This window comes from Chitinophaga agrisoli, assembly GCF_008386695.1.
GTDB lineage: Bacteria > Bacteroidota > Bacteroidia > Chitinophagales > Chitinophagaceae > Chitinophaga > Chitinophaga agrisoli.
In genome coordinates, this window is sequence record NZ_VUOC01000002.1 from 652838 (window position 1) to 768180 (window position 115343).

The window sequence follows — 115343 nt, forward strand, 5'->3', positions numbered from 1 at the left end:
CGGCACTGCTGGGTGTGCCAAGGGTCACGGGCCAAGTGCTGGCATACCAAAATTTCATTACGAGACGTGGAACGATTATGGGCTACGTGTTTTTGGGATGAAAGTAAAAACTTTGGAATGGGAGTGGGTGTTTAGTGGAGATTGGTATTCGACTGACAATACCCCGGAAGGAGCCGCCAAAAGAATATTGCATCTACTTGAATCCGGAGTGCCGGATAATTGGTGCAATCAGCTTAACGGGTATGCCCCACTCTGTTACCTCTAAACAATAACACATGCAGCAATTGACATTACAGTTTGAAACGTGCAGCCCGATAAATGTTGATAAGCTGTGCAAACAGAACAAACAGGTATACGACCATCTTTCATCCGGACGAACGTTAACCCTCCTGCAGGCGGATCACCTATATGGCATACGGCACCTTCACTCAAGGATCTCCGATTTGCGTAACCGGAACAACATAAGAATTTACGACAGGACAATAACAGTACCGGACAGGCACGGAATCAAGGTAAAGTGCAAGGAATACAGCTTAAACCAATTCACAAACTAAAAATATTATGACCCAGACATCAACTACATACGAATATGGGGCCATGTCCTCCCGGTTCTCCCTCGAAGCAGAAAACAAACTGACGGCCTATGCCACAATGTGCCTGCATTATAATGGGAACTACAGCCTTATCGCACTATATGCACCGCAGGAATGCAAGGACGATCAATGGCTTTCTTTCGGCGGACCAAATGAAAAGTTGGAGAGCCTTTTTGGCGGACATGGCAAGATGGAAGAGTATATCGAGCAAAATATCGAAGCCATTAAGGCGTGTTACAATACCATTAAACGGTTAGTGTAATGGGACAGAGAGGCAAACCAGTAATAAAGTGCGACCTGGAGGGAAACGAGGTGGCCCGGTATGAGGATATCCACGAAGCTTGCGAAAAGGAAGGGCTGACGAAACCAGGCCTTTACAATAAAATCGCCACCAGCGCTAAGGGGAAAGGGTGCTGCTTCAGGTTCGGCCATAGGCCATCTGCTCACGAGATCCGGGACAAACCGAAAACCCCACCCCGCGAGGGAAATCCGTTTCCTTGGGAGAAGAACGGGGTATTTAGCCCTGATGGATGGGCGGACGCATGTATTTATTAATCACAACATTTAGAGGGGTATGGCGAGAGACAGAATGATCCGGAAAAAGTTTTGGGACGACAGGAAACTAGCCAAAGTGAGTAGGGATTCAAGGTTAACTTTTATAGGGATTTGGAACCTTGCAGACGACTTGGGGATAGTGGTAGCGGACCACATTTTCCTCAAATCGAAGGTCTACCCGTTCGATAATATCCCCGTCCAGGCGTTCGACAAGTGGCTGGGGGAACTAAAATCGCACGGATTTATAAAGGAGTTTGTATATGGTGGGGATATCTTCTACTTCCTTCCCAACTTCAAAAAACACCAGACTATAAACAGGCCAAATTACGATGACTTAAACATTATTAAGGAGATAGCAGAAAAAATTATTGACTCTTTAACTGATCAATCAGTGAATATTCACGGATCAATCAGTGATCAATCAGTGAAAAATCATGATGGCATCAGTGATGGATCAGTGCCTAAAGAAGAAATAGAATATAAAAAAGAAAGTAAAGAAGAAGAAGAAGAAGAAGAAACCGCGTCGCCATCATCCCTTTTTGGTGACAGTACGGTAAAGCACATTGACGATTTGATGCCTGACTGCTTGAAGGACCGCGTGTACTACGTTGAGCATATATGCAGACAACTAAAGATCACCCCTGAATCTGTCCCTAAGTACCTGGAAGACTTCAATTCTTACCTGAAATCAACTGCCGTCACTATGAAGACAGTAAAGGATTACCGGGTGCATTCTCAAAACTGGATCAGGAAGAAGGTAGAAAGGGAGGGGCAAAACAATAAGCCTGAACAACAATCACTTTACAAAAAAGCAGATGCGAGCAGATACCAGTAGTTTCTACAAGGCAGGAATTCATTACAGTGTGGACATAGAGCGGACGCTTTTAGGGGCCTGTATGTTGGAGCAAACGGCATTTGGAAGGATTATACAGCTGCTGGACGGGCACGTTTTTTACCATGATGCAAACCGAATAGTATTCGACGCCTTCAAGGAAATGTGGGATAAATCAGTACCTGTCAATGATATGTCGCTGGTCCTGTCGTACCTGAGCAGAGAAAAGGGCATTCAAAGACTGGACGACGCCAACACCGGCTATTACCTGATACTGATATCCCGGGACGTGGTATCTACGGCGAACCTTGAACGATACGCGATTATTCTGCGCGAAATGTACATAGAAAGGGAACTCATACGGATTACCCAATCCGGACTAAGCAAGGAGGCCGATACAGGGGCCGAGATTTCCCGGCTGCAGCAGGAACTGAATCAACTCATGTTCAAAAAATCTACAGACAACTGGCAGGACATGAGCGCGGTACTGGTGAAGTTAATGCAGCACATGGACAACGTAAGGGGCAAGGACATGATCGGAGTTACAACCGGCTTTAAAACACTGGATCAGTATACCGGCGGATGGGCAGAGGGCGGCATGTACATTATCGGAGCACGGCCATCTGTCGGGAAATCTGCCCTATTGGGCAAGATGGTGATAAAGGCGGCTCAAGCCGGTAAGCACGTAGGAGTAGTTAGTTTAGAAATGCCGGACATACAGATTGGGGCGCGTTTGGCCAGCATGGAAAGCGATATAGAGTTTTGGCGCATATTCAGGGCAAAAATCGAAGATCAGCAGGCGAGTGATAGATTATACCATCAGATGGGAGAACTGGCAAATTTGCCTATCAAAATTAGCGATAAAACGCAAGTTAACTTAACCGACATAAAGGCCAAAGTAATTCAGCTGAAACACCGGGGACAATTGGATGTGCTTTTTATCGACTACCTGCAGCTGATGGACGCTGATCCTTCTGCCAAAAGCAATAACAGGGAGCAGGAGGTCGCGAAGATATCTAGGGGTTTGAAAATCTTGGCCATGGAGTACAGCATACCAATTATCGTGCTTTGCCAGTTGAACCGTGAATCTGAAAAGCGGAATGACAAGCGCCCGCGCCTGGCAGATCTCCGTGAATCCGGGAGTCTTGAACAAGATGCAGATGGAACCCTCCTACTGCACCGGCCCTGGATGGCAGGTATACAGACCAATGAACAGGGAGAAAGTACAGAGTGCATGGCTGAATTGATAATTGCCAAGTGGAGAAACGGGCAGGCAAATATAGTCATTGACCTGGGGTTTGACGGGGAGAAAATGAGGTTTTACGATCCAGCAGAACAGAACAGATTCAAGCCCCTGCCTAAAAATTATTACGAATCAGAAAAAGAAGATGATGAACCATTTTAAGTGTTGCAAGAAGTGCGGGAAGAGTAAGACGCTGTCTGAATTCCACCGAAATGAGAAATGCCCGGACGGGTACCAGTACAACTGCAAAGACTGTATTAACCCCGGGATTAAGGAACGCGCCAGGAGAAAACGAGAGGAGGCGAAGCTATGGAGCCCAATATAAACAAAACAATATCGGCCAATCTGCAATTCCTTCGCAGGTCCAATGGTTACACGCGGAAACGACTAGCAGAGGTAGCGGAGACTAACGAGGCTTCTATCAATTCCTATATCGAAGAACGGGCGCGGGCGCCATTGGAGGTGCTAATTAGAATATCGGACCACTTCAAGTTACCGCTTGATGAGCTGGTACGAGTTGACCTGAAAACCCGGTACGTCTGCCAGATGATCTGCCGGATGGATCGTATTGATGAGAAAAAATTAAAAACGGAGGAATGAAACAGACGATATACGGAACGGTACCCAGCAAAAGCAATTCTTACCGGATCATTACAATCAACGGGCATGCATCCCTGGCTAAGAGACCGGCACTTGCCCGGTATGAGAAGGATTTTTACATACAGTGTAACCATTACCGGGATGCGGGCATTGACGGATACTTTGAACTGCACTTAGACGTATACTACCCCAACCAGCGAGCAGACCTAGATAACAGCCTAAAAGTGGTGTTGGACTGCCTTCAGCGGGTCAAGGCGATAAAGAACGACAATAAGGCTGTAGGGTTGTTTGTAAGGAAGTTCCTGGATAAGGCCAATCCTCGCATTGAATTTCAATTAATAACGGTTTAGCCGTGAGCAGTTACCTGGAATACCGCCGCGCACTGAAGAACGGCACTGCTACGCCGCAGGCGAAGAAGAAGCCCACGAAGATCCGGCCCTTCAGCAAGAAGCGGGAGAAGATCAACAGGGTGTACGCGAAGAAATCCCGGCCGTTCTGGAAGGGCAAGGATTGCGAAATAAAGCTTCCTGGATGCACTGGTAAGGCGCAGTGTATAAACCACAAGAAAGGCAAGGCGACCACTGCCCTCCTGATGGATGAAAGGTTTTGGGAGGCCTCCTGCTTCTACTGTAACGGAGAAATAGAGAATAAAAATCAATGGGCCGTGGATAATGGGCATAAACTTTCAAGAAACAATAAATATTAATATGAGTGCGCCACACATACATGCTATTTCGTCTGCCAAAAAATACGGCGGAGTGATGGACGACTACATGGAAATCCATGCGAAGATGGACTGTAGCAAAGGGTATTTCCCGGACAACCGGCACAGGGTATTGACTCACACAATGTTTTGGATTCAGGAGGTAATGCTGCCAATATTCGGGCATGTAATGACAAACTCAGACGGGAAGATCGTATCAGTTAAGGATATATGTGAGCAACATATCTTGGAAGACTACCGACAGAAATTCATTCCAACCCCTCAGGACTTTATTCAAGAAATGGAGTTTAAGGACTGGATGCAAAACGGCCGCAGTGTGCCGGAATCCTGCAAAAAGCTATACAAGGCTAAACGAGATTTTTCACAATCAAATATAGACTAACATGGAAATTTTGGACAAGATCAAGCAGTCCCTTGCGGAGTTCGAAGAGAAAAAGAAGGCATATGTGGCCGAATTACAAAAGGAATTCCCGGGCATTATTCAGCCCCTGTTACTCCAGTGCGATCAAATTAAAAGCATCTCATGGACTCAGTATACCCCTTATTTTAATGACGGAGATGAATGCACATTTGGGGTCCACAATGATGATCTTGAGGTGAATGGGCAAGACCTATATGATCTGGAAGGATACGAACTATCCTACAGCAGAAAAGACAGGGAGCCTAGCCAATTGGAGAGGGCTGTTGACGACATTCGTTCTGCTTTGTCTGAAATTCCTGATGATTTTTACCTGGCCCTTTTCGGGAATCACGTAAAGGTGACGATCAACCGAGACGGTACTATCGAAAAAGAGGAGTACGAACACGAATAATTAAAAGGGAGGCCGACCCCTCCCTTGTCTTAAAAACTGCAATCTGTAATATGACACTGGAAGAAAGATTAAATCAGACCATTTCTGAACTGGAAGAGAAAAACGAAGTGCTTGAACAAGAAATTGAGGATGTAAAGCGCCAGTATGATCTTACCCGGACTGCTTGGCAAATTCATCAACCGTTTACAAACGATGAGTTTCCCCAGCAAATGCCATACCCTCGCCTTGAAATGAGGATGAACAGGGTTTCACCGGATGACTGGTACAGTATCGAATGGGTGTATGGGTTGGTATACCGGCACTATGGGGACGTATCAGGGAAAATTCTTCTATTCATCCCAATGAGCCGAACTACATCAGACGGTGGCAGCGGAGAATTCAGCTCCAGATGCCCGGGAGGTAAATTAGACCTCCCTTTCAGGGATGGACACCACATTCGTGCAGACGCTATGCTATTGGGGCTACCCGCTTTCATTATCTGCCGGGAGAAAAACATCTGTCAGAAAATAGATTTGATGACACTGGATATCTCACACATGAGATCCGAACAAACGAAACACTAATATGATACTCGCATTTTCTCAAATCAACCCGAAAACAAAGGAGCCTACCGGGTTTGTCGATAAGATACTGACCGGCAAGAAGATTCACACCATCCGGAGCGGTAATCGCTGGCGTGCAGGGGCAACCATTCAGATGGCAACCGGTGTCCGAACAGAAGACTACAACCAGTTCAACAGGGGCTATCCTGATCTGCAGATGTGCCGGTCAACGCAAACCATCCAGATCAGGCCAGCAGAGGAGATGAACGGCTCCAAGATATATGTAGACGGACGACTGCTGAATATGGACGAAGCTGTTACCCTCGCCCACAATGATGGGTTCCCTCACTTAGCTGCTTTCTGGACCTGGTTCAACGAGGACTTTGACGGGCAATTGGTTCACTGGACAGATTTTAAATATTGACTATGAAACGACACGAACGCAGCCGGATAAGCCGAATTAATAAAGTTGAGCAGGACGCGAAGGTTAAGTACTGCTACATCATCAAGGCTGGATGGTATTATAGAGAGCATTCCTGCGGATATACTGAACATGTAACTGAAGCGGGTGTCTACAGAAAGGAGGTGGCAATAAAAATATGTAAGCTATGCATTATAGAGGAGCCGATCCCCATCAATGCGCAGAAGCATAACCAACAAATTATCAAACAAATAACCGCGCTGGCAAGCAGGATTATAAAGCAGTAACCGTACCGGGCAACGCTCCCGGCAGATAATGACATACGAACAAAATATAAGATATCGGGCAGAGACGATAGCCGCAGCACTTTACCCGAAAACGTACCAGTTCGCGAAAAAGATGGAGACCAAGCACGGATCTAACCCGTCATGGACGACCAGCTACTACAAAAAGCAACTCGCGTACATGATAGAAATGGTGATGCCTATAGCTGTACTGTCACTGGAATGGTCGGCAGAGGACTACGGAGCAGGACATCATGACGGATGGATGGCGAAGGCTGGCAATTACGCTGGATTTGGTGCCCCCTCCTTGCAGGAGGGATTGGTAAAGAGCGGGCTAGTTTCTGATCATAAAAATATAACTCAATGATATGCAACATGATACTCACACCGCAACAAGCGAAGATCCCCAGCGAACATTTTGATTTTTCACAATGGGAGGCCGCGTTCGATTACTACTATGCAACGTGTGCTGTTCACGGGGTCGACAAGGTACAATTCGTATACTCACAACATCCCTACACCTCCGGCTATTGGGTAGAACCTGCAGGTTGCGAATGCTCCGTAGGGGATGATTTGATACCTGCGGAACGAGTCGAAGAACTGAGGTTGAAGATAGAGCGGGAAATCATTTCAGCGAACGATGAATCGCGAACACCCAAATTTGTAACCCTATGAAGGATGAAAGCACCCCACCCATTGACGTATTGCAGGAAAGCTGCCCGGTTTGCGGGAGCCGTCACATAGACTGCGTTACGGAGTGGGAAACGGGAGAAGAAAATCTGGAATACCGGCAATGCCTTGAATGCGGCTGGAGATTTGAATAACTATAAACGAACCGAAATGACAAGCCAGCAAAAGCTTAAAACGATAGTAGCACTAACAGGGTGGCGCCCCGCAGCCACAGAGGAAGGCCTTATACTGTCACCTAAAACCGCTGCTGGATAATGATGATAACGGTTGGCCGTGGGAGGTATGGTGAGTCGATCCGCGGCATACGCTTCAACGCCTCTGGGAGAACATAAATGGTATCGTGATCTGGAGTGCTAATTTGTGGCTGTGAGTTGTGAACCTCGGGGCTGTAAAAAGATAAGTAAATCAATAGTAGGCATCGAAGGAATTTTTCAAAGCGTTTAAACCATTTCTTTGCTACTTTCTTTGGGAATTTTATTGTAATCATCATTTGGGTTTAATCATGGGTATATATCTTGGTTTGTCTTTTTCGCCATTTGAAGGGACTGGTAATTAAAAAAATGTGAAGATTTTTTATTCGTCATAGGATAGGAAGGTTAATAATGCAAAGATATTACCTAGTTCAATATCGCCCAAGCATTAACAGCCAATGCCGACAGGTATTTTGCCATTATATAGCGTTAACATAAAAATCAAATAAAACGGCCCGGTAGGGCGTGAAGTATGAGGTATTTTCTAATAACATACAACGCGCGTAATGAGCGCAAAGAGGGATACGGGGCTTTATGGTTTCCTATGGACGGCTTCCCAAGTAATAAATTCATACGTCATCAGGCGACTAAAGACGGACTGATGGCCTCCAAGGATATCGTTATAACGAACATTTTCGAGTTCAAAAGTGAACAAGACTACAAGGATTTTGTGAGCGAAAATTAAAGTAAATTTGTGAGTGATGCAGAAGGAAGAGAAGACGATGATGAAGGCCATAGCATTATGCTTTAAGCCCTACCTGAAGCCCGAAGAGGCATATATTTATACCAATTTGGAACGGACCAGATTCCAAAAGAAGTGCGAGGAGTTCGGAATCCACAAGAACGCCGCCGGATACTTTAAGCGGGACGACCTGGACGACATGATGAGCGGCAAGCCATCCCGAATATTAGAAGCAGCAAATAAGATCAGATTATGAGGGGAGGTTTTTTATCGCCTCCTCCCCTGATTTTTTCTTATACCGTTGGTATGTTTTGTGAACGTATTTCGTAGTTGTATGTCCCAGCAGCCCGGCTACCGTAGCTACGTCTACCCCGGCATCTTGGAGCAGAACAGACATAGAGTGCCGGAGAGAATGCCAAGTTATGTGCTTGGCTATTCCCGCCTTCTTTACCCATTCCTTCAATGATTTATTCGCCCCGTCTGCCGTTGGCAGATTAAATACCCTTCCTTTACTCCGTTCTCCGATTGCTAGCTTTGCATTTTCGTGAAGTGGCACTTCTACCCGAAACCCGGTTTTCTTCTGCGCTTTTAGGAGGATACTATTTTCTTTTACATCAACCCATTCAAGCGGCTCCACATCACACCACCTCAGACCGGTATATAATGAAAATATAGCGGCTTTTTTCACTTCCTGATTGGAGCAAGGGAACTTCATCAGCTTAATATATTCTGATGCCTCCAGAATATCCTTTTGCCCGCTAGGGTGCGCCTTGGTCTTTACATCTGCTGCCGGATTAATCCTAAAATACCCTTCCTTCGTGGCTGCTTTCATTACTCGCTTGAATCTCATAAAGTAATCGGCTGGCGTTTCTCCGTTAAGGTTATCTAGCAGGTAGCTTCGGAATCTCTCGCAAAGGTTCTCTGTGATCTCTCCTGCGCTTATGTGTGCCTTACCGTGAAATTTCTTGAAAGCCTCCAGACAGCAAGAGAGGCTGCGGTTGCCCGGCCGCTCATTAGCGCTTACAAACGCCTGAAAATAATCAAAGAAGTTACTTTTTAATTTATGAGCAGGCACATGACCGGATGCGATCGCCTGCAGGTCTAAAGTCATTTGCGACCGCTTAGTTTCCAAGATTGCCAGCGCGTCCTTATTAAATTGCTTCTGCGTAGAGTCTTTGGGTTTAGCCCACGTATAAATGCCTGATGCCTTTCTTTGGCCAGCGCCTTTGCCCCATTCGAGATAATACCATACCTTAGCCTTATCCCTTGAGGTTTTAGATGAGATTGTGATGTTCGCCATGGTGTTCGCCGTTTGTTCGCCGTTTTTGGCGGTAAAATGTAATAAAAAGCGTTATTAACTGACACCGGCAATATAAGAAAAAGCCCGTAAATACTGAACTTTCAAGCATTTACGGGCTTCATATCGTGCCCAGAACAGGAATCGAACCTGCACTACCTTGCGATAACCAGATTTTGAGTCTAGCGCGTCTACCAGTTCCGCCATCTGGGCAATCCGCTTTACATCTCAGGGAACAAGCCATCCCTTCAATTGCGGGATGCAAATGTAGATAACTTCTCCCGAATCTGCAATAAATATTTTCGCCTGAAATAATACTCTTTCAACTTGTCCATAGCCCCCTGAGATACATGCTCATCATCATACCCCGCCAGTATAGGCGCCACCCGGCTACGCAGCTCCTGCTCCATAGCCACTACATCCTGGTAAGCCTCCGCTATCGCCTCTTCCGTGGGATTATACTCCAGCTCCAGCAGCCGTTCATGAATATCCTGCATCTCCATCATAAACAGGGATGACAGTCGATACCCCTCCGCTGCCGCCAGCTCGCCTTTGATCTCCAGCACATGCCGCAGCAACTGGAGCTCATCGCTAAGCACCAGGAAAGCCTGGTCCAGCACGGTCCATTGCTCCGCCACGGCGGTATCGCCGGACTTCGTATGCGTATCAGGGTGGTATTGCCGGCTCAGTTCATTATACCGGCGCTGTAGCAGGGAAACATCAACCTGCAGTGTAACGTGGATTCCAAAAAGTTCAAAGTAGTTCATGCCCTAATAAAGTTAACGATCTGTTCTCAAAAAAGAAAGAGTCATTTCCCGATGTGTAAAAAATCTTATTTCCGTATCAAAAGCCGTTCATAAGGCCGAATGATGTAAATTGAAACATGCAACACATTCATATAGGCCTCATACGGGAAGAAAAACTTCCCCATGATAACCGTGCCGCCTTTACGCCCCTGCAGTGCCAGTGGATCCTGCAGCATTATCCGCAGGTGCGTATTACCGTGCAGCCTTCCCCCCACCGTTGCTTTACGGATAGCGAATATACGGAGGCCGGCATCCCCCTTTCAGAGGATCTTTCCCACTGCCAGATCCTGATGGGCATTAAGGAAGTACCAAAAGATAAGCTCATGCCCGGCAAAACCTACCTGTTCTTTTCCCATACCAAAAAGGAGCAGCCGCATAACCAGGCCATGCTGCAGCATATCATCGACCATAACATCACCCTGGTGGATTATGAATGCCTGGTACATGAAGACGGCCAGCGGATCCTGGGCTTTGGCTTTTTTGCCGGCGTAGTGGGCGCCCATAACGGCCTGCTGGCCTATGGTAAAAGAACCGGCCTGTTTAACTACCGGCCGGTCCATACCTGCCACGACCTGCAGGACCTCATCAAACATTATTTTGGCATTAAACTGCCACCCCTGAAGATAGTGGCTACCGGTTCAGGCCGGGTGGCGGCGGGCATACTCGAAGTAATGGGCATGCTGGGCATTAAATACATTCCGCCGGAGGAGTTCCTGATCAACAGCTATGCCTACCCCGTTTATACCCAGCTAAAGGCCGGCGAGTTGTACCTGCGCCGGAAGGACAAGACCTATAGCCGCGACGATTTCCATACCCAACCGGAGGCCTATGAATGCCGCTTCCTTCCGTATGTAACGGCCAGCGATATCCTGATGAACGGTATCTACTGGGAAGAAGGCATTGCTCCCCTGTTCACCTGGAATGACCTGGCCAAGGACAATTTCCGCATACAGGTGATCGCAGACATTACAGACGATACCAACGGCTCCATCCCCTGCAACCTGGGCGATTCTACCATCGAGGAACCCGTATATGGCGTAGACCGCATCAGCCGGGAGCGCACCGCCCCCTACCAGCCCGGCTCCGTAGATATGATGTGTGTGAGCAACCTGCCTAATGAGCTGCCCAGGGACGCCTCCCAGTACTTTGGCGACCAGCTGATGAAATATGTCTTTGAAGACCTCCTCCAGGAGCATAGCGAGGTCATCGCCAATGCCACGATCGTAAAGGATGGGGAGCTTACAGAGCGGTTCCGCTACCTGGAAGGCTACGTACAAGGTTAACACCCAGATAACATCCGGAATGATTATATTTGTTCTATTACATCATGTTCCGGCTATGCTAATCTAAGAGTTATGAAGTATTTACCCCAATTACTGCTAGTAATCCTATGTTTACTGGTATACTCCTGCATTAAAGAAACCAGCCTGGAAGGCCGTTTGCCTCAGATTCCTCCCCCCATAGACACAAGTGATACAGACACCACCGGTCCGGTAGATATTGATACCGCCGCCACCTTTACCCTGGTCTCCACCAACGGCAATTGCTCCAACGCTACCGTCAGCGGCACTTTCATCATGGGCCAGTACCTCACGGAGTTTAATACCGTCACCATGGATGTGGATGTTACCTACCCCGGCCAATGGATCGTTTTCACTGAAACGGTGAACGGAATCTCCTTTGCGGATGCCGGTATCTTCACCAAAACAGGCATTCAGACCATTACCCTGCTGGGCGCTGGTACGCCCGGCGAGTTCGGGACAGTGATAGTACCGGTCACGGTGGGCACTACGACTTGCAGCTTCCCGGTCACTATACAGGAAAATTAGAGATACAGATAATAAGGCTGCAACAGCTCCACAAACGCGGGTGTGTATGCATTCCCCTCGTCATAAATGGTTAACTCCCGGATCTCCGGCTTCAGCACCGCCTGTTTAAAGATTCCCACAGTACGGAACGGCCCTGCATGCCGCACACTTTGCCTCACTTCCAGCAACTCTTCCGGGTAAAAACCTATAGCTTCTGCCTGCTCGCGAAAAGCAGGGAATGCCGCATGGGGCAGCAGCACAGAAAAGGTACCTTCCGGCTGTAAATGGCTGCCGATGGCCTCCAACAGCTCCGTATACCCCAATGTAGTAGCATGCATCGCCTGGTTGCGAAGGTTATTATTACTTTTCAGACTGCCCTCATAAAAAGGCGGGTTGCTGATAATATGATCGTAGTGAGAGGTGGCGGGCAAATAACGTATATCCGACTGGGTAACCTGCAATCGCTCCGCCCAGGGCGATGCCGAAAAGTTTTCGGCTGCCTGCCCGGCAGCATCACTATCCAGTTCTACCCCGGTAATAAAAGCAGGTATCTGCTGGGCTAACAATAAGCTTAACAAACCGGTGCCGGTCCCAATATCCAATATCTGTTGCGGAACCGGCGACTGCCTGGCCAGGTATCCCGCTGTAAAAGCCCCCTGGATACAGGCGTCTGTACATACCTTCATCGCACACTTGTCCTGGTGTACAGTGAATTGTTTAAAACGGAAATATTGATTGGACATGGGAACTAATGTGCTGATGTGCAAATATGCTAATGTGCTAATGGATTGACGTGCAGATGGCCTGGTGCATTAATGCGTTCATATGCTAAATAAAAAGATTATACATAAGTTCATTATAGTTTATTTGATTCCCGTAATCCCTATTCCACAAAAGCATATCGCCCTCTTCATTAGCACATTAGCATATTTGCACATTAGCACATCAAAACGCCGCCCTTGCGCTGGGCACCGCATCCAACCCCGCAAACTCGCCCGCCTGGTACTTATACCAGGCCGTCATCGCGATCATAGCAGCATTATCCGTACAATATTCAAACTTAGGGATATAATACTGCCACCCATGCCGCTCGCTATAGGCCTGTAACGCCTTACGCAAACCAGAATTTGCACTCACCCCGCCGGCAATGGCAATATGTTTGATACCGGTCTCTTTGGCCGCTTTCACCACTTTATTCATCAATATGCTCACGATCCGCTCCTGCACAGAGGCGCAGATATCTGCCATATTTTGTTGTACAAATCCAGGATCCGATTGCTGCTTTTCCTGCAGAAAATACAGGATGGCTGTCTTTAACCCGCTAAAGCTGAAATTAAGCCCCGGTATCTGCGGCTCAGGGAATTTAAACCGGGTAGCATCGCCCTGCTGGGCATATTTATCGATGAGCGGCCCGCCGGGATAGGGTAATCCCAGCAGTTTGGCGCTTTTATCAAAAGCTTCGCCGGCGGCGTCGTCCAGCGTCTCGCCGATCACTTTCATGGAAAGCGGGCTTTCGCACAATACGATCTGGGTATGACCACCGGATACCGTCAGGCACAGGAAAGGGAATTCCGGCTTAGGATCTTCTATAAAATTGGCCAGCACATGGGCCTGCATATGATGTACGGCAATCAGGGGGATATTTAACGCCAGGGCCATGGCCTTGGCAAAACAGTTGCCCACCAGTAAGGAGCCTATAAGCCCGGGAGATTGGGTAAAGGCAATGGCGCTCAGTTCGCTGCGGTCTACGCCTGCTTTCCTGAGCGCCATATCCACCACAGGAACAATATTTTCCTGGTGCGCGCGGGAGGCCAGCTCCGGCACCACGCCCCCATATTGCTCATGTACGGTTTGATTAGCTATATAATTGCTGAAAACTTTCCCATCGCTGAGTACTGCGGCGCTGGTTTCGTCGCAGGAGGACTCTATCGCTAAAATATGTATGGCCATAGACTGCAAAACTACGGCATTTAATGTTGTTTATCTCTCCTTGATGCAGTCAATACGTACGATTTTGCCGGCCATACAGATAGATGCGCGGTCGTGGAGTTCCGTATAATTGAATCGTATCTTTTGCCCAGCCTTCAGATGAAAGCTGCTGTCAGTGATCTCTGCTACCTGGAGTTTGGAATGATCCTTATCATTTAGCTGGATCATAAGACCGCAGCCATCCAGGCCGGTCATATCCACCACTTCGCCTTCGAAGCGGCAACCCATATCTTTTTGGGGAGTTTTACAGGAAAAAAGCATGGCTGCAAGGCCGGCGCCGGCAATTACTACAGGCAGGTTCAGGTTCATATGATGTATTTTTCCAGTATAACGCTGGCGCGGAAAGATTGTTACAGGAAATTGCCATCAATTACTTCTGATTGCCACCACTGGATCCAGCTTGGAAGCAAAGAACGCAGGAATGAACCCCGCCAGCACCCCTACCACCACAGAAGTACCCACGCCAAAGATCACATTCCCGGCAGACAGGGAAATAGTAAAGCTTTGTCCGCCGCCAAATGCAAGGATCAACAAATACACGATCAGCATCCCCAGCGTGCCCCCTATCAGGCAAAGCAGAATAGATTCCAGCAGGAACTCCATCAATATTACGCTCCGGCGGGCGCCGATAGCTTTTTTAAGGCCGATGATATTCGTTCTTTCTTTTACCGTCACAAACATGATATTGGCAATACCAAAACCACCCACGATCAGCGCAAAACAACCTATCACGCCACCGCCTATACTCAATGCGGCAAACAACCCATCCAGGCTGCTGCTTAAAGCGGTGATCTCATTCAGGGAGAAATCGTCATCATCCCGGGGGCGCAACCGGTGCATAGCCCGCAGTGCTCCTCTCAGGTCATCTTTCAGTTGCTCCATGGGGATCTTAGGCGCGGCCTTTACCATAATAAAAGGATCGCCAAACCGGCGCTCATCCATAATGGTACGGCCATAACCGTAAGGTACGATCACAGAATTATCATAGTTGATACCACCCAACAGGCTCTCCCCTTTCTTTTTCAGCAGGCCTATTACACGGCAGTTACGGCCGGCTACCCGTACTTCCTTTCCCAGGGCTACATCCGCGGAAAAGAACAGGCCTTCCCATATATTGGCGCCCATGATCACCACATCCGCGCTTTCCTCACTACCACTGAAATAGCGGCCACTAACGATTTGCAGCTGCTGGATCTTGTCAAAATCATGGGAAACCGCCATCACTTCCACCCCATCCATATAATCATCATCATGCTCCACCTTTTTGCCATAGGCGGAGAAAGCAAAGGCCATGGCCGATGCGCTCTGCACTTTATCCTGTAAGGTCTTTAATTCTTTATGCTGCGGTTCGGGACGGTTACGGTATTTCCACCAGGGCGCATTGGGGCCGCCTTCCCAGGGCCATTTCTGAACATAGATCACATCGCTGCCCAGCGCCTGTACATCATTACGGATATTGTTTTCCATGCTGTCTGTTACCGTAAACACGGCCACAATACAAAAAATGCCGATCGTGATGCCCAGCAGCGACAGGAAGGTACGCAGCTTATTCACTTTCAGCTCCAGCAACGCCATTTTAAGGCTGTTCCATAAGATCTTAATGGTAGCTAACATATTCCAAATATACTCTATAAATATGAATGCTGCTAGCAGCTTTTGACAGCCGGTCATTAGCCTTCGTCAGCTGCCAAAACGGGATGACTGACCGTTAATAGCTAAAAAAATTGCTATTTTTGCACCCATTTTGGAGCCCAAGCCGAAGGGCGCGGCGCCATGAGACCAATAAAAACGACTAACAATTTCGAATGAAACAGAGCCGCAGGCGAAGTTCCATGAGACCGATAAAAAAGACCAATTATTACGAATGAAATACACCAGCGAGATCAACAAACGGAAAACATTTGCCATCATCGCCCACCCGGATGCGGGGAAAACTACCCTAACGGAAAAATTCCTCCTCTTCGGCGGCGCTATACAAACGGCAGGTGCGGTAAAGTCCAATAAGATCAAAAAGCATACTACCTCCGACTTCATGGAAATCGAACGGCAGCGCGGTATCTCCGTGGCTACATCCGTAATGACCTTCGAATACCGGGATGTGCTGGTGAACCTCCTCGATACCCCTGGTCACAAGGACTTCGCAGAGGATACCTACCGTACGCTCACCGCCGTAGACAGCGTGGTACTCGTAATAGACTGCGTAAAAGGGGTGGAAGAGCAAACCGGCAAACTCATGGAAGTATGCCGCATGCGCGATACCCCGGTGATCATCTTCGTAAACAAAATGGACCGCGACGGTAAAAACCCTTTTGACCTGCTGGATGAGCTGGAAGAGAAACTGAACATCAAGGTACGCCCCCTCAGCTGGCCCATTAACGGCGGCACAGACTTTAAAGGCGTATATAACCTTTATAATAAAAGCTTCGTATCCTTCCTGCCCAATAAAAAGGCCACGGACGATGATATAGTAGCCCTGGATGATCTGACCAGCAGCTATGTGGATGAGCATTTCAATGAAAAAGATGCTGCCCAGCTGCGGAATGATGTAGAGCTGATAGAAGGCGTATACGATGCCTTTGATAAACAACCCTACCTGGAAGGTAAAATGGCGCCGGTTTTCTTTGGCAGCGCCGTAAATAACTTCGGGGTAAAGGACCTGCTGGATACCTTCGTGGAGATCGCCCCAATACCCCGCGACCGTGAAGCCAGCACCCGCCCCATTACCGTAGATGAAGAAAAATTCAGCGGCTTTATATTTAAAATACACGCCAACCTGGATCCCCGCCACCGCGACCGTATCGCATTCCTCCGCGTATGCTCCGGCCGTTTTGAGCGGAACAAATTTTACCACCATGTGCGCCTGGATAAGGATGTACGCTTCAGCAACCCGTACAGCTTCCTGGCCCGCGAAAAGAACGTAGTGGACGACGCCTACCCCGGCGATGTAGTAGGCCTTTTTGATACCGGTAACTTTAAGATAGGCGATACCCTTACAGAGGGCGAAGACTTCTACTTCACCGGCATCCCCAGCTTTTCTCCGGAGCTGTTCAAGGAACTGGTGAACCGGGACCCAATGAAGACCAAACAGCTGGAAAAAGGTATCCGCCAGTTAACAGACGAAGGCGTGGCGCAGCTCTTCACCCAGCACGGCGGCAACCGCAAGATCATTGGCTGCGTGGGCGACCTGCAGTTTGAAGTGATCCAGTACCGCCTGCTCCAGGAGTACGGCGCAGCCTGCCAGTTCAATACCCTGCCCTTCTACAAGGCCTGCTGGATCACCGGCAATAAACAAAAGGTCGAAGATTTTATCCGCTTCAAACAAGCCAATGTCGTAGAGGATAAAGATGGTCACCTGGTATACCTGGCCCAGTCAGAATGGTACCTGAATACAGAGCGTACCAACAACCCGGAAATAGAGTTCCATTTTACTTCAGAGATCCATAAATAACAATGTGCAAATGTGCTAATGTGCAGATGTGCAGATGTGCTAATAGTTGAATGTATGGATTAAATAATGTATTATCTACGGAGTATCATCCACATTAATCCATTAATCGCTGCATTCCATCATTAGCACATTAGCATATTTGCACATCCGCACATTAACTTCTCCCTTTCTCGCAAATCAATTTCCCGAATACATAAACCGCCGGAGCGGCAGCCCGCTATTTTTGTACCATCAACACGTGATCATAATATATTACTGTTGAATAGCAACGTAGTTTAATTTGAGTTTGGTCGTACAAAAAAAGCCGCACCTGTTTCCCGGGAGCGGCTTTATTATTGGTAAAGATCCTTATTATCCTTTATTCCTTCTTCTTATACTGGAAAATGATCTCGCCATAGGTATTCCCTTGCTTCCCCTCTACCTTAGCGTCCAGGTGCCGCTCATCCTTTAAACGGTACGTGATCTTTTTCGGGAAATCATGCGCTGGATTTTCCGCAATAAAACCTTCGGGCTTCAGTACCTGCAGCTTAAAACGCACAGGCTGGTCATTATTTTGTCCCTTGATGGTAGGAATATAGTAGATAGCATCCGTACTGCGGATCAGCTGCATCGTTTCCTGCAATACACTGTCTGCGTTTACAATTCGCCAGGTGCGTCCTTCAAAGGTAGAGTCATTTACGCGGCTCCATTGTTCTGTGATCATGCTCTCCCGGGTCCGCATCTCCCAGGTGCCCACCAATCGGGTCAGGTACCGGAAGTTTTCCGTTTTTACCTGGCCAGTGGCGCTCAAAACCCCGGATAATAGTATGATGAGTAAAAAAAGGCTACTGTTGTACCACCGCTTCTTGTCCATATATCTGTTGTTTATATTTCAGCGAGGGCGATGCGATAAAGGGTCCCATACCCAGGTCCTTCCACTTGTCATCCACCTTACGGATGGTGGCGTCATCCGCTACAATGATATTGGGCCAGTCCCGCTCAAAATTGTCCAGTATCCGGGTCTTCAATGTGCCGTCAAAACCAATACCGGCCCTTCTTTTGTGATTGGGCAGCGGCATCTCGGTAATAAAGCTGTCGCGTTTGGGGTCCAGGTTATTACAGAAACGCCAGAGGGCAGAAGGCAGGTCACTCACATCCACCGTATGCTCCACATACAGCACCATTTTGATACCGGTCATTTCTGGCAGCTCATAGAGGGCTTCGTTCAGCTCTTTTATATGGAAAGGGCGGCTTTTTTGCACAGCTACCAGCAAACAGGGAATATCCATTTGCAGCAGGGAGGCGTTAATACCTTTGATCTCCGGGAACCTTTCCCGGATAAGGGCTTCGCTGGCAGCGTTATACTGCAGGCGGCCTGTCTCATAGCTGTTGTCTGATTCTTCCTCGTATTTTTTAGTCCCGTCAATACACATCTTACCGCCAAAACCCATTTTGGAACAGGAGTGGTCCAGTACATCCATTGGTCCCTGGCTCAGGTAAATATCAGTAGCAGGGTTCAGGTGACGGAACACATACTGCGCCAGCTGTTTATAGTCCTGTATGGCAGCGCCTTCGTCCGTTACCACCAGTATCTTGTTAAACATCATCTGTCCGGCTCCCCACATAGCATTCATCACTTTCTGGGCCTGACCGGCATAGTCTTTTTTTATCTGGGCGATGACAAGGTTGTGGAATACGCCCTCCACCGGCATGTCCATATCCACGATCTCCGGCACCAGCGTCATTTTTATAGGCGCCAGGAAAATGCGCTCCGTGGCCTTGCCTATCCAGGCGTCTTCCTGGGGAGGAATGCCTACTATCGTAGAGGGATATACGGCGTCTTTACGGTGCGTGATACAGGTAACATGAAAACGCGGGTACCAGTCCGCCAGGGAATAATAGCCGGTATGGTCGCCAAACGGCCCTTCCCAGATCAGCTCTTCCTCGGGGTCTACGTATCCTTCTATTACAAAATCCGCATCTGCCGGTACTTCCAGCTCCGGCTGACTGATACATTTCACCAGCTCCACCTTCTTTTTGCGAAGGAAACCAGCCAGCATATATTCATCCACATTTTCCGGCAAAGGAGCGGTGGCAGAATAGGTATATACAGGATCGCCGCCCAGTATAACAGCTACCGGCATACGCTTTTTCAGCTTCTTGTATTCCATGAAGTGTTTGGCGCTTACCTTGTGTTTATGCCAGTGCATACCCGTCATATCCTTCTCAAATACCTGCATACGGTACATGCCTACATTACGGCTGCCGTTGTTGGGATCTTTGGTGTGGATCACAGGCAGGGTGATAAAAGGGCCGCCATCTTTGGGCCAGCACTGCATCACCGGCAGCTTGCCAAGGTCCGGGTCCTGCATCACTACTTCCTGGCAGGCGCCTTTCCCGCTTACCACCTTGGGCATCCAGGAGGCAAACTGGCTTAACTTGGGCAGCATGGATAATTTATCGAGAATGCCTTCCTTGGGTTTGGAAAGCATTTTAAAAAGGTCTTCAATCTCCCGGGACACATCGTCCAGTTCCTGCACACCCAGGGCCAGGCACATACGTTTATAACTGCCCATGGAATTTATAAGTACCGGGAAATCATAACCTGTATTTTCAAACAACAGGGCTTTGCCGCCACCCGGCGACTTGCTCACACGGTCCGTTATTTCTGCTATTTCAAGCTTTGGGTCCACATAGGTTTTGATGCGCACCAGCTCACCCGCATTTTCCAGCGTATCAATAAAATGTTTCAGATTCTTGTACGGCATAATCAATGAAAAGACAAAGTAAGTTCAAATATATGTCAATAAAAAATGTCCTGCCCCCTTGCAGGAACAGGACATTTACAAATCTATCCGTTATTGACTAATGCACGATGGTGATACCCGCATTCACTACCACCCGGGGACGGCTGGGATAGTATACTACCGGCGGAGGCGGCGGGGGCGCGTAATATACCGGCGCAGGCGCTACATATACCGGCCTGGGAGCCACATATACCGGCTGCCTGTACACCACTACCCTGCCCGGCCTGCAATCATTATAATAATAGCGTTCGTGTTTCCAGTGCCCGTTTCCATGGCCACGGCCATGTCCATATCCCCTGTCGTAATGCCCTCTTTGCGCCTGTGAAGAAAATACGATGCCCATTAACAGCAGCATCATGAAGAATACGCGTTTCATGCTGTTCAGTTTTAAGTTCTTAAAGAATGTTGTTTTAGCAGATGGTGTGTTACCCGGGAAAGGGTGAAAGGTTGATAGCTTGTTCGGTTCTTGCCGGTGTTCAGTTTATTTTTACTAAAAAACGCAGTTATTAAATTAATATTAAAATACAATTTCACTACTATTAGAACGCAGTTTTACCACTATTAGCATGCAGTTTTAACCCTGTTGAAATGAAGCCGTTTTACTGTTATTAAAACGAAAATACGTAGTGTTTATTGTAATGAACAGGTAGGTGAAGCGTCCAACCTGGCCGGCCTTTCCGGCTCTTACTATCTCCGCGGTTTCTGATCCATGTGGCCTTTTGTCCAGTTGGCGACCGCTTCGTTTATTACCTGTTTCAACGTATATAATTCAAAGAGTATGCCAAATAAAAAATCCCGCCCAACCGATGGTGGACGGGATACCTTTTTTTATTGTGGACTTTGTTGGGGGCGATTTTGCGACCTCCCTTTCAACAAGTATTATGCCAAAATCGAATTGATGATCAATATCTTGGACAGGAAGAGAACTTCTGCCTGCCAAAAGGACCACGGCTGCCGCCACCACCAATACGGTAAGTGATCGTAAGACCGGAGAAAATGTACCAGTCGGAATGTTTATCAGAGCCCCTGATAGTGCCATCCGCAGGATAAACACCGGGTGTAAGCCCTTTGCCGTTTACCTCATCGCCCCGGTAGGCAAAATCAACGGATTTCTGCCCAAATCTGCGCAGTAAGTCCTGGTCTACATAGGTCTTGCTCACATCATCCAGGTAGTCCGTGAATGTTTTGCGGATCCCCACTTCAAATCCAAGGGTCCAGGCGTCGCTCAGCATCACCTTTACGCCCGCGCCAAATGGCAGGGCAAACTGCGTAAGGTTATACTGTTTCCTTTCCGGGTATTCCGCCAGCTCCTGCCCTTCCGTATTAAGCCGGCGCAATGTAACAGTATTCCCCAGGGAATCTTTTGTAGTAGGATAGAAACTGAACACAGCGATACCGCCAAACACATAAGGCGTAAAGCCTTTGTCATAGATGTCCAGGAAATTGATCTCAGCGATCAGGTTCCCTTCCCATATTACAGAACGGAAGCTCAGGTTACGCTGTACCAGCAGTTTGCTTTCATTGGTGCTGTCCGCCGCCGCTATATGCCCCATATTAAGGCCCGCACGCAGCGTAAGATAGCGGTTAATATCCCTTTTGACCATAAGGCCAAGCGCCGGACGCGTATAACGCATATCCACCCGGGATTGTGCGAGGTCCCCACTGTAATTACTGATTCCCAGGAAACCACCTACATGCCAGTCTTGTGAAAAAACGCAGAGAGGGGCCAGAAAAGTAAGCAGCAATATCCATGTAATCTTTTTCAACTTGCTAAGGTTTAGAGGCTAATAGAATAGTATAATAACGTTAAGAAAATGTAAAAAAGTATAAAGGTATAGTTTTCAATTGCCATGTAATAATTTTTTCTCAATTAATGACTAAAACGTTAACTTTAGAATACTTGGAAAATTACCTTTATTCATTATTTCATATATACATCTATAACTTTCTGTGTGGTAATTAGTTAACAGCAAAAAATAACCCTCTTAAAAACCTGGAAAAACTGACATGAAGCCCAAAGCACCTACAAGAGAGCAACTGGAACAATATGCCCTGCGCGGTCTCGGTTACGCGGATGATCACGTGATGGAGTCGTTTAATATGAAAAATGTGTCTGACTGGCTGGGGATCTCTTATTCTTATTTCTATCACATCTTTGCGGAGATCATGGGCGAGCCGTACTGGCAATACGTAAAACGGCACCGGCTGGAGCTGGCGGCGGGTTTACTGCGGCATAGTGGTTATAATATAGGCGAGATCAGCGATCTGTCCGGCTACGCCACCATGGCGGCCTTTACCAAGGCCTTCACCAACCATTTTGGCAGAAGCCCCCGGTATTTCCGTAAAATAGAGGAGCTCCCTAATGAAAAAAGGACCCTGGAGCTAACCGCCATGATCACCGCCGTGTATGCACAGCAGGGAAGCACTATCAGCGACTTCTTCAGCTTTGACCGCGCGGAGCACGTTATACTCCCCGATGCGGTAATGTACTATACCCTCATCTCCTATGGCCAGGACCCCATTGCCCAGCTGGTGATGAAAATGAGCTATCATGAGCAACGCTTCCGGAAAATGCTCGATACCCTCGACCTGCCTCAGGGCAAGATCATTACCGGCACCCTCGATGCCGTACCCGTAACAGATTATGAAAAGCTTAGTATGTATGCCGGCGTATCCCTGCCGGCTAAAGATCTACAAGCCCACTTGCAGTTTGGCGCCCAATTCCCCCACCTGATCCATAAACGGCTGAATGGCGGCAACTACCTGCGCCTGCAGGTACCAATGGATTTTGTGACTGCCGGCGTACCCATGTACGATTTTATTAACCGCTGCTGCCGCCAGGGCATCTATAAAATGAGCGGCAACCACTTCTTTATCTCACTCACTGGCCCCAACCTCTGTGAGATCTATATACCTTATATGAAACAACTGCTCTGATTCTATTGTGCGGATGTGCTGATGTGCAGATGTGCTGATTAGTATGGTCATTCCATAATCAAATCAATACATCAATTAATCTATTCATCAGCACATCTGCACATTAGCACATCAGCACATTATTTAAACACTGCCTTAAAGCAATTCGTCTGCGTATGCAGCGAATCCTCATCATTCCTGCGGTTCACGATCCTGGGACCGCCATAATATTCGCGCAGGAAAGCAGGCGCCGGTGACCAGATCGTCTGCATGATCCCCTGGTACATAGGCTTCATCTCTTTGGTTGCGCTGGCCTGGAAACGTAGCATATCATCCAGCTGCTCCGTAGCTACCTCTGGTTTACGCCAGGGGCAGGTGATCACCCGCAATCCCTTCATGGCAAAATATACTGCAGATTTATCCGCCCGGTCATAATGCCAGTCGCAGATCATTACATCCTTAGGGATCATATCCACAGCGCGGTACGTGTTATTAAGACTGGCCTCCCACATACCCATACCGGTGGTCTTGCCATCCAGCAGGCGGTCGCCCCAGATCCAGAGCTCACGCCCCTGCAAAGCCAGGTGATCGCGCAACGTACGTACCTCGCCGGCAAACAGCTCCGCCTTATCACGGCCGCCACAGCGGGGGCACTTATCATCCCCTATATAAAATACCTCATCCATACCGGCATGAAAGGCATTGGTCTCAAACACTTCACAGATCTCATCCATCAGGTCAAATACAACCTTATGCACTTCCGGGTGCAGGGGACAGTAGCTCTTACAGTATAGCCCGTCCGCGTTAGGCCATACATAATTCTCCGGCATCTTTACATGCGGGGTTTCATCAAACTGCGGGTACACCCGCAACAGGCTGTTTAAAGTACCTGCCCATGATTGATGCCCCAGCAGGTTCACCTGCGGAATAATGCGGATCTTATGCTCCTTACAGGCCTTTACCAGCCTGGCCACATCCTGTTTGGTAAGCGCACCCTCATCCGCCAGCTCCGGATGCCGCTGGTAGCGGTAGTTATAATCCACCCGCAGCACCAGCGTATTGATATGCCTGGGCGCCAGCTCCTTATGGATAAAGGTGATAAAACTGTCCACGCCTGCAGCAGGCGGAGCAGCAATACAAAAGCCGCGCACCGGCAAACTGTCAATATTATTTTTGGAAAAAGACTGTGAGTAGCCCCTGAGGCCGGACAGTACTAACAGGCAGGAAATCAACAGGTATAGTTGTCTTTGCATGGTTAATGGGTTTATCGGTTGACGTGAACTTTAAACTACTAATAAACTTATAAACCAACAAACCGGGAAAGCGGTTATTTTTGAATAAATGTTTATACCGGATGAACGAGAGCAAACTACCTTTTACCGCACGCCTGGCCTATACCCTACTGTCGCTGGTGCTGATCATATACATTGCGCACTTTAGTGCCACCATTGCCATTCCGCTGCTGTTTGCCTCGCTGGTAGCCATTATGCTGCTACCCATCGCCACCCAGCTGGAACACTGGGGCTTTTCCCGGGGACTGGCGGCCTTTACCGCCGTATTTTTCTTCGTGATAGCATTGCTGGGGGTGGTTACCCTCCTCACCACGCAAATGGGTGCTTTTGTATCTGACTTCCCCCAGCTGCAGAAACAGCTCATAAAAAGCCTGGATAGCTTACAGGTATGGATAAACGCACAATTCAACATCAACGCGCATAAACAATTGGATTACCTGGAACAGCTGGCCATGGGCACCCTGGGCTCTGCCACCACGTTCCTGAGTCAAACCCTTGGCGCGGTATCCTCCCTGTTCATCTTCGTGATCTTCGTATTGCTGTACTCCTTCTTCCTGCTCTTATACCGCTCCCTGCTGGTTACCTTCCTGGTAAAATTCTTCGAAGAAAAACACCGCGACAAACTGGTAGATATCATCCAGCAAACACGCTTTATTATCAAAAGTTATGTTAGCGGCTTAATGATAGAGATGATCGTAGTAGCCATTGTGAACTGCGTTATCTTCTGGATGCTGGGCATTAAATACGCCATGCTCCTGGGCATCATGGCAGCCGTATTTAATATTATCCCTTACCTGGGCATCTTTACCGCCATTATACTCTGTATGATCGTTACCCTTACCACCGGTACCCTGGGCGCCACCTTCCAGGTGGGTATTTCCCTGTTGATCGTACACTTCCTGGATAGTAATATATTATTACCCCGTATCATGGGCTCCAAAGTAAAGATCAATGCCCTGGTGACCATCATCGGCGTAGTGACCGGCAACCTGTTATGGGGTGTGCCCGGTATGTTCCTGGCTATTCCTGTCATTGCCATGCTCAAGATCATTTTTGAGCGTATCGACAGCATGCACCCCTGGGCCATCCTGTTGGGAGAGCTGCCGGAAAAAAGGAAGCTGCGCCCTGTGAAAAAGAAATAACAACTTTTGTACATTTGGCGCCATGTTTTTAGAATTCAGAAATGCGCTCCCTTCCGATCTGCCTGTGATCGTAGACATCTATAATACTACCATCGCCTCCCGTATGGTAACGGCGGATACTACACCCGTAACAGTCGCAGACCGCGAAGCGTGGTATCATGCGCACACACCAGAACGCCGTCCGCTGTGGATGGTAGAAATGGACGGCCAGACCGCCGGCTGGGTAAGCCTGCAATCCTTCTACGGCCGGCCCGCCTATAATGCCACGGTAGAGATCAGCATTTACCTGCACCCGGATTTCCGGGGCAAGGGCTTAGGAAAAGCCATCCTGGAATATGCTATTGCGCAATGCCCCGCCCTGGGCGTTCAGACCCTCTTAGGATTTATTTTCGCCCACAACACGCCCAGCCTGCAGCTGTTTGAAAAAATGGGCTTTGCAGAATGGGCCCATCTGCCAGACATTGCAGAACTGGATGGCGTAAAAAGAAGCTTGAAGATATTGGGCAGGAAGGTATAATAATCCGTTTGATTTTTCCGATATTAAACTTCACGGATGATATTAAAAAGGGAATGATATCCCCACCTTCAGAAATGTATAATTATTTCATTTTAACGCAAAAGCCACCGCGGCGCAGCAAGAACAACGATCGTAAATAAACCACGTATCTGATACGTATAAAGGCGCCTGTCTTCTCAGACAGGCGCCTTTATTTATAGCCCATGCTATTAAAAAATATAGCCAACCCAATCCCCCTCAAACTACCTATCTTTATTTGAACCAATTCTCCCTCTTATGTGGTGGCTTTATGCCTTACTCTCCGCGCTTTTTGCCGCTCTCACCGCCATCTTTGCCAAAATCGGCGTGTCAGACATCAATTCTAACCTGGCTACCGGCATCCGCACCTTTATTATATTAATAGTCGCCTGGACCATCGTACTCGTACGCGGCGAAGCCAAAGGTCTCAATGGCATTTCTAAGCACAGCCTGCTGTTTTTAGTATTATCCGGCCTGGCTACCGGCCTGTCGTGGATCTTCTATTTTAAAGCCCTGCAGATCGGCAAGGTATCCCAGGTGGCCCCGGTAGATAAGTTAAGCGTAGCGCTGACCATTATATTATCCGTTATTTTCCTGCACGAAGCCCTTACCTGGAAAACAGCAGTTGGAGCCCTGCTGATTATCAGCGGTACTATGGTGTTGATATTTTAAAAAAGGGGGTAAAATAATGGGCATTGGGGTCAGTGCTTACCTTGCGCTCTCCTATAGCGCTCCTGGGGAGTAAAAGCGCACTTTCCCTGGAGTAAAAGCGCACTCCACCCGTAGTAATAGCGTACTCACTCCCCTTTCAACTCCAGTAAACCGGCAAAGTCTATCCGGTAAACACACCGGTGATCGCCGCTGGCAATATGTTCCGCGCGGGAAACGGTCACCTCATCCCCAAGGATGGTGCGGAAAGTCCGTAATTCTGACTGGCAAATATTCATACATTGGGTAGCAGCGCTGCAGATCGGGCAATGGTTCTCTATAAATAGAAAACCTTCCTCATCCTGGCGCCATTCCGCCAGGAAACCTTCTTCCGTGCGGATGGCCGCAAAGCGGGCGATCTTATCACCGATCCCGTCCACACCCTCGAGGGCACTAAGGTATCTTTCCACCTGTTGTTGCTCCCGAGCGGAGATCACCTGGTCCAGGGCTTCCTGTCCCAGCTGATGACGGATAGTGTCTATAAGCTGCAGTGTTAGTTCTGCATGATTGTCCGGAAAATGCGCATTTCCCTGGGCCGTCAGGCTCCATACCTGTACCGGCCGCCCTACCCCGCGTGCACTGGTAGCGGCTACCACGAGTCCTTCCTCTGCCAGTTTCAGCAATTGCAACCGTGCTCCTTCGCCCGTGATGCCCAGTTCGGCAGCAAGCGAAGCAGCAGTTTGCGGTCCGCGGGTCTTTAAAAGCACCAGGAACCGGTCGGCAGCCGTTTTGATCTTTGGCATATAATTTTCCAAGTTATTACTTGTTTTATTGTCAAATCTCGTAATTTTGTACTAGTTAAAAAAATATTGTTGTAAGGTTATACGACCTTTGCGAGCAACACTCCCTGGATCATAACGTATTATAACAATTTAATCCACTGACAATTAAAGAGTTAAATGAACGTATTGATATTTAATGGTTCCATGGATGACCGTCCCGTTTCCACCGCTGGTAAACTGGTAGGTTACTTTGAGGACCAATTCCGGCAAAAAGGCTTCACCCCCCAGGTGTTTAGTCCGGCCAAAGCAGACATTCCGTTCTTTGATCCCGCTAAAAACGAAACACCCGCCAGTGTAAAGGCCATGTGCGAAATGTTCTGCAATGCGGAGCTCCAGGTTTGGCTAACGCCTTTATATCATGGTAGCATGACCGGGGTAATGAAAAATTGCCTCGACTGGCTTGAGCTCACCAGCAGGCACGGCCGCCCCTATTTAACGGGAAAGGTCGTAGCTTTGGTGTGCTGGGCCGGCGGTACACAGGCCATGCAGGGCATTAATGCCATGGATGCAGTAGCCAAAGCTTTACGCGCATGGGTACTGCCTTTTTCCATTCCGGTACTGAAAGATCATTTATTTGATGCAGATACCAGTAACTTTACAGCCCCGTATGAGCAAAAGCTGGGCCAAATGGTAACGCTACTAGCGGATGCGAAATCACGGGTAGCTTGATTACCAATTGGTTAGCCTTTAGCAATTAGCATTTAGCTAGAGACTATATTGCAGTAGAATGGGTTAATTTAGCCGTTATTGGCCGCAGGGGCCACCGGAAAATAAATAAACGATTAGCTATCAGCTCAAAGCCAATAGTTAACTATAAAAATCGAAACATCTGATAAACAGCCTGTTAGCTAAAAACTAACGGCAAACGACTAAAAGCTTATTATTATGATTACCGTATCAGAAAAAGCAAGCGTATACATAAAGGACCTGATGGTGAGGGAAAGCCATGCACCTGGCACCTTTGTGCGTGTGGGCGTAAAAGGCGGCGGCTGCTCCGGCCTGGAATATGTGATGAAATTTGAGACCGGCGAAGAGTCTGGCGATCAAATATTTGAAGATAAAGGCGTTAAGATAGTGGTACAAATGAAAAGCCTCCTATATCTTTACGGCACAGAACTGGACTATTCAGACGGACTGAATGGCAAAGGCCTCTTTTTCAATAACCCCAATGCCACCAGAACTTGTAGCTGCGGGGAGAGCTTCGCAGTATAGACCAGTTTCAGGCGTCCGGTGAAGGATCATAGCATAAGGAAGCAACGCATCGCACGGCTGAACCGCAAACAGACAAAGTAGTATGAGAAACAGTAACGAGATAATCGATGATATTGCCAACAAGGAATATGAGTTTGGCTTTACCACCGATATTGAAATGGATATAGCGCCAGCTGGTCTCAATGAAGAGATCATCCGCTTTATCTCCGCCAAGAAAGAAGAACCGGAATGGCTGCTGGAATGGCGCTTGAAAGGATACCAGGCATTTAAGAAGATGCAACTGCCCTCCTGGCAGCATTTTCCTATGCCTGCCATCGACTTTCAGGCCGTTTCCTATTATGCCGCTCCCAAGAAGAAGAAACAACTGGCCAGCCTGGATGAAGTAGACCCTGAACTGCTAGCGACCTTCGAAAAACTAGGTATCCCCCTTAACGAACAAAAAGCCCTTTCCGGCGTAGCCGTAGACGCAGTGTTTGACAGCGTTTCCGTAGCTACCACCTTTAAAGGCAAATTGAAAGAGATGGGCGTGATCTTCTGCTCCTTTGGAGAAGCTGTACGCGAACACCCGGACCTGGTAAAAAAATACCTGGGATCTGTAGTGCCCCACTCCGATAACATCTTTGCAGCTTTGAATGCCGCCGTATTCTCCGACGGTTCTTTCGTATATATTCCTAAAGGAGTGCGCTGCCCTATGGAGCTGAGCACTTACTTCCGCATTAATGCGCAGAACACCGGTCAGTTTGAACGCACACTGATCATAGCCGACGATAACAGCTATGTAAGCTACCTGGAAGGCTGTACTGCTCCCATGCGGGACGAGAACCAACTGCATGCTGCCGTGGTAGAACTGGTAGCCCTGGACCATGCGGAGATCAAATACTCCACCGTGCAGAACTGGTATCCTGGTGATAAAGACGGGAAAGGCGGTATCTATAACTTCGTGACCAAACGCGGTATCTGTAAAGGCAACAGCAGCAAGATCTCCTGGACACAGGTAGAGACCGGCTCAGCCATCACCTGGAAATACCCCAGCGTGATCCTGCAGGGCGATGACGCACAGGGCGAATTCTACTCCGTTGCGGTAGTACGTAACAAGCAGATCGCAGACACCGGTACCAAGATCTACCACCTGGGCCGCAATACCCGCAGCCGGATCATTTCCAAGGGTATTTCTGCCGGACAGGGCGATAACACCTATCGCGGACTGGTACAGGTAGGTCCCCGCGCACACAATGCCCGTAACTTTACCCAGTGCGACTCACTGCTGATCGGTAACCGCTGCGGCGCCCACACGTTCCCGTACATAGAGTCCAGGAACAAAAGCGCTACCGTAGAGCACGAAGCTACCACCTCCAAGATCGGGGAAGACCAGATCTTTTACCTGAACCAGCGCGGTATCGATACTGAAAAAGCGGTAGCCCTTATCGTAAACGGCTATGCCAAGGAAGTACTGAACCAGCTGCCCATGGAATTTGCGGTGGAAGCCCAGAAGCTCCTCTCCATCACACTGGAAGGCAGCGTAGGATAATATATTACGTAAACGAACAAAACAACAGAGAAACAAAACATATCATGCTGACGATTAAAAATCTGCACGCAGAAGTAGACGGGAAAGCAATATTGAAGGGTATTGACCTGGAGATCCGCAAAGGTGAAGTGCATGCCATTATGGGACCTAACGGTTCCGGTAAGAGCTCCCTGGCTTCTGTGCTTGCAGGACGCGAAAATTATACGGTGACGCAAGGCGAAGTGAACTTCGACGGCAAAGAACTGCTGGAGCTTTCCCCGGAAGACCGCGCCCGTGAAGGCGTGTTCCTGGCTTTCCAATACCCCGTGGAGATCCCCGGCGTATCAAACCTTAACTTCCTTAAAACAGCGCTGAACGAAATACGCGCATATAAAGGCCTGCCCGCCCTGGAAGCTAAAGAGTTCCTGAAACTGACCAAGGAGAAACAACAACTGGTGGACTTTAACGCCAACCTGATGAACCGCTCCCTGAACGAAGGCTTCTCCGGCGGCGAAAAGAAACGTAACGAGATCTTTCAGCTCGCTATGCTGGATCCTAAACTGGGTATACTCGATGAAACCGACTCCGGTCTGGATATCGACGCCCTGCGTATTGTAGCCAACGGCGTTAACAAACTGCGCGGCCCGGAAAAATCCTTCCTGTTGATCACCCACTACCAGCGTCTCCTCGATTACATTATCCCTGATTTTGTGCACGTACTGTACAATGGGCGTATTGTAAAGACCGGCACCAAGGAACTGGCCCTGGAACTGGAAGAGAAAGGCTACGACTGGCTCAGGGAAGCAGAAGTGCACGTTTGAGTGAATGAATAATGAACCAATGACTGATTAATAACCGGGCAGCCACAACTGCCCTGACTATTAATTATTCATGCTTAATTATTAACTAAAAGGGATGACACACGACATAACAATACCATTCTACCAATATATACTGGAAGGCGGCAATGGCCTTACACCCAAGGAAGATGTGCTGTATGCCACCCGGCAGGATGCCCTGGCTCGGTTCCGTTCCCTGGGCCTGCCCGATCTGAAAACAGAGGCATGGCGCTATACCAACATCCAACGCACTTTAAAGGAACAACCTTTTATACTGCAGCAGCAGCCTTTACCCGTAACGGCCAGCCAGGTTGCCCCGGCTGCCATTGCAGACCTGCCCTGCTACCGCGCTGTACTGGTGAACGGTCACCTGCAGCCGGAATTATCTGATCTGCCGGAGATCAAGGACATCACCATCAGCAAACTGAGCGAAGCCTCCCAACAGGCAGGGTTCAAAGCCCATTTTGATAAGCACCCGCACCTGGCAGACCAGCCTTTTGCGGCGCTTAACACTGCCCTGTTTGCAGATGGATTGTATATAGAGCTGAAGAAGAATGCCATACTGGATAAGCCCCTGCACATTGTACATGTGTATACGCTTTCCCAGCACGCCTTCCTCCAGCCCCGCCACCTGTTCATCGTACACCCGCATGCTTCCGGCGCCATCATAGAAAGTTCCGTTGGGCTGCATGATGGCGTAGTAGCTTTTGTAAACAGCGTAAGCGAGGTGATACTGGAAGAGAACGCAGAGCTGTGGCATTACAACCTGCAGAACACCGTACAGGACAGCCGGCATGTGACCCATACCGCTATCCTGCAGCAGGCCTACAGCCGTTACCATCACCATAACTTTGCTTTGCCGCAGGCTAACCTGATCCGTAACAACCTGAGCGTAGCGCTCAAAGGCAGCTACACAGAAACAGACCTCCATGGCCTGACCCTGGTAACGGAACAGCAGCATGTAGACAATCATACCTTCGTGGATCACCTGGTACCCCATTGTAACAGTAATGAGCTGTACAAGGGCGTGCTGCTGGATAACGCCAACAGCGTATTTACCGGCCGCATACATGTGCACCAGGATGCCCAGAAGACCAACGCTTTCCAGCAGAACAACAACCTGCTGCTCAGCGAGAAGGCCAACATCAATTCCCAGCCCCAGCTGGAGATCTATGCAGATGATGTGAAATGCAGCCACGGTTTCACCGTAGGCCAGTTCAGCGAAGAATCACTGTTCTATCTCCGCTCACGCGGCATTGGCCAGGAAGCGGCCAAAACCCTGCTGGTGAACGCATTTGCCTTCGACATCACCGACCAGGTACATATCCCGGCCCTGCAGCACTACCTGACAGAGGAGATCCTGCGGTATGTAACCAGGAACTAATTAATAATGATTGATTACGAATTACGAAAACCCGTTTCGTAATTCGTAATTGAAAATTTATCATTGAATATGGAACACGTATCAACAGCTATAGCACCGGTATTGGATGTGGCGCGCATCAGGGAAGACTTTCCGCTGTTACAACAGGCAAAGGTCTTTGGCCAGCCGGTGGTATATTTTGACAATGGCGCCACTACCCAGAAACCGCAGATAGTACTGGATACGCTGGAACAATACTATAAGAACTATAACAGCAACGTGCACCGTGGCGTGCATCAGCTGAGCCAGCAGGCTACAGAAGCCTATGAGCAGTCCCGCAGAACGGTAGCCGCTTACCTCAATGCCAGACATTCCCACGAGATCATCTTTACCAAAGGCACCACAGACGGTATTAACCTGGTGGCCAGCAGCTTTGGCCGCAAATTCCTGCAGGCCGGGGATGTAGTGATCATCTCCGCTATGGAGCACCATTCCAACATTGTGCCCTGGCAGATGATCTGCGAAGAAAAAGGCGCTGAGCTGAAAGTGGTCCCCATCAATGAGCGTGGCGAGCTGCTGATGGATGAGTACCGCCGCATGCTGGATGAGCGCGTAAAGATCGTGTCCGTTACCTATGTGTCCAACACATTGGGTAGCATCAACCCGGTAAAAGAGATCATCGAACTGGCGCATGCGCGCAATATCCCTGTTTTGCTGGATGCTGCGCAGGCAGTACAGCACATCAGTATAGATGTACAGGCGCTGGACCCGGATTTCCTGGCCTTCTCCGGTCACAAGATCTACGGGCCTACCGGTATAGGCGTATTATATGGCAAAGAAGAATGGCTGAACAAGATGCCCCCCTACCAGGGCGGCGGCGATATGATCAAGACCGTGACCTTTGCCAAAACTATCTATAACGAGCTGCCTTATAAGTTTGAGGCCGGCACCCCGCATATGGCAGGCGCCATAGGGCTGGAGGCCGCCATCAAATACCTGCAGCAGGTAGGGCTGGATAACATCCGCCACTACGAAGAACAACTACAGGCATATGCCCTGCAATCCCTGGAGCAAGTGGAAGGCCTGCGTTTTATAGGCCAGGCAGCGCACCGCGCGGGCGCTATCTCCTTCCTGGTGGATGAGATACACCCCTATGACCTGGGCGAACTGTTGGATAAACAAGGCATTGCTGTACGTACCGGGCACCATTGCACAGAACCACTGATGGACCTGTTTAAGATTCCCGGCACCGTACGCGCCTCCCTCTCCTTTTACAACACTTTTGAAGAAGTAGATAAGCTGGTAGCCGGCGTTAAAAGGGCTGCCGCCATGTTGCGATAAAATACCGGATAATGACGATCAACGAAAAACAGGATGAGCTGATAGCAGATTTTTCCCTGATGGAGGAATGGATGGATAAATACGAATACATTATTCAACTGGGAAAAGAACTGCCACTGATTGACGCACAATATAAAACGGACGATAACCTGATCAAGGGCTGCCAATCCCGGGTATGGCTGCATACGGAGCTAAAGGATGGGAAACTGTACTTTACCGGCGATAGCGATGCCGTGATCACCAAAGGATTAATAAGCCTGATGATAGCCGCCCTCTCCGGTCATACGCCCAAAGATATTGCTACATCAGACATCTACTTCATTGACGCCATTGGCCTCAGCAGCCACCTGTCCCCCACCCGTTCTAACGGGCTGTTAAGCATGCTGAAACAAATGAAAATGTATGCGGTGGCATATATGGCCAAACTGAATAACTAAAACAAACACACGATCATGGAACAGGCACCATCATTAAGGGATCAGATAGAAACCACGCTCAAGACCGTATACGACCCGGAAATACCGGTAAATATCTTTGAGCTGGGACTGGTATACGAAATAAAGATTGGCGACAATAACCGTGTAAATATCACTATGACCTTAACCGCGCCGGGCTGCCCGGTAGCCGGCGATATCATAAGGGAAGTAGACGAGAAGGTGCGCGGCATAGAAGGTGTGTCTGATGTAGATGTGCATCTTACCTTTGAACCCGCCTGGACCAAGGAAATGATGAGTGAAGAAGCCCGCCTGGAGCTTGGATTCCTTTGATTATGATCAGTTTAATATAACTAAAGCGGCCGTCTCATGATGTATGAGACGGCCGCTTTTTATTTGACAGTATGTTTTCTTACTAACCCACCAACGCAGCAGGCGTTTGCGCCCCTCTTTGCAGATGGATATGCGCGCCTAAATGGTACTGATCTATGACCAGTATCTTTTCAAACAGGTCTGCCGCCCTTTCCTTTCTACCCAGTCCCAATTGACCAAGGCCGATGAGGTATTCGCAGTGCAGGCGGTTACGCAGGTTCAGGTCATCATCCCAGATCAGCAGGTCCGGCAGGGATACCGCAAAGTACTCGATCTTTACCTTATCAAACAGGTGCTGTTCTCCATAGTCGATCAGCTTATTAAAACGGCTCCTCGCTTCTTCCTTACGGCCCAGTTCCTGCAGCGCCAGCCCCTGGTAAAAGATCTTATCCGGCTGCTGATCGTTATAGTACATAGCTGCGGATGGTACCGCGGTACCGGTGGCAGCACGCTCCCAGCAAGCCTTCGCTTCGGCTTTTTGTCCAAGACCGGCATATGCGCAACCGCTCCAGTATTCAATATCATTTTCCTGTGCGCCATACAGCTTGCCTTCTCCCAGGTTATGGGGATAAAAACGCGCCTTTTCCAGCAGCTCCAGCGCTTTTGTATAATCCGCTATGTTAATGGCAGCTTTGGCCATTGCAGTCAGGCTGTAGAGATACTGGAAAGTAACCTTGCCTTCGCCGCCTTCCCACGGATGGAAATTACGCTGCATCAGCAGCTCATAGGCTTCTTCGTGGCGGCCCAGCAGGTTGTACAGGGTGACCCTTTCCAGGTACAGATCGTCACGGTCCAGCAACAGGGCCGGGTATTTTTCCAGCTGCTCCAGGCGGGATGCGGCTGGCCTGTTAAGGCGTTTATACAGCTGGTCCAGCTCCATAAGGATACGGGCGTCGCCCTGGTCCAGCGCAAAAGCTTCTTCCAGGCTGGTCACCGCCAGTTCCGGCTGCTGCCTTTTGTTAAAGAACGCCAGCGCCAGGTTGCGGTGTACGGTAGAGAAGGAGTCATCCAGCTGCCGGGACTTCTCCCAGCAGGCGATGGCCTTTTCATATTGACGGAAATGATACCAGTAGTTACCCAGATAATAAGGCGCACGGGCGTCTTCCGGGTGTTGCTCCATAGCCAGCTGCAGGGCTAGTGCGGCCTCCTGCTGGTGAGGGAAACAGTAATCCGGCAGCGCCCTGGCGGCCTTTTCCCAATAGCTATGCGCAGCGCTGCTGTTGCCGGCTTCCCAGGCAATAGCGGCCATTACATACCAGGCCAGGGGATATACCTCCTGCTGCTGGTCAATGCCTGACTGCAGCAGCTGCAGGGCCTCTGCATACATACCGGCAGCCTGGTAGTCCAGCGCATACTCTATATAGTTGTGGATATTGCCGCGCAGTAACTGCTGCAGCTCCTGCAGCACTCCTTCATCTTTTGTAAGCAGGTATTTTTCGAAATGGGCGCCACTGTTAAAACGGTCCATTTGCAGCGATGCATTGGCCATTTCCAGCGCAGCAGCCGTATTGCCCTGATGCCGGAGGATACCGGTGAGCAAATGCCTTGTTTTATGATGGCGCCAGTTGCCTTGCAGGGAGCGGGTAGCCTCATCCAGCGCATTCTCCCAACGCTGTTGCAGCGCGGAGATAAGGGCGGCCTGGTAATAACCGGGAGATGCCCAGGCGGCGTTCCAGGTGGCTTTATAGAAAGCGGCATAGGCCTCCGGCAGGCGTTGCTGCCAGCGCAGGCTAACGCCTAAATTATAGAAAGGCTCCCCATCATACGGATTGGGATTACGGCCGGTTGCCGTATCTATCGCACGACGGAAATGCTGTTCTGCTTCCTGTGTTAAAAGACGGCGCAGATACCATTTACCCAACGCATTGTTACAGCGGATATCTCCCGGATCGCGGCGCAGGCCCTCCTGGTAATAGGCCACCGGATCATAGGTAGCATGACGGTACTGCTCCAGGTGCAGGCCGGTCAGGTACAGCTGCTCTATCTCTGCGATCTGTGCCGGTTCCAGGGCCGGACGGGCAGCAGCCGGCATTGCCTGTATGGCATCCGGTGCGGGCTGCCATTCCAGCATAATACGGCCCTGCTGGTCATAGATGCTGATGCGGTACTGGGTGATGTCCGCATCGCCGGGCAGCGCGATGTCCTCTTCGATATAGGCCGCGGGAGAAAGGTCCAGCATACGGCTCCATATCTCCTTTCCTCCTTTGTACAACACCGCCTTGCTTTGCGGGAAAGCCCCGGTAGAATACAGCTTAAAACGCGCATTATCCCCATTGAGCTCCAGGTTCATCACCAGGTCTTTGCTCGCGTTTTTCACCAACCCTACCTGGCTGTAAGGCATAAAGTATTGCTGAAAACTCTTTTCTTCATAAGGCATCAGCCAGGAAAAGTCTGGCTGGTTGTCCGTATATACGCCGCACATCAGCTCTATATACGGCCCGTCTTCGTCCGTGAGATTGCGGTCCCAGGCCTGGCCAAAATCGCTGTTACCCCAGGTCCATTGTTTCTTACCGGGTGATACGTGATGGTTAGCCACATGCAGCAATCCGCCCTGACTATCATGCTCATAACCGCCTACAAAATCATAGCCGGAAGTAATGGCCATATAGGACGTAGGCACCGGTATATTCTTATAGCGGGAAATATCTACCCCCGCGGAATAATCAACTTTATAATAGGTACCGGTGGCCACAGGGAAACGGGATACATCGCGCTTGCCATGGTCAAATACCGCATGCACATCCGGCGGAAATACGGATTGGTAATGCTCATTCACATGCACAGCCGGGTTGGCCCACCAGAGGAAGGTCTGGGGCAACGGCGTGCGGTTATACAGGTGTATTTTTATCTCGAGATACGCCTTATCAGGATGCAGGGTAAAACCGGCCATGCCTTTGGTGCGGAACATCCGCTCCAGCTCACTGCACCACACGGTAACGCTGCCATCGGGGAAATGCTCTATGGACCAGTCCACCGGCTCATAAGTACCCGGACGGTGGTGCTGGGGCCAGTTAAACTCAATACCCCCTGATATCCAGGGGCCGGTAAGGCCCACCAGGGCTGGTTTGATCACCTGGTTATGATACACAAAATGGCGTTTGCGCACTTTATCATAGGCCTTCTGAATACGGCCGCCCAGCTCCGGCAGGATCATGATCTGCAGATAGTCATTCTCCAGGAATACGGCCTGCCATTCCTGGTCTGTTTTCTCATCAAAGATCTTCTCTATCACCGGGTACGGGTAAACGGCGCCGCTGCTTCCCTGGTATACTCTTTTCTCCAGGAATACCGGGTGCTTCTCCGGCTGCCCTATTCCATAAGTAGGAATAATGACAGCCTCCTGCCAGGCTTTAACTTCCATAACGAATTATATTTTTAACAGATTAAGTTTAAAGATCAATACAATCAGCCGGCGGTAACCGGCCTTGCGGCAGCGGGTTTGTTGCCGCCTATCATATCCTGCTCTATCTCCTCCAGCGACCGGCCCTTGGTTTCCGGCAGATAAGCCCTGATAAAGATGAACCCACCCACACAGATAACGCCATACAGCCAGAAAGTACCGGCAGCGCCCAGCGCGCTGTTCAACAGCGGGAACGTATAAGTAAGGCCAAAGCTGGCAGCCCACAAGGCCAGCGTGGCGATCGCCATCATACTGCCGCGCAGGCTGTTGGGGAAGATCTCCGACAGCACTACCCAGGTAACCGGCGCCAGGGACATGGCATAACAACAGATGGCCAGTACCACCAGCAACAACAGCGGCCATCCGCTAAATTGCATGTAATAGAGCGTGCCCATGATGGCATAGATAACTGCCAGGCCACAAGCCCCAAAGATCATTAAGCGGCGCCTTCCCCAGCGGTCTACTGTATACATGGCCACCAGGGTAAATATCAGGTTTACGCTACCTGTGATCACGATATTGAGCAGGGTTTGGGATACGCCATAACCTGCCGCACGGAACACCTCTTCTGCATAATTGAAGATAACATTGATACCGCACCACTGCTGGAAAGCGGCGATCACAATACCGATGATCAGGATACGGGATACGCCGGGCCGGAACAGCTGCCGCCAGTGCATGCGGGTATCCGCATCCATGGTTTGTACGATGGCCTGCAGCTCTGTTTGTGCATGCCGCTCGCCGCCTATCCGGGCCAATACCTGCCGGGCCTTATCCGTATGCTGGCGGGTAGCCAGCCAGCGCGGGCTTTCCGGCAGCCAGATAAGCAGCAGCAGGAACAGCGCGGAGGGTACCAGCGCTGCCCAGAACATGATCCGCCAGCCGGTTTGCCCGTTCCAGGACTGCAGGATGAAGGCATCCGTAGCGCCCTCCGGCACCGGGTCTGCTATCCACCAGTTAAACAACTGGGCTGCCAGTATACCAATTACCAGGGTTAGCTGGTTAATGGACACGTATTTGCCCCGCAGGTGGGCAGGCGTTACCTCTGCAATGTACATAGGCGAGAGATTGGAGGCCAGCCCTATACCAATGCCGCCAATAATGCGGTAGATCACAAAACTTTGAAAAGAGTGCGCCGCCCCCGTAAGCCCGGAAGATACCAGGAACAAGGCTGCCGACAGCATGAGCAGTTTCTTGCGGCCATAACGGTCGCTAAGCGCGCCGGAAATGGCCGCCCCTGCCAGGCAGCCTACAAGGGCACAGCTCATAGCCCAGCCCTGGGCCACCGGCGACTGTGTGATCTCAAAGAAACGCTCATAAAAAGGTTTCGCTCCTCCTATCACCACCCAGTCATATCCAAACAGAAAACCTCCCATGGCGGAGATCATCGAAATAACAAATAGGTAAATGTGGTTGTATGTATCGTTTTTCATAACGCTGCTAAATTACGTTATACCCCGTTGTGGGAACAATGGCGATTCTTTTTACAATGATGGACAATTTTATTTTTTCGGGAATCCCACGAACAGTAGGCGGCTCCTCCGCCTTTAGTGTCCATCCGCCTGTAAACGGCAACCAGCCATGCGGTCAGGAGCGGCCGCTGCCAGCTTTAAGGCAATTATGCGGTATAATAATATTGTCCATGAACGATGACGGCGGGGCCTGCTGCACAGGCGCGTGGCCTGATGCTTGTACGGGCTAAATGTAACCAAAACAACAATTTATGCTTACTTCACTGGTAGTGCTGGGTATTTTTCTTTTAGTGGTGATCATATACATTGTATGGCCCTACCGCAGGAACAAGGACAGTATGAAAGGGAAGTAGCGATCACCATCAAAACCTGATATTATGCAAACTAAAAAACAAGATCAGCAGCAGGGTGAACAGCGCCCCAACGAAGATCCGCTGCAACAAAAAAACGAAGAATCACAACAAAATGGTAACGAAAATGAAGGGGAAGAGGAAGAAGATGTAGAGGAGGAAGAGGGAGCTGAGGACGAAGAAGGTACTGAGGAGGAAGAAGGTGTTGAGGATGACGAGCCTGTGTTGGATGAGGAAGACCTGGAAGAAAACGATTTAACGGACGATCAGGCGGACAACATAGAATGGGACCCCAAAAAAAGCAAAGACCAGCAGGGCCAGTAAGCACAACTGATCACCGCAATTGCCCCAGGGTATTCAATTTTAGCCCGTATGGAAGATAGCAAAACTGTAGACACTGTCTACCATACGGGCCAAAAATCCACACAGCTAAAACCCCACTTCTTCGCTCCTATTCCGCGCCCCACCTGCAATACAGTGAATTACACCATATTAAGGATTAAATACTTCGTCACTTTGTTGCTTTATAAAAAGTGCAGGGTTTTAGCATGATTAGCAACTGTAGGAACATCACTCACCCAAAAACTTTGTCAGTCATGAAAAATCATCTTACCGTGTTAGGTCTGTCCATCGCGCTTTGCACCTTCGTGATCGCCCAGGCGAATGTAAAGCACAACGTAGCTCCCACCGGCGAAGTGCCTGGCTATTACCAGGATCAGCAGGATACTACGATGAAGAAGAAGAAAGATAAGATGCACAAAAAAGACTGGAAGAAAAAAGATAGTACAAGAACTGATACAACACGTTACTGAGGGAAACGTAAACGCTGTATGTAGCAGAGGGTGTGCCGGACCGGCACACCCTTTTTTATTGCAATCCTAACGTTGCGTTGTGGTAGCTTATCCGCAGTGAGTAATTAATTCATCAACATTTGCATACGGCCCATCCCATATCACCATTTATCACAACGCTATTGAAACCCGCTACCTGAGCCTGTTACGAAGAGACAAGTGTTGCTGTTATTCTACACTTCTATGCATGGCATGCAGACTCCGGTAAAGCGGTTTGGTTCCATTCTTGAAGTGATGCCAGTAAACAGCTGTGGCAATAATGATTGACCCTGCACGAGCAATTCATCACTTAACCAGCATTGTATTATGAGAACGAGAATAGCATTCATCAGCGACCATGCTTCCCCTATTGCCGCGCTGGGCGGCGTTGACAGCGGAGGGCAAAATGTATACGTAGGCGAGCTCGCCTATCAGCTTACCAAAAAAGGATATGCCGTTGACATCTTCACGCGTTGGGAACATCCCCAGTTGCCCCAGCGCGTACAATGGCGCAAAGATGTACGTGTGATACACATTGAAGCCGGTCCTGTAGCCTGTTTGCCAAAGGAGCAGCTACTACCGTATATGGCAACATTTCGCGATAACATGCTGGCATTTATGCGGGAAGAAGGAACTACTTACGAGCTGATACATGCAAATTTCTTTATGTCAGCGCTGGTAGCCATGGAGATAAAAGCCTTACTGCACATACCTTTTGTTGTCACCTTCCACGCATTAGGTCATATCCGCCGCCTGCACCAGGGCGAGCAGGATAAGTTCCCCCCGGAACGGCTGGATATAGAGCAAATGGCCATTCATCAGGCAGATTATGTAATAGCCGAATGTCCCCAGGACCGCGAAGACCTGATCCAATACTACCAGGCGCCGCCGGATAAGATCCGCGTGATCCCCTGCGGGGTAAACCCGGAAGAGATGTATGCGGTTGATAAACGCCTGGCGCGTATGCAGCTGAAGCTGCCGCAGGATGATGTAATACTATTACAACTCGGCAGGATGGTGCCCCGCAAAGGCGTAGACAACGTGATCCAGGCATTGCCTAAACTTAGATACACCGGAGCGCGCATACGCCTGATCATTGTAGGCGGCGAAACAGAAGTATGCGAACAGGGCTTTAACCCAGAAATAGCAAGATTAAAACAGTTGGCCAAAGACCTGGGCGTACAGGCCGCCGTAACATTTGCAGGCCGTAAGGGCCGGGAAGAGCTTAAGTTCTTTTATGCCGCCGCAGACATTTTTATCACAACGCCCTGGTATGAGCCATTTGGTATTACGCCCTTGGAAGCCATGGCATGTGGTACGCCGGTGATAGGCGCTGATGTAGGCGGTATCAAATACAGCGTAAAACATGGCAAAACCGGGCTGTTGGTGCCGCCCCGGGATCCTGCAGCGCTGGCCGGCGCTGTTAACGATCTGCTGCAACGCAGGTCTGTACTGGAAGAGATGGGCAATAATGCCGTAAAACGAGTAGCCACGCTTTTTACCTGGCAACGGGTAGCACAACTGATGAACAAACTGTATGAACAGGCCATCAGCGAAAGCGCCATTACAGCCGGTGGAATTACCCACCAGGCATAACCTAATCCAGCACCATGAAAAAAGCAGTATTCATAGATAAGGATGGTACGCTCATTAAAGATGTGCCGTATAATGCAGACCCATTAAAAATAGAGCTGGAGACAGGTGCAATAGAAGCGCTGCAACAGCTGCAGGCACGCGGTTACGCATTGATCGTGGTATCTAACCAGTCTGGTATTGCCCATGGCTATTTTGACGATGTAGCAATGGAGGCGGTGATCGCGCACATCACCAGTATGTTACGCTGGCGGGGAGTACAGCTGGATGGGTTCTTCTACTGTCCCCATCACCCGGAAGGCGTAATAAACGAGTATGCCATACACTGCAGCTGCCGCAAGCCCATGCCCGGCATGTTGTTGCAGGCTGCCAGAGAGATGGACCTTAACCTGGAGCAATCCTGGATGATAGGCGACATCCTGCATGATGTGGAGGCGGGCAACCGTGCCGGCTGCCGGACAGTACTGCTGGACAACGGACATGAAACAGAATGGCTCATCAACCCTTACAGGAAACCATCTTTCGTGGCAGATGACCTGCTGGCGGCAGCAGCATTGATCTTAAAAAATGAAGCATTGATCATGTACAACTAAGCGTATTATCCAATGCTAGTAAAAAAAGGAACCATGTATAAAGAGTTAATTGCCCAATTCCCGCAGCCTGCCGTACTGGTGATAGGCGATCTGATGCTGGACGTATACCTGAAAGGCGCCAGCACCCGGCTCACGCCGGAAGCGCCGGTCCCGGTGGTGGATATTGAAACACGCACCACGGTACTGGGCGGCGGCGCAAACACCGCCATAAACGTGAAATACCTGGGCGCACAGGTAAGTTTTTGCAGCGTAAGCGGACAGGACGAAGAGGGCGTAAAAGCCAGAACACTACTGGACGTAGCAGGCATCAACAGCCGTATAATAACCTGTCCGCAACGCAGCACTATCGTAAAAACCAGGGTCACCGCCGGCCATCAACTGCTGACCCGTTATGACAGCGGCACAGAAACAGCAATAGACCGGGATACCGAGGAGGCTTTTATCCGCCTGTTGCAACAGGAGTTTGTGCGCCATGACGCTATTATTATCGCAGACTATAACAAAGGGCTATTAACACCTGCGGTGGTAGCCGCCTTGCGGACATTAAACCTGCAACAGAAAAAATTCATTGCGGTAGACTCCAAACGGCTGGAATGTTTCAAATCCCTCTCCCCTTCCCTGGTAAAACCCAACTACCAGGAAGCGGTTAATTTACTGGGATTACCTGTGCAGGCACATTGCCGTGCACAGCAGATCAATAACATGGGCGCAGATATTGCCACCCGTACCGGCGCCGCCGTAACGGCAGTAACGCTGGACGAAGAAGGTGCAGTGATCTTCGACGGCCAGGAACCGGTTTATTGCTGTGGCGCACACCCCGTAATATCGCCCAATGTATCCGGCGCGGGGGATGCCTACATCAGCGCATTTACGCTGGCCAGCCTGGCCGGCGCAGACCTGGCCGCCGCGGCAGAACTGGCGGCTACCGCCGCCGGAGTGGCCATCAGCAAACAGGAAACAGCTTATTGCAGCTGGCAGGAGCTGAATGCTTCCTTATCCGTCAATGATAAGTACATTACAGATCTGGCACAACTGCAGCATATCAGCAACATGTATAAGGCACAGGGTAAAAAGCTGGTGTTCACCAACGGCTGCTTTGATATTCTGCACAGCGGACATGTGAACTACCTGGGCCGCGCGCGGCAGCTGGGCCATATCCTCATGGTGGGCATCAATACAGATGAAAGCATCCGCAGGTTAAAGGGCAACGACCGCCCCATCAACAGCCTGCATGACCGGATGGAAGTGCTGGCAGCATTGGGCGCCGTAAACCATATCATTCCCTTTGGCAGCGAACAGGATGATACGCCTGCGCCGTTGATAGCGGCTATACAGCCGCATATCTTTGCCAAAGGCGGTGATTACACCAAAGATGCATTGCCTGAAGCCGGGCTTGTAGAGCAACTGGGCGGAGAAGTGATATTACTGCCACTGTTGCCGGGCCGCTCCACCTCCATGATCATCCGGCGGATCCATACCACGCCTGTGCTGAAATTAGCGTAGCTTTACAGGACTTCCTGTTTTCCGCATCTATGCCACATTATATCTGATACCGTCTTTAACATGCAGCGCATACTTTGCATACGCCTGGATAATATGGGAGACCTTATTATGAGCTCTCCAGCTATAGAGGCGCTAAAAACCACTTTCCAGAGCCATATTACCGTGCTTACCTCCACCATGGGGGCAGTAGTAGCTCCTTCTATACCCGCCATTGACGATACTATCATCTTTGACGCGCCCTGGGTGAAAAGTCAGCTGCCAGACCCAGCCAGCTCCTTTAATGAAATTGTGCAGCAGCTGCGGGAGGGCCGCTATGACGCTGCTGTGGTATTTACCGTGTACAGTCAAAACCCTTTGCCGGCTGTAATGCTGGCTTACCTGGCCGGCATTCCCATGCGCCTGGCTTACTGTCGCGAAAATCCGTATCACCTGCTAACGCACTGGGCGCCGGAGCGGGAGCCATATACGCACATCCATCACCAGGTACAGCGGGACCTTAACCTGGTGGCCCATATCGGCGCAAAAACTGATAATGAAAAGTTACAACTGGAAGTAAAGGATGAGCAGTGGCCGGAAATAATGCGGAAGATCGAACATTGCGGGATTGATACCAGCCGGCCCTGGGCGGTAATGCATACTGGCGTAAGCGACTTTAAACGGCAGTACCCGGTACAGAAATGGATAGAAGCCGGTAAGGCCATCATCGCCAAAACAAAGCTGCAATTGCTGCTGACCGGTACATCGGAAGAGCGGGCGCAAAACCTCCGTATCCGGCATGGAATAGGGGTTGATGCCGGCGCCTGTGTAGCCGCGGGACTGTTCTCATTAACAGAGTTCATTGTGCTGATAAAACATGCCTCCCTGGTAATATCCGTAAATACCAGTACCGTACATATTGCTGCCGCTACAAACACCCCGGTAGTGGTACTGTATGCGCTCACCAATCCGCAGCACACACCCTGGAAAGTGCCCTGCAGTGTGCTGTATTTCGATGTGCCGCAACACCTGCAAAGTAAGAATGAAGTGATCCGGTATGTATATGAGCAATACGATAAACAGCACCTCCCGCCAGCTACTACAGAGAATATTGTAACCGCGGTCAGCGGGCTGCTGGAGGAAAGACTGGAAAAGAACAGGCCGGCATAGTCTTACCAATAGAGCACCTTGTACCGCCACGCCCCATATAGGTTCCAGTACACAGACAAAAAGGGGATCAATACAGACGTTATGATCATTTCTACTACATGTGGCCAGGCGCGCGAAGTATGCGCCAGGCGCCGGCGGATAAACGCCGTTAGTAATATCATCCATCCCAGCAGCGCCAGCAGGGCAACGCTTCCGGCCCCAGACAACAGCGCTCCCAACATCACCAGGCAAAATATGATCATACCATAGTATTCCCAGAGCGGCCGGGGATGTATCCACTTACGATATAATTTTGGAAACTTCTTATACAACAATGCATTAAACATGGCCTTTCTTTGTTCACGCAGGCTTACGCCCCAACCGGCAGCCCTTACCGGATGCACAACTATGGCGTCCGGTAAATGCCGGATAGGAATATTCTGCTGCAGCAAACGGAACTCCAGGTCGCTATCCTCCCGCCAGGCCATCTCAAAACGTTCGTCAAAACCGCCTGTCTGTTCCAGGGCCTCGCGGGTACATACGCAATTAGCGGTAATAAAACGGGCTGTTTCCAGCTGCGCTGTGTTCCATTCATAGTCAGTAGGCGCAGGCGGTAAAGGCACGATTAAACGCCCCGTAAAGGCCATTAACGGCTCTCCTGCCCAGGCCTCCCATATTTGCTGCAGCCAAAATGGGTCCGGACGGGTATCATCGTCTGTGAATGCAACAAGTGGCCCCTTCGCCAGCTTCCAACCGGCATTACGGGCCGCCGCCGGGCCTTTTTTAGCATCCAGGGGCATATAGACGATATCCAGCAGACTAGTATGCTTCCAGGATACCACTACCTGTTTGGTAAGCAGGTCCGGGCCATCACTGACAACGATCACTTCAAAGGCATCACGGTCAAAATGCTGCTGCGCCAGGGTCTTCAGGCATTCCGTCAGCAGAGCGGGCCGGCAATACGTAGGAATAATAACGGAGATCTTCTTTCCCATGCGATAATTGTTTAATGGTTACCCCTGTTCTTCTCTACCAGGAAGCTGCCGATCACCAGCGCATCAAAAGGCGATGACCAGAAACATTCAATGGCGTCGCGGGGCGTGCATACGATGGGCTTCCCCAACGTGTTGAACGAGGTATTGATGAGCACCGGTACGCCGGTGCGCTGTTTAAATGCATGCAACAGATCGTAATAACGCGGGTGCTGGCGGCGGTTCACCGTCTGGATCCGGGCGGTGCCATCTACATGGCACACGGCGGGTATCTTATCCCGTTTATCCTGTTTCACTTTATATACAAAGAGCATGAACGGTGAATAATCAGCCTGCTCAAACCATTCCGCCGCGTCTTCTTCCATGACCACAGGCGCCACCGGGCGAAAGTCCTCCCGGTCCTTTACCTCATTAAGCCTTGCCTGCATCTGCGGGGATATGGGAGACGCCAGGATGGAGCGGCTGCCCAGCGCACGGGGCCCAAACTCCATACGGCCCTGGAACCAGCCAATGATCTTATCCTGCGCAAGCAGATCCGCTGTTTCCGCAGCTACATCCGTCATACGGCGGTAAGGCGTTTTTGTCCAGTCCAGGAAGCGGGTGATCTCTTCATCATTGTAATCCGGTCCCCAGTAGGCATGCTCCATATAAAAGCTGCGCTGCTGTGACGGGCGTTGCTGCGCATCTATCCACATGGCTGCGCCCAGGGCGGTGCCTGCATCGCCGGCAGCCGGTTGTATCCATATGTTTTTAAAGATCCCCGCATCGCGGATGGCGGCATTGAGCACGCAATTCAACGCCACCCCGCCGGCAAAACAAAGGTTCTCTGCCTGTGTTTGCTGCTGTAGCCATGCAGCCAGCTGCAATACCTTTTCCTGCAATACTACCTGCAGTGATTGCGCAATATTGAAGTGATGACCGGTGAACTCGCTGCCCCGCTCACGCGCAGGCCCAAAGCGCTCTACAAAGCGCTCATCGCTGATGGTATAGTGGCCGGCATCCTGCAAACATATCATCTCCCGGAAATCATCTGCAAACACAGGTTTGCCATAAGACGCCAGCGCCATTACCTTATACTCGTCAGATGAATGCAGAAAGCCCAGGTAACTGGTTACCTGTTCATATAGCAGGCCCAGGGAATGCGGCATATCTACCTGGCTAATGCGTTGCATATCGTTACCATTACCCAGGCTAAAGGTGGTGGTAGCTTTTTCTCCGCGTCCGTCTATAGTAAGCACAGCGGCATTTTCATAAGGAGAAGGCAGAAAAGCGCTGGCAGCATGACAAAGATGGTGCTCCACAAAATGCCACTGCTCTTTTTCCAGCACCGCGCCTTTAAACCGCTGCTGCAGGTGATGGGGATAACCATCTACCAGCTGGCCAGGCGCATTTACGATGGAAGAAAGGAACAGCGGGTCCCAAGGCGACATCCACTTCTCCGGCATCTTACGTGCAGATGGCTCCAGCGGCAGCGTAATATCCTCTTTGCCCTGGTAACCATTGCCCAGCAGGATATACGGATCAAAAGAATAAGCAACATGGTCCACATCCTTCAGATGGATACCAGCTGTCTGTAGACAATAATCAATAGCATGAAAAGGCAATTCATATGCAGAGAAAGGTACCGGCCTTTTGCCGTGCTTGATATGTGTGAAGCGTTCATCCTCCACAGCCGCAATTAACTGCCCGTCTTTCATTAAACAGGCTGCAGAGTCATGGAAAGCGGCATTGATCCCCAGCGTATACATAAGCGATGTTTTTTATTAAGCTGACACATAAATTGTTCCAGTACGATGGCCGCTTGTGCCCATCTGTGGCCGCGCCCGCCGGAATAGCGCTTAAAAACAAAAGCGCTGCACGACTGTAGTGCAACGCTTTATGCTGATTATATGGAGGTTAAAAATACCAGGATCATTTTTGCAGCAGTCCATCCCTGATCATCTGCGCTACCAGCTTTTGCGGATATTCCTGCACAAACTGATCGATGCCGGACGGATTCACCGTTTCCGATTGTGCGGACCACAGCAGTTTCTCGTCACTGGCATCATACAGGTTGGCCTCCAGGAAATAAGTACGGTCTGTTACATAATAGCCGGGATCATAGACCATAGGATACCAGTGCGTGTAATAAGCATAGAATCCCCGGTACCAGCCGTAGGTTGGCACCGGCGCATAACCCAGGTTACCGCGTACGTAACGGGTCTCGCTGTGCTTATCCAGCAGGGACACACTAAGGATGGTCTGTGCGCCTGTAGCCTTGATCTTCTGCACCATCTCCTCACGGTTAGGCATCTTTTCCTGGAAACGGGGCGCCAGGTAATCCGTGCTTTTATAGGCCTTGATATCCCGCAGGCTGGCCTGTGCGGCCATCGCGTTCTCCAGTTTGGTGCGCACTTCCATATTCCTGACAAGGGCGGCAATGAATACGCTCTTATAGTCCCTGGCGGCAGCCGGGATCTCCGGATTCTTCCAGGAACCGGTAATACGGGTGGAACCAGTACAGGAAAAAAGCATTATTCCCGCTATCAGCAGTATGATCCAATGGGTGATCTTTCTCATAATGATGTTCGCATTTATTATACAGGGAGGGCTTCCGCTTGAGGTATAGTAATACTATAACATAAGACCACAGGAAATGTTTACAATACCACTAAAATGGGATATAAACACTTTATGCTTTTTTGTTATTTTGATTCATAACTATTCCAATATCCTTTAACCGTTTACACCTATGAAAACGATCAACAAGGAGCGTGTGGCATTATTGGTCACAGTGGCTGCTATTGCCCTTTCTTCGTTCCGCAATCAACACACGCCAGATGAAGAACGTCCCCTGTTACAGGCGATCAACAGTCATGCCGGCACGCTGCTGATCACCTACAATACACAGCATCAGCTCAGCAAACTTACCAGGGTACAGCGCACAACAGATGAAATGTATACTGATGTGCGTATACCGGTATACGAAAGCGGCCACCTGGTAAGCACGCTGGTATCCGGCAAGGAAAGCGGCGAAAGCAGCGAGATCTTCTCTTCGTTTGATTATGCGGAGGATTACCGCCAGATCAGCCGGATCCGTTACTATACAGAGGGACAGGCCCACGGATACGATTCGCTGGTATATGACAAGGCAGGGCGGATAACAGCCCGTTATTTCTTTAGCAGCACCCGCGGCCAGTATGAGAACCATAACTACCAGGCATATAGCTGGGATGCTGCCGGCAATATGCGCCAGCTGGATAGCTACGGCAGAACAGCGGCCAACGGCAGCTTTGCGCTGACAACCAGCATTGTCTACACCTATGATAACAAACCTAATCCGCAACAGCAGATAACCGGGCTTTGTTACATGACAGACATACAGCCGGCCGCATTATCCACCAATAATGTATTAACAGAGCAGATCACCCATGTAGCCACAGGTGAGAAAAGCGTAAATACCTATATATACGCCTATAATGCCGTAGGATATCCTACCCGGGTAACGGCCAGTTTTGGCGCGGACGGCGCGGAAGAGACAACGGAACTGAGGTACGAATAGGGATTATAAATGCCCTTTTTTGAAGAAGGTGGCCAGGCGCTTTTCACTACCTGCTACCCATAAGATATCGCCTTCCTGCAGTACGGTGCTGGAGTCCGGGTTTAACAAACGGCGGCCGCCGCGCTCTATGCCCAGTACCATGCCCTGCGTTTGCTCGCGGATGCCTGTCTGGCGGATGGTTTTGCCCAAAAGAGGCATGCCTTCCTTTACCAGGTAGCGGCGTAGCACAATATCATTGGCAGGCTGCGTTTTGCTCTCGAGGGATCCATCCTGCTCATCCAGGAAACGGTTTAGCAGGGTAAGCTGATCATCCGTGCCTATCACAGTCACTACATCACCAGGGTAAAGCCTTTCCGTACCGCCAGGCGCCGCATATTGCTGACCGCCTCTTTTTATCAGGGCGATATTTGTACCGAAAGTTTCGCGGAGGGCGAGCTCCTGCAATGTTTTGCCAATGGCCGGCGAAGTGGACCGGATCTCTATTACCGCCAGATGCGCATCCCAGGGGGCCAGCACCTGCTTATTGATACCGCCTACACGGGTTTCCCTTTCATTGAAATTAGAAAAAAAGCGCGCCTCAATAGTGGCATAAAAAGTCTGCAGCCTTTTTGAGAAGATGAACAGCAACGCCACTATTGCCAGCGTAACCAGTAAGGCTACCGCAGTAGAGAAGAATTGATCCACAAAAAAACCGATCAGGAACACCGCCAGTCCTACACGTAACAAACGTAATAATACCAGCGGGCCGCGGTACTTTTTCTGCTGCCATATATTGGCGGAGGCTGCGCTGCTGGCGCCGCGGAATGCCAGCGCCCAGATAAACGGCGAAAGCACCAGCAGCGTCACAAAAGCGGTGGCAATACGCCCCCAGTGATGATCGCCCGTAGTATCCGTGATCCTGGGCAGGATATAATAGGCGCCCAACAGCACCACCGCTATAATGATAACAGAGAACAGGATCATATTCATAAAATACGACCGCAGCAGCTGCCGCCAATCGCTGACCACCGCAATGGTTTGCGTAGCCGCGCTATAACGGTTAAGGGTGGTTTTCCACCGGTGGGGCAGTATGGCTGCAATACGCACGTATACTGGCTCTGACACCCGGATCAGGTAAGGCGTGGTAAAAGTAGTAACGGCAGACACCGCCACAGCGACAGGATACAGGAAACTGCTGGTAACATTCAATGTAAGTCCCAGGGTGGCAATAATAAAGGAGAACTCCCCTATCTGCGCCAGGCTCATACCCGCCTGCACGGCCGGTTTAAGTGGTTGCCCCGCTACGAGTGCGCCGATAGTGGTGCTGAGCAGCTTACCTAATACGGTGATGATCGTGATATTGACCACAGGACCAGCATATTTCAGGATCATGGCAGGGTCTATCAACATACCTACAGACACAAAGAACACCGCGCCAAACAGCTCTTTTACGGGTTTTACCAGGTGCTCTATCTTCTCCGCCTGCGTAGTCTCTGCCAGGATGGAGCCCATTACAAAAGCGCCCAGCGCCGGAGAAAAACCTGCCTGTACAGCCAGCACTACCATCAGCAGGCAAAGCCCTATGGAGGTAACCAGCAGGGTTTCCTCATTCATTAGCTTACGTGTTCTTTTTAGCAGGGTGGGCAGGAAAAATATGCCGGATACAAACCATATGATCAGGAAGAATAACAGCTTTACTACAGAGGTTAACATCTCCATACCGGCAAACTGCTGACTGGCCGCCAGGGTGCTCAATAATACCAGCAGCACAATGGCCACCAGGTCCTCTACCACCAGGATACCGAACACCAGGCCAGCAAACTGCTGCCCTTTAACGCCCAGCTCCTCAAAAGCACGGATGATAATGGTAGTGGAAGAAACAGAGAGTATGCCGCCCAGGAAGATGCTATCCATCACAGACCACCCCATCAGATGACCGGCAGCATAACCCAGCAGCAGCATAAAAGCCACTTCTATAATGGCGGTGATCGATGCCGCCCCTCCTACCTTGATCAGTTTTTTGAAGCTGAACTCCAGGCCCAGGCTAAACAGCAGGAAGATAACGCCTATCTCTGACCAGGTTTGAATATTGGCCTCATCCGCTACGGTAGGCACCAGGGATACATGCGGTCCTACCAGCAGGCCGGCTACTATATAACCCAATACCAGTGGTTGCCGCAGCTTTTTAAAGATGAGCGTGGTTACCGCCGCAGCGGCAAGGATTAACGCAAGGTCTGTAATAAGCGGGGGCAAATGCATAGTTGATTATTAATTACGGTCAGTGATGTTGCTACAATCTGATAAGGCGGTATGCCTGTGCGCTAATATATTAATTTCTTCTTTGTGAATGGTACCTGTTAAGGATAATGAACATTGCAAACACGGCGGGCGCCGGGTAACAGGGGCAAAGGCATGGCCACCTGTTTTGATAACAGGCATTCCCGATGCTTCCGTCTTCCTATCAGTTATTTGCGCAGCTTGTCCAGCAGATCGCTCAGCTGTTGTGCCTCTTCCTCATTCAGGCGATCTGCCAGATCCCCGAAGAAGGCGTTCATGTGCGGCTCCAGGTCTTCCAGGAGCTGCAGTCCCTTAGGCGTAAGGGTAATGTCCATTTTGCGGCGGTTCTGATCGCAGAGGCGACGGTTGACGTGCCCCAGTTTAACGAGTTTGTCCAGCAAACGGGTAACGTCGCTGGCCTTGTCCAGTAACACTTCTTTTATCTCACCCGCGGAAACGGGTTTGGGATGCCGTCCTTTGATGATACGGAGCGCATTGAAATGCTGGGGTAAAATCTCATATTCCTTAAAGAAATCTGCCTGAGCATCCCGAAGCCAGTTACTGGTGAAAATAAGGTTCACTACCGCTTTCTGGTAATTGCTGCGGAATTTCCCCTGTTTTATGGCCTCTTCTATTCTCATAGGCCAAAGTTAGTAAAAACGACAGATGTTGTAACGATTTATCATATTTGACCACCCAAGAGGGGTTATTTCGTATGTATTAGGTCGTTAGTATTTGTTAACTTCTGGTTAAGAATAGCTATTTATTTGCGTTTACTAGATAAAATCTACTGTTCACCAAATCAGAATAGGTTGATACCTGCTGGCTTATATCTTTGTAGTAGGTTTTTCATAGGATATGGTTAAAAAATTAGGCGGTATTCTTACCGCCTTTTTCTTTTTATATAAGTAGCTGTTTTTTAAGCATTTACTTTCTACTCCGTTCTCAAACTCGTTACGGGGTTCGTTAATGCCGCTTTAATACTCTGGAAACTTACGGTAGCAAAAGCAATCAATAAAATAAGACTGAAAGGCAGTACAAAAAGCCACCAATACAGGCTTGTATGGAACGCATAATTTTCCAGCCAGCGGGCGGAGGCATACCAGGCCAGCGGAGTGGCCACTATAAAGGCAATGCCGATCAGCATGGCAAACTCCTTATAAAGCAGGGTTACTATCTCCATAACTGAAGCGCCCAGTACTTTGCGGATGCCTATCTCCTTGGTACGCTGCACCGTGGTAAAAGAGGCCAATCCAAATAAACCCAGGCAGGCCACCAGGATGGCCAGGGTGGTGAACAAGCCAAACACCCGTCCAAAGCGCCGGTCCGCCTCATATTGATCATTGAAGTGTTGATCCAGGAAGAAGTACTCCAGCGGATTACCGGGGAAGAAGGTATTCCAGTTCCGCTGTACCACCGCAATGGCCCTCTGTGCCTGGTTAGCATCTATCTTTATAGAAAAATAGCCGCGCTGGCCGGGCTGGCGTTTAAGTATCAGCGCATCATAGGCTTCGCGCAGGGTTTGCTGGTGAAAATTATCCACTACCCCAGTGATGGTGCACATAGTGCCCCAGAAGTCGATCACCTTGCCCACTGCGTCTTCCGGGTTATCAAAACCCAGCTGTCTGGCAGCCACCCGGTTAAAGATCACCGCATTGGAGTCCATACCGAATTTATCTGAGAAATTACGGCCGGCCAGCAGCTTCAGCTCATAGGCAGGCACAAAATCATCATCAATATCTATGATCCGGTACTGTTTGCCTACGGCAATATCCTGGCCTTTGATGCGGATAGCGCCGGCATTCCAACCGGATGTACGGCCGGGTACTATAGAGGAAGCCGCGATGATACGGATAGAAGGATCGCGTAACAACTCCTGTTTGAAGGCTTTTGTATAATGCAGGAAGGAGGAATCATTCTTCACTACAATAGGCGTGCTCACCACCAGCGTCTGATTAATATTCATACCCAGCTTCTGCGTGCGCATGAACTGGATCTGCCGGTAAACGGTCAGAGTACCTATCAGTAGGAACAGGGACGCCGCAAACTGGCATACCACCAGGGATTTGCGGAGAGCGCTCCCCTGCCGGGATGCAATACCCTTTCCCTTTAGTACCACCACCGGTTTAAAGGCGGCCAGTATAAATGCCGGGTATAACCCCGAAAGGAATGATCCTGCCAGGAAAAGACCCAGCAACGTAAGCCAGAACGCGTAGTTATTCAGTGATGAAAATGACAGTTGCAGGCCGGTGAGCTCATTAAAGAAGGGCGTGGCGGCCAATACGATCAGCAATGCCAGTCCTACGGCTATGGCATTAAGCAGTGCAGCCTCCAGCAGGAACTGTTTCATTAGCTGGCTTTTCATGGAGCCCACCGTCTTACGGATACCTACCTCCACTGCCCTGTTGATCGCGCGGGCAGTAGCCAGGTTAATATAGTTGATCCAGGCAATAACGATGATAAAGAAAGCTATGCCCAACAGCAGGTATACCGTATTGCCATCGCCATTGGCCTCTGCCTCCTCCATGTAATGAGAGTATAGATGGATGTCCTTTAATGGCTGCAGATGGTAGATCACCTGTGCGTTGAGCTTGGAAAAGTAGTCGCCGGTAAATTTCTGTACTAATGCCGGAAATTTCTTTTCCACCGCCCTGGCATCAGCACCGGGGCGCAGCAGCAGATAAGTTAAGCAGCCATCCCAGTCCCAGGCAGTTTCCGGATCGCCTGGTTTTACAATGTCCAGGTAGCGGGCGTATGGCAATAACATATCTGCTTTGAGATGGGAGTTAACCGATATATCCCTGAATACGCCGGTTACTTTGAATGCTACCTCCTGGTTAAGGCGGATGGTCTTACCCAGGGCCTCTTCCTTTCCAAACAGGCGTTGCGCCAGGGATGCGGAGATGGCCACCGTCTTGGGCGCATCAAGCACCGTTTTCTTATCGCCCGCCAGTAACGGGTAAGTAAATACAGAGAAGAAGGAAGAACCTGTATAATATACCTTCTCTACCTTAATGTTGTTGTTATTATAATCCACCATCAGCGGCCCGCTGCGCACCATTTTCACATACTCCTCCACTTCCGGGAAAGCCAGCTTTGCATGATTGCCAACTGCATAGGCGCCTGCGGCCCATTGGGTGCTCAGCTTCCCATCATTATACCGGTCCTGCTGCACACGGAAGATCCTGTTGCCCTGCGCATGGAACTTATCATAACTGAGCTCAAAGGCTACATATTGCAGGATCAGCAAGGAGGCCGCAATGCCAATGGCAAGGCCAAGGATATTGATGGAGGAGAATGCCTTGTTGCGGATAATATTCCGCCAGGCAATCTTGAGGTAGTTTTTGAACATATGGTGGAACTTAGGCAATACCCCTGCCTCCAACAAAATGCCAGACCAGGCCCACCTTATGAATCAATTGGTTATAATAACGGCGGCCAGCGCCAGTGTCCGCTAATGAACAGCCAACGTCCGCCAGGGGTCACCTGTCTGTATAAAACAAGGCCGGCAAAACTATGCTTCGCCGGCCTTGTCATCTTAATAGTAGCCGTTACCAGAACCGCACATACAGCGCGCTTAATATCAGCAATGTAATTACAATGAGCACCATGGTGGTAGGCGATACCCGGAACATGGCCTTATCCAGCACAAACGCTTTAGGATTGACCTTAGGCCCGGCCAGGCTCATGATCACCATAACAAGCACGGTGAAGAAGAATGCCCATCCCATACAGATAAGGAAGGGTATCTCATATTTACCTTTACCATTAGGGAACGCAGTGTACAACAAGGTCTCATTCCCAAACCATTGCGGCGCATAGTTATTGAACACTACAGACAGGAGGAAACCGGTAACAATACCCGCTACCGCAGCAGCGCCGGTAGTACGTTTCCAGAACATGCCCAGCAGGAACATGGCAAATACGCCCGGACTAATAAAACCCGTGTACTTCTGTATAAAGGTAAAACCGCCTTCGCCGCCTATACCCAGTATATCGTTCCAGGTGAAGCCGATAGCCAGCAGCATGGCCGCTATGATAACGATACGGCCCGTCCATACCAGCTGCTGTTCATTGGCCTCTTTGCGGATGTATTTTTTATAGATATCCAGCGTAAAGATGGTGGAGATACTATTGGCCTTACCAGCCAGCGACGCCACTATGGCCGCTGTTAATGCCGCCAGGGACAAGCCTTTAAGACCGGTGGGCAGGAAGCCCAGGATGGCGGAATAAGCATTATCTGCATTGAAGTGGCCACCGGGGGCCATCTCCTGTTGGAGCGCACCATTCTTGTATAACACATAGGCAGCAATACCCGGCAGCATCACGATCACGGGCATCATCAGCTTCAACAGGCCCGCAAACAGGATACCTCTGCGCGCTGTTTCCAGGTTAGCGCCCAGGGCGCGCTGCGTAATATACTGGTTACAACCCCAGTAGTTCAGGTTTACGATCCACTGGCCGGCCAGGTACATCGAGAGACCAGGCAACATCAGGTATTTATTGATCTCTGACTGTGGGGCCGTTGCAGCCGGCTTTTCCATGATCATCTTAAAGTGGTCCGGGGCATCGTGCATCAGGGCCTTAAAACCAGCCAGCACACTGCCGCCAACACCAAGATGATCGCTTACCATGCTAAGGGCCAGGTAAGTAGTAGCTAAGCCCCCAATAATAAGTACCGCTACCTGGATCACATCCGTATACCCTATCACCTTCATACCACCCAGCGTAATAAGCAGCGCAAACACGGACAACGCGATCATGATGAGATGGAAATTACCGTCGCCCACCAGGCTGTTAATGGCCAGCGCGCCCAGGAACAGGATGGAAGTAAGGTTCACAAATACATACAGGAACAGCCAGAAAATGGCCATGATCAGGCTCACCGTTTCATTATAGCGCGTTTTCAGAAACTGCGGCATGGTGAAGATGTGGTTCTTCAGGTATACCGGCATGAACCAGACCGCCACAATGATAAGCGCAATAGCGGCAATCCATTCATAGGCAGCTACGGCCACGCCTACAGAGAAGCCATTACCGCTCATGCCAATGAACTGCTCCGCAGAGATATTGGACGCAATAAGGGAAGCGCCAATGGCCCACCAGGTAAGGGAACCTTCCGCCAGGAAAAAGTCCTTTGTGTCAATACTGGTCTTCCTTTTACGGCGGTAGATCCAATAGCCATATGAGGCTACTATGAGAAAGTAGATAATAAAAATAACGTAGTCTACAAATACTAGTTTATTCATAACGGAGGATTACGGGTTGTATACAAGATACTAATATATTGTCAATTTGACATTTATTCAAATAAATATGAGAGATGAGGGAAGACGGCGGGATAAGTAACGGGGAATGAAGGAATTGAGGAAGATGGCGTATCAGTCCTTAACCAATAGTTCCCGCAGGCCCTTTTTATTTACGCGGAAGACTTGTCCCCCCTCTATCAATACTCCTTCAGAGATCCCATCTGCATGAGGCGTATCTATATCAATCACCCTCCCATCAAAAAAAACGGTGACCTTTTCTGTGGTGGTATGGCCAATGATGATACGGCGAACATCAAATTTGCGGAGGGTCTCCTCCACATCCCGTGCGGTGGCATGGCCCATGGCATAGCCGCGGTACCAGAAGGGGGATTCCGATGAATAGAGCAGGTAATACAGGGCTGCAAATTGCACGGGAAACGCCTCCACCGGCGTAAAGTACCAGGGACGGCACAGACGGTTAATGGCGGACAGGCTATAAGACAGCAGGTTGATAATGGGCGCTATACCTCCGTGTACAAACAGGAAGGGGCCTATTTTTTCCAATACATTCTTGGTGGCCAGCCAGCGGCCCAGCTCCGTAGCGGGCTGGAACCAGCTGAAATAGTCCTTTTGCAGAATGAGGGCCTGCTCCAGGTACTTTTCGTGTACATAACGCAGATCTCCGGTCATGTTCATGATCTCATGGTTACCCAGGATAAAATGCACGTACCCGCCTTGTTGTTTTGCTTTTTCTTCGAGGGCATAAAGGAGCCAGAGGCATTCCATCACCAGGGGACCGCGGTCAAAACAGTCGCCATTCATCACCAGCCGGCCATTGCCAAAGGTCCAGTTGTAGGCTGTGTCTATTACCTCATGGGCCAGGAGGAGGTCCCGGAAGGCCTCAAAATTACCTTCTATGTCGGAAACGGCCAATATCCTGCCGGTGGCCGGGAAAATGGTGGGCTCTGGGGTCAGGGTAGGCTTTAGCGGGGTGGAAAAGTTCCATTCCGGGTGCTCCGGGAAATTGCAATGCACCCAGATGCGCTGTTTTTGCTGCAGGGAATAAGTCTGGGCGTGGGCTACCTGTTTATGTTGCCGGGTAATAACGGATCTCAGAACGATCATATCTCCTTCGTAGAAGATATGCGGGGCATCAGCTATGGACTTCATGATACCCTTAAATTACGAAGAAAGGGCGAGTACGGCAGCGCTTTAAGCTGCTATACCCGCCCTTTATGTGCGTTATGTTATTTGGGCGATTTCAGGTGCAATGTCTCCTTATTCAGCTCATACTCTATACCAGCGCCGGTATTGCTGATATTCCGGAGGAAGAAGGCCAGGTCATGATGTTTGTCCAGCACACCGGTAAAGGGTGAATTGGCCAGGGCCGGATCGTCGAATACCACGTTTACGCCAAACCAACGTTTGATAACGGGGGCAAGGTCCCGTAGGGGGGTATTGTCGAACTGGAATACGCCATTCATCCAGGCCAGTGTGAGATCATGGTCAAACTGCTGTACGGTAAAACCAAGGCGGTCAGTGTATACTGCTTCCTGTCCGGGCTTCAGCACAATCGTAGACTGGCCGGAGCGGGCGGATACGGAGCCGGACACCAGCGAGGTGCTGGTAACACCGGATTTGTAAGTATTAATATTAAATTCTGTGCCCAACACCTGCACATCGGTTTGTGGCGTGTGCACAACAAAAGGCTTATCAGCGTTTTTGGCTACTTTAAAATATCCTTCCCCTTCGAGGTATACCTCGCGTTGGTTCTCGGTAAAGCTAAAGGGGAACCGGAGGGTGGAGGTGGCGTTGAGCCATACTTCCGTACCGTCTGAGAGGATCAGGCGATAATCCATGCGCGGGGGCACCACAAGGGTATTGAGGCCGCCCATGGTATGATCATTTGTGGTATACTGCAGGGTGCGGGCGCCGGCATTAAGGGCTACGTCGCCAGAGGTGATCTGCTGCGTGGGAGAATTATAGGGAAGCTGGATGGTCTTACCGTTTGAGAGCTGCAGGCGCAGACCTTTTGTCTGGCCGGCCGCAGCGGCTATTTCCTGTCCGGTAGCGGGGCGCTGAGGTTTGAGGAGGAACCAGGCGCCTGTTGCAAGGGCGCCCACAACGCAGGCGGCTGCCAGCCATTTGATGGCGGTAAGGCGGCGCACCCTGTTACGGGCTGATCTGAACAGTTCTGATTCCATTCTTTCCCAGACGGCTCCACTATCTTCTATCTCATACCAAACCTGTTCATCGAAATCGTTGAGCCGGATATCGTTCCATAAGAGGTTTACGTCTTCATTGTCCGCTATCAACTGTTCGAGGTAAAGGTCATCCACATGATTGATGTTTCCCTTTTTTTTGCGCAGCAGTAATTCGTAAATATGCTCCTGAGTATATTCCATTTGATCGATATAGTGCCTGATGAATAAAATAAAGTTAAGAACGAACAGCACCTTGAGGAAAAATATACAATGATCAGATCACATGTAGCTGTTCTCATTGTGTGGTAGACGTTTCCAAAAATATGACAATCCGTTTTTACCTACGTTAACTGCCGGTTAACCCCTTTGTTAACAGTATGTTAAGCGCTCTTGCTGCATTAATTGCTGATAAGGTATTTCTATTTGTTGTAACAATTTGTCTTCCAATAAATTGGCAAAAGAATCCAGATAAGCCACTACGTCATCGCGCTGGTTGCGTTTGAGCCAGCGGAAGCCGCCAGGCAGGCGTTCCAGTACTTCTTTGTCCTGCAGATATTCGATATTGTGTATATCCGTAGGCGTAAGTCCTTTTTCCGTCAAACGGGTGATGAGCAATGCGATGGGCGCATTGGACACTACACAATAATCCTCTGCCAACTCTGTCCATTCCCCTACCCCGGTTTGGGCATAGTGCAGTATTTCGTCTTTGTCCAGGTTAGTTATTACCTGCAATAAGTTACCGCAGTTACATGTGCCATGGTTACCCCATGCATAAGGCGCTCCATTCTTTAATCGGCGCGCCGTCTCTCTTAAAGCGGCAATCAACTCTACATTTGGATGGGCCATAAAATAACATTTTTCTTAAAGTTACGAAATTCCGGGAAGTAGTGCGCCAATGAGGCCGCCAGGCGGGGGCCTTTTGCAATACGTTAACAATCAGCCGCAGCTGCCCGTTTGCGGCGGAATACACGGTATTTAAATGTGAAATTGACATTTAAAAGAATAATCCTTAGCTTAGGGCACCAAATTTCACGTTATAATGAAAAAACTATTCTGCGCCCTTCCGGTACTCTTTTCTGTACTGTTTGCCTCCGCACAAAGCGAGGCCACCCTAAGTATCCAGCAAGACGGCAATGGTCCTACGATCAGCCGGCACATTTACGGCCATTTTTCTGAGCACCTGGGCAGGTGCATCTATGACGGTTTTTGGGTAGATCCCAACCTGCAGGTAGAAAAGAAGGACCGCATCCGGATGGATGTGGTAGAGGCCCTGAAACGCATAAAGATCCCCAACCTGCGCTGGCCAGGGGGCTGTTTTGCGGACGAATACCACTGGCGGGATGGCATAGGCCCCCGCGAGCAACGCCCCAAAATGGTGAATACGCATTGGGGCGGTGTTACAGAAGACAATAGCTTTGGCACCCATGAATTCCTGGAGCTGTGCAGCTTGCTGGGCTGCGAGCCCTATATCAGTGGCAATGTGGGCAGCGGCACGGTAGAGGAGATGTCTAAATGGGTAGAATACCTCAACTTTAACGGGGAAAGCCCCATGTCTAAGATCCGCAAGGAAAATGGCCATGCCGCCCCCTGGAACGTACATTTCTGGGGCGTAGGCAATGAGAGCTGGGGCTGCGGCGGCAATATGACGGCCGCCTATTATGCGGATCAGTACCGCCGGTATGCCACTTTTGCGAAAAACTACCCCGGCACGCCCTTATGGAAGGTAGCCTGCGGCGCATCTGACGCCAATTACCAGTGGACGGAGACCTGTATGAAGAATATCCCCCTTAACCAGATGTGGGGCCTTTCCCTCCACTACTACACAGTGCCACGGAACTGGCGGGACAAGGGCTCTGCCACCGCCTTTGACGAACAGGAGTATTTTACCACCCTGCAGAAATGCCTGTTCATGGAAGAGCTGGTAACTAAACACAGCGCTATTATGGACCATTATGACCCGGATAAAAAAGTGGCCCTGGCCGTGGATGAATGGGGTATCTGGACCAATGTGGAACCGGGCACCAACCCTGGTTTCCTGTACCAGCAGAACAGCCTGCGGGATGCGCTGGTGGCAGCCTCTACCCTCAACATCTTCAATAACCATGCGGACCGGGTTCGGCTGGCCAACCTGGCGCAGACCGTGAACGTGCTGCAGTCACTGATATTGACCCAAAAAGAAAAAATGCTGCTCACGCCCACCTACTATGTTTTTGACCTGTTTAAAGTGCACCAGGATGCTAAACGCCTGCCGGTGATGCTGAACAGCCCGGACTATAGTATAGGTAAGGATAAAATTGCGGCGGTGAATGCATCTGCCTCCATAGACTCCAATAACGTGATCCATGTTTCGCTGGTAAACCTGGATCCGCACAAAAGCATCAATGTGTCCACAATGATCAGCAACCTGCCGTGGAAAACTGTCAGCGGACAGGTACTTACTTCCGGTAAGTTTACAGATATTAACACATTTGATGCACCGATGACGGTAAAGACGGTTGCTTTTAACGGGGCTAAGAAAAACGGCGACCGTTTACAGGTGAGCCTGCCTCCGGAAAGTGTGGTGGTATTGGAGTTGAAGAATTAGTGGTTAGCTATAAACGGATAGATAAGAAACGGGCGGTCCACTGCGAAAGTGGCCGCCCGTTCAGTATAGGGCAAGCTATTTTTTAACTTGCCGGGTTGTTTTTGATTTTGTGCGTGGACTGGTAGCAGTTTTACCCGCTTTTTTCTTATTCTTTCCTACAACTGGGGTATCGCTGTCATTTACCTGTGTTTCACGGGTGATATTCCTGCTGTAATCATTTCCCATATTAGGTCCACCCTGTTCCAACCCCTGATTACCTATGGATCTATCTCGTACTGGCATAACCTTCATATTTAGCGGTTAAAAAATAAATGGTTTCCTTCCTTCCGTATGTGCCGCTAAAATGGTGCCATAGCTCAATGCAGGGGCCGCCTTACAGAACGGGTTTGCAAAGCAGGTATTGTATCATGCCACCCGCGGTGTCTACAGAAGCGTTTATACATTTCCACCCATCACGCCCCATGTAATTGAGCGCATCTACACCAGTATTAAATTCTATCAAATTTCCCTGTTCATCCTTAGGGCGATTAGCATCGCTGATACGGTTGCCTTTTTCCTGACCATAGTCGATGGAGATCCTGGTCTTAAGAGAAAGGCCCCTGGCATAAACAGTAATGGTGCAGTACTGCCATTGCTGCGCCTGTACAGGTATACGGAAAGCGCACAACGCGGAAATGGCGGCGCCAATGATAACAGCGATGAGGATGTTCCTGTTTTTCATAAGTAAGCGGTTTTATCTTTCACTCAAATTAGGATAAAACCGCCCACAGCCGCGTTAAAGCGGGTTAAGCATTGTTAAGCTATGTTAATGCTGATCTTGTACATTAAAACAACACCACACTCCAGGCCCTTTCAAATGTTTGTCCGGGCGTTAAGGTGATAATGCCTTCTTTTTCCTGCAGCTGACCACTGGCGTCTACATGATCGGCAATTCCGCACCAGGGCTCTATACATACAAAGTCCGCATCCTTTGCGGCCCAGATGCCCAGGTAAGGGAAGCCGTCAAAATGGAATTCCAGTCCGCGGGCAGCAGTGTCGCTCTTTAAGGTAATAGCGGTAGAGGCCAGGTGTTTGAGCACCAGGGCATCTTTGTAAAACATAGGCTTGGCAAGCGGTAGTTTTTGCGTGTGATCCAGCAGGGGCTCGGGTGTACGCTCTATCTGTCCGCCGGCGGAAAGCGGCCATTTGCCGGTGGTCTCTTCCCGGTTAAAAAGCAGGTAGTAGTCTTCGTAAGCTACGCCAGGTTCCAGGGGCAGCTTAAACGCAGGATGCCCTCCTACGGAAAAAAGCAGATCTGCCGTGCCGGTATTACGTACCCTGTATGTAACCGTCAGGCGGTTATCCTGCAGGGCATAGGCCACTTCAAAGCTGAAGGGGAAAGGATATACTTTTAACGTATCATCGTTATTGGTAAGGCGGAGGGTAGCGCTGGCGGCAGCCTGTTCCGCCACCTCAAAGACCATGTCGCGGGCAAAGCCGTGCCTGCCCAGCGTATACGATTGCCCGTTATACTGGTACTTATTGTCCAGCAGGCCGCCTACTATCGGGAACAGCACCGGGCTTTTCTTACCCCAGAAAGCAGCGTCGCCACTCCAAAGGTATTCCTGTTGTAAGTCTGTACGGGTAAGGCTTTGCAGTTCCGCGCCTTTTTCGGCTACGGTGATGGCGAGTTTATCGTTGGATAATTGCAGCATGATCATTGGGTGATTTATGCCAGCAAAAATAAACGATGATTTGCAAATGTGCTAATGTGCTGATTTGCTGATATGCTAATGCGTGGACATATGAAGGATATATAGCTGTAGCGCGATAGCCACTATTTCCATACAATAGTGGCTACTGCATTGCCTTCGAGCGAGCAATTATACTGCCGGTCCTTATCCGCAACAGTAAAGGTTTGCGCATTGCCGCCGGAATTGAGCACTACCAGTACACGGGCTCCATCTTTATTAAGGAAAGCCACACTTTCCAGGCCGGCGGTATTGCTGCCTGTAATGGTTAACCGCACTGCGCCGGGGCGTATAAAACGCGCCATATGGCCCAGGGCATAATACTCCACATTGCGGGTAATGCTGCCATCTGCCGCAATGGTCACCACTCCCCTGCAATCCTGGCAACCGCCGTTACGCGGCCCGTAATTGTTATCCAGCGCCAGGTTCCAGAGGAGTGCCGTGCGGGACCAGTTATTCATGGTACCGATAAATACATTGCTCATGTTCCACTCCAGGTTGTCGCTAAATTGGGGGGCCCAGGCGCCGCCGGAGATCTCTGTAAAATAAAGACCTTTATCCGGATGCCGGGCATGCACCTGCGTCATGGCGCTTACCTGGCCCGCATAGGCATGGAAAGCAGCGCCGGTAACATACTGGCGGGCGGCAGTATCATTCAGGATGCTGATGGGGTATTGCGGGGCATCCCAGTTATGATCATAGATGATAATACCTGTATGGATATTATACTTTTTGAATGCGGGCCCCAGGTGGTCGCGGATGAATGTTGCCTGCGCGCCGGCATCCATATGCATGGAGGGATATTTTGCTTCGTGCAGGGGCTCATTCTGAGGCGTAACCGCATGGATAACGATCCCCTCCTGCTGGAAGGCCTGCAGGTATTTTACAAAGTAAGCGGCATAGGCGTTGTACCATTCCGGCTTAAGGCGGCCACCGGCCAGCTGGCCATTATCCTTCATCCAGGCGGGCGGGCTCCAGGGGGTGCTCATGATCTTTAGCCCTGGGGAAATGGCTTTGATAGCCTGCAACACAGGCAGCACGTGCTGTTTATCCTGCGCAATGGAAAAGTGCGTCAGGTTAGGGTCTGTTTGTCCGGCCGGCATATCGTCATAAGTAAAGTCTGTCAAAGAGAAGTCAGATGCGCCCATGGTGAGGCGGAGATAACTGATGCCGATGCCCTGCTGCGGATCAAACAACTCCTGCAACAGACGGCTGCGCTGTGGTTCCTTTAGCTGATGAATAACGTAGGCGGAGGAGCCGGTCAAGGCAGCGCCAAAGCCTTCTATCTCCTGCAGTGGCTTTGCCACGTCTATGCTGATAAGCTTTTGCTGTGCAGGCGCTCCAGTGGTAAGGTCCAGATCATCCAGCTGTTGCAGTAGTTTGGACTGGTTGCCGGTGGTGACCCATACCTGCGCTTTTCCTACAATAGTTACAGCGTCTCCGGCAGGCGTTTCGGATTGGCCGGGATTGCGTTTGGCGCAGGCGGTCAGCAGGAGCAGCGAAAGAAAAAGAATTTTCATATAGCGCTTAGCTTTTAGTGGAGTAATGCTACAGTATTTATTGGGCAAGGCATGCCCGTATATGTGCGCCATTCCTTGTAATGGAATGACGCACATATCAGCTATGTATAATGGACTGACGGTTTGTTATATTATCAGAGGTATCCCGGGTTCTGGCTTAGCTGCTTATTACGGTCGCGTTCCAGCTGCGGGATGGGCAACAATTCTTTTTCCTTGGTCATGTTATAATTTACGCGCTGATTGGTGCGCAGGTCTATCTCCTGCAGGCCATTCATCACCGCTTCTGCGCGGCCATAACGTCGTAGATCATCCCAGCGCTGGCCTTCCTGCGCCAGCTCCAGGCGGCGTTCCTTTTCAATGGCCAGGCGCATGGCTGCCTGTGTGGTGGCTGTTGTTGGCTTCAGGGTAACCCGCGCCCGTACATCGTTAAGCGGTGCGGCCGCTTCTGCGGTGCGGCCCAGCTCATTCAACGCTTCTGCCTTAAGGAGCATAATATCGGCCAGGCGGAATATATACTGCCTGTTGGTACTGGCCCAGCCGTTGGCGCTTTTCCATTTCCAGGCAAAGGGTACATCCCCACCGCCTATGGCCCAGAACTCATCTGTCCAGCTTACGTTCTCAAACAGTATCGTGGCGGCTTTGCGCACGGTATCCCCTTCTGTGTCGTAGGCCTTTACCAGGTCTTTGGAAGGCGTTACAAACTTACGCCAGCTATCTCCGCTAATGGAGGGAGGCAGTATGAGCTGAGGGCCCCAGTTGGCTTCTGCGCCGCCTGTGAACTGCAATTCCATAATGGATTCATCATTGTTATAATGGCTGCCGTCAAACAGGTAGTTGAAATTGATCAGCTGGTAGCCGGCCGGGCTGCTGATAACGGCATTTGCATATTCCAGCACTTTATTGTAGTCGCGGTCAGACTTTTGCGCATATACTTTTGCCAGCAGCGCATTCACCGCTCCCTTGGTAGCGCGCGCCTTGTTTACGCTGGCGTCATCACCGAATTTATCCGGCAGGCGGGTAAGGGCAAATTCCAGGTCTTTGATGATCTGGGCATATACTTCTGCCTCCGTAGCGCGTGGTTTGTTGGTAGCGGCCGGATCTGCGGAGGTAACCGGTTCCAGCACCAATGGCACACCGCCCCACATCTTCACCAGCTGGTAGTAATGGTATGCGCGCAGAAAAGCGGCCTCGCCCAGCACCTGTTCTTTCCGGTTGTTCTCATTAAGCTTGGGATCCGTTATCTGCGGTACTTTATCCAGTATGATATTAGCGCGGGAAATGCCGGTGTAGATCTGGCTCCAGTTGTTAAACAAGCGGCTGTTCACCGGTGTGATGTTCATCAGGTCTACGGCAAAAAGTTCCGGATTGTCGCCACCGGAATAGTAGTTATCAGAGAGCACATCACTGAAATTGATATTATCCCAGATATAATACTCCTGCTGGAATACATCATAAGCGCCTACCAGGGCCGCCTCCGCATCGCTGGCGGATTCATAGGCATTTTCCGTGGTGGCGTCTGAGATTGGCGCCAGGTCCACAAACTTGCTACAGGCGGCGAGGCTGCAGGCTAAGATCCCTAATAAAATATGTTTTGTTTGCATGGTCGTAAGGATTAGAATGAAACATTCAGGCCAATGATCAGGTTACGTGTTTGCGGGTAGGTGCCAAAATCCACCCCCAGGGAAGTGTTCACTTCTTCGTTGTTCGTGCTGGTACCCAGGAAATTCACTTCCGGGTCAAAGCCGTTGTACTTTGTAAAAGTGAGCAGATTCTCCCCGGTTACGTATACCCGCAGGCTCTTTAGCCGGATCTTGTTCAGCAACGTAGCTGGCAGGTCATAACTGAGCGTAGCGGATTTAACGCGCATGTAAGAACCATTTTCCACGTAACGGGTAGAGATCAGCGAATTATTGGTGTTATTGGGCGTAGCGCGGGGAATATCTGTTGCCTGGCCCGGCGTTTTCCAGCGGCGCAGCACTTCTGTGCTTTGGTTGCGTGGGTCTACCATAGATTCTGTTTCTATGCGGGAGGCATTGAACATATCATTACCCTGGGAACCCTGGAGGAACACGCTCAGGCGGATATTCTTATAGCTGAAATTGTTGGTGAGGCCATAGATGAAATTGGGATTGGGATCACCTATCACTACGCGGTCCTCTGCGGCGGGCGTGAATGTTTTAGCGCCTTTAGCGTCCAGGTATTGCATATCGCCCGTTTGCGGATCCACACCGGCGGTCACGTAGCCATAGAACAGGCCCAAAGGCTCCCCTTCACGCGCCAGGCTTACATTACCCCTGCCTGCTACATTGGCGTTAAAGAGGTCCTGCCCTACAATGTCTATTACCTTATTGCGGTTAAAGGAGATATTGAAATCTGTTTCCCACTGGAACTCGCCGGTAAAATTGCGGGAGCTTACCAGGAATTCGAGGCCTTTATTACGCAGTTTACCTACGTTCTGGGTAGAGATATCAAACCCGGTAGACTTGGGCACCGGCACATTCAGCAGCAGGTCTGAGGTATTTTTGATGTAAGCGTCTGCGCTAAAAGTAAGGCGGGAATCCAGCACGGTGATATCCAGGCCTACGTTGATCTGTTCTGTGGATTCCCATTTCAGGTTCTTATTCTCAAAAGAGGAAGGTGAAGTGCCCGGTAATACGGCGCCGCCTATGGGATAATTAGATCCGGTGGTAACGCGACCCAGCCAGGGATACCGCTGGTCGCCCAGTTGATCGTTGCCTACCAGGCCCCAGCCGGCGCGCAGCTTCAGGTCGTTAATGGCAGTCACCCCTTTCAGAAAATCTTCCTGCGAAACACGCCAGCCAATGGATGCGGATGGGAAATAACCCCAGCGGTGGTCCGGACCAAAAACAGAGGAGGCGTCTGCGCGGAAGTTAGCGGTGAGCAGGTATTTATCTTCAAAGCTATAGTTGACCCTGCCCAGGAAGGAGGCATTCTTCTTTTCTGATTTGGTGTTCTCTGCCACCTGGAAAACAGAGCCGGCATTGGTAGTGGGTATGCCGCCGCTGGAAAAGCCGATCTTCTCTATCTTGGCGCTTTCCCATTTGGTTTTCTGTGCTACTACGCCTCCCATTATGCCTACTGTATGCTTACCAAAGGTTTTGTTGTACGAGAGGGTGTTTTCTGCTATCCAGTAGTTGATCAGGTCTGTATTGTTCTGCCCTATGCCCTGTCTTGCCCGGCCGTAACTGGTACGGAAGGGGTCTACGAACAGATCAAACATGGAGTTGTTATAGTCTATACCAAAATTGCTGCGGAATTTCAGGTCAGGCAGGATATACACATCTGCATATACATTACCCAGCACGCGCTGTTGCCGGTAGCTGCGGTCCGTTCCGTCTGTGCTGGCAACCGGGTTTTCCCAATCCTGGAAGGGGTTGCTGGTAAAGGTGCCATTATCATTATAGATCCCTATGACGGGCGGGGTGGCCAGTGCGCCCAGCAGTACGCCGCCTTTGTCAACGCCTATGTTATCCGTTACATCTACATCATGCCAGCGGCTATAAGCTACGTTGGTACCCATGGTGAGCCAGTTGTTGACCTGTTGCTCCAGGTTTACCTTAAAGTTAAAACGGTCCATGGTAGCAGCGCGTATGGCGCCGTTCTGCTGGATCCAGCCGCCGGAGAGGTAGTAGGTGGTCTTTTCGCTTTTGCCGGAAACGGCCAACTGGTAGTTCTGAGAAATCCCTTTCCGGAAGATCTCATCCTGCCAGTTGGTGTTCTGGTTGTACTTATCCCAATCTGTGATGTTCCCCATTTCTGTCATCAGCTCCCGGTACTGAGTACCGTTCAGCACATCCAGTCTTTTCCAAACGGTGGAATAACCGGTATAGGCATTGAAATCAAAGCGGGGAGCGCCGGTCTTGCCTTTACGGGTAGTGACCAGCACTACGCCGTTGGCGCCGGAGGCCCCATAAATAGCGGCGGAAGAAGCATCTTTTAATACGGAAACGCTTTCAATGTCTGCCGGGTTCAGGGAACGGGTATCTGTAGTGGGCACCCCATCTATTACATACAGGGGATTACTGCTGCCGCCAATGGAGTTGGTACCCCGGATGCGGATGTTAAGGCCCGCGGACGGCTTACCGGAGGGCGCCAGCACCTGCACGCCAGGGGCCTTACCCTGCAGCACAGCTCCCAGCTGGGTATTGGGGCGGGCGGCAAATTCCTTTTCCCCCACAACCGATACGGAGCCGGTGATATCCTTTTTGCGCTGGGTACCATAACCTATTACGACCACTTCGTTCAGCTGTTTGTTCTCATCCTGCATCGTAATATCGATACTGGTGCGGTTGTTAACTGGCACCTCCTGGCTGCCATAGCCAATGTAGGAGAACTCCAGCACATCCGTGGCGCCGGCTTGCAGGCTAAAAGAGCCATCCGGCGCCGTAGTGGTACCCTTATTGGAATTTTTGATCTTAACGGACACGCCGGGCAGCGGGTTGCCCTGCTGGTCTTTAATACGGCCATTAACGGGAACTACATCCTGTGCATAGGCAAACACGCCCAGCAACAGGCAGGTAATAAAAAGTGTAACCTTCTTTTGCATAACGTAAGCATAAATGGTGAGTAGATAACAATTGCTGCAGTCTGGTGTGGTTTGGTTGCATAACATGGAAGACTTCGTAAAGCAATTCTACTGTTAAAGTTATCTTAAAAACTACAGTAAAACAAAAAATATTTATCGTAACTTACTGATAATTAGATAATTACGACCAAGTTGATACGCTTCGATACCGTAAAATGAAACGGTTAAATACGCCTGATAATCAAGGGTAAGCCGGTGGCCACCCTGCTATAATTAACAAAAAATGATACGGATGGTTACCAGGCAAAAAAGAGTTAGTCGTAGGCAATGACCAGCTTACTCCACCCTTTTTCATCAGAATGCTGAAGGGTCTTTTTCCGGTCTTCCATTACTTTTTTGATGCGGTTGCTATAAGACCAGCAGGTGCTCTGGCGTATGCCCAATATTTCTGACAACTTATGGGAGGAAATCTTGCCTTTGGTGGAATAGACCAGGAAGATCATGTAAAAGGCCTTATTGATATCTATACGGGTATTCTGGAGTATGGTATTGGCCGTTACGGACTCTTCGTAACCGCATTTGGCGCAGCGGCGGCTGTAGACTATATGGCCGCTGAAATAATGGCCGTGCCCGCATTTGCGGCAGGCATACCCCTGGCTCCATTTTAATTCTGAGAGGAAGCGGAAGCAGCTTTCCTTGTCCGGGTAGATCCGGCTGAACTCTTCAAAATCCACCGGGGCAGACAGCACCCGGGCGCGGGATACCTTTTCTACATTTGTTTGCAGTTGCCGGTTATCCTGTTCCAGCAATGCGTTCATACGGGAGATCTCGCCGGCCTGTTCCTGCAGGAGCTGGTTGGCCTGCTGCAGCTCGTCGTTCTGCTCTGCAATAAGAGCAGATTTTTCCATAAGCTCCCGGGTGCGCTCCTTCACCTGCGACTCCAGCTGGCGGTTAAGGGTATCCTTGAGACGGGCATTCTCCGTCATCTGGCTGATGATCTGCCGCTGGGCTTTTTCCTTCCGTTTTTTAAGCAGGCGTACTTTATCGCCAATGGCAAAGGACAGGAAGAACATCTCGAAAATGAAGCAGAAACTGAGGCTGTAATAGCTGATGACGCCAAAGTTGAGCCATTCATAGCCCAGCATGATAAAAAACTTCAGCATAAAGCCCACAAACAGGAAACTATAGGCCAGCACAAAAAAGCGCGCTGGCCGGTATCCCCTTAACCAGACATAGACGCCAGTATAACATGCTATCGTCAGGGGGATCATTTCAATGAACTTATAGTTAAACCAGGTACGGGCCCATATCAGCGCAACCAGGAAAAATGCAATACGCGCCATGATCACACCCAGGATGATCTTATTGAGCAGGGGCGCCCTGGACTTTACGTATAACAGCTTGCGGGTAAAGAGCAGCGCAAATATACTCATCCCGCAAAGCGGAAAAGCAAAGGCGTACTGGTTCCAGGCAGGGGCGTGCGGCCACAGGTATTGATAGGCGATCCCGTCTGTGCACATTTCGTATAAGGCCACGCTCAGGTTGTACAACACATAATAGAGGTATTGGCGCTGCCTGACGGCCAGGAACATAATAAGGTTGTAAAAGCTGAAGATCAGGATCATGCCGTAGAAGAGGCCAAAAGAAAAATATTCATTCAACGCATAGCCTACGAACTTATTTACCGAGCGGAGCACAATGATCACATCTGCGATCTGATTAGAGCGTACACGGAAATAATAGACCTGCTCCCCTGCCTTGTTATTATCCAGGTTTAACTCAAAGTTCTTATGCAGGAAAGGCCGCTGGTTAAACCGGTATTGATCTCCCAGGCGCAACACCCGGAAGAAAGGCGTAGTATCCGCCACATCCGGCGAAGGCGCGCCGGCCGGCAGGTAGGCCGTGATCTCGTCTATTGTCTGATCAAAGTATTCGAGAATGAAATGTTTGGATACGGCGGGGTCATGTTTTATCCGGATACGGTACCAATATGCTTGTCCCAGACGCTGGTTCTGGGGCGTGCTGCTGGTGTTATCCTTAAACAGGGCATTATACGCAGGGCTGCTGACCTGGCTGATGGTGAGCGCGCCTGTTGGATCTTCGAGATACTGGATCTCCCCGTAGGTAAAGATATGCTGCTCCAGGTCTGATGTGATCGGCACTGCTTGTTGCGCAGAACATGGTAAACCCGTAAAAACTGCCAGGAGTAAAAATAACAGACCAAGGTTGTATGTAACGTGGAACCAAACCCTCCCCATCTTATGGTATTAACTAAGTAAAGGTAGTGGATTGACAGGTATTAGTCCTGTTTTTCAAGGAAATAGGAAGAGACCTCATTATTATCCGTATCCAGTTCCATGAGGCGGTTGCCCTTTACATGGTAATAACGGGCCGTACCTCCATTGCGGCCTATGAGTTCATATTGCAGCTGTTTACCGCGTTTAATGCGCCAGGCGCCTTCTTCGCCAAAGGTATTGCCATTGTCCTGGCAGTGCTGCGTCATACGGTAGGAACCGGTATCCTTGTTAGGGCGGCGGGTGAAGGTGATCTTTACCTCTATGTCCTGGCAGGTAACCGCATGGATGATGCCCTGCCATTGCTCTATGGTTACGAGCGTATCCGTGCCGGAGAGCGTAGTACGGACGCCTTTACTGCATTGCCAGGAGTTACAGGACCAGAGGAACATACAAGAAAGGACAAGGAGGAGTGGCTTCATGGGGAATGGTTTTAGGCAAAGCTATGCAATTACTCTAATAGCCTGCGGCCAGCCAATATTTGGCAAGGCAGGCCGGCCCGATACATTCAGATATAATTATATATTTTTGCCGCCATTAATACCTGCTTTTTATAATCCTATACCATGAAAACCATGCAATGGCTGCTGTTGCTGCCTGTTTTTTTTATGCTGTCCTGCCGTTCCGGCCTGAGGTTATTCAACAAAAGCCAATACGATAAAGCCGTCCGGGCATTTGCCAAACAGCTGCGAAGGAGCCCCCGTAATGAGAAGGCCCATCTGATGCTTCCTATCGCCTATGACTCTGCCCGTGCCGTACACCTTGGCCAGGTGAGGAACTACCGTAAATCCAATGATCCTATGCGGTATGAAAAGATCCGTGCCGAACTCATGAAACTGCAGGAAGACTATGCTATCATACGCCGTTTCCGCGCCGCATCTGCCGTGGTTACGCCGAAGGATTACAGCAAAGCCATTTCGTCACTAGTAGAAAAAGCGGCGGCGCTGCATTACCACCTGGGAGATTCGCTATTACGTACCGGCATTAAGAGCGACGCACGGAAAGCGTGGGGGGAATTCAACCAGGCGCTTACCAATATTGAGGACTATAGGGACGCCGGCGCGTTACGGGATAGTGCTGTGATCAAGGGCCATATGACCATTGCCATATCAGTGGGCGCCTCGCCCGACTGTTGCGAAGACGCTGCCAGCTATTTTGCAAACGGAATACGCAGCAGCATTGAGTCAGACGTTAGAAAGAGCCGCTTTGTGAGCTTTGTAACAGCTGACAAGCCCAGTGACAGCCAAATGAAAATAGACTTTAGTTTAAAACTGGAGGATTTCCACCGGTCTCAATTCCAGGAAGACCGGTCTGCAGATGTGGAGGAGATCGATGGCACGGACACCAGTTATGTTACCGTGGCGGCCAAAGTATACTACAACAGTCTGAAGGTAACCGGCAGGGGCACCTTACTGTACACGCTCACCCGCCCGGAAGGGGAGCTGCAAAGAGCATTTGACTACTTACCCGTCTGGGAAAGATATTACCAGCTTACCTTTGAAGGCGATGAGCGGGCGCTCACTGAAGCGGATGAAGCTATGCGTACAGACGATACCCTCGACCCGCCGGACCCACAAACTTTCTACGAGAATATTGTCTGGGGATCTTTGATAAACGACGCATGTATTGACCTGCTTGGCCGGTATGGCAAAGACAATTTTGGATACGGGTATTGACCACCGCCCCTATTCCATGCTCACCATGGCTTTGATCACGCCGTTTGCCGGGTTAAGCCAGCTTTCAAACTCATCTTTTACGCGGTCGAAGCTAACACGGTGGGTGATATAAGTAGCCGGTTTTACCAGGCCATTCTTCATAGAGGTGATCACATGGTTAAAGTCTTCGCGGGTGGCATTGCGGCTGCTCATCAGCGTAGATTCCCTTTTATGGAATTCCGGATGGGAGAAACTAATCTCTCCTTTCTGTAATCCTACCAGCACATAGCGGGCGCCATGCGCCATATACTGAAAGGCGTTGTTGATCGCTTTCTGGCTGCCGGTGGCGTCTATCACCACGGTAGGCATATCATTATTGGTGATCCGCTTTAATTGCTCCGTTACATCAGCATCCTTTGCATTTACTGTGTGTGCTACCTGCAATTTGTCTTTACAGAACGCCAGGCGGTGCTCATTGATATCCATGGCAATCACATTTGCGCCGGCAATACGGGCAAACTCCATGATCCCAAGGCCAATGGGACCGGCGCCTATTACCAGTACAAACTCTCCCGGCTGTACGGCCGCACGGCGCACGCCATGAGCGCCAATGGCCAGGGGCTCTACCAGCGCCAGCTCATCGAAGGAAAGGCCTTGTCCGTGGACCAGACTGCGTATGGGTACGGTGAGATATTCCACCATGCCCCCATCTATATGTACGCCGCATACTTTTAAAGTAGTGCAGCAGTTTGGTTTATTTGAACGACAGGCAATGCAGGTACCGCAGTTGAAATAGGGAATAAATGTAACCGCCTCTCCTTCTTTAAATTCCGGCGGGGCGCCGTTTGCCTTTATCAACTCGCCGGACAACTCATGGCCCAGGATACGGGGATACTCGAAATAAGGTTGCGTACCTTCAAAAGCATGCAGGTCTGTGCCGCAGATACCAATACGGCGGATCCTGATCATAGCGTGGTCCGGCGCGAGCGACGGCATTTCCTTTTCCTGATAAACCAATTCCCCGGGCGTAGTGCAGATAAGCGTTTTCATGTAATTAAGTGTTTTCCTGACAATATTCAGGTGAACGAAGATAATAAACGGAAAGATAAAGTAATGAAGGGAATTTTTCAGAGATTGATGAGTGGCGGTGGAATGGACTGATCTAAGGATGATGATCATGGATAGCAAAAAATATCCGCCGTACTGGATGGTAGGCACAGTTAACAGGATAATACCACAAATGGTCCTTGCAAGCGGCGTCATATCTATGATTTAGGGGATGGAAAATTCAGTCAGCCTCTACATAGTCCAGGTCCTTTGTAAATGTTTCATCCAGAAAATATAATGCCAGTAATGCCACGGCCGTGGTTAAAGCGCCTGCTACGAGTGCGCTGTGCACAATACCCATGCTGCCGCGCAGGTACAGGAATAATGTGGTGAGGGGAATAACCGCGCCGCGTACAAAATTAGGCACCGTAGTAGCCACGGTAGCCCGCAGATTGGCCCCAAACAGCTCCGCAGCCACCGTCACAAACAGCGCCCAGTAACCATTGGTAAAACCCAGCAGCACACATACCAGGTAAAAAGCAGGCAGGGTCTTTAAGGGCGCCAACAAGTATACCCCTACCAGCAACAGGGAGAGCAGGATAAACAGCAGCACGATCTTCCGGCGGCTTTTTACATACTGGCTCAGCAGCCCGCTAACAATATCGCCGGCAACCTGCCCGGCAAAGGATAACATAACGGCCTTACCTGCCACTACAGGTTCCTCCAGGCCTATGGCCACGCCAAACTCCGGCGAGAAGGTGATGAGGATACCCACCACAAACCAGATGGGTAAACCTATGGCAATACATTGCAGATAACGCAACAGGCGGCGGGGCTTTAACAGCATCATTACATTACCCCGCTGTACAGATATGGTCTTCATGCGCGTGAATACCGGCGACTCAAAGACCCGGATCCGCATCAGCAATAACAACAACCCCAGGCCACCGCCTATGAAATAAGCCATCCGCCAGTCAAACAGATCCGCCACAAAATAGGCCAGGATAGCGCCTATTACGCCCAGTGTGGCCACCAGCGTGGTACCATACCCACGGATCTGTTTGGGCAGCACTTCCGTTACGAGGGTTACGCCCGCACCCAGCTCCCCTGCTAATCCAATACCTGCAATAAAACGGAACAACGCATACTGAGGGACCGTCTGTACAAAACCGTTGGCTATATTGGCCAGGGAGTAGATAAGGATAGAACCAAAAAGAACGGACAAACGGCCTTTTTTATCACCCAGGATGCCCCAGCCAATACCACCTATGAGCAGGCCCGCCATTTGCATGTTGAGCAGCCATACGCCTTGCTGCAAGAGACCATCACCGGTAGCACCCACGGCTTGAAGGCTGGGTACGCGCACTACGCTGAACAGGAACAGATCGTACATATCTACCAGATAGCCAAAGGCAGCGGCAATAACCGGAAGTTTGAGCAGTTCTTTTGTAACGGGTGTTTTCACAACGGGAGGAATTAATGATGAAGAACAAGGGTTTTACCGGCGGACAGCTATTAAGGAATGCCCTGACATTACTACAAACGCGGCACAGAAAGACCGCCATCCACCATGATCACCTGGCCGGTAGAATACGGGAAGTTACCGGCGGCCAGGGCTGCCACGGCTTTACCTACATCGTCCGGGTAACCCCAGCGGGGCTGTATACAAAGACCGTTCTCTATTAAGCGGTCGTATTTATCTTTTACGCCGGCAGTCATATCTGTTTCAATAATGCCGGGACGTACTTCATATACCGGTATATTATAAGCGCCCAGGCGCACGGCGAACAATTGCGTGGCCATGCTCATGGCGGCTTTGGCCAGGCAGTATTCTCCCCTGTTCACGGATGCGATGGTAGCGGAGATGGAAGATATGTTGATGATACAGCCCTGGCAATCCTGATCCGCCTGTTGCTGGGCTATCATCCAATTAGCAACTGCCTGCGTAAGGAAATAAGGTCCTTTGAGGTTGGTGGACAATACTTCATCAAAGCTTTGCTCTGTTGCCTCCAGGATATCTTTGCGCTCACGGGGCGCAATGCCGGCATTATTGACCAGCACGTGCAGGCGGCCAAACTGCTGTTTGACCTGTTGCAGCAGCTGTTGCCGTTGTTCCGCATAGGCGATATCCGCCTGGCAGTAGATGACCTGTACATTGTAAGCCCTTAACGCTGTCAGGGCCTCCTGTACGGCCGCAGCGGGGCGTATGCCGTTAATGGCCAGGTTATATCCGCCGGCAGCTAAATGACGGGCAATACCCAGGCCTATGCCCCGGCTGCCGCCGGTAATGAGCGCTACTTTCATAGTTCCAGATTATCGGTTAGGAATGTAAATACAGGTATGGCTATTCCAGTTCCGGCACATCTACCCAGCAGCGTTTTGCCCAGCTCTCCAGCCCTTTTTCCGCCAGTTGTACACCACGTGCACCGGCCTTAAGATCCCACGGAAATGGCTCATTCTTTACCACATGGCGCAGGAACAATTCCCATTGTACCTTAAAGGCGTTATCATAAGTTTCCTGCTCCGGCATTTTAGACCAGCCATCAAAAAAACGGATAGGTTGCTCCACATCCGGGTTCCATACGGGCCGGGGCGTGTTGCCATAATGCTGGGTAAAACAATCACGCAGGCCCGCTACGGCGGAGCCTTTGGTCCCATCCACCTGGATGCTGAGCAGATCATCCCGGCGCACACGTACCGTCCAGGAAGAATTGAAATGCGCTATTACGCCTCCTTCCAGCTCAAAAGTGGCATAGGCGGCATCGTCTGCCGTGCAGGCATAAGGGTTACCCTGCTCGTCAATACGCTCCCCTATATGCGTGGCGCCCAGGCAGGACACGGCCTTTACGCCGCCAAAAAGGTTATCCAGCACATAACGCCAGTGGCAGAGCATATCCATGATAATGCCGCCATCATCTTCTTTGCGGTAGTTCCAGGAGGGGCGCTGGGCCGGAATGGTCTGTCCTTCAAATACCCAGTAGCCGAACTCCCCTCTTACGGAAAGGATACGCCCAAAGAAATCGTTCTGGATAAGGCGTTTTAGTTTCAGTAATCCTGGTAGCCATAATTTATCCTGCACCACGCCGTGTTTTACGCCAGCTATCTTACACAGCCTGTATAATTCCATAGCAGCGGCAGTGCTGGTAGCCACGGGCTTTTCGCAGTAAATATGTTTACCCGCCTTTACCGCCTGTTTTACATCTGCTGCACGGCGGCCGGTGGTCTGCGCGTCAAAATAAACCGTGTAGGTGGGATCGCTTAATACGCTGCCAAGGTCTGTGGTGTATTTTGTAATACCGGTGCGGGCAGCCAGCTGCTGCAGTTTGGCTTCATTACGGCCTACCAGCACCGGATCCGGCATAATATATTCCGTATCGCTCAGCTTAACGCCGCCATTAGCCATAATAACGGCAATAGAACGTATCAGATGCTGGTTAGTACCCATACGGCCGGTTACGCCGTTCATGATGATGCCTACATGGTGGATGGTGATGAATTCCGTCATAGTTTATCTGGCATTATGAATGACTGATGAATAGATGCGTTTCAAACATGTTGCAGGTAAGCCTGTTTTATCTGCCGGAGGAAGACCTGCTGATCCTGCGCCCAATATTCGTCAGAGAAGATCTCTACCTCATGGAAGCCGGTAAAACCGGCATCCTCTACCCATTCCCTTATCTGGCGGATGGGGATGCAGCCCTCTCCCATGAGCCCGCGATCCAATAACAGGTGGCGGGTAGGCACCCGCCAGTCGCATACATGGAAAGCGAACAGATGGCCATTACGCCCGCAGCGGGCTATCTCCGTCTGCAGGGCGGGGTCCCACCAGAGATGATACACATCCACCGCAACGCCTACCCAGGGAGAACCCAGCAACTGGGCCATATCGTTGGCCTGGGCCAGTGTGCTGATGGCGGAGCGGGTATCAGCATACACCGGGTGCAGCGGCTCTATGGCCAGCTTTACCTGCGCGGAGGCCGCCTGCGGTAGTACCGCCGCAATACCTTCATAGATCTGTTGTCGTGACACCTCCAATGGCTGCGCAGGATCTGCCCCGCAGACCAGTACGATCATGGGCGCGCCCAGCTGACTGGCCTCTTCTATGGCCCGCAGGTTGTCATCAATAGCTTTTTGCCGGCCGGACGCTGTAGTATGGGGGAAAAAGCCGCCCCTGCACAGGGATACGATCTCCAGCCCCTGGTCCCTGACCATCCTGCCGGTTTGCTGTATATCCCTGCCGGCAAGCGCATCGCGCCAAACCGTAATACCTTTTATCCCCTCCTGCGCATAGCGCTGTACCGCGGTATCAATGTCCCAGGGTTTAGTAGTGATGGTATGCACACAACAGCGGGAAAGATCATGCAGGCGTTGTGTGCTCATAATACGCTGTTATAAAATGCATAATAGGGTTCCCCATTGATGAGACGCCGCAGGTACAACGCTGCCTCGCGGATGTGGTAATCGCCCCACATGCTGGATTCGCCCTGCGGGATCTTACCGCCCGGCGGAATATAGTCCCAACCATTTGGCCGGTGATATACGGAATGTAACAACAGCCCCTGATGCGATGGCGACGTGCTGAGATAAGGCTCCTGCAGCAGCGTATATAATACCCTTAAACCTGCCTGCCAGTATTGTTCCGCCTTCTCATTGCCCTGCTGCCTTTGCAGGTAGCTACCCAGGCGCAGCAGGCCCTGTGCGGCAATGGCCGCAGCGGAGCTGTCTACCGGTTCTGCATGGTTGAAGGGATCGGCCGGCTGATCCATGTAATCACCCAGGCGCGAAAGACCGGGCGCACCGGTATCCCAGTAAGGAACGCCATCAGTTGGCGTATGCTGTATATAAAAATCACAGGTGGCGGTAGCGGCCTTCAGCAGAAAGCCTTCTACTACCTGTCGCCCGCCCAGTACGGATAACGAGGCCTCATCTGTCAGCGGCAGAAACTCCAGCAGCTCTGCAAAACCGCACATAGCCCAGGCCAGGCCGCGCGTCCAGGTGGTAAAACCGGAATAACCCTGCTGGGCGTTGGGTGACCGGAAACGGCCGTCGTTGGTGTTGAAGATACATTCATGCGCCGTGCGGCCCCATTCGTCATACGCATCCCGCCCTTCGCCATAAAACACGGAGAAAGTTGCCGTGGCCTGCGCATGCTGTAAGGCGCGCTCCAACAGGTTGATGCGTACATCCCCCTCTGCCTGTAAGATATGCCCCAGCTGATGGCTAAGCACCAGGCTGCGGCAGGACCGGATGGTATCTATAAAAAGGGAATGCGGCCCATTGAATGAATAGATAAAACCGCCATTCTCCAGCGGCGTCCACCGGGATGCCTGTACGGCGCCGGACACTTTCAGGGCCAGGGTATAAAAACGTTGCTCCCATTCGTTGGCCGGTATTTTACCTTCTTTCATTAAACGTAGAAGATTACCGTAGGTGCTCACGTTATTAAACCCGTGATCATGTACGCCGGTATGGCTCAGGTGTGGGGCCATGCGGTTAACGGTATTATGTTTACCAAGATCGAGGAAATCTGTTTCGCCGGTAGCGTCATATTGGAGGATGGCAGCGCCGTATTGAAAACCCTGTGTCCACTCCGTCCAACCCCGGGAAATATAACGCCCATTACGCGTAAATACGGGAGCGCCCTGTTTGCTGTCATACTGCTGTTCGATATGCCAGATCTTCTCTGCCGACAGTTCCCAGAAGCGCACCAATTTATCCTTAAAAGCCGATGGCTCTAACGATGCATCTGTTGTTATCATATCGTGGAAAGGGTTTAACCGGGTTTACAATTTCTATAAGATGGGAAAAAAAATCCAGAATGCCTTTTATTATACACACCCAATTATCCACACAAAGTTATGCACACATGTAACACTAAAGTACTATTAATTGTAAAATAGCAACTTATGGATTCTCCAAATGTTCCACGTGACACATTTATCCACATTTTAGATTTTACTATCTGTGTATTGTGGGGAAAAATGGGGATAAGTTGCGTAGATCTAATGGAATGGAAGACGCTTATTTGCAGCAACGTTTCAAAATAGGGTCGATACGGGTGTCAATGCAGTAGCAATGCAGTGTCAATGCAGTTGCAATGCAATAACGACCCTTTTTACCCCCGCTTTTGCCCTAAAATCCTATGACGGCCTCTGCAAAACGCTCCATTTCCTCCAGCTGGGGACTGCATTGCAGGAGGAAGAAGTTAACCCCAATCTGCTCAAAGGCTGCAATACGGTCCTGTACCTGGGCCGGCGTACCTGTAAGACCGCTCCGCAGGCCACGGTTGGATACAGAATAGTCCTGCAGGGAAACGGTGTTCTCTAACTGGGTACCTGCCAGCCATTGCTGGTAATTCTTGTAGCCGGCGCTCCCCTCCTTTACATTGGTGATCTTTTCGAGCTCCTGTTTAACCGCCTGCTCATCTTTACGGATAATGCTATACGCGCTTACGCCAAATTGCATGGGCGGCAGACCTCTGCGTTCCCGGCGCACACTGAGGTCATTGATCCGTTGGGCGATCACTTCCGGCGCGTCGCCGTGCATTACATAACCGTCGCAGGTGGCGGCGATAAGCTCTTTGGCAGCCTCTGACTCGCCGCCGGCATAGATCATGGGCCGGGGTTGTGATACGGGCTTAGGCTGCAGCACATTATCCCTGATCTTATAAAACTTGCCCTCAAAGCTGTAATGATCCTGCTTCCATACATTGTCCAATACATTCAGCCATTCCGCGGTACGGGCATAACGATCATCATGCTGTTCAAAACCAACTCCGTATTTGTCCGCCTCATCCTTCCACCAGGAGGATACCACATTAAGGGATAAACGCCCCTGACTGATATGGTCTATATTGGCAGCCTGTTTGGCCAATAGCGCCGGTGCATGAAAAGTGGGCCGTACGGCCACCATCAGCTCCAGTTTGCGGGTAACCGCCGCCAGTGCTGCCGTAGTGGACCAGGCGTCCAGGGAGGGCGCCTCCTCCCCTTTTATATCATTTAGGTTTAACTCCGCTATGAGGGAGAGATCGTAGCCCAGCTCTTCGCTGCGGATGGCCAGGCGTTTTACATAATCCCAGGTAGGCTCCATGTGCTCATCTGTGACATTACGCAACCAGCCACCGAAAACGGGCATCCAGTATCCGTATTTCATATAATGGTTATTGAGGTGATAGATTGTTGTTGTTGATGCGTACAGTTATGATACAAGACGGGGCATGCAGGCTGTTTCCAGGAAGTCTACCAGCTTTTCATGCGGGTTAAAACCGATCACGTTCACCGCATCGGCTACAAAGTTGGAGAGGGCATTTACATCATAGTATAACACTTCTCCATCGCGGTCGTCAACGATATACTCAATGCCGCCTACATCTATCTGGCTCTCCTGCACAATAGTTTCCACCGCCCGGATTATGTTGGCGGGAGGTGTGTAAGCCTCTACCTTTAACCCGTTCTTAGGCGCATCCAGGGCACAGGCATTGCGTATCAATTCCTTTCCATCATTGGTCTGACAGATATCCGCCGGGCACAAATTGAATGTGTCTCCGGTAATGTATACACGTATGGCATACAGGTATTTGCCGCCCAATGTTTCCACCCGGGTAATACAACCGCCCCTGCCGGGAATATATTCCTGCACCAGCGCGGTATGATCAATACCAAAGGAGATACTGCCCTCATCGATCGCCTCCTGTAAAGCACCCAGGCTATTAAAGCGCGTAATGCCCGCGCCGCTGCCGCCAATGTTTGCCTTTACCACAATGGGAAAACGCAGGCCGTCCGCAGCCGTAAAAAGCTGTGACGTATGATTGACCACCCGCGCTTTGGGATATCCCAGGCCCAGCGATTGCAGCAGGATAAGCTGTAATGCTTTGGAGGTTTCATAAGTAAAGGCCTTATAGCCATTAATAACACGTACGCCCAGTGTTTCAAGGTGCTTTAAATAATTGAGCGTGTAAAAGACGCCCTGCATACCATCACGCAGATAGGCAGAAGGGCTCATGCGGTTAAACAGCAGGTCAAATCCGGGATGGGGCGCATCGATGGCAAACTGGTGCTGTACCGGGTTAAAACGTTGATAAGCTAATCCTCTTTTGTCCAATTCAGCAAAAAGAGGCTTGAACCAATCGGGGTGTTCATGATAGATCGCGAGCATAGGTTAAATGTTATATCATCTTACTAAATCTATGTTTTAAAAATATTTTTTCCTAAAGTATTTGATAACCGGTTTTAAGCATTTACTTTTGTCTACATAAATAGTAGACTAATAAATATCGACCAGCTTTATGCGTTCAGCTATATACTGTTGAGCTAATATCTATCAGGCCGTTTGTCTCCCACCAATACATCACGGCTACGATCCATGTACGTTTTATCACACTTGTTTTACGTCCGGCGCATGCCGCAGATGGCGTATCACTATTCAAATCCAACACCGTGAAAAGAGATTTACCCTTCTTCCGTACAATGCTGCTTGTGGTGGGCCTGCCGTTATTGAGCCGGGCACAATCTGCCGTAGCAGTAAAAGACACCGCTATCGCCACCTCGCTAAACCGCTCATTGAGCGAAGTGATCGTAGTGGGCTACGGCGCGCAAAGTAAAAAAACACTGGTAGGCGCTGTGACCAGTATTAAAGCCGCTGCCATACAAGGCAGGCCCGCAGCCAGTTTTGACCAGCAGCTGCAGGGGCGCGCGCTGGGCGTGCAGGTAAGCGCCAATACCGGCATACCGGGCGATGGTATTTTTTTCCGCATACGCGGCACTACCTCTATTAATGCGGGAAACGATCCTTTGTACGTGGTAGATGGCGTGTTCATTAACAACCAATCCTTACAACGCATATCTACACAGGGGCAGGCCAATAATCCGCTGGCAGATATCAACCCTGCGGATATTGAATCTATCTCCATCCTGAAAGACGCCACCGCTACTGCCATTTATGGCGCCAGGGCCGCCAACGGCGTGGTGCTCATCACCACTAAACGCGGGGCTTACAACAGTAAGCCTAAAATAACCTTTAATAGCTCCGTGGGCATTGCATGGGCGCCGGAATTATGGGATCTGGCCACCGGGCATGAGCATGCAACTATTATCAATGAAGCCTGGATCAATGATGGCAAACCCTTTGCCACCCGGCCATTCCGGCCCAAATCCGAAGGCGGGCGCGGGTTACCGGAAGAGCAAGCCACCTACGACCGCCTGCATGATATATTCCGCACCGGGGCGCTGCAGAATTATGATCTTGCGGTAGCAGGCGGCAATGATAAAACGCGGTATTATCTCAGCGGCGGGTATAATAAACAACTTGCCAACCTGCGGACAAATGATTACCAGCGCGCCAGCCTGAAAGTAAACCTTGACCAGCAGATCAACGACAAAGTGCGCATAGGCAGCAGTAACACCCTCTCCCGCTCCCGCCGCACCAATGCCCGTGTGGGCGATGGGCCGCAGGGCGGCATTCTGCAGGCGGCGTTGCATACGCCAACCTATCTGCCTAAATTCAATGATGACGGCAGTTACGCCAAATGGGCGGGGTTTGATAACCTGGATGTGCTGATCAGGTATACGGATATGTATTCCGTAAGCACCCGTTATATTGGTAATGTGTATGCGGAAGCGGACCTTTTTAAAAACTTTAAATTCCGCAGCAGCTGGAGCCTGGATCATAATGATTATGATGAGTATGAATACTGGAACAGCTTTACCAACAGGGGCAGCGCCAGCAAAGGCCTGGCCACTTCCAGCGTAAGTAAGAATACGATATGGGTGAATGAGCAAACGCTTACATACCGTACTACTCCGGGGCGACCCCATCATTTCAGCGCCATGCTTGGCAACTCTATACAGGGCAATATCTCGCAGCAAACCCTGGCGCAAGGCACCAATTTCCCGAATGACGCTTATAAACAGATCACCTCCGCTGCTACGACCACCGGCTCTTCCACGCGTGCGGAAAACCGGCAGGTGTCCTTTTTCTCAAGGGTGGAATATAACTACGAAGGCAAGTACCTGGCGGAAGTGAATTTCCGTGCAGACGCTTCCTCTAAATTTGGCGCCAACAAACAATGGGGCTATTTCCCTTCGTTAGGCATTGCCTGGCGGGTAAAGGAGGAACGTTTCCTGCAGGATATAGACGTTATCAGTGATCTTAAATTCCGCGCCAACGCAGGCGTTACAGGCAACCAGAATGGCATAGGTAATTTTGCATCCAGGGGGTTATGGGGCGCGGGCGCTAATTACCTGGATAACCCGGGCACTACACCGCAACAACTGGCCAACCCGGAGCTGGGATGGGAAAGTACCCGGCAAATTAACTTAGGCATAGACTTAGGGCTGTTAAAAGACCGTATTGCCATAGAATTTAACTGGTACCATAAATACACGACGGATCTTTTACTGAACCTGCCTTTACCGGTAAGCACCGGTTTCTCCACCATTGCCAGTAATGCAGGCGAGATCAGTAACCGGGGCATAGAACTGGGCATCAATACCACCAACATCAGCCGCCGTGATCTTGTATGGCAAACAAATTTCAACATTGCCTGGAATGCGAACAAGATCGAAAAACTGGAGATCCCTATTGACGCCTCCTATTCTGTGGAAAGGATGGCGCAGGGTTATGCCATGCACACGTTCTTCCTGTATAAACAATTGTATGTAGACCCGCAAACCGGCAATGCGGTTTATGAGGACACCAATAAAGATGGCAACATTACCGCGGCAGACCGGCAGATGCTGGGCCAGGCCACGCCCAAATTCTTTGGCGGCCTTAATAACACGGTTACCTGGAAAGGTATTGAGCTTTCTATCTTCTTCAATTTCCAGTATGGCAATAAGGTATATAACAGCAACCGGTTCTTTCACGAATCCGGCGGTACACGGGATGACCGTAGGGCCATCAACAAAAACCAGCTGAGCCGCTGGCAAAAACCCGGTGATATCACAGACGTGCCCAGGGTCACCACCCTTGGTACCAACTATACGCTGAACCCTATTACCCGTTTCCTGGAAGACGGCTCTTTTGTAAGGCTCAGCAGCCTTACGCTGGGTTATACCCTGCCCCGGCAGCTGGCCGGCCGGATACACGCCTCCGCTGTACGCGTATACTTTAGCAGTTCCAACCTATGGCTGCTGAAGCACTACCAGGGGCCGGATCCTGAGATCAACGTAACATCTGACCCTAATGTGCAGGGCTATGATCTGGGCACGCCGCCACAGCCCCGTACCCTGCAGTTTGGCTTAAACCTTACCCTTTAAATATTGCTGAATAATGAAACCATCTATCTATATACTGTCATTTATTTCCTTGTTGGGCGTTTCCTGCCGCAAATTCCTGGATGTGCAGCCCACGCAGCAGGTAGACGCTGCTGCTGCTATTACAGACGCCAATAGCGCAGAAACAGCCGTTAACGGGCTTTATAACCTGCTGGGCAGCGATAGCTATTACGGGTCTAATTTCCAGGCCCTCTCCTACCTGTCTGGCGGCGATATACAATGGACGGGCTCACAATCAGCGCCGCAGCAGATAGCTGCCCGGCAGATCACGGCGGATAATGGCAATGTAGGCGCCTCCTGGCGGGCCATTTACCGTACCATCCTCTCCGCCAACTACATCATTGATGCAGTACCTACGCTTAATGATCCACTGTTTGCCGCAGCAAAGAAAAATCAGTTCCTGGGAGAGGCATATTTTATCAGGGCATTGTCGTATTTTGATCTGGCCCGGGGTTGGGGCGGCGTGCAGCTGATACTCAAACCCACCCGCGTACCAGGCGATCACGCCGGCACTAAGCGGAGCAGCCTGGCGGATACCTACGCGCAGGTACTGAGCGATCTGAATAAGGCTGCGGAACTGCTGCCCACAGGCACTAACCGGAACCGGGCTACCCAAAAGACCGTATGGGCATTAAAGGCACGCTATTTCCTGTACCGCCAGCAATGGGACTCCGCCGCCAGCAATGCCAGTAAGATCATTACAGACGCGGCCAACTATCAACTGCTGAAACCTTACAGCGCATTTTTTGCCAACAATGCCGCCGCCACGGCAGAATCTGTTTTTGAGATAGGTTACAGCGTATCGTTTAAGAACGGGCATTATAACTGGTGGCTGCCACCGGCCCTGGGCGGCAGAAGGGAATGGGCGCCCGGCGCGCAGCTGGTAAGCCTGCTGAACGACCCGGCCACCGGCGGCAACAGAAGCGCCGTTATAGCGCGGACCGCGCCTCCCGGCAATTTATGGTATGGCAAATTATATTACCGCACGCCTACCGGCACAGACCCAGCCTACCTGATACGGGTGGCGGAACTATACCTGATACGGGCCGAAGCCAGGGCGCAGCTGCAGCAACCGGCGGATGCGCTGGCAGATATAAATGCGGTAAGGGACCGCGCCGGGCTGGCGCCCAGCAATGCCGCCACACAAGCGGCGCTGCTGCTGGCCATTGAAAATGAGAGAAGGCTGGAGTTTGCCTTTGAAGGCGACCGCTGGTTTAACCTGGTGCGCACAAACCGCGTGGCCGATGTACTTGGGCTCACAGACAGCCGTAAATATGTTTTCCCGGTACCGGCGGATGAACTGCTGGCAGATGAAGACCTGACGCCCAATCCTGGCTACTGAACAAATCGTATATCATCATACAAAACCATTAAACACAATAAAAATGAAACGGATCTTTCATTATGTACTAACCGCCGTCTTTTTACTGGCAGCATCCCTCAGCTTTGCACAACAGGCTCCCACGACTAACATAGGCCCTGAAAAAGGCACATTGATCATTGTAGGCGGGGGTAAGGTAGGCCCTGAAATATGGGCCAGGTTCATAGAACAGGCAGGCGGCCCTAATGCCAATATAGTAGTGATACCTACCGCAGGCGACGATTCTACCATCGCCACCGGCAAATCCTTTGAGCGCGACCTGCTAAAGAACCTGGGCGTGTCCAATGTAACTGTACTGCATACACGGGACCCTAAAGAGGCCAATACGGCGGCTTTTGTAGCGCCACTGAAAAAGGCTACGGGTATCTGGTTCACAGGCGGCCGCCAATGGAAGATAGCCGACGCTTACCTGCACACCCTGGCTGAAAAAGAGATCAAAGCCGTGTTAACGCGCGGCGGCGTAATAGCCGGCACCTCTGCCGGCGCCAGCATACAAGGCTCCTTTTTATTCCGCGGCGATACCAAAGGCAATGCTATCCTGGAGGGCGATCATGTAGCGGGGCTGGATCTCATTCATCATACGGCTATTGATCAACATATCCTGCGCCGTAACCGGCAGTTTGATATGCTGGGTTTTATTAAAAAACATCCGGACCTGCTGGGCATTGGCATAGACGAAAGCACGGCTATCGTGGTACAAAAGAATAATTTTGAAGTGATCGGTAATTCCTATGTGGCTATCTATGATATTAACCATATTAACGGAAAGGATAAAAGCCCTACGGGAGAATATGGAACAGACGGGCCCTTCTATTTCCTGGGTAAGGGGCAACGTTTTGATCTGCAGCAACGGAAGGTGGTAGCAGCGCCAGCAAGAGGGGTAAACAATCCGAGGCTGAGTAACCAAAATTAAACAATAAAATAGCGCTGACAGGTTACAGGAACCTGCCAGCGCTGGATCATTTATTTAGATCCGCTAAAAGCGGAATGAAAACCGGCTAAAAAAGTAAGTGCCGTTAAAGCCCATCTGCACCGGTTCGTAAATACCGCCGGAGTCTGTGAGCCCGGCATCCTGCTTATTGGGATATGCATTAAACAGATTGGTAACGCCTATTACCCAGGATAGGTTGCCGGTGATCTTATAACCTACGGAGAGATCTGTTACAATACGGGGATCAAACACATCATACACGCCATCATAATCCAGCAGCTTGATCCTGTCAAAACGCACAAAGCGCAGATTAGTATTGAACTTACCAATGCGGTAATCCAGCGTAAGATTGATCTTGCTGGGCGGCGCAGAGGCAATGAGGAAAGAGCGTTCCCGCTCACTGAAATAAATATCCTTACGGTTAGCCAGCTTGGCGGATGTTTTTACATCACCAGTCTCCAGATCATTAAAGTTAGCGGCCAGGGTAGCGGTAAAATCATGCCCGCCGGTGAAGCGTTTGCTCCAGGTAACGATCGCATCCAGGCCAAGGGTGCGGGTATCCAGCGCATTGGTAAAGAACTTTACCACGCTTACGTTTAAATTCTGCAGGTCTGTGGCAATCTCCGGCGCGTTGTCCGCATCAAAATCCCCGGTAAGCACTATGCGGTCCTTTATCTTAATGTAATAGCCATCTACCGTGATGCTTAAACCTTTGGCCGGTCTGGAAGTAATACCCAGGCTGCCGTTCACAGATTTTTCCTGTTTCAGCGGGTCTACGCCCAGCACACGGGTGATGTTACTTTGATTACGGGTAAGCAGGTTCTCAATTGCCTCTCCCCTTATTACATTGGTATAGGTAGTGTTGAAATAGATCTGCGCCAGCGACGGAGCGCGAAAACCGGTGCTTACGGAGCCACGGAATGCCAGGGCCGGCGAGATCTCATAACGCATGGCCAGTTTGCCGTTGAGGGTATTGCCAAAATCATTATACCGTTCAAAACGGCCGGCCACATCGATCATAAAATGGGAAGAGAAATTAAATTCCAGGTCCGTATATACCCCCAGGTTAGTACGGGACTCATCCACCGCGTTGGCCGGCTGAAAGCCGGGGAAACCCTGTGAGCCGGCGGCCCTGTACACGGTGTCTACGCCGCCCTGGTCATTAGGCGCCAGGTAGTAGGCGCCATATGCTTTCCAGGATCCTTCTTCGCCTGCAAAGATCTTATAGTTCTCTGTGCGGAACTCTGCGCCAAAGGCGATGTTGGTCCCTTTTGGCAAAACATTTTCAAAGAAGCGGGTAAAATGCAGCCCGGTGGTATTCTGGTTAAGCTGAAAGCCTCCTGCATCAAAGCGGGTAGGTGATTGCTCCAGCAGGGAAGCGTTCAGCGTTTTCTCCACATAATAATGGAAGCGGTTAATACCATAGGTGTTATTAAAATCCACATTCCAGCCTTTCAGCATACCGCGCACGCCTACAGAAAGGGAGCGGTCGCCAATATTGGAGACGATCTGCGGATCAAAGCCATTGGGGTAGATGGAAGGGATATTCCGGTCATCGCCCGCATAACGGGTAAATGCGTAGGCATTCCCATAACGCTGGTTATAACCGCCAAAGGAATAGATCTCCGCTTTTTCCGTAATCGGGATCCGGGCATTGAACATAGCAGAGAAGTTTTCCATCAGGGCATCGCCATAAAAGCGCCGGGGCACCTTGTCCTCCCCTACTTTGACAGGGTCTTCTGCGCGGTTGGTGCGGCCACGGTACAGGTAATCACCAGTCACATTCATGAAACCGCCTTCGCCTATTTTAAAGCCATAGTTGCCGTTAAAGCCCACATTCTCTCCATCTCCTTTGGAAGTAAGGCCGCCGTTTACATTGCCGGTGAATTCATCGGTAGAAGATTTAAGCACAATGTTGATCACGCCGGCAATAGCGTCAGAGCCGTATTGAGCGGCAGCGCCATCACGCAGGATCTCTATGCGCTCAATGGCGGCGGCGGGAATGGTATTAAGGTCTGTACCGGTATTACCACGGCCGCGGGTGCCATACAGGTTTACCAGAGATGACTGATGACGGCGTTTACCGTTGATGAGCACCAGGGTCTGATCTGGCCCCAGGCCGCGCAGCGTGGCCGGATCTATGTGATCAGCGCCATCTGAACCAGTTTGGCGGTTAGAATTAAACGAGGGCGCTACAAACTGCATCAGCTGGTTCAGATCCAGCTGGCCTACGGAATTAGTGATCCGGGCAATAGGAATAATGTCAATTGGTACCGGCGTTTGCGTAACAGAACGGTTAAGGTTGCGGCTACCCACCACCTCTACCCCTTGCATAGCGGTGGCCTCGCTGAGGAGTATTACGGTAAGTGTGGATCTTCCATTTAGCGCTACTTCCTGCGTAGCGTAGCCGAGCCCACGAAAAACAATAATGGCATTGGTATTAGCGGCCTCCAGCCGGAAGGCTCCGCCACCATCTGTGGTGACGCCGCGGGTGCTGCCTTTTTCAAACACGCTCACGCCTGGAATGGGAGCGCCTGTGTTGTCTGTTACCTGGCCGTTTACTACATGTTGCGCATAGGTTGCATGGCATACCAGCAATAGCAGGCATACCGCAATGAAGATTCTGGTCATATCGGGGGTGTTAGTTCTACGATTTAGATAGTTGTGCTACAATTTAGATCCCTGCTGCTATAGCTTTTTAAGGATGTTGGCCTACTTAAATATAAGCACTTTTCAGCTACAATAAAAAAACCGCCCAGGATTAAGCGGTTCTAAGTTTTCCAATACAAGTGAAACATCTGACTATAATAACATGAATCTACGCCCTGCAAAAGAAACAGGGCACTAATCAGATGTTAATAACAAGGAAGTTTTAAATTTGGATAACAGTGTTTCATTTGTAATTAACACCCTATCACTAACCAAATTATCATGGAACATACAGACAAACGTGTTGACGCTTACATCACCAAGGCTGCCCCTTTTGCACAGCCTATCCTGGAACATATCCGGGAACTGGTACATAAGGCCTGTCCGGAGGCTACTGAAAACATTAAATGGGGCATGCCTTTTTTTGAGTACAAAGGCGTGATCTGCGGCATGGCAGCTTTTAAACAACACTGCTCCATCAACTTCTGGAAAGGCGCCCTCCTGTCAGACCCGCATCATCTGCTGGAGCAGGGAGAACGCACTGCTATGGGACAGATGGGCAGGATCACCAGCCTACAGGACCTCCCGGCAGACAGGATATTATTATCCTATTTTAAGGAAGCCGCATTGCTGAACGAACAGGATATTAAGCTGGCCCCTAAACCCGCCGCTAAAGAAAAACAGGATATCCCAACGCCGGATGATCTGCAAAAAGCACTTAATAAAAACAAGGCTGCGGGTAAAGTTTTCAAGGAGGCCAGCTATAGTTTCCGGAAAGAATATATAATGTGGATCACGGAAGCCAAAACGGAGGCAACGCGCACTAAAAGGCTGGAAACAGCGGTGGAATGGATAGCTGAAGGTAAAGGCCGTAACTGGAAATACGAGAAAAAATAAAGGCTTAGAAATACCTTGGGTCCATATCGTCATTACGCCCGGAGGGGAACAGGATGCCGATGGATATTTCGTGCGAAGGACCGGCGCCTGCAAGGTTGCTCATATTCATATCATAGGAGTAACCCAGGCGGAAACGCGGCGCATTGAACACTGCCATAATGCTGGCGCTACTGCCGGTACGGTAAGAGCCGCCTACCCATAATTTACCACCCTCGCCAATAATAAGAAAGTTGTTAAAATCTATGTTGATAGGCCCCTTCATATCTGATTTCACCATCAGTGAGGGCAGCATCTTTAAATTATCGGAAAAATTAAGCAGGAAACCGCCCGTGAGGTAAATGTGCGCTGCTTTCTTGATCGTTTCGAACTTATAACCTTTCCAGGAATAGCTGGTATTGGTATAGGCAGACAGCAGGTCCATAACGGACAAACCAAAGTAAAAATTAGGATTATAGTAATACAGGCCAAAGCGGGCATCCGGCGCAATGGAAGCAGCTGCCGCTACTGGTATTGCCGGGTCGTTCGCATCTGTATACAGGAACGTGGCCGGATCTATGCTGTACTGGGTAGCGCCAAGGCCTATACCCAGCGACAGACGGCTTAGATTTTCCTCATCCATAGGTATGCGGTAGGCATAGGAACCGTACAGGGAGTAAGCGCGCTGGGGGCCCAGCGCATCCATGGTAAGCTGTACGCCTACCCCCACCCGGCGATCGTTCTCATCGCCGCGGATAAGGCCATCTGCGGACACTGCGCCGGTGCGGGGCGCCCCGGGAAAGCCAGACCATTGCTGGTGGTAGGTAGCATTCAGGTACCAGTCTTCCTTATTACCTGCAGCTGCCGGATTTACGCTCAGCTGGTTAAAGATATACTGGCTGAACTGTATATTCTGCTGCGCCTGGCTGCCAAAGCCCATTACCAATAACAATATCCCTATATAGATCTTACGCATAGGCTATCTCAATATTTGCACCCAACCCTTGATTATTTTCTCTTCTCCGTCCGGACCCTTCACCTTTACTACATAGTAGTAAGTTCCCTCGTTCAGGCTTCCACCGTTCCAATCATTATGGTAATCCTTTGAAGCATATACCTGGTTACCCCAGCGGTTAAACACATAGAGTTCCGGGGCGGTATAAGTCTCAATGCCGGCTATCTTAAAGTATTCATTGAGGCCGTCGCCATTAGGCGTAAACACATTGGGAACCACCAGCGGAGCGCCCGGAGCAGGGCCTATCGTTACCGGTATCACCACCGGCGCCTCTTTTACCACACAACCAATGGCCTTAGGATCACAGTTACCTGTCCGCAGGGTGGTATCTACGGTACTTACCGTGGCAATATTGGATATTTCCGCAACGCCCGTCAGATCGTCTATGGTTTTCACCAGGAAGCTCACTGAATCTACTGCACCTACCGCAATGGAATCGCTCAGCATCCAGCTAATAGTATTTGTGAATGAATTATAGGTACCGTTACTGGCGTTGGATTCGTAGATGGTGTTGGCTGGGATGGTATCCAGGATAGCAACGCCGCCCAGTTTCCGCGCGCCGGCGTTACGCACATAGATCTTATACTCCAGCTCAGACCCGTTCTTTACCTCTTTACCATCTGTGGTAGCCACTGTTTTCCAGGTGGCCATTGCGCCTTTCGTATTCACCAACACGCTGGTAGACGGCATATTCGGATCAGCGCCTATCAGCGCGAAGTTAGGATTTAATGGGTCTGCCGGCCGCAGCGGCTGATCGCCCAATGCATCCCCAAAGTTCACATACCCTGTATTCACAATGCTATCTACCCCCGTGAGATCATTTGCCACCGTTACGGAAAACCTGGTCGTGAAATGCTGTCCAGGCGTGACCGTCGGAATTACCCACGTCATCAGGCCGGCAGCGTCTGGCCTTACTCCCTCTCCCGTTAAAAAGGTGGTATGCGCGGGTACACTATCTCTGACAACTATATCCACGAGGTTCGTGTCTGTGCCATTAATAATGTGGATCACATACTCGATCAGATCACCGGGGTTCACCGGGTTATTGGTCGGCCGGGCGCTCATCCACGCCATCGTTTTCACCGTATCATCATCCGCGATACCTATCCTGTCGTTACTATTACCTATTGTGAACGGCAGGGAGCCGGTGACCTTGGTAATACCCAGGTCAATAAACTCCGGACCTTCTGGTAGCAAATCGTCTATTATTTTTACCGGTATTGTTACACTGCTGCTGCCCGCGGGTATTACCACATTGGCTGGCAGCGTTTCGTAATCCTTACCATTAGTGGCGGTACCACTTAGAGCGCAATCCACGCTGATGGACTGGCCCGGCTTTTTACCGGAGGTAAGCCTTACGGTAAACTCACCTGCCTGAGAAGGATCATCGCCCGGCTCTGCCGCGTCGGCCTTGGTAGCTACTACTTCCACGCTCAGGTCTATTGCGTCTTCATCTTTAATGGTGATGGCAGCATTATCCTGTTTACCAACATCAAAAGTAGCGGTGGTAGTAACGCTCGTGATCTTGATCACGACCGTCTCGTCTCCTTCTATCAGGTCATCGTCTATTACAGACAATGGGATGTTAACACTGCTGCTGCCGGCCGGCAATACCACCGTTAGCGGAATAGTCGTATAGTCCGTACCATTAGTAGCCGTACCGTCTATTTGCAGGTTGGCAGTTACCGCAGCGCCAGCCGGTTTACCGGAGGCCACTTTTATGGTAAACTGGCCCGGGTTGTTGGGCTCTGCCGCATCTGCATCACTGGCGCTGATGATGATCTGTTCTACATCATCATCTCCAATGTATACCGTATCAGTATCAGGCGCGCCTATTATATACGGTACCGCGGCTGCCACATTGGTTATTTTGGCAATTACCGTTTCTTTAGCTTCTGCGATCGTATCATTCAATACCGCCACCGGAATGTTTACGCCGGTGCTGTTGGCAGGAATGGTGGCCGTGCCGGTCAATGTAGTATAGTCAGCGCCGGCAGTGGCAGTACCACTTACCTGGTAAGTGACCGTGATAGGCACCAGGGTTAGTTTGCCGGAGGCCAGGCTTATACGGAACTGCCCGTTGGTACTGGGCTCGCTGGCATCCTGTGTAGTAGCGTTTATCACTACCTGCAGGTTATTATCATCATCATCATTGATGATAACGGTATCTTTATTTTTAGCGCCGGCTGTAAAGGGCAGGCTGGCTGTTACGCCGCTGATCGTCATTATTACCTTCTCGTCTCCTTCTATGAGATCATCATCCAGCACTGGCACCGCCACAGTGGCGCTGGTGCTGCCAGCCGGGATAGATACGGAGCCGGAAAGCGCGGTATAATCCGTACCGCTGGTGGCCGTACCGGAGGTAGTATAGTTAACGGTAATGGGCACACTGGTGGTTTTACCGGAAGACAGGCTTACCTTGAACTCGCCAGGTGTTGTAGGCTCGGCCCCATCAACCGTGGCATCTGCAATAATGCCCATATCTGCGCTATCATCGTCGATAATGGTCACCGTGGCCACTTCTTTTGTATTGTCTATAAAGAAGGGCAGCGAGGAAGTTACCGTTAACAGGGTGATCTTCACAGACTCCGACCCCTCTACCAGCTCGTCATTCAGCGGATATACAGGAATAAATACACCATTACTGTCCGCAGGGATGGTAACGGTAGTTACTAATGATGTATAATCTGTGCCGTTTAAGGCGGTACCCTCTATTTTATAGGTAACGGTTACAGGAGTAGAGGCAGCATTATCGTCCGGCAGGCTAACCCGGAATGCAGCTGTATCGCTGCCGGTCCCTTCTTTACCGGCAGGATCATAGGCGGTGATCGCTACTTTAAGGTTATCATCATCATCGTCCTCTATCATCACCGTACAGGGCGTGCCACCGGCAAAGCTAATACCGCCGGCTATCACAGGCTGTGGCGTGATGATCACGGTCTCATCCCCTTCGATCAGGGCATCATTCAATACCGGTACGGGCACCAGCACACTATTCTGGCCGGCCACCAGGTTGGCGGTGCCGGACAGTGGTGAAAAGTCTGCGCCAGGCGTAGCCGTGCCGCTCACCGTATAGGTAACGGTCATATCCTGCTTGAATGAATAGTTACCCGGCAGCGCCAGCTTAAAGCTGCCATCCGCAGAGGACTCACTACCGTCTGCCATCATAATGGCATTGATCTGGGTGTTGGCCGGCGTGTTATCTTCATCTATTATCTTTATGGTAGTAGTAGCGGCGCCAGGATTAACAGAATATCCGCTTCCAAGGTTATTGGAGAAGCCGCCTGTGATGGTCACCACGATCGTCTCATCCCCTTCGATAATGTTATCATTCAATATAGTTACCGGTACTAAGGCCGTTGTTTTGCCGGTAGTTATAATAGCTGTTCCGTTTAAGGTGGTAAAGTCCACGCCGCTGGTGGCTGTACCTGAAATTGTATAGAAAACCTGTATAAATTCGCCCGCCTTTACGCCTGGCGGCAAACTTACAGTGAAAGCGCCTTTTTTACTAGGCTCTGCACCGTCTGTGGTTCCGGTCACAGACAGGCTTAGTTCCGTATCATCATCCTGGATAGAAGAGCTTACGGAATTACTTTCAGAGATGGTCATGTTAAATCCGGGTGCTGTAGCGCCGGTTACGGTGATCTTTACGGTCTGGTTGCCCTCGATCAGCTTATCATCGATCACGGGTATCGATAATATCACGCTATTTTGTCCCTGGGGCAATATTATCTGACCGGACGGCGTTTCATAGTCTACGCCATTCTGCGCTGTACCCCCATCAATAATATAATGTATAGTAATATCCTGTGGGGCGGTGATGGAACTGGGCAGGGAAAACCTGGCGGTAATGGGTCTATCTGGTTCGCCAGCCTGGTCGTTGGTACTATAAGCAGTTATTACGTTGTCATTATCAATGATCCACAGCGTTTCGCTGATATGTGAGTCCAGGTCATAAGCGGCTGCGCTTGTTAAACCAGTGGCCCCGGTAACGGTCACGACTACATTCTCATCCCCTTCCAGCAAGTTATCGTCAATTACATCCAGCGAAAGATGTACGAAGCTTTCCCCGGCAGGAATAGTAGCCATGCCGGTCCATATGCCATTATAAAAATCCGCCCCCTGTGTAGCAGTGCCACCTATGGTATAGGTAACGGAGATGTCTTCTGTTGCCGGACCACCGGAAAGTAATATATCCATACCTCCGTAAGAATCCTGTTCCCTTACATTAAGAGGATTACCTGTGCTAATGGATTGGGCAAACCTGCCTTTCTTCATCATCAGCTTAACAGGTTTACCAGCTACGGCCAATACCTGGCCTGCTGCCAGTAAACAGGCAACCAGTGTGCAACATAAGGTTCTATAACGTTTGACACTCATAAGTAACAGCATAACAAGCGTTTACGGCGCAACAATCACTGCCTTTGCAACAATTGCTGTAACACTTTTTGTCATAAAAAACGCCCCCCTTTTTCTAGCTCAGCTTGATAGTAATATCCGTATTTAATATATAAAATTAGAAATATTTATTAAATAAAATAATATTATTTAAGTGAAATATCAAAGAAGATTCATAATCAATGAGATAAAAATGCGTGTAGGTCAGGGGCGTTTATAGGGCTGGATGATATTTTTGATCACATATTCTGTGAGGGAATTGCGGCCGGTAAGACCGAGTTTTTGTGCGATGTTATACTTATGGTTCTCCACTGTTTTTATACTTACATATAGTTCGCGGGCAATTTCCCGGGTATTTTTTCCTTCTGCGATCAATTTGATGATCCTGGCCTCTGTTTTACTGAGTTTATCCTGCAGGGCATCCGGCACCAGGGGGATGGCGATCACGGTTTCCAGGCCGCCGCCTGCCACGCGGCGCATATTATTGAAGATGGCAAAACGGGATAATCTGGACCGGATGCTCAGCAACAGATCCTGCCGTTTGAACGGCTGCACCAGGTAATCGTCTGCGCCCAGGTTCATGGTCATGCGCATATCTTCCCGGCTTTCCCGGTTGGCAATAAAGATGAGGGGGATATGCGCAATACGGGGATCGTCCCGGAGGGCCATTATAAAATGATGCCCGCCGGTATCCCGCAGCTCTTCGCCGCAAATGATCAAATCGGGTAACTGCTCCCGGCAGGCCAGTAATGCTTCTTCTGCAGACAGCGCGGTATAGATACCGTAGTACGGGATCAATAACTGGCTGACTTGTTTAATGAATGGCGCGCTCCCGTCTACCAACAGTATGTTGCGGGCTATCTCATTCATCAGACACTGTATTTGAAGCAATGCGCATTAGGTACAATTAAATAGAAGCAGGCATAGCCATCTGGCTATACGGGCAACATCTGCTTCCCGTGCTGGCACGGCTGTTTTTTCCACCTTATATATTTCCTACGGTACGGGAAAATGCGCCAATATAGCGCTAAGTTTTTGTTGTTCAATGGCTTATGTAAAATTGAGGTATTTACTGTCCTTCATATATTGTCTAAAATAGGTACCAACTCCCAAAAATGGGGGTAAGTACTCATTTTAAGGAATCATGCCAAAAAGATCATAGAGGAATGCTGTTGCTTTTGCATTTTTGCAGACAACCAAACGATTAGCTACGTCGTATACATGTACAACAACCCGCTTAGCCCCGGTTTTGTGACGCATGCAAAAGCAACTGCACGGGCAAAGCAGGCGATTAATTTATTAACGAATAAGAATAAAGCATACTCTCTATAGTCAAAGCTAACAGGATTAGCTTGCGAAAGCAAGTTTTCATAGGATAGTTATCTAACCCTGTCCCCCATTCCTGGGGGACAGTTCGTATATGCGCCTACGATACCCATTGAAACACAATATTTTTCAAAAAGAAAAAGCGTCTTCCATCAATGGAAAACGCCTTTAAAAAAGTTATACAGATTTATCCACCTTGTCCTAATCTGCCGTCTGTTTCCCTACTACTCTGTACCCGGTGGTGTTGTTATCCAACTGTACTTCTTCGTAATACATACCATCCGGAGATACGAACAGCTGCTGGCCGTTGATCTCTACGCGGTGGCTACCCTGTGGCAAGGCCTGTATGATATTATCATTATTGTTATTATCCTGCGGGGCAGCCTGGTTGTCCGGCGCCTGGCTATTATCATCACCACCGGTATTAAGCTGGCCGTTCTTGCCAACGATAGCGTAACGGCGCTCATTACGTTTGATCACCTCCTGGTAGATGGTGCCATTGTATTCGTAGTACGTATTACCATCTATCGTTACCTGCTGGGCGCCGGAAGGCAGGGAGGGCACATCAGCCCCTACGGGCGGCTCTGCCACTTCATATTCTGTTTTGCTGCCGCCGTTATCATAAGGGCGATAAAAAGTACCGTCATAATAGTAGTAAGGTCCCCAGGCAGTGCCAAAGGTGATGAAACCATAGGGCAGCACGCCTAAACGAAAGCCCAACGGATAATGATAATAGGGATAATATGCCCTTACATAGGGCCTGTATGCGGGGCGGTAATAATGTACCACCGGCGGACGGCGGTATACCGGGCCGCCAAAATGAGCGCCTACCGAAACACGTGCGCCACCATAAAAACGTCCGCCTCCGCCTACCCTGATATGCCCACGCTGGGCAAACACGCTGTTAACTGAAAATGTGCCGGCCAGTACCAGCAGCACACCCAGTATATATACTTTCCGTTTCATTTTGTGTAAGGATTTAAGTTCCTGGTTTCCGGTCAAACCTGGTATAGATGGCTCGTTGTCAGTAAGTTCTTTATACCCCGTTCCCCCGTTTTTTAAGATCTGAGCGCTTATCCGTTTTATTTTCTTTTAAACGCTACAGGAATTAGATCATTGCATTAGCACAAAGTTTAAAAACGGAAATCTTAAAGTTATCTTAAAGCCGGTTATCAAGGATGATATAAATCACTGTTATTCAGATCAATACAATAATCCGTGATCCAGCTGCCAGCTACGTCCACGTAGAGGATATTGGGTTTATTCTTTTTGTTGATGGTACCATTGGCAATCCACTGGTTAACGGCAGGCAGCAGGTAGCGGTTGCCGCGCGCAGAGAGGTCCAGGATGGTCTCATTTTTTTTGAGGGCATTGGTCAGCAGGATCACGCCACTTACTACAGCGCCAGTCCTGTCTGGCCGGTAGCCGTTACAGATCAGCGCCGCTTCCTGGCTGTTCTGGGTAAGCTGCCAATCCAGGCGTACCAGGTCATTTTCCTTTACGCCCTCCTTCATGCCGTTGAAAAATAGTTCCTGGGCGGCCAGCAGCTTTTTTATATCATTTGTGGCAGCATATTTACGCCGGAAATTAATGAATGCCCCCGAGGCGTCTGCTATGGTATTGGAATCAATAGCGGCATCGCGGGAGGCGAAGCGCTCAAATACCACGATCACTTTACCAGCCAGTTCCTTCAGCGGCAGCTCCTGCAGTTTTTTGGCGGGGCCGCTGTGCAGGCGGGCGCCCAAACTCGCCGCAATCGTATCTGCCACCCTGGCCGGGGGCAGATCCTTATCACAGAAGTGGCTGAACGTGAGGATCACGGTCTCCATTTTATTGGTATCCAGGAAAGCGCGTACGCCATTCAGCACATCTGCCAGCGGTTCTCCATACCCGGCGCCTACCGCGTCTTCATCGCAATCCGATTCTGCATGTTTGATGAAGAGCCTTTGCTGAAAAACACCTACCCGCAGGTCAAACATGCGGATACCATCCTGTAACTGGTCCCTGATAGGTTGGCGCTGTGTAAGGGTATTACAGCTGTTAATGGCGTCCTTCATCTGCCCGCCGGTACCGTTAAGGATGGACATGCCTGCGTCATGCGCGCCGGGGATCACGATATCCTTAAGCGTGTACTCCGCCCTGGCGGGGTATAGCAGGTCCTGCATCCAGCTAGCGGGATCATAACCGGCAAAATAACTCAGGTAGAGGCGTTGGTCCGGACCAGTATAAGCCATAATGAAATTATTACCGTCTACCTCACACACGGCCACCGGATAAGGCGTGGCAAAATACGGGGGCAGCACTTGCGCTTTGGAAGGCGCCGCGCCGCTGGCTGCAATGGCATAATAGATCCGGTTATCATTTTTAGCCCCTTTCCAGAGAAAAAACTGGCGGTCCTCCGTTACATGGCATAACGCCGGCGCAGCCCCGGCAGTCGCGTCCTGCAACTGGATGGCAGCACCCCAGGTCCCGTTGTGGATATTATAGTCCGCATAGTACACCTCCTGCCCTTTGTAGCCCCGCCAGCAGATACGTACATCTGTGTCCGTAAGCCTTGCCATGGCCGGATATTCCGCAGCTTTTTTATTATCGATGATCTTTAGTTCCGCTTCCTGCAGCTGGCCGTTACCCCGGGGCTCCAGCAGGGCGTATACCAGGCTGCTTTTATCATTGGCATGAGCAGCCAGCATCAGCTGGTCATGAATATCCGTGGTGGTAAAGCCGAGGGCCAAGGACAGGCCACCGGTTAACGGGGCGGTGTATATGTTTTGCGCATCAAAGCTGGTGTCTGTATTATTGAGGATATATTTAAGCGCGCCATCTGCTGCTATCCATAACAGGTACAGGCGATCGTTAAGCGCCTGCAGCACCGGTGCGCAATTGGTAGCTGCCTTATCCACCTGTATGCCGGCCTGCGTAAAGGCGGTATCCTGGTGTTTGCCCAGGTAACAAACGTGCACACCACCGGGATTGCCCGGATTTTTCCATGCTACAAAATAACTGTCTTTAAAACGGACGATGTCTATCGCCCGGTCTGCACTTGCTTCCTGCAGAAAGTGGATGGGCGCCGTAAAGGAAAGGTTCTGCGCATGCAGCGGCATGCGGTTATTGGCAAGCAGGAGGAGCAAGAGTAAATAACGTCCCATGGGAAATTACGAATTACTAGTGAAGGACCGGACGGTTTGGCCGGCTTATTAGGTAACGTTTGCCCGCTTGTATTGTTTAAACATTTTCTCCGGCTAATGCGTTAACTATCAACATCAGTCATATACCGCTATGCCCCGTTTTCTGCTACTGTTCTCCGGAGCCCTGCTCTGGTCGTATTGCCTGTTGGCCCAGGATGCGCATTACTGGTCATCCAACTACGGTCCCAGCGTGTTGTTAACGCCTGGCTCTGTGATAGCGAGTAGCCGTGATAGCGGCGTGCTGTTCTATAATCCTGCACTGCTCAGCCTTTCCAATAAGAACCGTATTGCCATCAGCTCTATTACTGCTAACATTTATCAGCTAGAGGCCATCAAGGTGACCAATGGCACCGGTGCGGGGCGTCATCTCCGCTCTACCTCCATGCGCATTGTGCCGCAGATGCTTTCCGGCAGTATTTCCCTTGGCAAAAAAGCGCCTGTGGTAATTGCCTATGCGCTCATTAACTCGCCCGGGTTCCGCTTTCTGTCGTCCCAACGCCGGGACGAGCGCTTTAATGTATTGGATGATGATTACAGCCCCGGGCCGGAATATTTTGTAGGAGATTATGTGGTGGAGAACCGGGTCAGTGAAACCACGGCACTGTTAAGCACGGGGTTTAAACTAACGCCCAAACTTTCTGCCGGTATTTCCGTAGAGGGTCAGATACACCAGCAGCATTACAGTCAAACCAGCAACGCGCGTGCGCTGGCCAACAGCAATATAGACAGCTCGCAATTACCGCTGGTTAGCACAAATACCTATTACCTGGCCAATTACGTGCAGGCGGGCCTGCGGTTTAAAGCCGGACTGGCCTATGATATGGGAAGGCATCACCTGGGGTTGGTGGTATCCTCTCCCCTGGTACGCTTATGGGGCCGTGGCAGCATAGTTGCCGATGAAGAGATCAACAATTTACGCCTGGTTCCTGATGCCGATATTTTTCTGAGCCTGCTGGCCAATACACGCCAGGAAGGCCTGCGGGCCCGATGGCGGATGCCGGTCAGCATTGCCGCCGGCTATGCGCTGGACTTCCGCCGGGCGCAGCTTTACCTGGCCACTGAATATTTCTTTAGGGTAAAGGATTACGATATACTTACTCCCCGCAAGGAAGCTTTTATACGGCCGGATACCGGCATTAACAACACGGAGACCTATAGCCTGCTGCGCCTGCACGATGCCCGAAAAGCGGTAATGAATGTAGCCCTTGGCGCCAGTTACCAGCTAAAGCCATCCATTACTGCGTATGCCTCTGTAAGAACGGATATGAGCTACGCAGACCGGGCTTTGAACGCGGATGGGACCACCTCTTACAACGCCTACTGGAATAACGTACACCTGGCGCTGGGCGCTAATTTTAAACGGCAAAAATTCAATTTCCGTACAGGGTTTCTGTTATCGTACGGCCTGACACATAAATATCCGCAGGATATCAACTTTGACATGCCGGCAGAAGAGAATTTTTTACAGGGGAACCCGGTTAACACAAAAGCCCGGCGATTAGGCGCGGGCTTTATGCTATCGTACATACATAATCTTTGATGAGATCAGCCGTTGTGGTTATCAGGGGAAGGAGATAACGCTTTCAGCATCCAGTTATCGCATGCAAAATGGCCGGTATTACCCATGGGGCCATCCAAATAAGTAAAGCCAAAATGTTCATACAGCCGGCGCGCCTGCGCCAGCTCCGGCATCGTTTCCAGGTAACAATGCGTGTAACTATTCGCGCTTGCGAAAGCCAGGCATTTATCAATAAGTGTACGCGCCAGCCCCCTGCCACGGAAAGCAGGCGAGAGATACATTTTCTGCAGCTCACAGATATTTTCTTCCCCGCCATCCAGCGGATGGATACCGGCGCCACCGGCAATTTCCCCATCTACCAGCGCCACAAAATATTCTGCGCGCGGAATATCAAACAAGGCATACAAATCATCCGTGGTAGGATCTGTGAATACGGTGCCGGGTTTATCTAGCTTATGCTCCGCCAGTGCGGCGCGGACAATGATGGCCAGGGCTTTGTTATCTTCCGGCTGAATACGCCGTATCGTTATTGCTGACATAGTGATGCGCTTGTTTAAGAGCAGCAAAAATAAGCAATTGGTATAATCATTGTCGCGGTAATCCGCATACCTGGTATATGAATTTGCGGCCCAAAGCAAGCTTAACGGAGCAGGAAGTACAGACCGGTTTAAAGCTGGTAATAGGCGACGGTCTTGCGGCGGAAGCAATGACCACGCTTACAGGGGGCGCTTTCCTGGTAGCCATGGCCCTGTTATTAGGCGCATCCAATTTTCAGATCGGTTTGCTGGCCGGTATGCCTACGTTCACCAATCTTTTTCAGCTGCTATCCATATGGCTGGTACGGCGTTACAACAACCGCCGGGCAATAGCGGTATTATGCGCTTTGCTGGCCCGTATACCGTTGTTAGTAGTAGGCCTGCTGGTATGGACGCTGGGGTTCAACACCTCTGTTGCCGCTGTTATCTTTTTCCTGTTCTTCTACTATTTCTTTGGTTCCGTTGCCGGGCCCAGCTGGAATTCATGGATCAAGGACCTGGTGCCGGAACGATCCATGGGCGCATATTTTTCCCGCAGAGGCAGTTATACGCAAACATTGAATGTGGTGCTCAGCTTTACCGCTGCCCTGCTGGTAGATTATGTGAAGAAACATTACCCTGCATATGAGCTCACCACCTATGCCATCCTGTTCATGGGGGGCGGCGCGATGGGCATTGCCGGCGGCTTTATACTGGCTGTGGCGCCGGAACCTGCATCCTTCCTGGACCGCGAAAACATGTTCCGGCTGTTGAGCCGGCCATTACGGAATAAGAATTTCCGCCAGCTGCTGATCTTTAACTCCGCCTGGGTATTTGCGTTGAATATTGCGACTCCTTTCTTTACGGTGTTTATGATGAAGGGGCTTGGGCTATCGCTGTCGTATATCATCGGGCTTACCATTCTGAGCCAGCTGTCCAGCATACTCACCATCCGGATCTGGGGCATTTTTGCAGACCGTTACAGTAACAAAACGATCATTGCCATCAGTGCTCCGTTCTACATTACCTGTATTGTGGCGTGGTGTTTTGTAGGGATTTATTCCCAGTTGTATGCCAACCTGATCCTGTTGGCAGCCATCCACATTGTAACCGGTATTTCCACCGCCGGCGTAAACCTGTCCCTCACCAATATTGGACTAAAACTAGCCCCGCGTGAAGACGCTATTGTATACCTTTCCGCCAACAACATTATCACCGCGTTCTTCTCTTCTATTGCGCCACTGATAGGCGGCGTGCTGGCAGACATCTTTACGCAGCGCCACCTGGTCATAGACGCCACCTGGACCAGCCCGCGCGTACACCGGACCTTACACCTGGTAGCCTTGCATGACTGGAATTTCCTGTTCCTGTTGGGCGCTATACTGGCTCTAATAGCGCTGGACCTGCTAGGCTGGGTACGTGAAACCGGAGAAGTTAAAAAAGATGTGGTGGTAAGGATCATGCGCAGCAGCATTAAAAACAACCTAAAAGACGCTTTTATCATCGGTCATCTGATCACCTGGCGGTCTCAATTCCTGGATATGCTGCGTAAAAAATCTGCTGAGCGCGAATAGGGAGATCCGCAGGAACCACCCTATTTCTTTTTAGAAGATCTGGCGGAGGGGTTGAAATCCAGGGCCAGCTGCACCCAATATTGCAACTGTTTTTTTGTGGTAAGCACTGATTCATCTATGAACACATAACCTGTCATCACCTTACCGTTATGTACCATGGGCATACATCCTTCTTTTTCCAGGGCATCCTCAAAAACAGCGGGGTCCAGACGCACCATGATACTATCCTTTTTAACGCCTACGCAGATCTTATCATGTACCATAAAGGTGAGGCCACTGAACATCTTTTTTTCTTCTACTGGCTGTCCGGCGGCGGCGATGAGCTCCCGCACCCGGTTTGCCAATTGTTCATTAACAGGCATGTGTTATAATTTTTCGGATTGTTGGCTTCGACGATTAGCCGTGCATTACCAAAGATACTATAATGGGCATAAAAAAACCCGGGAACAGATGCTCCCGGGGTATTCCTTTTAATGTGCGCATGAATCATTTATTCATCGCTTTGTAACACATAACCAGAAATGGCTGCCGTGTTACTTCATTGTTCATTGTACTATCACCTTCTTTACAGTGCGTTTACCGGTAGTATCTGTTAGTTCCAGCAGATAATAACCAGGCGTCAGTTTTTTATTTAAAGGCAGTGACACGGCGCCATTGCCATTGGCTGTATTGATCGTGGTGGACATTACCGGCCGGTTCAGCGCATTGAACAACAGCACGCGGTACCTGCCCGCCTGATGAGCAGCGCCATTGAACTGCAGGTTCAGCTGGGTACCGGTTACCGGGTTGGGATATACCGTAAGCTCCTGCACGGCGCCTGACTGGCTTATGAAATTAAGGTAGTTAATATTAAAGCCATCCGTATCCATCACTATGCGCAGGGTTTTGCGGCCAGTACCCAGGCTGGGCGTAGTTACGCTGACTGTTTGGTAAGTTTGCCAATCGCCGGTAGCAGGCACATTCACCGGACCGGATATATTTACGCCGTCCAGCTCCACATGCAGTTGTTTGCCAGTGTAGGGCGACGCAAGGCGTAACTGCAGTGTGTATACGCCAGGCGTGTTGATGTTCACGGTGTATTTGATCCATTCGCCGCCGGCAATATAACCTACGTCATACCCACCTTCGGCACAAGGCTCTACATCTACCCCTTCTGTGGGACGATAGCCTCCGCTGTTCACAGCATCTGCATCCGCATAGGCAAGAGCCGGGCCGCCATCATCATATAACTCTGCTTCTATAATGCCGGGGATAGCCGCTGCAATGCCATTATGAGGCGTATTGCCACTGGCGGTAACCGTATCCGCACAGATGGCGGTTTTACCACCATCTACCGTGGTAACGGTGATCACCGCCTGCCCGGTTGCCAGCGCGGTTACCAGTCCGTTAGAATCCACTTTGGCAATAGCCGGATTGCTGGAGCTCCAGATCATGGTTTTGATAGTAGCATTAACAGGAAGGATGGTAGCGGTAAGCTTATGCGAGATCCCTGTTTTCAGGATCCTGGAGGTAGTGTCCAGGGTTACGCTGGCCACATTTACCCTGCCAAATACATAGAACTCATGGATGGACCAATAGTTGCCTTTGGAACCCGTTTGTACGATACGGATATAACGGCCTACGGTTTCCGGGAAAGTGATCAGGGTCATACCGGTGGTACCTGCGCCACTGGCCACGGGGTTGCCCCAGTTCACGCCATCCGCAGATACATAGGCATTATAACCTGCCGGGGAATCGTCGCGGCTTTGGGTACAATCCAGCACCACGGCACGCACCGTATTCATCGTTTTCATATCCACGGTGAAGGTTTGCCCGTTGGTTTGAGAGCCTTGCGTATCCCAGCGGGTGCTGGCCGTGCTATCCAGCGCATTGCGCGCACTGCCGTTGTTTACGGAAGCGGTGGCCGTCCAGCCATGGCGATCCATAGCGCCCGCTATCGATACGCCCCATACATTGCCCAGGTTATTCTTAAAAAGGGCAGCGCGGGCCGGTACAATACCATTACTGTCAATAATGCTGGACTGGGCAGAAAAACGTGGTTCGGCGCCGGCATTCAATATTGTTCCAATTGACCACACCGCGGTGTTATGGATGCTTAGCGCACCAGCTTTCAGCCAACCAAACCTTAACTGGCCAGGCTGTACGAAATTTCCGGACTGCAGGTTCAATGCGCCGGCGCCGTTCAGTTCCACGCTCTTACCGGGATTACCCCAGAAATCAGCATTATATAGATTGACGGATGAAGTAAAAGTGGAGGTAGTTTCCAGGTATTTATTAGTGCTATCACCCAGGGCTACAATCTGGGAGTTGATGAGATCAAACCCACCGGAGCCCATTCCCTGGAAGCTGATACCGATACGGGAGCCATCAATACCGGAGCCCAGGCTAATGCCGGAAGGACCGCCCGCGCCATCTTTCTGATAGATGATACCGCGGTTAGCGCCGTATACGAAATTATTATACAGTATTTCGCCGGTACAGTTACCCAGCACCAGGAAGTCGAGATTGTTATATTGATAGTCGTATACATTGGAGTTATCACCGGTAGGCGAGTTAGGCCAACTGCCCCATTTAGACTCTGCCCCTGCTGCGTATACACTGGTATTAAACTGGGTATTGGACACCTGCCCATTGGCAGCGCCTCCGCCCACACGCACACCGTTTTTGAATACATGCCCGGCAAGGCCGTCTACATAGTGGTTATCGCATTTATTTGTGAACAGGTCTACCCCATTATAGGTAGCTCGCAGGCCTACATTTACGATATAGATATCGCTGCCGGTACCTTGAATGGCATAGGGATACGCGGGTACATTGGGTATATTGGCAGATACCTGCTCCGGGTAGTTGATGGTAACCGCCCGCAGTCCGCTGGCCTGCGCCATTTTAATAAACGGCACGCCGGAGGGATTATTCTTGTCCGCATACGGCTCCAAGATGGAACCTTGTCCCATAGGCGCCGCCAGGTTATCTGTAGCGCCCTTTAACTCTACGCCACGGGGAATGCTCAGGTGCCCTGTGAATTTATATTTACCCGGTGGCAGGAACACGATACCGCCGCCGTCTGCAGACGCCTGATTCAAGGCATTCTGCACAGCCGTGGTGTTGTCTGTAACCCCGTCATTTTTTGCATTAAAAGGAGCCGCCGTGGCCAGGTACATTACCTTCCTGGAGGGCTGTTGCGCTCTGGCAACAATCGTCGGCACGGCAGGCAGCTTAGTCAGCGCCAACGGCGTATGATCGATGGCACTCTGATAAGGGGAATTGTTCTGGATATTGGCGGTATTCTTAAAGCGGTTACCGGTGATGATACCGCGGGATTTATCGCCCAGGGTGATCTGGGGCGCATTATTATTGAAGTCACAGTCGGAAGCCATAAGGGTACCGCCGTTTATATTCACCTTACCACCAGTGATGGTACACTGCTGTACGATCACGCGGGCCAGGGAGGAAGGATCCGTACTGATAGCGTTGGAAGAGCCGCCGATACTACAGGTATGCAGCTGCAGCGCGCCGTCTGTAGAACCAGCCGTGCCTACCACTACCCCATTGGTACAGCCTACTGTATTTACGCGTGCAAACATGATCCCCACATTACTAACGCCATCACAAAGAATACCGGTCTCGCAGTTGGTAAAGGTCATCCAGTAGTTATGTCCATTAGGGATAGCTCCCTGGCTGGCAATAGAAGGCGCCGCATGAAAGCCTATTTTATACCCTTCTACCTTCACAAAGCTGGTATAGGACCAGTCATTCCGCCGCATAACGATACCAGTGCCGTTAGCCCGGATCCAGCCGGCATAACCGCTACCGGCAGCCGGGGAATTAGGCAAGCCTGAGCCAGCCCAATATGCCGGGGAAAAATCAATATTTTCCAGGTGGCCTACGTCGGCAATATTATCGATCTCAAAACCCCTGGACAGCGGTGTGCCATACAGCCCATTGATCATAGGACAGGACCCACCGTTCACCCGGGAGAAGACCAGGCCGGTATAAGCATTTACAAAGGTGATGTTACGGGCATTACAGAACTCATTGCCCCAATAACCGGGTTCCCCAAACGTAATAGCCGGAGAATAAGGCGTGATGTTATCGGGCAGTTGCTCCGGATACCATATCGCCAGGTCCACTACACCGGCGGTAGGCTCCATGGTGATAAAGGAAGCTGCGCTCTCATTGCCTCTGCCGGTGTACGCCATGAGGATAGTACCATTAACAGCCTGGCCTTTAACGGGTTTCTCCCACTCGCCACGCAATGTAACACCACGGGGGATAAGTAGGGTACCCCGGATCACATAACGGCCACTAGGCACAAAAAGAGTACCGCCACCCAGGTTCCCCAGGGCTGTTAAACGTGCCTGGAAGATGGAGGTAACATCTGTAACGCCATCTCCTGTGGCGCCAAAATCGCGCACGGAGTAGCCGGCTACAAATGCATCTATCGTAGGATAAGCGGGTTGGATAAGCCGCCAGGTTTGAGCGGCTGTTTTATCCGGTAGTCCTGCTGCCAATACAATGGCTAGCAGTACAGTCAACAACCATGGTTGTTTGGTGGGTAAAATTCGGGTTTTCATACTACTTTGGTTTTTAAGATACGGCTTAACTGCCTGGTTATTAATAAAAAAAGGCCTGTATAGGATCATGTTGATATGGCGCCATTCTTATTTCCGGCTGTAAAGACCTTGTTACAGGTTGTTTTTTCACTTTGTAACGGGAGATCTTTAGTTTATGACGGATGCATTACAATTGATCTGCCATATGAGGATATGACATACTTGCTCTATAACGTTGACGGTTATGTGTTTATACTTCCCGTGGGCTCAATTATGGTTTCAGCATGGTAAGGGCGATCATCAATTTCACACATTTGAGGATATGCGGTTAGCATAGGTTTTCCTTTATACTGGATTGTATTTTCTGGTTTTGTTTATGGTTTTGAGTAAAGTGGTTTTCAATATCGGTACTAATTTAAAATATTATTTTGCTTTGTTATATTATTTGTAGGGGAAATTTGTTGTTGGTAATTCCGGTTCATATGTAACAGATTGATGGGCTGATCAAAAAAATTGGGATAAAATTTTTAGAAATGAAAAATATGATTACTTTTGCATCCCCGTCAGTGAAAACACTGGCACGTCAGTTCGGGACGTAGCGCAGCCCGGTAGCGCACTTGCATGGGGTGCAAGGGGTCGCTAGTTCGAATCTAGTCGTCCCGACAGAATGAAGCTCAGCAGCAATGCTGGGCTTTTCTATTTTATAATCTCCCGTAGCGCATCCCGCTATGTCGGGAGGTCGTTAGTTTCTTCATCATATATTACCCGGCCTATAGTATAAAAAAAGCCTAAATTTGCCTACTTCATGCCCCTTTAAAAAGAGTACAAAACATTGCTGGTATGAAATTTACTATTTTGTCATGGTGTTAACTTGTGTATTATAATCAGATTCCTAAATAGAATATTGTTAATCTTTCCTTAGTAAAATCTATGAAATGAAAAAGAACATTGCTTTTTTAATGGTTATTTTGACCATTGTTGTTGCCTGTAACAAAACAGATAAAAATGAAGACAAACCAGCTCCTTCGACAGGAAAATATGCCGTCCAATTTAGTGCTTCGGGGTTTGGTATAAGCGTAGAGGATCTCGGTAAAATGAGCGATCCTAATGCCAGAACGCCGGCACAGGACACGTTAAGGAAGTATGCGAACTATCTTTATCTGTTTATTTTCGACTATGATGCTAATCAGAAACCTTTAAAACAAATTGTGCAAACAAGCGCAGACTCCAGTTTCGGAATGATCATGGACTCTTTACCTACCGGTAAATATAAGATAATCATGATCGCTTCTAAAGATACGGTGAAGGTTTACAATAAGATACCGCAGGATTATTATGTACTGTCGTTAGGAACACCAGGAACTGATATGTTCCTAAAAAGGACAGTTTTAGAAGTAGCAAACGGACCTATTAACCAGGATATGGCTTTAAAGAGGGTTGTTGGCAAACTGAAGTTAACGATCACCGATAAAGTTCCTAATGGTACTACCAGTGTGCAAATGCATGTTGAAAGATATCCATTATATGACCCGGCAGGGATGGGAGATCCATATAAGAATGAGTTTACCGATTTGATATACCTTGCTGATGCGACGCTGCTGGATGATGTGGGTAACAGAGGTGGAGTTAGTATTATGAAGGCAGCCGGTGACTCTGTAATAGGAATGACCAACCTCAGTTTTGAGACTTATTTATTGGCATTCGACCAACGGCAGGCTACTGTCACCGTTACATGTTATGGAGATAATAACAAGGTGATCGCTGGTAAAACCATACCTGCGGTGCCCATATTTCCGAATAGGAGAACGGTGCTGAGCGGTCACTTGTTTGATACTGTGAGCACCGGACTAAAAGGCATAAACGTATCCCTCGACGACACATCATGGTCCGATATTCCAATTGAATTATAAGCAGCCGGTTCGAATCTGATTGTCCTGACGGAATTAAAGGATGGGACTAGATGAGCACAATAAAAGCTTATCGACAACGCTTAAGCTAGTAAAAACAAAATACTTTTATATCATTATAAAAAGAGGCCGTCTTCTAAAGCAAGAGTCGGCCTTTTTTCATTTTGGGCTATAACCGGACAATCTTTTCCGATCTTCCGGTCTTTAAGCGCCTAATCTCCTTTAGGGCATACTAGTCAACCATTAAACAAACCAGCACAAATATTATTTACAACAACCTTCTTCGTTTAAACCATAAAAAGATCAAAACCGTTACTGCCACCAATAATGCAACGACCATGGGATACCCAAAACTCCATTTAGTTTCCGGAATATTAAAATTCATCCCATAAAGACCTACAATGAAACTAAGTGGAAGAAAGAAAACAGAGAAAATGGTTAACACACGCATCGTCTCGTTTGTACGTTGTGAAGACACGGAGAAATAAATATTTAACAACTGATGTACGTTGTCAGCTAATACATCAAATGAGTTATGAAGCTTAGTATGCTGATCCAAAACATCGCGGCTATCCATTGTCTGCTGTTGTGCATGTAAGAATCTGACAACCTCCGCCGAGAGAACAAATATACGTTTAAATATATCCGCCTTTCTCTTAAGATAATAAAGCCCTTTTAAAATCGGCACATTGTTCGGCATTAAGAAAATGTCTTTCTCAAAATAATCCACCGCAGTCGTCATAACGTCGAGGGATTGAAGATAGGTCTTTAAACCAATCACGAGTAATAAATTGACAAGTTCCAGGCTTGAGAGAGGATTTGCACCCAAAACAGGTTTAAATGATGGCTCAGACAGAAAGGCACGCTTATAGCATACAGACAGTACAAGATCATCGGAGTAAACCAGATAAATAGGGTCGCTCAGCTCCTGTATGCTATCAGCCTCAGCAACATTGTTTATACTATTAATACGAAACACAACAAGCACATAGTTATCTACACGCTCGTACTTAGGCAGCTGGTCCATTTCTCCGCAATCACTCAATAAAGAGGGGGGTATTTGATATGCTAATGAAATCTGCCTGATCTCCTCATCAGTAGGCATCGTAACATTAATCCATTTGAAGTTACTTCCATGCCCAAGTAACATTTCCTGTATCATTAATGCCTATATCCAATTAGTCGTCAAAGTAAAAAATAACCTCTTAATTCTTTCGTTGTGTCTGTCGTCCAAAAAAGGTAAAAAGATACAATGCACTGCCAAAAAGAGTAACATCCTTCAGTAAGAAACCGCCAGTACCTGTTGGTCCATATAGTCCATCTGCTTCCGTCACCGTACCTGGCGTACTAATAAAGAAAGTAAATGTTACAAAAAACATGATCATCGTCATGATCGTTGCGATCAACCCTACACGTGGTTTAAAAAATCCGATTATGATGCCCACCGCTGCAATATATTCATAAATACCGATTGCGATGCTGGATCCTTGAATGCCTAATATTGCCTGCGTCCAACTGACTAAAGGGCTGTTCCCAATCAACGGGGCAATACCCGTTGCTTCAGTTGGCGTAATCTTCTGTGCACCTATCCAAAAAAGAACAAGACAAAGACCAATGCTAATAAAGATCGCCGGAAAATTCTTCTTTTCAGCCCATAAGGCCAGTGATTTAATTCTTTCCATCATACTTTTTTATTATTAACAGTACAAAAGTGTACCCGGATTGGATGCAAGTAAATATTATTCTTGCCTTTTAGCATTGATATTTGTCACATAATTGATTAACTCTTATTAGCGCGATGCCTGTTATCAGGTGGATACCGGCAATATGTTTATTACCGGTTACCGCTTTTCATCCGATACCCGCATTAAAAATCTTTAGTATATTACAGTGGGTTATAAACCTTTTTAAATAGCTATACCGTCCCTCATAGTCATGCCATACGATAGCAAAAGCGCCGGACCCGCTAATACTGCTGCCCCTGTAGCAGCAGTTAACCAAAGATCCTCTGGAACATCCCTGCCAGCTGTCCAGCCTTTACAAGCGGCTCAGGTGGAAGAAGGCGCTCATGATAGCCTTCCTGTTCAGCGTAAAGCATTCTCCCTGTCTCCCGCAGCAGCGAAACCACCTAACGATCCGCCGGCTACAAAACGATTTCAATTAAAGCCGGATAAGGCCGGCCTTTCGGATAATTTGACGGCCAAGCGCCAGGTATCTTCAGTAGCGCCCGTGGTGCGGCAGCTTATGCGGAACAATTCCGGCGGAACTGCGCCCATACAACTTATGAGAGCCAATGAAATCCCCGTAGATGCTAAGGGCCATCCAATAAAACAAGGCCAGCGATTTTTGATTCTACCGGGAAACGGGGAGCCAGACGCTGCACCCCTGATAGGTACCTTTATAGCGAGTGAAGGCGGACCTGGTTATGGGAATTTCAAATTCAAGTTAGACGATGGTCGTTCCATAAGTGTCTCCGGCGCCACCGAGTTGCAAGAGGCGGGTGGAGCTGCTACCGGGGGACCAGGCAGCCCAGGTGCAGGGCACTGGGACGGCCAGCCTGCGGACAATCCTTATGCCATATTTGATGATGGCGGCTCTTTAGACGATAGCCTTCACTCACCGCTGGACGAGTCCCGGCTCTTTTGGGCGGATAGTCCGTCCTCTTCTCAGGCGTGGGGTGATCATTCATTCCCATTACAGTCTGATTTGTTCGCCGGCGCCTGGAGCAATGATGCAGCCCCGCCGTTGCCCGCCCATCATTCCGGATGGGGGATTGGTCCTTCCTCTCCGCCGGCGCCCACCCCTTTATCTCCGCCAGGGAACAATCCTTTCTTCCTGCCAACGCCTGTCTCATCCCCGCCGTTGGCGGGCGGCCCGTTGCCGTTCCCGCTTAGAGGTCCGCTATCACCGGGGAATGGCGCGTCCTTCCAGCCGTTTGATGTTGGTTCCTTCCT

96 protein-coding genes and 2 tRNA genes (1 of these 98 cut by a window edge) are annotated in these 115343 nt (G+C 50.0%); 46 read left to right on the forward strand and 52 right to left on the reverse strand.

The genetic code is table 11. The annotated features are described in order from the left end of the window. Positions 1-275: 275 nt before the first annotated feature. The 13 genes from F0L74_RS34110 (at position 276) to F0L74_RS10050 (ending at position 8485) form a co-directional block, all read left to right on the forward strand. Positions 276-554, forward strand: coding sequence for a helix-turn-helix domain-containing protein (locus F0L74_RS34110; RefSeq protein ID WP_149837724.1), 279 nt, complete (start codon positions 276-278; stop codon positions 552-554). A gap of 7 nt (positions 555-561) precedes the next feature. Then, positions 562-855 (forward strand): hypothetical protein, encoded by a 294-nt coding sequence (locus F0L74_RS09995; RefSeq protein ID WP_149837725.1) that lies wholly within the window; start codon positions 562-564, stop codon positions 853-855. Between the two features lie 312 nt (positions 856-1167). Then, positions 1168-1983, forward strand: coding sequence for a DUF7833 domain-containing protein (locus F0L74_RS10000; protein WP_149837726.1), 816 nt, complete (start codon positions 1168-1170; stop codon positions 1981-1983). Continuing rightward, a complete protein-coding gene (locus F0L74_RS10005; protein ID WP_149837727.1) occupies positions 1964-3385 on the forward strand; it encodes a replicative DNA helicase in 1422 nt (473 codons plus the stop codon). Before F0L74_RS10000 ends, F0L74_RS10005 begins: the two co-directional genes overlap by 20 nt. A gap of 147 nt (positions 3386-3532) precedes the next feature. Further along, positions 3533-3823: a helix-turn-helix domain-containing protein gene (locus tag F0L74_RS34115; protein ID WP_149837728.1), complete on the forward strand. Its 291-nt coding sequence runs from the start codon at positions 3533-3535 to the stop codon at positions 3821-3823. After that, a complete protein-coding gene (locus tag F0L74_RS10015) occupies positions 3820-4173 on the forward strand; it encodes a RusA family crossover junction endodeoxyribonuclease (protein WP_149837729.1) in 354 nt (117 codons plus the stop codon). The genes F0L74_RS34115 and F0L74_RS10015 overlap by 4 nt, the downstream gene beginning before the upstream one ends. Positions 4174-4175: 2 nt before the next feature. Beyond that, positions 4176-4529 (forward strand): hypothetical protein, encoded by a 354-nt coding sequence (locus F0L74_RS10020; protein ID WP_149837730.1) that lies wholly within the window; start codon positions 4176-4178, stop codon positions 4527-4529. A gap of 1 nt (position 4530) precedes the next feature. Then, the gene (locus tag F0L74_RS10025; protein WP_149837731.1) at positions 4531-4929 is read left to right on the forward strand and encodes a DUF6915 family protein; all 399 of its coding nucleotides are present in this window, start codon (positions 4531-4533) and stop codon (positions 4927-4929) included. A 1-nt stretch (position 4930) separates the two neighbouring features. Continuing rightward, complete coding sequence (locus tag F0L74_RS10030; RefSeq protein WP_149837732.1) at positions 4931-5359, forward strand: hypothetical protein; 429 nt, start codon at positions 4931-4933, stop codon at positions 5357-5359. Positions 5360-5409: 50 nt separating this feature from the next. Further along, complete coding sequence (locus tag F0L74_RS10035; protein WP_149837733.1) at positions 5410-5922, forward strand: hypothetical protein; 513 nt, start codon at positions 5410-5412, stop codon at positions 5920-5922. Between the two features lies 1 nt (position 5923). Further along, a complete protein-coding gene (locus F0L74_RS10040; protein ID WP_188315943.1) occupies positions 5924-6325 on the forward strand; it encodes a hypothetical protein in 402 nt (133 codons plus the stop codon). Positions 6326-6327: 2 nt separating this feature from the next. Continuing rightward, positions 6328-6609: a hypothetical protein gene (locus F0L74_RS10045; RefSeq protein WP_149837735.1), complete on the forward strand. Its 282-nt coding sequence runs from the start codon at positions 6328-6330 to the stop codon at positions 6607-6609. Between the two features lie 1639 nt (positions 6610-8248). Next, the gene (locus tag F0L74_RS10050; protein ID WP_149837736.1) at positions 8249-8485 is read left to right on the forward strand and encodes a hypothetical protein; all 237 of its coding nucleotides are present in this window, start codon (positions 8249-8251) and stop codon (positions 8483-8485) included. On the opposite strand, the gene F0L74_RS10055 is transcribed toward F0L74_RS10050, so the two are convergent. From F0L74_RS10055 to F0L74_RS10065, 3 genes are all read right to left on the reverse strand, one after another. Beyond that, positions 8480-9529: a site-specific integrase gene (locus tag F0L74_RS10055; RefSeq protein ID WP_149837737.1), complete on the reverse strand. Its 1050-nt coding sequence runs from the start codon at positions 9527-9529 to the stop codon at positions 8480-8482. The two genes, F0L74_RS10050 and F0L74_RS10055, sit on opposite strands and share 6 nt — an antisense overlap. A gap of 126 nt (positions 9530-9655) precedes the next feature. Continuing rightward, positions 9656-9739 (reverse strand) — tRNA-Leu (locus F0L74_RS10060). A 35-nt stretch (positions 9740-9774) separates the two neighbouring features. Beyond that, the gene (locus tag F0L74_RS10065) at positions 9775-10293 is read right to left on the reverse strand and encodes a DnaJ domain-containing protein (protein ID WP_149837738.1); all 519 of its coding nucleotides are present in this window, start codon (positions 10291-10293) and stop codon (positions 9775-9777) included. Positions 10294-10409: 116 nt separating this feature from the next. Between F0L74_RS10065 and F0L74_RS10070 the strand changes: the two genes are divergently transcribed. Continuing rightward, positions 10410-11615, forward strand: a complete 1206-nt coding sequence (locus F0L74_RS10070) for an NAD(P)-dependent oxidoreductase (protein ID WP_149837739.1) — start codon at positions 10410-10412, stop codon at positions 11613-11615. Between the two features lie 72 nt (positions 11616-11687). Further along, the gene (locus tag F0L74_RS10075) at positions 11688-12161 is read left to right on the forward strand and encodes a hypothetical protein (RefSeq protein ID WP_149837740.1); all 474 of its coding nucleotides are present in this window, start codon (positions 11688-11690) and stop codon (positions 12159-12161) included. Here the strand turns inward: F0L74_RS10075 and F0L74_RS10080 are convergent. The 4 genes from F0L74_RS10080 to F0L74_RS10095 all read right to left on the reverse strand — a co-directional run bounded on the left by F0L74_RS10080 (position 12158) and on the right by F0L74_RS10095 (position 15743). Continuing rightward, positions 12158-12883 (reverse strand): tRNA1(Val) (adenine(37)-N6)-methyltransferase, encoded by a 726-nt coding sequence (locus tag F0L74_RS10080; protein ID WP_149837741.1) that lies wholly within the window; start codon positions 12881-12883, stop codon positions 12158-12160. The two genes, F0L74_RS10075 and F0L74_RS10080, sit on opposite strands and share 4 nt — an antisense overlap. 202 nt (positions 12884-13085) lie before the next feature. Beyond that, on the reverse strand, positions 13086-14090 hold the full coding sequence (gene tsaD, locus F0L74_RS10085) for a tRNA (adenosine(37)-N6)-threonylcarbamoyltransferase complex transferase subunit TsaD (RefSeq protein ID WP_149837742.1): 1005 nt from the start codon (positions 14088-14090) through the stop codon (positions 13086-13088). Between the two features lie 30 nt (positions 14091-14120). Beyond that, a complete protein-coding gene (locus F0L74_RS10090) occupies positions 14121-14438 on the reverse strand; it encodes a hypothetical protein (RefSeq protein WP_149837743.1) in 318 nt (105 codons plus the stop codon). Positions 14439-14495: 57 nt separating this feature from the next. Next, positions 14496-15743, reverse strand: a complete 1248-nt coding sequence (locus tag F0L74_RS10095; RefSeq protein ID WP_188315944.1) for an ABC transporter permease — start codon at positions 15741-15743, stop codon at positions 14496-14498. Positions 15744-15993: 250 nt separating this feature from the next. Between F0L74_RS10095 and F0L74_RS10100 the strand changes: the two genes are divergently transcribed. After that, a complete protein-coding gene (locus tag F0L74_RS10100) occupies positions 15994-17577 on the forward strand; it encodes a peptide chain release factor 3 (RefSeq protein WP_149837745.1) in 1584 nt (527 codons plus the stop codon). Positions 17578-17935: 358 nt separating this feature from the next. Here the strand turns inward: F0L74_RS10100 and F0L74_RS10105 are convergent, their stop codons facing one another. From F0L74_RS10105 to porG, 4 genes are all read right to left on the reverse strand, one after another. After that, entirely contained in the window at positions 17936-18430 is a 495-nt protein-coding gene (locus tag F0L74_RS10105) for a DUF6265 family protein (protein ID WP_149837746.1), read from the reverse strand. After that, positions 18402-20324 (reverse strand): menaquinone biosynthesis decarboxylase, encoded by a 1923-nt coding sequence (locus tag F0L74_RS10110; protein ID WP_149837747.1) that lies wholly within the window; start codon positions 20322-20324, stop codon positions 18402-18404. The genes F0L74_RS10105 and F0L74_RS10110 overlap by 29 nt, the downstream gene beginning before the upstream one ends. A gap of 97 nt (positions 20325-20421) precedes the next feature. Continuing rightward, positions 20422-20739, reverse strand: a complete 318-nt coding sequence (locus F0L74_RS10115) for a hypothetical protein (protein WP_149837748.1) — start codon at positions 20737-20739, stop codon at positions 20422-20424. Between the two features lie 526 nt (positions 20740-21265). Beyond that, a complete protein-coding gene (gene porG / locus F0L74_RS10120; RefSeq protein WP_149837749.1) occupies positions 21266-22129 on the reverse strand; it encodes a type IX secretion system protein PorG in 864 nt (287 codons plus the stop codon). 241 nt (positions 22130-22370) lie between these two features. Between porG and F0L74_RS10125 the strand changes: the two genes are divergently transcribed. After that, the gene (locus F0L74_RS10125; RefSeq protein ID WP_149837750.1) at positions 22371-23300 is read left to right on the forward strand and encodes a helix-turn-helix transcriptional regulator; all 930 of its coding nucleotides are present in this window, start codon (positions 22371-22373) and stop codon (positions 23298-23300) included. Between the two features lie 119 nt (positions 23301-23419). On the opposite strand, the gene F0L74_RS10130 is transcribed toward F0L74_RS10125, so the two are convergent. Continuing rightward, complete coding sequence (locus F0L74_RS10130; RefSeq protein ID WP_149837751.1) at positions 23420-24532, reverse strand: family 20 glycosylhydrolase; 1113 nt, start codon at positions 24530-24532, stop codon at positions 23420-23422. A gap of 101 nt (positions 24533-24633) precedes the next feature. On the opposite strand from F0L74_RS10130, the gene F0L74_RS10135 reads away from it, so the two are divergent. The 3 genes from F0L74_RS10135 (at position 24634) to F0L74_RS10145 (ending at position 26920) form a co-directional block, all read left to right on the forward strand. Next, positions 24634-25713: an AI-2E family transporter gene (locus tag F0L74_RS10135; RefSeq protein ID WP_149837752.1), complete on the forward strand. Its 1080-nt coding sequence runs from the start codon at positions 24634-24636 to the stop codon at positions 25711-25713. 22 nt (positions 25714-25735) lie between these two features. Continuing rightward, entirely contained in the window at positions 25736-26230 is a 495-nt protein-coding gene (locus tag F0L74_RS10140) for a GNAT family N-acetyltransferase (protein ID WP_149837753.1), read from the forward strand. 276 nt (positions 26231-26506) lie between these two features. Beyond that, the gene (locus F0L74_RS10145) at positions 26507-26920 is read left to right on the forward strand and encodes an EamA family transporter (RefSeq protein WP_149837754.1); all 414 of its coding nucleotides are present in this window, start codon (positions 26507-26509) and stop codon (positions 26918-26920) included. A gap of 125 nt (positions 26921-27045) precedes the next feature. Here the strand turns inward: F0L74_RS10145 and F0L74_RS10150 are convergent, their stop codons facing one another. Then, a complete protein-coding gene (locus F0L74_RS10150) occupies positions 27046-27699 on the reverse strand; it encodes a helix-turn-helix transcriptional regulator (protein WP_149837755.1) in 654 nt (217 codons plus the stop codon). 156 nt (positions 27700-27855) lie between these two features. Between F0L74_RS10150 and F0L74_RS10155 the strand changes: the two genes are divergently transcribed. The 8 genes from F0L74_RS10155 (at position 27856) to F0L74_RS10190 (ending at position 34767) form a co-directional block, all read left to right on the forward strand. Continuing rightward, positions 27856-28407, forward strand: a complete 552-nt coding sequence (locus F0L74_RS10155; RefSeq protein ID WP_149837756.1) for an NADPH-dependent FMN reductase — start codon at positions 27856-27858, stop codon at positions 28405-28407. A 216-nt stretch (positions 28408-28623) separates the two neighbouring features. Then, on the forward strand, positions 28624-28950 hold the full coding sequence (locus F0L74_RS10160; RefSeq protein WP_149837757.1) for a HesB/IscA family protein: 327 nt from the start codon (positions 28624-28626) through the stop codon (positions 28948-28950). Between the two features lie 82 nt (positions 28951-29032). Beyond that, positions 29033-30478: a Fe-S cluster assembly protein SufB gene (gene sufB, locus F0L74_RS10165; RefSeq protein ID WP_149837758.1), complete on the forward strand. Its 1446-nt coding sequence runs from the start codon at positions 29033-29035 to the stop codon at positions 30476-30478. A gap of 44 nt (positions 30479-30522) precedes the next feature. Beyond that, positions 30523-31278, forward strand: coding sequence for a Fe-S cluster assembly ATPase SufC (sufC, locus tag F0L74_RS10170; RefSeq protein ID WP_149837759.1), 756 nt, complete (start codon positions 30523-30525; stop codon positions 31276-31278). 94 nt (positions 31279-31372) lie between these two features. After that, positions 31373-32680, forward strand: a complete 1308-nt coding sequence (gene sufD, locus F0L74_RS10175; protein WP_149837760.1) for a Fe-S cluster assembly protein SufD — start codon at positions 31373-31375, stop codon at positions 32678-32680. 69 nt (positions 32681-32749) lie between these two features. Further along, entirely contained in the window at positions 32750-34000 is a 1251-nt protein-coding gene (locus tag F0L74_RS10180; RefSeq protein WP_149837761.1) for an aminotransferase class V-fold PLP-dependent enzyme, read from the forward strand. Between the two features lie 11 nt (positions 34001-34011). Then, complete coding sequence (locus F0L74_RS10185) at positions 34012-34437, forward strand: SufE family protein (protein WP_149837762.1); 426 nt, start codon at positions 34012-34014, stop codon at positions 34435-34437. Positions 34438-34452: 15 nt separating this feature from the next. After that, entirely contained in the window at positions 34453-34767 is a 315-nt protein-coding gene (locus F0L74_RS10190) for a DUF59 domain-containing protein (RefSeq protein ID WP_149837763.1), read from the forward strand. An 82-nt stretch (positions 34768-34849) separates the two neighbouring features. On the opposite strand, the gene F0L74_RS10195 is transcribed toward F0L74_RS10190, so the two are convergent. Both F0L74_RS10195 and F0L74_RS10200 read right to left on the reverse strand, forming a co-directional pair. After that, the gene (locus tag F0L74_RS10195; RefSeq protein WP_149837764.1) at positions 34850-38167 is read right to left on the reverse strand and encodes a tetratricopeptide repeat protein; all 3318 of its coding nucleotides are present in this window, start codon (positions 38165-38167) and stop codon (positions 34850-34852) included. A gap of 44 nt (positions 38168-38211) precedes the next feature. Then, positions 38212-39639, reverse strand: a complete 1428-nt coding sequence (locus tag F0L74_RS10200) for a sugar porter family MFS transporter (RefSeq protein WP_149837765.1) — start codon at positions 39637-39639, stop codon at positions 38212-38214. A 416-nt stretch (positions 39640-40055) separates the two neighbouring features. On the opposite strand from F0L74_RS10200, the gene F0L74_RS10205 reads away from it, so the two are divergent. The 6 genes from F0L74_RS10205 to F0L74_RS10230 all read left to right on the forward strand — a co-directional run bounded on the left by F0L74_RS10205 (position 40056) and on the right by F0L74_RS10230 (position 45693). Next, entirely contained in the window at positions 40056-40352 is a 297-nt protein-coding gene (locus tag F0L74_RS10205) for a hypothetical protein (RefSeq protein WP_149837766.1), read from the forward strand. Between the two features lie 272 nt (positions 40353-40624). After that, a complete protein-coding gene (locus F0L74_RS10210) occupies positions 40625-40840 on the forward strand; it encodes a hypothetical protein (protein WP_149837767.1) in 216 nt (71 codons plus the stop codon). A 345-nt stretch (positions 40841-41185) separates the two neighbouring features. Continuing rightward, on the forward strand, positions 41186-42454 hold the full coding sequence (locus tag F0L74_RS10215; protein ID WP_149837768.1) for a glycosyltransferase: 1269 nt from the start codon (positions 41186-41188) through the stop codon (positions 42452-42454). Positions 42455-42468: 14 nt separating this feature from the next. Further along, positions 42469-43044, forward strand: coding sequence for a D-glycero-alpha-D-manno-heptose-1,7-bisphosphate 7-phosphatase (locus F0L74_RS10220; RefSeq protein ID WP_149837769.1), 576 nt, complete (start codon positions 42469-42471; stop codon positions 43042-43044). 33 nt (positions 43045-43077) lie between these two features. Beyond that, positions 43078-44547, forward strand: coding sequence for a PfkB family carbohydrate kinase (locus F0L74_RS10225; protein WP_188315945.1), 1470 nt, complete (start codon positions 43078-43080; stop codon positions 44545-44547). Between the two features lie 60 nt (positions 44548-44607). Continuing rightward, complete coding sequence (locus tag F0L74_RS10230; RefSeq protein WP_149837771.1) at positions 44608-45693, forward strand: glycosyltransferase family 9 protein; 1086 nt, start codon at positions 44608-44610, stop codon at positions 45691-45693. Positions 45694-45695: 2 nt separating this feature from the next. Here the strand turns inward: F0L74_RS10230 and F0L74_RS10235 are convergent, their stop codons facing one another. From F0L74_RS10235 to F0L74_RS10245, 3 genes are all read right to left on the reverse strand, one after another. After that, positions 45696-46667, reverse strand: coding sequence for a glycosyltransferase family 2 protein (locus F0L74_RS10235; protein WP_149837772.1), 972 nt, complete (start codon positions 46665-46667; stop codon positions 45696-45698). 11 nt (positions 46668-46678) lie between these two features. After that, positions 46679-48412, reverse strand: coding sequence for a carbamoyltransferase family protein (locus F0L74_RS10240; protein ID WP_149837773.1), 1734 nt, complete (start codon positions 48410-48412; stop codon positions 46679-46681). Positions 48413-48575: 163 nt separating this feature from the next. Beyond that, complete coding sequence (locus F0L74_RS10245) at positions 48576-49223, reverse strand: DUF4136 domain-containing protein (RefSeq protein ID WP_149837774.1); 648 nt, start codon at positions 49221-49223, stop codon at positions 48576-48578. Between the two features lie 172 nt (positions 49224-49395). On the opposite strand from F0L74_RS10245, the gene F0L74_RS10250 reads away from it, so the two are divergent. Beyond that, positions 49396-50205, forward strand: a complete 810-nt coding sequence (locus tag F0L74_RS10250; protein WP_149837775.1) for a hypothetical protein — start codon at positions 49396-49398, stop codon at positions 50203-50205. Positions 50206-50208: 3 nt separating this feature from the next. On the opposite strand, the gene F0L74_RS10255 is transcribed toward F0L74_RS10250, so the two are convergent. The 7 genes from F0L74_RS10255 to F0L74_RS10285 all read right to left on the reverse strand — a co-directional run bounded on the left by F0L74_RS10255 (position 50209) and on the right by F0L74_RS10285 (position 60760). Further along, positions 50209-52443, reverse strand: a complete 2235-nt coding sequence (locus F0L74_RS10255) for a monovalent cation:proton antiporter family protein (RefSeq protein WP_149837776.1) — start codon at positions 52441-52443, stop codon at positions 50209-50211. Positions 52444-52649: 206 nt separating this feature from the next. Continuing rightward, positions 52650-53102 (reverse strand): MarR family winged helix-turn-helix transcriptional regulator, encoded by a 453-nt coding sequence (locus tag F0L74_RS10260; protein WP_149837777.1) that lies wholly within the window; start codon positions 53100-53102, stop codon positions 52650-52652. Between the two features lie 293 nt (positions 53103-53395). Further along, positions 53396-55813, reverse strand: a complete 2418-nt coding sequence (locus F0L74_RS10265; protein ID WP_149837778.1) for an ABC transporter permease — start codon at positions 55811-55813, stop codon at positions 53396-53398. A 199-nt stretch (positions 55814-56012) separates the two neighbouring features. After that, positions 56013-57710 (reverse strand): sodium:solute symporter family transporter, encoded by a 1698-nt coding sequence (locus tag F0L74_RS10270; RefSeq protein WP_149837779.1) that lies wholly within the window; start codon positions 57708-57710, stop codon positions 56013-56015. 132 nt (positions 57711-57842) lie between these two features. Then, complete coding sequence (locus F0L74_RS10275; protein WP_149837780.1) at positions 57843-58880, reverse strand: metallophosphoesterase; 1038 nt, start codon at positions 58878-58880, stop codon at positions 57843-57845. 77 nt (positions 58881-58957) lie between these two features. Further along, on the reverse strand, positions 58958-60115 hold the full coding sequence (locus F0L74_RS10280) for a FecR family protein (protein ID WP_149837781.1): 1158 nt from the start codon (positions 60113-60115) through the stop codon (positions 58958-58960). A 168-nt stretch (positions 60116-60283) separates the two neighbouring features. Beyond that, on the reverse strand, positions 60284-60760 hold the full coding sequence (locus tag F0L74_RS10285) for a hypothetical protein (RefSeq protein WP_149837782.1): 477 nt from the start codon (positions 60758-60760) through the stop codon (positions 60284-60286). A gap of 193 nt (positions 60761-60953) precedes the next feature. On the opposite strand from F0L74_RS10285, the gene F0L74_RS10290 reads away from it, so the two are divergent. Further along, entirely contained in the window at positions 60954-62498 is a 1545-nt protein-coding gene (locus F0L74_RS10290; RefSeq protein ID WP_149837783.1) for an alpha-N-arabinofuranosidase, read from the forward strand. A gap of 75 nt (positions 62499-62573) precedes the next feature. Here F0L74_RS10290 and F0L74_RS10295 read toward each other — a convergent pair whose 3' ends face one another. The 8 genes from F0L74_RS10295 to F0L74_RS10330 all read right to left on the reverse strand — a co-directional run bounded on the left by F0L74_RS10295 (position 62574) and on the right by F0L74_RS10330 (position 73010). Then, positions 62574-62789 carry a hypothetical protein gene (locus F0L74_RS10295; protein WP_149837784.1) on the reverse strand — a complete coding sequence of 72 codons (216 nt, stop codon included), beginning with the start codon at positions 62787-62789 and terminating at the stop codon, positions 62574-62576. Positions 62790-62871: 82 nt separating this feature from the next. Next, positions 62872-63219 (reverse strand): hypothetical protein, encoded by a 348-nt coding sequence (locus F0L74_RS10300; protein ID WP_149837785.1) that lies wholly within the window; start codon positions 63217-63219, stop codon positions 62872-62874. Positions 63220-63322: 103 nt separating this feature from the next. After that, positions 63323-64192 (reverse strand): aldose 1-epimerase family protein, encoded by an 870-nt coding sequence (locus F0L74_RS10305; RefSeq protein ID WP_149837786.1) that lies wholly within the window; start codon positions 64190-64192, stop codon positions 63323-63325. Positions 64193-64314: 122 nt separating this feature from the next. Next, the gene (locus F0L74_RS10310) at positions 64315-65748 is read right to left on the reverse strand and encodes a glycoside hydrolase family 30 protein (RefSeq protein ID WP_149837787.1); all 1434 of its coding nucleotides are present in this window, start codon (positions 65746-65748) and stop codon (positions 64315-64317) included. 134 nt (positions 65749-65882) lie between these two features. Continuing rightward, positions 65883-67349, reverse strand: coding sequence for a RagB/SusD family nutrient uptake outer membrane protein (locus tag F0L74_RS10315; RefSeq protein WP_149837788.1), 1467 nt, complete (start codon positions 67347-67349; stop codon positions 65883-65885). Between the two features lie 11 nt (positions 67350-67360). Continuing rightward, entirely contained in the window at positions 67361-70315 is a 2955-nt protein-coding gene (locus F0L74_RS10320) for a SusC/RagA family TonB-linked outer membrane protein (RefSeq protein ID WP_149837789.1), read from the reverse strand. A gap of 293 nt (positions 70316-70608) precedes the next feature. Beyond that, on the reverse strand, positions 70609-72456 hold the full coding sequence (locus F0L74_RS10325) for a 7TM diverse intracellular signaling domain-containing protein (protein WP_246197669.1): 1848 nt from the start codon (positions 72454-72456) through the stop codon (positions 70609-70611). 137 nt (positions 72457-72593) lie between these two features. Further along, entirely contained in the window at positions 72594-73010 is a 417-nt protein-coding gene (locus F0L74_RS10330; protein ID WP_149837791.1) for a copper resistance protein NlpE N-terminal domain-containing protein, read from the reverse strand. Positions 73011-73154: 144 nt separating this feature from the next. On the opposite strand from F0L74_RS10330, the gene F0L74_RS10335 reads away from it, so the two are divergent. Beyond that, positions 73155-74264 (forward strand): tetratricopeptide repeat protein, encoded by a 1110-nt coding sequence (locus F0L74_RS10335; protein WP_149837792.1) that lies wholly within the window; start codon positions 73155-73157, stop codon positions 74262-74264. A gap of 9 nt (positions 74265-74273) precedes the next feature. On the opposite strand, the gene F0L74_RS10340 is transcribed toward F0L74_RS10335, so the two are convergent. The 8 genes from F0L74_RS10340 to F0L74_RS10375 form a co-directional block, all read right to left on the reverse strand. Next, entirely contained in the window at positions 74274-75293 is a 1020-nt protein-coding gene (locus F0L74_RS10340) for a zinc-binding alcohol dehydrogenase family protein (protein ID WP_149837793.1), read from the reverse strand. A 238-nt stretch (positions 75294-75531) separates the two neighbouring features. Next, entirely contained in the window at positions 75532-76755 is a 1224-nt protein-coding gene (locus F0L74_RS10345) for an MFS transporter (protein ID WP_246197670.1), read from the reverse strand. Positions 76756-76826: 71 nt separating this feature from the next. Beyond that, the gene (locus F0L74_RS10350) at positions 76827-77594 is read right to left on the reverse strand and encodes a 3-ketoacyl-ACP reductase (protein ID WP_149837794.1); all 768 of its coding nucleotides are present in this window, start codon (positions 77592-77594) and stop codon (positions 76827-76829) included. A gap of 40 nt (positions 77595-77634) precedes the next feature. After that, a complete protein-coding gene (locus F0L74_RS10355; protein ID WP_246197671.1) occupies positions 77635-78795 on the reverse strand; it encodes a Gfo/Idh/MocA family protein in 1161 nt (386 codons plus the stop codon). 41 nt (positions 78796-78836) lie between these two features. Further along, positions 78837-79670 (reverse strand): sugar phosphate isomerase/epimerase family protein, encoded by an 834-nt coding sequence (locus F0L74_RS10360; protein WP_149837795.1) that lies wholly within the window; start codon positions 79668-79670, stop codon positions 78837-78839. Then, positions 79667-81049, reverse strand: coding sequence for a glycoside hydrolase family 88 protein (locus F0L74_RS10365; protein ID WP_149837796.1), 1383 nt, complete (start codon positions 81047-81049; stop codon positions 79667-79669). The genes F0L74_RS10360 and F0L74_RS10365 overlap by 4 nt, the downstream gene beginning before the upstream one ends. Positions 81050-81422: 373 nt before the next feature. After that, complete coding sequence (locus F0L74_RS10370; protein ID WP_149837797.1) at positions 81423-82442, reverse strand: LLM class flavin-dependent oxidoreductase; 1020 nt, start codon at positions 82440-82442, stop codon at positions 81423-81425. Positions 82443-82487: 45 nt separating this feature from the next. Then, positions 82488-83444, reverse strand: coding sequence for an ATP-grasp domain-containing protein (locus tag F0L74_RS10375; RefSeq protein ID WP_149837798.1), 957 nt, complete (start codon positions 83442-83444; stop codon positions 82488-82490). A 281-nt stretch (positions 83445-83725) separates the two neighbouring features. On the opposite strand from F0L74_RS10375, the gene F0L74_RS10380 reads away from it, so the two are divergent. The 3 genes from F0L74_RS10380 to F0L74_RS10390 are packed head-to-tail and all read left to right on the forward strand — an operon-like array spanning position 83726 to position 88857. Further along, positions 83726-86545, forward strand: a complete 2820-nt coding sequence (locus F0L74_RS10380) for a SusC/RagA family TonB-linked outer membrane protein (protein WP_213086938.1) — start codon at positions 83726-83728, stop codon at positions 86543-86545. A 13-nt stretch (positions 86546-86558) separates the two neighbouring features. After that, positions 86559-87905 carry a RagB/SusD family nutrient uptake outer membrane protein gene (locus F0L74_RS10385; protein ID WP_149837799.1) on the forward strand — a complete coding sequence of 449 codons (1347 nt, stop codon included), beginning with the start codon at positions 86559-86561 and terminating at the stop codon, positions 87903-87905. Between the two features lie 43 nt (positions 87906-87948). Beyond that, positions 87949-88857, forward strand: coding sequence for a cyanophycinase (locus tag F0L74_RS10390; protein WP_149837800.1), 909 nt, complete (start codon positions 87949-87951; stop codon positions 88855-88857). Between the two features lie 63 nt (positions 88858-88920). Here F0L74_RS10390 and F0L74_RS10395 read toward each other — a convergent pair whose 3' ends face one another. After that, positions 88921-91506, reverse strand: coding sequence for a TonB-dependent receptor (locus F0L74_RS10395; RefSeq protein ID WP_149837801.1), 2586 nt, complete (start codon positions 91504-91506; stop codon positions 88921-88923). Positions 91507-91806: 300 nt separating this feature from the next. Between F0L74_RS10395 and F0L74_RS10400 the strand changes: the two genes are divergently transcribed. After that, positions 91807-92421: a YdeI/OmpD-associated family protein gene (locus F0L74_RS10400; RefSeq protein WP_149837802.1), complete on the forward strand. Its 615-nt coding sequence runs from the start codon at positions 91807-91809 to the stop codon at positions 92419-92421. A gap of 4 nt (positions 92422-92425) precedes the next feature. Here F0L74_RS10400 and F0L74_RS10405 read toward each other — a convergent pair whose 3' ends face one another. The 5 genes from F0L74_RS10405 to F0L74_RS10425 form a co-directional block, all read right to left on the reverse strand. After that, positions 92426-93373, reverse strand: coding sequence for a PorP/SprF family type IX secretion system membrane protein (locus F0L74_RS10405; protein ID WP_149837803.1), 948 nt, complete (start codon positions 93371-93373; stop codon positions 92426-92428). Positions 93374-93376: 3 nt separating this feature from the next. Continuing rightward, positions 93377-97792 carry a Calx-beta domain-containing protein gene (locus F0L74_RS10410; protein ID WP_188315946.1) on the reverse strand — a complete coding sequence of 1472 codons (4416 nt, stop codon included), beginning with the start codon at positions 97790-97792 and terminating at the stop codon, positions 93377-93379. 222 nt (positions 97793-98014) lie between these two features. Then, entirely contained in the window at positions 98015-98680 is a 666-nt protein-coding gene (locus tag F0L74_RS10415) for a response regulator transcription factor (protein ID WP_149837805.1), read from the reverse strand. A 657-nt stretch (positions 98681-99337) separates the two neighbouring features. Further along, on the reverse strand, positions 99338-100102 hold the full coding sequence (locus F0L74_RS10420) for a DUF6515 family protein (protein ID WP_149837806.1): 765 nt from the start codon (positions 100100-100102) through the stop codon (positions 99338-99340). Positions 100103-100308: 206 nt separating this feature from the next. Continuing rightward, on the reverse strand, positions 100309-102282 hold the full coding sequence (locus tag F0L74_RS10425; RefSeq protein ID WP_149837807.1) for a phosphatidylinositol-specific phospholipase C domain-containing protein: 1974 nt from the start codon (positions 102280-102282) through the stop codon (positions 100309-100311). Positions 102283-102412: 130 nt separating this feature from the next. On the opposite strand from F0L74_RS10425, the gene F0L74_RS10430 reads away from it, so the two are divergent. Further along, positions 102413-103861, forward strand: coding sequence for a hypothetical protein (locus F0L74_RS10430; RefSeq protein WP_149837808.1), 1449 nt, complete (start codon positions 102413-102415; stop codon positions 103859-103861). A 5-nt stretch (positions 103862-103866) separates the two neighbouring features. Here the strand turns inward: F0L74_RS10430 and F0L74_RS10435 are convergent, their stop codons facing one another. Continuing rightward, positions 103867-104379, reverse strand: a complete 513-nt coding sequence (locus F0L74_RS10435) for a GNAT family N-acetyltransferase (protein WP_149837809.1) — start codon at positions 104377-104379, stop codon at positions 103867-103869. Between the two features lie 77 nt (positions 104380-104456). Here F0L74_RS10435 and F0L74_RS10440 point away from each other — a divergent pair, with 77 nt between their 5' ends. Further along, positions 104457-105929, forward strand: coding sequence for an MFS transporter (locus F0L74_RS10440; RefSeq protein ID WP_149837810.1), 1473 nt, complete (start codon positions 104457-104459; stop codon positions 105927-105929). A 20-nt stretch (positions 105930-105949) separates the two neighbouring features. Here F0L74_RS10440 and F0L74_RS10445 read toward each other — a convergent pair whose 3' ends face one another. Together F0L74_RS10445 and F0L74_RS10450 are read right to left on the reverse strand one after the other, a co-directional pair. Continuing rightward, positions 105950-106291 (reverse strand): TfoX/Sxy family protein, encoded by a 342-nt coding sequence (locus tag F0L74_RS10445; protein WP_149837811.1) that lies wholly within the window; start codon positions 106289-106291, stop codon positions 105950-105952. 183 nt (positions 106292-106474) lie between these two features. Beyond that, positions 106475-110503, reverse strand: a complete 4029-nt coding sequence (locus F0L74_RS10450; protein ID WP_188315947.1) for a glycosyl hydrolase family 28-related protein — start codon at positions 110501-110503, stop codon at positions 106475-106477. A 568-nt stretch (positions 110504-111071) separates the two neighbouring features. On the opposite strand from F0L74_RS10450, the gene F0L74_RS10455 reads away from it, so the two are divergent. Then, positions 111072-111145: transfer RNA gene (locus F0L74_RS10455), tRNA-Pro, on the forward strand. A gap of 272 nt (positions 111146-111417) precedes the next feature. Then, positions 111418-112392, forward strand: coding sequence for a hypothetical protein (locus tag F0L74_RS10460; protein WP_149837813.1), 975 nt, complete (start codon positions 111418-111420; stop codon positions 112390-112392). A gap of 265 nt (positions 112393-112657) precedes the next feature. On the opposite strand, the gene F0L74_RS10465 is transcribed toward F0L74_RS10460, so the two are convergent. Both F0L74_RS10465 and F0L74_RS10470 read right to left on the reverse strand, forming a co-directional pair. After that, positions 112658-113551, reverse strand: coding sequence for a CorA family divalent cation transporter (locus F0L74_RS10465; protein ID WP_149837814.1), 894 nt, complete (start codon positions 113549-113551; stop codon positions 112658-112660). Between the two features lie 43 nt (positions 113552-113594). Further along, positions 113595-114074 carry a DUF417 family protein gene (locus F0L74_RS10470; RefSeq protein ID WP_149837815.1) on the reverse strand — a complete coding sequence of 160 codons (480 nt, stop codon included), beginning with the start codon at positions 114072-114074 and terminating at the stop codon, positions 113595-113597. A gap of 661 nt (positions 114075-114735) precedes the next feature. On the opposite strand from F0L74_RS10470, the gene F0L74_RS10475 reads away from it, so the two are divergent. Further along, positions 114736-115343 carry the beginning of a hypothetical protein gene (locus tag F0L74_RS10475; protein ID WP_149837816.1) on the forward strand. 1957 nt of this gene lie beyond the right edge of the window, so 608 of the gene's 2565 nt are visible here — the first part of the coding sequence; it begins with the start codon at positions 114736-114738; its stop codon lies off the right edge, out of view.

Bases quoted from the DNA above. Each gene is read 5' to 3' on its own strand.
- F0L74_RS34110 (WP_149837724.1), top strand. From the start codon at position 276: ATGCAGCAATTGACATTACAGTTTGAAACGTGCAGCCCGATAAATGTT.
- F0L74_RS09995 (WP_149837725.1), top strand. From the start codon at position 562: ATGACCCAGACATCAACTACATACGAATATGGGGCCATGTCCTCCCGG.
- F0L74_RS10000 (WP_149837726.1), top strand. From the start codon at position 1,168: ATGGCGAGAGACAGAATGATCCGGAAAAAGTTTTGGGACGACAGGAAA.
- F0L74_RS10005 (WP_149837727.1), top strand. From the start codon at position 1,964: ATGCGAGCAGATACCAGTAGTTTCTACAAGGCAGGAATTCATTACAGT.
- F0L74_RS34115 (WP_149837728.1), top strand. From the start codon at position 3,533: ATGGAGCCCAATATAAACAAAACAATATCGGCCAATCTGCAATTCCTT.
- F0L74_RS10015 (WP_149837729.1), top strand. From the start codon at position 3,820: ATGAAACAGACGATATACGGAACGGTACCCAGCAAAAGCAATTCTTAC.
- F0L74_RS10025 (WP_149837731.1), top strand. From the start codon at position 4,531: ATGAGTGCGCCACACATACATGCTATTTCGTCTGCCAAAAAATACGGC.
- F0L74_RS10030 (WP_149837732.1), top strand. From the start codon at position 4,931: ATGGAAATTTTGGACAAGATCAAGCAGTCCCTTGCGGAGTTCGAAGAG.
- F0L74_RS10035 (WP_149837733.1), top strand. From the start codon at position 5,410: ATGACACTGGAAGAAAGATTAAATCAGACCATTTCTGAACTGGAAGAG.
- F0L74_RS10040 (WP_188315943.1), top strand. From the start codon at position 5,924: ATGATACTCGCATTTTCTCAAATCAACCCGAAAACAAAGGAGCCTACC.
- F0L74_RS10045 (WP_149837735.1), top strand. From the start codon at position 6,328: ATGAAACGACACGAACGCAGCCGGATAAGCCGAATTAATAAAGTTGAG.
- F0L74_RS10050 (WP_149837736.1), top strand. From the start codon at position 8,249: ATGCAGAAGGAAGAGAAGACGATGATGAAGGCCATAGCATTATGCTTT.
- F0L74_RS10055 (WP_149837737.1), bottom strand. From the start codon at position 9,529: ATGGCGAACATCACAATCTCATCTAAAACCTCAAGGGATAAGGCTAAG.
- F0L74_RS10065 (WP_149837738.1), bottom strand. From the start codon at position 10,293: ATGAACTACTTTGAACTTTTTGGAATCCACGTTACACTGCAGGTTGAT.
- F0L74_RS10070 (WP_149837739.1), top strand. From the start codon at position 10,410: ATGCAACACATTCATATAGGCCTCATACGGGAAGAAAAACTTCCCCAT.
- F0L74_RS10075 (WP_149837740.1), top strand. From the start codon at position 11,688: ATGAAGTATTTACCCCAATTACTGCTAGTAATCCTATGTTTACTGGTA.
- F0L74_RS10080 (WP_149837741.1), bottom strand. From the start codon at position 12,883: ATGTCCAATCAATATTTCCGTTTTAAACAATTCACTGTACACCAGGAC.
- tsaD (WP_149837742.1), bottom strand. From the start codon at position 14,090: ATGGCCATACATATTTTAGCGATAGAGTCCTCCTGCGACGAAACCAGC.
- F0L74_RS10090 (WP_149837743.1), bottom strand. From the start codon at position 14,438: ATGAACCTGAACCTGCCTGTAGTAATTGCCGGCGCCGGCCTTGCAGCC.
- F0L74_RS10095 (WP_188315944.1), bottom strand. From the start codon at position 15,743: ATGTTAGCTACCATTAAGATCTTATGGAACAGCCTTAAAATGGCGTTG.
- F0L74_RS10100 (WP_149837745.1), top strand. From the start codon at position 15,994: ATGAAATACACCAGCGAGATCAACAAACGGAAAACATTTGCCATCATC.
- F0L74_RS10105 (WP_149837746.1), bottom strand. From the start codon at position 18,430: ATGGACAAGAAGCGGTGGTACAACAGTAGCCTTTTTTTACTCATCATA.
- F0L74_RS10110 (WP_149837747.1), bottom strand. From the start codon at position 20,324: ATGCCGTACAAGAATCTGAAACATTTTATTGATACGCTGGAAAATGCG.
- F0L74_RS10115 (WP_149837748.1), bottom strand. From the start codon at position 20,739: ATGAAACGCGTATTCTTCATGATGCTGCTGTTAATGGGCATCGTATTT.
- F0L74_RS10125 (WP_149837750.1), top strand. From the start codon at position 22,371: ATGAAGCCCAAAGCACCTACAAGAGAGCAACTGGAACAATATGCCCTG.
- F0L74_RS10130 (WP_149837751.1), bottom strand. From the start codon at position 24,532: ATGCAAAGACAACTATACCTGTTGATTTCCTGCCTGTTAGTACTGTCC.
- F0L74_RS10135 (WP_149837752.1), top strand. From the start codon at position 24,634: ATGAACGAGAGCAAACTACCTTTTACCGCACGCCTGGCCTATACCCTA.
- F0L74_RS10140 (WP_149837753.1), top strand. From the start codon at position 25,736: ATGTTTTTAGAATTCAGAAATGCGCTCCCTTCCGATCTGCCTGTGATC.
- F0L74_RS10145 (WP_149837754.1), top strand. From the start codon at position 26,507: ATGTGGTGGCTTTATGCCTTACTCTCCGCGCTTTTTGCCGCTCTCACC.
- F0L74_RS10150 (WP_149837755.1), bottom strand. From the start codon at position 27,699: ATGCCAAAGATCAAAACGGCTGCCGACCGGTTCCTGGTGCTTTTAAAG.
- F0L74_RS10155 (WP_149837756.1), top strand. From the start codon at position 27,856: ATGAACGTATTGATATTTAATGGTTCCATGGATGACCGTCCCGTTTCC.
- F0L74_RS10160 (WP_149837757.1), top strand. From the start codon at position 28,624: ATGATTACCGTATCAGAAAAAGCAAGCGTATACATAAAGGACCTGATG.
- sufB (WP_149837758.1), top strand. From the start codon at position 29,033: ATGAGAAACAGTAACGAGATAATCGATGATATTGCCAACAAGGAATAT.
- sufC (WP_149837759.1), top strand. From the start codon at position 30,523: ATGCTGACGATTAAAAATCTGCACGCAGAAGTAGACGGGAAAGCAATA.
- sufD (WP_149837760.1), top strand. From the start codon at position 31,373: ATGACACACGACATAACAATACCATTCTACCAATATATACTGGAAGGC.
- F0L74_RS10180 (WP_149837761.1), top strand. From the start codon at position 32,750: ATGGAACACGTATCAACAGCTATAGCACCGGTATTGGATGTGGCGCGC.
- F0L74_RS10185 (WP_149837762.1), top strand. From the start codon at position 34,012: ATGACGATCAACGAAAAACAGGATGAGCTGATAGCAGATTTTTCCCTG.
- F0L74_RS10190 (WP_149837763.1), top strand. From the start codon at position 34,453: ATGGAACAGGCACCATCATTAAGGGATCAGATAGAAACCACGCTCAAG.
- F0L74_RS10195 (WP_149837764.1), bottom strand. From the start codon at position 38,167: ATGGAAGTTAAAGCCTGGCAGGAGGCTGTCATTATTCCTACTTATGGA.
- F0L74_RS10200 (WP_149837765.1), bottom strand. From the start codon at position 39,639: ATGAAAAACGATACATACAACCACATTTACCTATTTGTTATTTCGATG.
- F0L74_RS10205 (WP_149837766.1), top strand. From the start codon at position 40,056: ATGCAAACTAAAAAACAAGATCAGCAGCAGGGTGAACAGCGCCCCAAC.
- F0L74_RS10210 (WP_149837767.1), top strand. From the start codon at position 40,625: ATGAAAAATCATCTTACCGTGTTAGGTCTGTCCATCGCGCTTTGCACC.
- F0L74_RS10215 (WP_149837768.1), top strand. From the start codon at position 41,186: ATGAGAACGAGAATAGCATTCATCAGCGACCATGCTTCCCCTATTGCC.
- F0L74_RS10220 (WP_149837769.1), top strand. From the start codon at position 42,469: ATGAAAAAAGCAGTATTCATAGATAAGGATGGTACGCTCATTAAAGAT.
- F0L74_RS10225 (WP_188315945.1), top strand. From the start codon at position 43,078: ATGTATAAAGAGTTAATTGCCCAATTCCCGCAGCCTGCCGTACTGGTG.
- F0L74_RS10230 (WP_149837771.1), top strand. From the start codon at position 44,608: ATGCAGCGCATACTTTGCATACGCCTGGATAATATGGGAGACCTTATT.
- F0L74_RS10235 (WP_149837772.1), bottom strand. From the start codon at position 46,667: ATGGGAAAGAAGATCTCCGTTATTATTCCTACGTATTGCCGGCCCGCT.
- F0L74_RS10240 (WP_149837773.1), bottom strand. From the start codon at position 48,412: ATGTATACGCTGGGGATCAATGCCGCTTTCCATGACTCTGCAGCCTGT.
- F0L74_RS10245 (WP_149837774.1), bottom strand. From the start codon at position 49,223: ATGAGAAAGATCACCCATTGGATCATACTGCTGATAGCGGGAATAATG.
- F0L74_RS10250 (WP_149837775.1), top strand. From the start codon at position 49,396: ATGAAAACGATCAACAAGGAGCGTGTGGCATTATTGGTCACAGTGGCT.
- F0L74_RS10255 (WP_149837776.1), bottom strand. From the start codon at position 52,443: ATGCATTTGCCCCCGCTTATTACAGACCTTGCGTTAATCCTTGCCGCT.
- F0L74_RS10260 (WP_149837777.1), bottom strand. From the start codon at position 53,102: ATGAGAATAGAAGAGGCCATAAAACAGGGGAAATTCCGCAGCAATTAC.
- F0L74_RS10265 (WP_149837778.1), bottom strand. From the start codon at position 55,813: ATGTTCAAAAACTACCTCAAGATTGCCTGGCGGAATATTATCCGCAAC.
- F0L74_RS10270 (WP_149837779.1), bottom strand. From the start codon at position 57,710: ATGAATAAACTAGTATTTGTAGACTACGTTATTTTTATTATCTACTTT.
- F0L74_RS10275 (WP_149837780.1), bottom strand. From the start codon at position 58,880: ATGAAGTCCATAGCTGATGCCCCGCATATCTTCTACGAAGGAGATATG.
- F0L74_RS10280 (WP_149837781.1), bottom strand. From the start codon at position 60,115: ATGGAATATACTCAGGAGCATATTTACGAATTACTGCTGCGCAAAAAA.
- F0L74_RS10285 (WP_149837782.1), bottom strand. From the start codon at position 60,760: ATGGCCCATCCAAATGTAGAGTTGATTGCCGCTTTAAGAGAGACGGCG.
- F0L74_RS10290 (WP_149837783.1), top strand. From the start codon at position 60,954: ATGAAAAAACTATTCTGCGCCCTTCCGGTACTCTTTTCTGTACTGTTT.
- F0L74_RS10295 (WP_149837784.1), bottom strand. From the start codon at position 62,789: ATGAAGGTTATGCCAGTACGAGATAGATCCATAGGTAATCAGGGGTTG.
- F0L74_RS10300 (WP_149837785.1), bottom strand. From the start codon at position 63,219: ATGAAAAACAGGAACATCCTCATCGCTGTTATCATTGGCGCCGCCATT.
- F0L74_RS10305 (WP_149837786.1), bottom strand. From the start codon at position 64,192: ATGCTGCAATTATCCAACGATAAACTCGCCATCACCGTAGCCGAAAAA.
- F0L74_RS10310 (WP_149837787.1), bottom strand. From the start codon at position 65,748: ATGAAAATTCTTTTTCTTTCGCTGCTCCTGCTGACCGCCTGCGCCAAA.
- F0L74_RS10315 (WP_149837788.1), bottom strand. From the start codon at position 67,349: ATGCAAACAAAACATATTTTATTAGGGATCTTAGCCTGCAGCCTCGCC.
- F0L74_RS10320 (WP_149837789.1), bottom strand. From the start codon at position 70,315: ATGCAAAAGAAGGTTACACTTTTTATTACCTGCCTGTTGCTGGGCGTG.
- F0L74_RS10330 (WP_149837791.1), bottom strand. From the start codon at position 73,010: ATGAAGCCACTCCTCCTTGTCCTTTCTTGTATGTTCCTCTGGTCCTGT.
- F0L74_RS10335 (WP_149837792.1), top strand. From the start codon at position 73,155: ATGAAAACCATGCAATGGCTGCTGTTGCTGCCTGTTTTTTTTATGCTG.
- F0L74_RS10340 (WP_149837793.1), bottom strand. From the start codon at position 75,293: ATGAAAACGCTTATCTGCACTACGCCCGGGGAATTGGTTTATCAGGAA.
- F0L74_RS10350 (WP_149837794.1), bottom strand. From the start codon at position 77,594: ATGAAAGTAGCGCTCATTACCGGCGGCAGCCGGGGCATAGGCCTGGGT.
- F0L74_RS10355 (WP_246197671.1), bottom strand. From the start codon at position 78,795: ATGACGGAATTCATCACCATCCACCATGTAGGCATCATCATGAACGGC.
- F0L74_RS10360 (WP_149837795.1), bottom strand. From the start codon at position 79,670: ATGAGCACACAACGCCTGCATGATCTTTCCCGCTGTTGTGTGCATACC.
- F0L74_RS10365 (WP_149837796.1), bottom strand. From the start codon at position 81,049: ATGATAACAACAGATGCATCGTTAGAGCCATCGGCTTTTAAGGATAAA.
- F0L74_RS10370 (WP_149837797.1), bottom strand. From the start codon at position 82,442: ATGAAATACGGATACTGGATGCCCGTTTTCGGTGGCTGGTTGCGTAAT.
- F0L74_RS10375 (WP_149837798.1), bottom strand. From the start codon at position 83,444: ATGCTCGCGATCTATCATGAACACCCCGATTGGTTCAAGCCTCTTTTT.
- F0L74_RS10385 (WP_149837799.1), top strand. From the start codon at position 86,559: ATGAAACCATCTATCTATATACTGTCATTTATTTCCTTGTTGGGCGTT.
- F0L74_RS10390 (WP_149837800.1), top strand. From the start codon at position 87,949: ATGAAACGGATCTTTCATTATGTACTAACCGCCGTCTTTTTACTGGCA.
- F0L74_RS10395 (WP_149837801.1), bottom strand. From the start codon at position 91,506: ATGACCAGAATCTTCATTGCGGTATGCCTGCTATTGCTGGTATGCCAT.
- F0L74_RS10400 (WP_149837802.1), top strand. From the start codon at position 91,807: ATGGAACATACAGACAAACGTGTTGACGCTTACATCACCAAGGCTGCC.
- F0L74_RS10405 (WP_149837803.1), bottom strand. From the start codon at position 93,373: ATGCGTAAGATCTATATAGGGATATTGTTATTGGTAATGGGCTTTGGC.
- F0L74_RS10410 (WP_188315946.1), bottom strand. From the start codon at position 97,792: ATGAGTGTCAAACGTTATAGAACCTTATGTTGCACACTGGTTGCCTGT.
- F0L74_RS10415 (WP_149837805.1), bottom strand. From the start codon at position 98,680: ATGAATGAGATAGCCCGCAACATACTGTTGGTAGACGGGAGCGCGCCA.
- F0L74_RS10420 (WP_149837806.1), bottom strand. From the start codon at position 100,102: ATGAAACGGAAAGTATATATACTGGGTGTGCTGCTGGTACTGGCCGGC.
- F0L74_RS10425 (WP_149837807.1), bottom strand. From the start codon at position 102,282: ATGGGACGTTATTTACTCTTGCTCCTCCTGCTTGCCAATAACCGCATG.
- F0L74_RS10430 (WP_149837808.1), top strand. From the start codon at position 102,413: ATGCCCCGTTTTCTGCTACTGTTCTCCGGAGCCCTGCTCTGGTCGTAT.
- F0L74_RS10435 (WP_149837809.1), bottom strand. From the start codon at position 104,379: ATGTCAGCAATAACGATACGGCGTATTCAGCCGGAAGATAACAAAGCC.
- F0L74_RS10440 (WP_149837810.1), top strand. From the start codon at position 104,457: ATGAATTTGCGGCCCAAAGCAAGCTTAACGGAGCAGGAAGTACAGACC.
- F0L74_RS10445 (WP_149837811.1), bottom strand. From the start codon at position 106,291: ATGCCTGTTAATGAACAATTGGCAAACCGGGTGCGGGAGCTCATCGCC.
- F0L74_RS10450 (WP_188315947.1), bottom strand. From the start codon at position 110,503: ATGAAAACCCGAATTTTACCCACCAAACAACCATGGTTGTTGACTGTA.
- F0L74_RS10460 (WP_149837813.1), top strand. From the start codon at position 111,418: ATGAAAAAGAACATTGCTTTTTTAATGGTTATTTTGACCATTGTTGTT.
- F0L74_RS10465 (WP_149837814.1), bottom strand. From the start codon at position 113,551: ATGATACAGGAAATGTTACTTGGGCATGGAAGTAACTTCAAATGGATT.
- F0L74_RS10470 (WP_149837815.1), bottom strand. From the start codon at position 114,074: ATGATGGAAAGAATTAAATCACTGGCCTTATGGGCTGAAAAGAAGAAT.